This is a genomic window from Pseudomonas sp. ICMP 460 (genome assembly GCF_002723595.1).
Classification (GTDB): domain Bacteria; phylum Pseudomonadota; class Gammaproteobacteria; order Pseudomonadales; family Pseudomonadaceae; genus Aquipseudomonas; species Aquipseudomonas kitaguniensis.
On sequence record NZ_LKBR01000004.1, the window covers coordinates 57,672 to 170,414 of the forward strand.

114 protein-coding genes, 7 tRNA genes and 1 pseudogene (2 of these 122 running past the window's edge) are annotated in these 112,743 nt (G+C 58.5%); 60 read left to right on the forward strand and 62 right to left on the reverse strand.

Annotated features, from left to right (window positions below):
- The 12 genes and pseudogenes from AO240_RS28270 to AO240_RS04685 all read left to right on the forward strand — a co-directional run.
- Positions 1-109, forward strand: partial view of a hypothetical protein gene (locus AO240_RS28270; RefSeq protein ID WP_143505309.1) — the end only. Its footprint begins 137 nt before the window's first position; the window shows 109 of its 246 coding nt (coding positions 138-246); the start codon falls outside the window, past its left edge; it ends in the stop codon at positions 107-109.
- 470 nt (positions 110-579) lie between these two features.
- Positions 580-1,050 carry a hypothetical protein gene (locus AO240_RS04630; RefSeq protein WP_003232905.1) on the forward strand — a complete coding sequence of 157 codons (471 nt, stop codon included), beginning with the start codon at positions 580-582 and terminating at the stop codon, positions 1,048-1,050.
- Positions 1,047-2,159, forward strand: a complete 1,113-nt coding sequence (locus AO240_RS04635; RefSeq protein ID WP_099235349.1) for a ThiF family adenylyltransferase — start codon at positions 1,047-1,049, stop codon at positions 2,157-2,159. The genes AO240_RS04630 and AO240_RS04635 overlap by 4 nt, the downstream gene beginning before the upstream one ends.
- Positions 2,160-2,171: 12 nt before the next feature.
- Positions 2,172-3,455, forward strand: a complete 1,284-nt coding sequence (locus AO240_RS04640; protein WP_099235350.1) for a glycosyltransferase — start codon at positions 2,172-2,174, stop codon at positions 3,453-3,455.
- Positions 3,448-4,347 (forward strand): NAD(P)/FAD-dependent oxidoreductase, encoded by a 900-nt coding sequence (locus tag AO240_RS04645; protein WP_099235351.1) that lies wholly within the window; start codon positions 3,448-3,450, stop codon positions 4,345-4,347. The genes AO240_RS04640 and AO240_RS04645 overlap by 8 nt, the downstream gene beginning before the upstream one ends.
- Before the next feature lie 6 nt (positions 4,348-4,353).
- Positions 4,354-6,150: an ABC transporter ATP-binding protein gene (locus tag AO240_RS04650; protein ID WP_099235352.1), complete on the forward strand. Its 1,797-nt coding sequence runs from the start codon at positions 4,354-4,356 to the stop codon at positions 6,148-6,150.
- Entirely contained in the window at positions 6,147-6,650 is a 504-nt protein-coding gene (locus AO240_RS04655) for a GNAT family N-acetyltransferase (RefSeq protein ID WP_003232915.1), read from the forward strand. Before AO240_RS04650 ends, AO240_RS04655 begins: the two co-directional genes overlap by 4 nt.
- A gap of 2 nt (positions 6,651-6,652) precedes the next feature.
- The gene (locus AO240_RS04660) at positions 6,653-7,444 is read left to right on the forward strand and encodes a nucleotidyltransferase domain-containing protein (RefSeq protein ID WP_143505311.1); all 792 of its coding nucleotides are present in this window, start codon (positions 6,653-6,655) and stop codon (positions 7,442-7,444) included.
- A 1,555-nt stretch (positions 7,445-8,999) separates the two neighbouring features.
- Complete coding sequence (locus AO240_RS04670) at positions 9,000-10,400, forward strand: YfjI family protein (protein WP_099235354.1); 1,401 nt, start codon at positions 9,000-9,002, stop codon at positions 10,398-10,400.
- On the forward strand, positions 10,393-10,746 hold the full coding sequence (locus AO240_RS04675) for a hypothetical protein (protein ID WP_099235355.1): 354 nt from the start codon (positions 10,393-10,395) through the stop codon (positions 10,744-10,746). The genes AO240_RS04670 and AO240_RS04675 overlap by 8 nt, the downstream gene beginning before the upstream one ends.
- Positions 10,730-11,710, forward strand: a complete 981-nt coding sequence (locus tag AO240_RS04680; protein ID WP_099235356.1) for an integrase domain-containing protein — start codon at positions 10,730-10,732, stop codon at positions 11,708-11,710. Before AO240_RS04675 ends, AO240_RS04680 begins: the two co-directional genes overlap by 17 nt.
- Positions 11,707-11,955 (forward strand): annotated as a pseudogene (locus tag AO240_RS04685) (hypothetical protein); the annotation flags it as partial. The gene AO240_RS04680 and the pseudogene AO240_RS04685, both read left to right, overlap by 4 nt.
- A gap of 148 nt (positions 11,956-12,103) precedes the next feature.
- On the opposite strand, the gene AO240_RS04690 reads toward AO240_RS04685, so the two are convergent.
- The 4 genes from AO240_RS04690 to AO240_RS04705 form a co-directional block, all read right to left on the reverse strand.
- On the reverse strand, positions 12,104-13,327 hold the full coding sequence (locus AO240_RS04690) for a tyrosine-type recombinase/integrase (protein WP_099235357.1): 1,224 nt from the start codon (positions 13,325-13,327) through the stop codon (positions 12,104-12,106).
- A gap of 158 nt (positions 13,328-13,485) precedes the next feature.
- A tRNA-Met gene (locus tag AO240_RS04695) sits at positions 13,486-13,562 on the reverse strand.
- A 265-nt stretch (positions 13,563-13,827) separates the two neighbouring features.
- Positions 13,828-14,061: a hypothetical protein gene (locus tag AO240_RS04700; protein WP_099235358.1), complete on the reverse strand. Its 234-nt coding sequence runs from the start codon at positions 14,059-14,061 to the stop codon at positions 13,828-13,830.
- A 405-nt stretch (positions 14,062-14,466) separates the two neighbouring features.
- Positions 14,467-15,018, reverse strand: a complete 552-nt coding sequence (locus tag AO240_RS04705; protein WP_099235359.1) for an RNA polymerase sigma factor — start codon at positions 15,016-15,018, stop codon at positions 14,467-14,469.
- 263 nt (positions 15,019-15,281) lie between these two features.
- Here AO240_RS04705 and sctW point away from each other — a divergent pair, with 263 nt between their 5' ends.
- The 11 genes from sctW to sctU are packed head-to-tail and all read left to right on the forward strand — an operon-like array spanning position 15,282 to position 25,413.
- Positions 15,282-16,340 (forward strand): type III secretion system gatekeeper subunit SctW, encoded by a 1,059-nt coding sequence (sctW, locus tag AO240_RS04710; protein WP_099235360.1) that lies wholly within the window; start codon positions 15,282-15,284, stop codon positions 16,338-16,340.
- Positions 16,337-18,430 (forward strand): type III secretion system export apparatus subunit SctV, encoded by a 2,094-nt coding sequence (gene sctV / locus AO240_RS04715; protein ID WP_099235361.1) that lies wholly within the window; start codon positions 16,337-16,339, stop codon positions 18,428-18,430. The genes sctW and sctV overlap by 4 nt, the downstream gene beginning before the upstream one ends.
- 37 nt (positions 18,431-18,467) lie before the next feature.
- Positions 18,468-19,379: an FHA domain-containing protein gene (locus AO240_RS04720; RefSeq protein ID WP_177445775.1), complete on the forward strand. Its 912-nt coding sequence runs from the start codon at positions 18,468-18,470 to the stop codon at positions 19,377-19,379.
- Positions 19,376-20,734, forward strand: coding sequence for a FliI/YscN family ATPase (locus AO240_RS04725; RefSeq protein WP_099235363.1), 1,359 nt, complete (start codon positions 19,376-19,378; stop codon positions 20,732-20,734). Before AO240_RS04720 ends, AO240_RS04725 begins: the two co-directional genes overlap by 4 nt.
- The gene (locus AO240_RS04730; RefSeq protein ID WP_099235364.1) at positions 20,721-21,134 is read left to right on the forward strand and encodes a YscO family type III secretion system apparatus protein; all 414 of its coding nucleotides are present in this window, start codon (positions 20,721-20,723) and stop codon (positions 21,132-21,134) included. The genes AO240_RS04725 and AO240_RS04730 overlap by 14 nt, the downstream gene beginning before the upstream one ends.
- On the forward strand, positions 21,131-21,589 hold the full coding sequence (locus tag AO240_RS04735; protein WP_099235365.1) for a type III secretion system HrpP C-terminal domain-containing protein: 459 nt from the start codon (positions 21,131-21,133) through the stop codon (positions 21,587-21,589). Before AO240_RS04730 ends, AO240_RS04735 begins: the two co-directional genes overlap by 4 nt.
- The gene (locus tag AO240_RS04740) at positions 21,586-22,599 is read left to right on the forward strand and encodes a FliM/FliN family flagellar motor switch protein (RefSeq protein ID WP_099235366.1); all 1,014 of its coding nucleotides are present in this window, start codon (positions 21,586-21,588) and stop codon (positions 22,597-22,599) included. Before AO240_RS04735 ends, AO240_RS04740 begins: the two co-directional genes overlap by 4 nt.
- On the forward strand, positions 22,596-23,249 hold the full coding sequence (sctR, locus tag AO240_RS04745; protein ID WP_099235367.1) for a type III secretion system export apparatus subunit SctR: 654 nt from the start codon (positions 22,596-22,598) through the stop codon (positions 23,247-23,249). The genes AO240_RS04740 and sctR overlap by 4 nt, the downstream gene beginning before the upstream one ends.
- Before the next feature lie 7 nt (positions 23,250-23,256).
- Positions 23,257-23,520 (forward strand): type III secretion system export apparatus subunit SctS, encoded by a 264-nt coding sequence (gene sctS, locus AO240_RS04750; RefSeq protein WP_058411467.1) that lies wholly within the window; start codon positions 23,257-23,259, stop codon positions 23,518-23,520.
- A 10-nt stretch (positions 23,521-23,530) separates the two neighbouring features.
- Positions 23,531-24,319 carry a type III secretion system export apparatus subunit SctT gene (gene sctT, locus AO240_RS04755; protein ID WP_099235368.1) on the forward strand — a complete coding sequence of 263 codons (789 nt, stop codon included), beginning with the start codon at positions 23,531-23,533 and terminating at the stop codon, positions 24,317-24,319.
- Positions 24,316-25,413, forward strand: a complete 1,098-nt coding sequence (gene sctU, locus AO240_RS04760; protein WP_099235369.1) for a type III secretion system export apparatus subunit SctU — start codon at positions 24,316-24,318, stop codon at positions 25,411-25,413. Before sctT ends, sctU begins: the two co-directional genes overlap by 4 nt.
- On the opposite strand, the gene AO240_RS04765 is transcribed toward sctU, so the two are convergent.
- The 19 genes from AO240_RS04765 to AO240_RS04850 all read right to left on the reverse strand — a co-directional run bounded on the left by AO240_RS04765 (position 25,414) and on the right by AO240_RS04850 (position 39,730).
- Complete coding sequence (locus tag AO240_RS04765) at positions 25,414-25,779, reverse strand: transcriptional regulator (protein WP_099235370.1); 366 nt, start codon at positions 25,777-25,779, stop codon at positions 25,414-25,416.
- Positions 25,776-25,979 (reverse strand): HrpT family type III secretion system protein, encoded by a 204-nt coding sequence (gene hrpT / locus AO240_RS28830; protein ID WP_099235371.1) that lies wholly within the window; start codon positions 25,977-25,979, stop codon positions 25,776-25,778. The genes AO240_RS04765 and hrpT overlap by 4 nt, the downstream gene beginning before the upstream one ends.
- Positions 25,976-28,111: a type III secretion system outer membrane ring subunit SctC gene (gene sctC / locus AO240_RS04775; protein WP_099235372.1), complete on the reverse strand. Its 2,136-nt coding sequence runs from the start codon at positions 28,109-28,111 to the stop codon at positions 25,976-25,978. Before sctC ends, hrpT begins: the two co-directional genes overlap by 4 nt.
- 15 nt (positions 28,112-28,126) lie before the next feature.
- On the reverse strand, positions 28,127-28,504 hold the full coding sequence (locus AO240_RS04780) for a type III secretion system chaperone (RefSeq protein ID WP_143505313.1): 378 nt from the start codon (positions 28,502-28,504) through the stop codon (positions 28,127-28,129).
- A 16-nt stretch (positions 28,505-28,520) separates the two neighbouring features.
- Entirely contained in the window at positions 28,521-28,754 is a 234-nt protein-coding gene (locus tag AO240_RS04785) for a hypothetical protein (protein WP_099235374.1), read from the reverse strand.
- Positions 28,755-28,863: 109 nt separating this feature from the next.
- Positions 28,864-29,454: a type III secretion system stator protein SctL gene (gene sctL / locus AO240_RS04790; RefSeq protein ID WP_099235375.1), complete on the reverse strand. Its 591-nt coding sequence runs from the start codon at positions 29,452-29,454 to the stop codon at positions 28,864-28,866.
- A complete protein-coding gene (locus AO240_RS04795) occupies positions 29,432-30,013 on the reverse strand; it encodes a type III secretion protein (protein WP_099235376.1) in 582 nt (193 codons plus the stop codon). The genes sctL and AO240_RS04795 overlap by 23 nt, the downstream gene beginning before the upstream one ends.
- Complete coding sequence (sctJ, locus tag AO240_RS04800; RefSeq protein ID WP_099235377.1) at positions 30,006-30,791, reverse strand: type III secretion system inner membrane ring lipoprotein SctJ; 786 nt, start codon at positions 30,789-30,791, stop codon at positions 30,006-30,008. The genes AO240_RS04795 and sctJ overlap by 8 nt, the downstream gene beginning before the upstream one ends.
- Before the next feature lie 4 nt (positions 30,792-30,795).
- Positions 30,796-31,161 carry a hypothetical protein gene (locus AO240_RS04805; RefSeq protein ID WP_177445776.1) on the reverse strand — a complete coding sequence of 122 codons (366 nt, stop codon included), beginning with the start codon at positions 31,159-31,161 and terminating at the stop codon, positions 30,796-30,798.
- A gap of 88 nt (positions 31,162-31,249) precedes the next feature.
- Positions 31,250-31,417: a hypothetical protein gene (locus AO240_RS28525; RefSeq protein WP_158231384.1), complete on the reverse strand. Its 168-nt coding sequence runs from the start codon at positions 31,415-31,417 to the stop codon at positions 31,250-31,252.
- Between the two features lie 216 nt (positions 31,418-31,633).
- Positions 31,634-32,548, reverse strand: coding sequence for a sigma 54-interacting transcriptional regulator (locus tag AO240_RS04810; protein WP_099235378.1), 915 nt, complete (start codon positions 32,546-32,548; stop codon positions 31,634-31,636).
- Positions 32,549-32,811: 263 nt separating this feature from the next.
- On the reverse strand, positions 32,812-33,912 hold the full coding sequence (gene ychF / locus AO240_RS04815; protein WP_058411444.1) for a redox-regulated ATPase YchF: 1,101 nt from the start codon (positions 33,910-33,912) through the stop codon (positions 32,812-32,814).
- 21 nt (positions 33,913-33,933) lie between these two features.
- On the reverse strand, positions 33,934-34,518 hold the full coding sequence (gene pth / locus AO240_RS04820; protein WP_049710110.1) for an aminoacyl-tRNA hydrolase: 585 nt from the start codon (positions 34,516-34,518) through the stop codon (positions 33,934-33,936).
- Between the two features lie 168 nt (positions 34,519-34,686).
- The gene (locus AO240_RS04825) at positions 34,687-35,292 is read right to left on the reverse strand and encodes a 50S ribosomal protein L25/general stress protein Ctc (protein ID WP_099235379.1); all 606 of its coding nucleotides are present in this window, start codon (positions 35,290-35,292) and stop codon (positions 34,687-34,689) included.
- A 138-nt stretch (positions 35,293-35,430) separates the two neighbouring features.
- Positions 35,431-36,372, reverse strand: a complete 942-nt coding sequence (locus tag AO240_RS04830) for a ribose-phosphate pyrophosphokinase (RefSeq protein ID WP_003208392.1) — start codon at positions 36,370-36,372, stop codon at positions 35,431-35,433.
- A gap of 46 nt (positions 36,373-36,418) precedes the next feature.
- Positions 36,419-36,493, reverse strand: a tRNA-Gln gene (locus tag AO240_RS04835).
- Positions 36,494-36,530: 37 nt separating this feature from the next.
- Positions 36,531-37,334, reverse strand: coding sequence for a 4-(cytidine 5'-diphospho)-2-C-methyl-D-erythritol kinase (ispE, locus tag AO240_RS04840; RefSeq protein WP_256585848.1), 804 nt, complete (start codon positions 37,332-37,334; stop codon positions 36,531-36,533).
- Between the two features lie 49 nt (positions 37,335-37,383).
- Positions 37,384-38,001, reverse strand: a complete 618-nt coding sequence (gene lolB, locus AO240_RS04845) for a lipoprotein insertase outer membrane protein LolB (RefSeq protein WP_058411440.1) — start codon at positions 37,999-38,001, stop codon at positions 37,384-37,386.
- Between the two features lie 4 nt (positions 38,002-38,005).
- On the reverse strand, positions 38,006-39,730 hold the full coding sequence (locus AO240_RS04850; protein WP_099235381.1) for a tetratricopeptide repeat protein: 1,725 nt from the start codon (positions 39,728-39,730) through the stop codon (positions 38,006-38,008).
- A gap of 215 nt (positions 39,731-39,945) precedes the next feature.
- Here AO240_RS04850 and hemA point away from each other — a divergent pair, with 215 nt between their 5' ends.
- The 6 genes from hemA (at position 39,946) to AO240_RS04880 (ending at position 45,311) form a co-directional block, all read left to right on the forward strand.
- Entirely contained in the window at positions 39,946-41,235 is a 1,290-nt protein-coding gene (hemA, locus tag AO240_RS04855) for a glutamyl-tRNA reductase (RefSeq protein ID WP_058411438.1), read from the forward strand.
- Positions 41,232-42,314: a peptide chain release factor 1 gene (gene prfA, locus AO240_RS04860; protein ID WP_058411437.1), complete on the forward strand. Its 1,083-nt coding sequence runs from the start codon at positions 41,232-41,234 to the stop codon at positions 42,312-42,314. Before hemA ends, prfA begins: the two co-directional genes overlap by 4 nt.
- Entirely contained in the window at positions 42,315-43,145 is an 831-nt protein-coding gene (gene prmC, locus AO240_RS04865) for a peptide chain release factor N(5)-glutamine methyltransferase (RefSeq protein ID WP_099235382.1), read from the forward strand.
- Positions 43,139-43,894 carry a molybdopterin-synthase adenylyltransferase MoeB gene (locus AO240_RS04870; RefSeq protein WP_099235383.1) on the forward strand — a complete coding sequence of 252 codons (756 nt, stop codon included), beginning with the start codon at positions 43,139-43,141 and terminating at the stop codon, positions 43,892-43,894. Before prmC ends, AO240_RS04870 begins: the two co-directional genes overlap by 7 nt.
- Positions 43,887-44,681, forward strand: a complete 795-nt coding sequence (gene murI, locus AO240_RS04875; RefSeq protein WP_099235384.1) for a glutamate racemase — start codon at positions 43,887-43,889, stop codon at positions 44,679-44,681. The genes AO240_RS04870 and murI overlap by 8 nt, the downstream gene beginning before the upstream one ends.
- A 111-nt stretch (positions 44,682-44,792) precedes the next feature.
- On the forward strand, positions 44,793-45,311 hold the full coding sequence (locus AO240_RS04880) for an acyloxyacyl hydrolase (RefSeq protein WP_058411433.1): 519 nt from the start codon (positions 44,793-44,795) through the stop codon (positions 45,309-45,311).
- A 59-nt stretch (positions 45,312-45,370) separates the two neighbouring features.
- Here AO240_RS04880 and AO240_RS04885 read toward each other — a convergent pair whose 3' ends face one another.
- The 12 genes from AO240_RS04885 to AO240_RS04940 all read right to left on the reverse strand — a co-directional run bounded on the left by AO240_RS04885 (position 45,371) and on the right by AO240_RS04940 (position 55,382).
- Positions 45,371-45,676 carry a YkgJ family cysteine cluster protein gene (locus AO240_RS04885; RefSeq protein ID WP_058411432.1) on the reverse strand — a complete coding sequence of 102 codons (306 nt, stop codon included), beginning with the start codon at positions 45,674-45,676 and terminating at the stop codon, positions 45,371-45,373.
- Positions 45,677-45,730: 54 nt separating this feature from the next.
- A complete protein-coding gene (locus AO240_RS04890) occupies positions 45,731-46,222 on the reverse strand; it encodes a DUF2878 domain-containing protein (protein WP_099235385.1) in 492 nt (163 codons plus the stop codon).
- The gene (locus AO240_RS04895; RefSeq protein WP_099235386.1) at positions 46,215-47,486 is read right to left on the reverse strand and encodes a cyclopropane-fatty-acyl-phospholipid synthase family protein; all 1,272 of its coding nucleotides are present in this window, start codon (positions 47,484-47,486) and stop codon (positions 46,215-46,217) included. The genes AO240_RS04890 and AO240_RS04895 overlap by 8 nt, the downstream gene beginning before the upstream one ends.
- Positions 47,473-48,282, reverse strand: a complete 810-nt coding sequence (locus AO240_RS04900; protein WP_099235387.1) for a DUF1365 domain-containing protein — start codon at positions 48,280-48,282, stop codon at positions 47,473-47,475. Before AO240_RS04900 ends, AO240_RS04895 begins: the two co-directional genes overlap by 14 nt.
- Positions 48,279-49,526, reverse strand: coding sequence for an NAD(P)/FAD-dependent oxidoreductase (locus tag AO240_RS04905; protein ID WP_099235388.1), 1,248 nt, complete (start codon positions 49,524-49,526; stop codon positions 48,279-48,281). Before AO240_RS04905 ends, AO240_RS04900 begins: the two co-directional genes overlap by 4 nt.
- Entirely contained in the window at positions 49,523-50,305 is a 783-nt protein-coding gene (locus tag AO240_RS04910) for an SDR family oxidoreductase (RefSeq protein ID WP_099235389.1), read from the reverse strand. Before AO240_RS04910 ends, AO240_RS04905 begins: the two co-directional genes overlap by 4 nt.
- Complete coding sequence (locus AO240_RS04915) at positions 50,302-50,727, reverse strand: nuclear transport factor 2 family protein (protein ID WP_058411426.1); 426 nt, start codon at positions 50,725-50,727, stop codon at positions 50,302-50,304. The genes AO240_RS04910 and AO240_RS04915 overlap by 4 nt, the downstream gene beginning before the upstream one ends.
- Positions 50,720-52,165 carry a deoxyribodipyrimidine photo-lyase gene (gene phrB, locus AO240_RS04920; RefSeq protein ID WP_099235390.1) on the reverse strand — a complete coding sequence of 482 codons (1,446 nt, stop codon included), beginning with the start codon at positions 52,163-52,165 and terminating at the stop codon, positions 50,720-50,722. Before phrB ends, AO240_RS04915 begins: the two co-directional genes overlap by 8 nt.
- The gene (locus tag AO240_RS04925; RefSeq protein WP_099235449.1) at positions 52,166-53,095 is read right to left on the reverse strand and encodes a MerR family transcriptional regulator; all 930 of its coding nucleotides are present in this window, start codon (positions 53,093-53,095) and stop codon (positions 52,166-52,168) included.
- Positions 53,096-53,110: 15 nt separating this feature from the next.
- A complete protein-coding gene (locus AO240_RS04930) occupies positions 53,111-54,070 on the reverse strand; it encodes a DUF523 and DUF1722 domain-containing protein (protein WP_099235391.1) in 960 nt (319 codons plus the stop codon).
- A gap of 113 nt (positions 54,071-54,183) precedes the next feature.
- Positions 54,184-54,399 (reverse strand): TIGR02450 family Trp-rich protein, encoded by a 216-nt coding sequence (locus tag AO240_RS04935; protein WP_099235392.1) that lies wholly within the window; start codon positions 54,397-54,399, stop codon positions 54,184-54,186.
- Complete coding sequence (locus AO240_RS04940) at positions 54,399-55,382, reverse strand: NAD(P)/FAD-dependent oxidoreductase (protein WP_099235393.1); 984 nt, start codon at positions 55,380-55,382, stop codon at positions 54,399-54,401. The genes AO240_RS04935 and AO240_RS04940 overlap by 1 nt, the downstream gene beginning before the upstream one ends.
- 237 nt (positions 55,383-55,619) lie before the next feature.
- Between AO240_RS04940 and AO240_RS04945 the strand changes: the two genes are divergently transcribed.
- Complete coding sequence (locus AO240_RS04945; RefSeq protein ID WP_058411421.1) at positions 55,620-56,519, forward strand: TIGR01777 family oxidoreductase; 900 nt, start codon at positions 55,620-55,622, stop codon at positions 56,517-56,519.
- A gap of 14 nt (positions 56,520-56,533) precedes the next feature.
- The gene (hemH, locus tag AO240_RS04950) at positions 56,534-57,559 is read left to right on the forward strand and encodes a ferrochelatase (RefSeq protein ID WP_099235394.1); all 1,026 of its coding nucleotides are present in this window, start codon (positions 56,534-56,536) and stop codon (positions 57,557-57,559) included.
- A 9-nt stretch (positions 57,560-57,568) separates the two neighbouring features.
- Here hemH and AO240_RS04955 read toward each other — a convergent pair whose 3' ends face one another.
- Both AO240_RS04955 and algW read right to left on the reverse strand, forming a co-directional pair.
- Positions 57,569-59,665, reverse strand: coding sequence for a TonB-dependent siderophore receptor (locus AO240_RS04955; protein ID WP_099235395.1), 2,097 nt, complete (start codon positions 59,663-59,665; stop codon positions 57,569-57,571).
- A 113-nt stretch (positions 59,666-59,778) separates the two neighbouring features.
- Positions 59,779-60,933, reverse strand: coding sequence for a Do family serine endopeptidase AlgW (gene algW, locus AO240_RS04960; RefSeq protein WP_058411418.1), 1,155 nt, complete (start codon positions 60,931-60,933; stop codon positions 59,779-59,781).
- A gap of 102 nt (positions 60,934-61,035) precedes the next feature.
- Between algW and AO240_RS04965 the strand changes: the two genes are divergently transcribed.
- The 4 genes from AO240_RS04965 (at position 61,036) to cysN (ending at position 65,379) form a co-directional block, all read left to right on the forward strand.
- A complete protein-coding gene (locus AO240_RS04965) occupies positions 61,036-61,794 on the forward strand; it encodes a Nif3-like dinuclear metal center hexameric protein (RefSeq protein WP_099235396.1) in 759 nt (252 codons plus the stop codon).
- Positions 61,795-62,063: 269 nt separating this feature from the next.
- Positions 62,064-62,981, forward strand: a complete 918-nt coding sequence (cysD, locus tag AO240_RS04975; RefSeq protein ID WP_099235398.1) for a sulfate adenylyltransferase subunit CysD — start codon at positions 62,064-62,066, stop codon at positions 62,979-62,981.
- A gap of 104 nt (positions 62,982-63,085) precedes the next feature.
- Positions 63,086-63,427, forward strand: a complete 342-nt coding sequence (locus AO240_RS04980; RefSeq protein WP_099235399.1) for a four helix bundle protein — start codon at positions 63,086-63,088, stop codon at positions 63,425-63,427.
- A gap of 53 nt (positions 63,428-63,480) precedes the next feature.
- Positions 63,481-65,379, forward strand: coding sequence for a sulfate adenylyltransferase subunit CysN (gene cysN / locus AO240_RS04985; protein ID WP_099235400.1), 1,899 nt, complete (start codon positions 63,481-63,483; stop codon positions 65,377-65,379).
- Between the two features lie 100 nt (positions 65,380-65,479).
- On the opposite strand, the gene AO240_RS04990 is transcribed toward cysN, so the two are convergent.
- The 3 genes from AO240_RS04990 to AO240_RS05000 all read right to left on the reverse strand — a co-directional run bounded on the left by AO240_RS04990 (position 65,480) and on the right by AO240_RS05000 (position 68,849).
- On the reverse strand, positions 65,480-66,379 hold the full coding sequence (locus tag AO240_RS04990; protein WP_099235401.1) for an acyltransferase: 900 nt from the start codon (positions 66,377-66,379) through the stop codon (positions 65,480-65,482).
- Complete coding sequence (gene pta, locus AO240_RS04995) at positions 66,380-68,479, reverse strand: phosphate acetyltransferase (RefSeq protein WP_099235402.1); 2,100 nt, start codon at positions 68,477-68,479, stop codon at positions 66,380-66,382.
- 79 nt (positions 68,480-68,558) lie between these two features.
- Positions 68,559-68,849 carry a DUF3565 domain-containing protein gene (locus AO240_RS05000; protein ID WP_099235403.1) on the reverse strand — a complete coding sequence of 97 codons (291 nt, stop codon included), beginning with the start codon at positions 68,847-68,849 and terminating at the stop codon, positions 68,559-68,561.
- On the opposite strand from AO240_RS05000, the gene AO240_RS05005 reads away from it, so the two are divergent.
- Positions 68,848-69,333 (forward strand): peptidylprolyl isomerase, encoded by a 486-nt coding sequence (locus AO240_RS05005; RefSeq protein ID WP_027606858.1) that lies wholly within the window; start codon positions 68,848-68,850, stop codon positions 69,331-69,333. The two genes, AO240_RS05000 and AO240_RS05005, sit on opposite strands and share 2 nt — an antisense overlap.
- A gap of 184 nt (positions 69,334-69,517) precedes the next feature.
- Here the strand turns inward: AO240_RS05005 and rpsT are convergent, their stop codons facing one another.
- Positions 69,518-69,796: a 30S ribosomal protein S20 gene (gene rpsT / locus AO240_RS05010; RefSeq protein ID WP_003171647.1), complete on the reverse strand. Its 279-nt coding sequence runs from the start codon at positions 69,794-69,796 to the stop codon at positions 69,518-69,520.
- Positions 69,797-70,049: 253 nt separating this feature from the next.
- Between rpsT and murJ the strand changes: the two genes are divergently transcribed.
- From murJ to ispH, 6 genes are all read left to right on the forward strand, one after another.
- A complete protein-coding gene (gene murJ / locus AO240_RS05020; RefSeq protein ID WP_099235405.1) occupies positions 70,050-71,588 on the forward strand; it encodes a murein biosynthesis integral membrane protein MurJ in 1,539 nt (512 codons plus the stop codon).
- A gap of 119 nt (positions 71,589-71,707) precedes the next feature.
- Complete coding sequence (gene ribF / locus AO240_RS05025; protein ID WP_058412778.1) at positions 71,708-72,646, forward strand: bifunctional riboflavin kinase/FAD synthetase; 939 nt, start codon at positions 71,708-71,710, stop codon at positions 72,644-72,646.
- 14 nt (positions 72,647-72,660) lie between these two features.
- Positions 72,661-75,492, forward strand: coding sequence for an isoleucine--tRNA ligase (gene ileS, locus AO240_RS05030; RefSeq protein WP_099235407.1), 2,832 nt, complete (start codon positions 72,661-72,663; stop codon positions 75,490-75,492).
- Positions 75,485-75,997 carry a signal peptidase II gene (gene lspA, locus AO240_RS05035; protein WP_064450637.1) on the forward strand — a complete coding sequence of 171 codons (513 nt, stop codon included), beginning with the start codon at positions 75,485-75,487 and terminating at the stop codon, positions 75,995-75,997. The genes ileS and lspA overlap by 8 nt, the downstream gene beginning before the upstream one ends.
- Positions 75,998-76,004: 7 nt before the next feature.
- Positions 76,005-76,442 (forward strand): FKBP-type peptidyl-prolyl cis-trans isomerase, encoded by a 438-nt coding sequence (gene fkpB, locus AO240_RS05040; RefSeq protein WP_177445778.1) that lies wholly within the window; start codon positions 76,005-76,007, stop codon positions 76,440-76,442.
- A 59-nt stretch (positions 76,443-76,501) separates the two neighbouring features.
- Positions 76,502-77,449: a 4-hydroxy-3-methylbut-2-enyl diphosphate reductase gene (gene ispH / locus AO240_RS05045; protein ID WP_058412774.1), complete on the forward strand. Its 948-nt coding sequence runs from the start codon at positions 76,502-76,504 to the stop codon at positions 77,447-77,449.
- Here ispH and AO240_RS05050 read toward each other — a convergent pair.
- Positions 77,403-77,984 carry a GspH/FimT family protein gene (locus AO240_RS05050; RefSeq protein WP_099235409.1) on the reverse strand — a complete coding sequence of 194 codons (582 nt, stop codon included), beginning with the start codon at positions 77,982-77,984 and terminating at the stop codon, positions 77,403-77,405. The two genes, ispH and AO240_RS05050, sit on opposite strands and share 47 nt — an antisense overlap.
- A gap of 206 nt (positions 77,985-78,190) precedes the next feature.
- Between AO240_RS05050 and pilV the strand changes: the two genes are divergently transcribed.
- The 5 genes from pilV (at position 78,191) to thiO (ending at position 81,503) form a co-directional block, all read left to right on the forward strand.
- Positions 78,191-78,676, forward strand: a complete 486-nt coding sequence (pilV, locus tag AO240_RS05055) for a type IV pilus modification protein PilV (RefSeq protein ID WP_099235410.1) — start codon at positions 78,191-78,193, stop codon at positions 78,674-78,676.
- The gene (locus AO240_RS05060; RefSeq protein ID WP_099235411.1) at positions 78,673-79,380 is read left to right on the forward strand and encodes a PilW family protein; all 708 of its coding nucleotides are present in this window, start codon (positions 78,673-78,675) and stop codon (positions 79,378-79,380) included. Before pilV ends, AO240_RS05060 begins: the two co-directional genes overlap by 4 nt.
- 7 nt (positions 79,381-79,387) lie before the next feature.
- The gene (locus AO240_RS05065; protein ID WP_099235412.1) at positions 79,388-79,918 is read left to right on the forward strand and encodes a PilX N-terminal domain-containing pilus assembly protein; all 531 of its coding nucleotides are present in this window, start codon (positions 79,388-79,390) and stop codon (positions 79,916-79,918) included.
- A gap of 11 nt (positions 79,919-79,929) precedes the next feature.
- Positions 79,930-80,331 carry a type IV pilin protein gene (locus AO240_RS05070; RefSeq protein ID WP_099235413.1) on the forward strand — a complete coding sequence of 134 codons (402 nt, stop codon included), beginning with the start codon at positions 79,930-79,932 and terminating at the stop codon, positions 80,329-80,331.
- 62 nt (positions 80,332-80,393) lie between these two features.
- On the forward strand, positions 80,394-81,503 hold the full coding sequence (gene thiO, locus AO240_RS05075; RefSeq protein ID WP_099235450.1) for a glycine oxidase ThiO: 1,110 nt from the start codon (positions 80,394-80,396) through the stop codon (positions 81,501-81,503).
- On the opposite strand, the gene AO240_RS05080 is transcribed toward thiO, so the two are convergent.
- Both AO240_RS05080 and AO240_RS05085 read right to left on the reverse strand, forming a co-directional pair.
- Positions 81,490-81,723: a PP0621 family protein gene (locus tag AO240_RS05080; protein WP_099235414.1), complete on the reverse strand. Its 234-nt coding sequence runs from the start codon at positions 81,721-81,723 to the stop codon at positions 81,490-81,492. The genes thiO and AO240_RS05080 overlap by 14 nt on opposite strands.
- A 124-nt stretch (positions 81,724-81,847) precedes the next feature.
- On the reverse strand, positions 81,848-82,873 hold the full coding sequence (locus AO240_RS05085) for an outer membrane protein assembly factor BamD (protein WP_058412767.1): 1,026 nt from the start codon (positions 82,871-82,873) through the stop codon (positions 81,848-81,850).
- A 149-nt stretch (positions 82,874-83,022) separates the two neighbouring features.
- On the opposite strand from AO240_RS05085, the gene rluD reads away from it, so the two are divergent.
- The 9 genes from rluD to AO240_RS05130 all read left to right on the forward strand — a co-directional run bounded on the left by rluD (position 83,023) and on the right by AO240_RS05130 (position 89,942).
- Complete coding sequence (gene rluD / locus AO240_RS05090; RefSeq protein WP_058412766.1) at positions 83,023-83,985, forward strand: 23S rRNA pseudouridine(1911/1915/1917) synthase RluD; 963 nt, start codon at positions 83,023-83,025, stop codon at positions 83,983-83,985.
- A complete protein-coding gene (gene pgeF, locus AO240_RS05095) occupies positions 83,982-84,707 on the forward strand; it encodes a peptidoglycan editing factor PgeF (RefSeq protein WP_099235415.1) in 726 nt (241 codons plus the stop codon). Before rluD ends, pgeF begins: the two co-directional genes overlap by 4 nt.
- Before the next feature lie 131 nt (positions 84,708-84,838).
- Positions 84,839-87,403 (forward strand): ATP-dependent chaperone ClpB, encoded by a 2,565-nt coding sequence (gene clpB, locus AO240_RS05100; protein WP_099235416.1) that lies wholly within the window; start codon positions 84,839-84,841, stop codon positions 87,401-87,403.
- Between the two features lie 303 nt (positions 87,404-87,706).
- Positions 87,707-87,782: transfer RNA gene (locus tag AO240_RS05105), tRNA-Asn, on the forward strand.
- Between the two features lie 9 nt (positions 87,783-87,791).
- Positions 87,792-87,868: transfer RNA gene (locus AO240_RS05110), tRNA-Pro, on the forward strand.
- Between the two features lie 5 nt (positions 87,869-87,873).
- Positions 87,874-87,949 (forward strand) — tRNA-Lys (locus AO240_RS05115).
- Positions 87,950-88,043: 94 nt separating this feature from the next.
- Positions 88,044-88,120, forward strand: a tRNA-Pro gene (locus AO240_RS05120).
- 168 nt (positions 88,121-88,288) lie between these two features.
- Positions 88,289-89,023 carry a cysteine hydrolase family protein gene (locus AO240_RS05125; protein WP_099235417.1) on the forward strand — a complete coding sequence of 245 codons (735 nt, stop codon included), beginning with the start codon at positions 88,289-88,291 and terminating at the stop codon, positions 89,021-89,023.
- A gap of 31 nt (positions 89,024-89,054) precedes the next feature.
- Positions 89,055-89,942, forward strand: a complete 888-nt coding sequence (locus AO240_RS05130; protein WP_177445777.1) for a LysR family transcriptional regulator — start codon at positions 89,055-89,057, stop codon at positions 89,940-89,942.
- Between the two features lie 68 nt (positions 89,943-90,010).
- On the opposite strand, the gene AO240_RS05135 is transcribed toward AO240_RS05130, so the two are convergent.
- The 14 genes from AO240_RS05135 to AO240_RS05200 form a co-directional block, all read right to left on the reverse strand.
- Positions 90,011-91,309: an NAD(P)/FAD-dependent oxidoreductase gene (locus AO240_RS05135; RefSeq protein WP_058412761.1), complete on the reverse strand. Its 1,299-nt coding sequence runs from the start codon at positions 91,307-91,309 to the stop codon at positions 90,011-90,013.
- A 60-nt stretch (positions 91,310-91,369) separates the two neighbouring features.
- Positions 91,370-91,543 carry a DUF3094 family protein gene (locus AO240_RS05140; RefSeq protein WP_099235418.1) on the reverse strand — a complete coding sequence of 58 codons (174 nt, stop codon included), beginning with the start codon at positions 91,541-91,543 and terminating at the stop codon, positions 91,370-91,372.
- 89 nt (positions 91,544-91,632) lie between these two features.
- Positions 91,633-92,262 carry a DUF1780 domain-containing protein gene (locus AO240_RS05145; RefSeq protein ID WP_099235419.1) on the reverse strand — a complete coding sequence of 210 codons (630 nt, stop codon included), beginning with the start codon at positions 92,260-92,262 and terminating at the stop codon, positions 91,633-91,635.
- Positions 92,263-92,288: 26 nt separating this feature from the next.
- A complete protein-coding gene (locus AO240_RS05150; protein WP_099235420.1) occupies positions 92,289-93,902 on the reverse strand; it encodes an ABC transporter ATP-binding protein in 1,614 nt (537 codons plus the stop codon).
- 1 nt (position 93,903) lies between these two features.
- A complete protein-coding gene (locus AO240_RS05155) occupies positions 93,904-94,926 on the reverse strand; it encodes an ABC transporter permease (protein ID WP_099235421.1) in 1,023 nt (340 codons plus the stop codon).
- Complete coding sequence (locus tag AO240_RS05160) at positions 94,926-95,996, reverse strand: microcin C ABC transporter permease YejB (RefSeq protein WP_058412756.1); 1,071 nt, start codon at positions 95,994-95,996, stop codon at positions 94,926-94,928. Before AO240_RS05160 ends, AO240_RS05155 begins: the two co-directional genes overlap by 1 nt.
- 1 nt (position 95,997) lies before the next feature.
- A complete protein-coding gene (locus tag AO240_RS05165; RefSeq protein WP_099235422.1) occupies positions 95,998-97,872 on the reverse strand; it encodes an extracellular solute-binding protein in 1,875 nt (624 codons plus the stop codon).
- Between the two features lie 139 nt (positions 97,873-98,011).
- The gene (locus tag AO240_RS05170; protein WP_099235423.1) at positions 98,012-100,702 is read right to left on the reverse strand and encodes a TonB-dependent receptor; all 2,691 of its coding nucleotides are present in this window, start codon (positions 100,700-100,702) and stop codon (positions 98,012-98,014) included.
- Positions 100,703-100,914: 212 nt separating this feature from the next.
- Positions 100,915-101,316 carry a biopolymer transporter ExbD gene (locus tag AO240_RS05175; RefSeq protein WP_058412753.1) on the reverse strand — a complete coding sequence of 134 codons (402 nt, stop codon included), beginning with the start codon at positions 101,314-101,316 and terminating at the stop codon, positions 100,915-100,917.
- Positions 101,316-102,020 (reverse strand): MotA/TolQ/ExbB proton channel family protein, encoded by a 705-nt coding sequence (locus tag AO240_RS05180; RefSeq protein ID WP_099235424.1) that lies wholly within the window; start codon positions 102,018-102,020, stop codon positions 101,316-101,318. Before AO240_RS05180 ends, AO240_RS05175 begins: the two co-directional genes overlap by 1 nt.
- Positions 102,021-102,081: 61 nt before the next feature.
- On the reverse strand, positions 102,082-102,909 hold the full coding sequence (locus AO240_RS05185; RefSeq protein WP_099235425.1) for an energy transducer TonB: 828 nt from the start codon (positions 102,907-102,909) through the stop codon (positions 102,082-102,084).
- A 480-nt stretch (positions 102,910-103,389) separates the two neighbouring features.
- A complete protein-coding gene (locus AO240_RS05190) occupies positions 103,390-104,727 on the reverse strand; it encodes a metallopeptidase TldD-related protein (RefSeq protein ID WP_099235426.1) in 1,338 nt (445 codons plus the stop codon).
- Positions 104,727-106,160: a TldD/PmbA family protein gene (locus AO240_RS05195; protein WP_371918592.1), complete on the reverse strand. Its 1,434-nt coding sequence runs from the start codon at positions 106,158-106,160 to the stop codon at positions 104,727-104,729. Before AO240_RS05195 ends, AO240_RS05190 begins: the two co-directional genes overlap by 1 nt.
- Before the next feature lie 124 nt (positions 106,161-106,284).
- Positions 106,285-108,099, reverse strand: coding sequence for an ABC transporter ATP-binding protein (locus tag AO240_RS05200; RefSeq protein WP_099235428.1), 1,815 nt, complete (start codon positions 108,097-108,099; stop codon positions 106,285-106,287).
- A 536-nt stretch (positions 108,100-108,635) separates the two neighbouring features.
- Between AO240_RS05200 and AO240_RS05205 the strand changes: the two genes are divergently transcribed.
- A complete protein-coding gene (locus AO240_RS05205) occupies positions 108,636-108,851 on the forward strand; it encodes a hypothetical protein (protein WP_012722156.1) in 216 nt (71 codons plus the stop codon).
- On the opposite strand, the gene yacG is transcribed toward AO240_RS05205, so the two are convergent.
- Genes yacG through AO240_RS05225 form a run of 4 tightly spaced genes read right to left on the reverse strand, consistent with a single transcriptional unit; the run spans position 108,848 to position 111,736 of the window.
- The gene (gene yacG / locus AO240_RS05210) at positions 108,848-109,048 is read right to left on the reverse strand and encodes a DNA gyrase inhibitor YacG (RefSeq protein ID WP_005784677.1); all 201 of its coding nucleotides are present in this window, start codon (positions 109,046-109,048) and stop codon (positions 108,848-108,850) included. The two genes, AO240_RS05205 and yacG, sit on opposite strands and share 4 nt — an antisense overlap.
- A complete protein-coding gene (coaE, locus tag AO240_RS05215) occupies positions 109,045-109,668 on the reverse strand; it encodes a dephospho-CoA kinase (protein ID WP_099235429.1) in 624 nt (207 codons plus the stop codon). Before coaE ends, yacG begins: the two co-directional genes overlap by 4 nt.
- Positions 109,665-110,531, reverse strand: a complete 867-nt coding sequence (locus AO240_RS05220; protein ID WP_099235430.1) for an A24 family peptidase — start codon at positions 110,529-110,531, stop codon at positions 109,665-109,667. Before AO240_RS05220 ends, coaE begins: the two co-directional genes overlap by 4 nt.
- Positions 110,528-111,736 (reverse strand): type II secretion system F family protein, encoded by a 1,209-nt coding sequence (locus tag AO240_RS05225; RefSeq protein WP_099235431.1) that lies wholly within the window; start codon positions 111,734-111,736, stop codon positions 110,528-110,530. The genes AO240_RS05220 and AO240_RS05225 overlap by 4 nt, the downstream gene beginning before the upstream one ends.
- A gap of 199 nt (positions 111,737-111,935) precedes the next feature.
- Here AO240_RS05225 and AO240_RS05230 point away from each other — a divergent pair, with 199 nt between their 5' ends.
- The 3 genes from AO240_RS05230 to AO240_RS05240 all read left to right on the forward strand — a co-directional run.
- Positions 111,936-112,349, forward strand: a complete 414-nt coding sequence (locus AO240_RS05230; RefSeq protein ID WP_099235432.1) for a pilin — start codon at positions 111,936-111,938, stop codon at positions 112,347-112,349.
- A gap of 64 nt (positions 112,350-112,413) precedes the next feature.
- Positions 112,414-112,486 (forward strand) — tRNA-Thr (locus tag AO240_RS05235).
- Between the two features lie 151 nt (positions 112,487-112,637).
- A protein-coding gene (locus AO240_RS05240; RefSeq protein WP_099235433.1) for a DUF6388 family protein crosses the window boundary here: on the forward strand, positions 112,638-112,743 show its 5' end (the start). It continues 200 nt past the right edge of the window; the window shows 106 of its 306 coding nt (coding positions 1-106); it begins with the start codon at positions 112,638-112,640; its stop codon lies beyond the right edge, outside the window.

The following is a 112,743-nucleotide window of genomic DNA, read 5'->3' on the forward strand; positions in this document are numbered from 1 at the left end:
GCTGAAACCCTTGAATTTCCTGAAAAAAAGACGTCCTGGACGTCTTTTTTTTCGTTTAAGTGGTGAGCCATCGCCTATCGCGAGTGTCATTTCAGGTTCTTTGAAATGACATTAAAGTGTTACGAAATATGTATATGATCAGTTTTGATCCTGATTATTTGATCAGGATTTAACTATGAAGTCACTGCTCTAACTCTGGATTGCTAGGAGTGGCGTTTCTAGAGGGGGAGGTGTCTATACAGTTACTTATGCTTGCTCGTTAGAGGGAAACGCTATCTTAAATTAAGGTGGCGATAAACTTTATTATCTATGAGGAATGCTTATGAACACGGCTACGCAATTACACCCGTTCTTGAATCAAGAAGTGAGCCCGATGCCTAATGCAGAGGATATGCAGAAGGAACTAATTGAACGGCTGCTAAAGTCCACTGAGGAGCGTTGGCAGTCTGATCTGTCCCTTTCAGCCTGTTGCTGCAGTGAAGACCGTAACGCAAATAGTTAATAAAATCAGGCCGCTGGGTACAGTGGCCTGATTTAAAAAAGGAAAAATCCGAATGTAATGTACAGGAGTACTTGATTATGGCGAATGGTTTATATTCTCTGGATTCCACGCTTGAATATGAAAACTCAACTCTCGTGCACTATTTTTCTGTCGTTGAATCATTGTCGGTTGTGGAGTCCTTAGAGTTATTTGTTGATTTGAAAAAGTGGCTTTGGCTTTGCTCTAGGTTGGACGAACAATCTAGTACGGTATATCTCTTTGAGGAACAGCGCCTGATTGATAGTTATTGGCACTGTTTTTTACTATTCACGAAAGACTATATTTTTTTCTGTGAAAATTTTCTCGGAAGTATAGTTTATCATTCTCCGAATGTCGATATGCAACGGGCCACAACAAAGAAAACATCAGGAGAGTTGAAGTTAGAAGTTAAGGGGAATCTCAGCCTGTTAAGGCACAGCATGGAAGAGGTCAGTAGAGTGTTGGGGCAGGCGACAATGTTACGTTGGTATAGGGATATTCCGAATTGGAGCCGGGAGTCTAGGAAATGAGTGATCTTATTGGGTGGGAGCTAGACGAAAGGGCATTATTTAAAATATCAAAGAATGATAGATGGATCTTAAAATCATCAGTGCATAAAATTGTGTGCTACCACTCATCCGGCGGAAGTTATGAAGTAATAGATGACGAAGCGGGCAAGGTGGAGCATAAAATTCTTGTTTGGGCAATGGAAGGTGGGATTGCTTTACAGGATGCGGAAGCAAGTTTTGAAAATAATATACTAGCGTTGGGTACATTTCGCGAAGCGTTGAAAAGGCTCTGCTCAAAAAAAATAATTAAAATAACTCACGCTACTGATATGTCTGTTTTGTCGGATCGGGAAAAGACCAGATACAAATGGTTGTTGGAGCATTTTTGCTCTTTGGAGCAAGCCAATAGTAGTAGAGTAGATATATTTTTGAGATTGCGCCGAGCTAAAGTCTGTGTCATAGGGATGGGGGGGCTGGGATCTATGTTGACACAGTTGCTCGCTTCATCAGGCGTCTTGCACTTTACCTTGATCGATGGAGATTGCGTGGCCGCAGATAACCTTCCTCGGCAAATTCTCTACAAGAATTCGGATGAAGGGCAATCTAAGGTAGTTGTCATGAAGAGAGTATTGGAAGAATATGAGCCATTGGTCAAAGTTACGCCAGTCGAGTCTCATATTGATAGTCTGAGTTGCGCCCTGGAACGATTGAAAGGTTTCGATCTCGTCGTATTGTGTGGAGACCAGCCTCGTTTGCAGCTTCACACATGGGTGGGGGAAGCATCGCTGGTGAATAATGTGCCTTACATCGCTATGGGAGGTAATTGGGTAGGACCTATAAGCATTCCGTATAAATCACCTTGTTATATCTGTCAAGCGAGGTTTAACAGGGCTCATATACCCGATTATGAAGGCTTTGTGACTGCAACGTTGGCAACTGAGATTCCACCTAGAGCAGCCTTTGGCCCAGGCGTAGTGCTAATGGCTTCCTTGATGTCGACGATATGTGTTGAGTTTTTAGCCGAAGTAGCTCCCGAAAAATATAATTTCGAGCGGTTCAAGTGCGGTATTTGGAAGGAAAATACTGTTCAAAAACTTGTCAGGTATACAGATTGCCGGCGTTGCTCTTAAAAGGGGAGTCATATGCAGCAGAAAAGGATACTTGTAATAGGTAAGGTCTCTCCTGTGCAGGGTGGGGTCAGCATTAATACCTATGAAGTTTCGTTGGCTCTAGCAAAAGCCGGGTATCAAGTGGACTTGCTCTCCAATAGGCAAGAGGTAGCAGATGGATATAGGCAAGTTGGGGGAGGCGTCCAAGATTGTGCTGGTTTGAAATTTTTTGATATTGAACCTCTCGTAGGTTTTTTCCATATTCCATACTCTTCAATGTTTTTTGAGCGATTAGCAGGTAAATCTCTAGAATTACTGCAAGATCAGAGTTACTCGCTGATTGTAGGGTGGTATTTATTTCCTTACGGAGCCGTTGCATCTTATATTTCCACAATAAGTGGCATACCTTATGTTTTGTTGCATGCGGGATCTGATATAAATCGTCTGGCCAAACATCCGAACCTGAAAAATATCGTAGCACGTGACTTGCTAAACGCAAGCGCAATTATCACGCCACATAATAGTGTAGTTACTGACAGTCTCGTGAGCCTTGGGGCGAACCGTAAAAATATAAAACACTATGGGCGAGGTACGCGATTCTTGAAGCACCATCCTGCGTCCGTGAGGACATTAGGTCAGCTAGTTATTTTGCTGCGTAATTTGGTCGTCGAAGAAGCAACTTGGTTTGATTGGGGAATAATCAATTCTTCAGTAGAACTTGATTTTAATAACGAAAAAAAAATAGTCTGCGTCTATGGGAAGGTGTCGCAGTCAAAAAGAATCAAGGAAGTGATTGAGGAAATTAACAAGGTCCCTGCAGAAGTTTGTTTTTCTGTGGTAATGATATTGTCTGGGGCTCGTGAGGAACTTGAGAGTCTATATGCCTTTACGCGTACACTGACGTATTCAATGACGCGTATCTTTTTTCTGCCACCACTTTCAGTTGCACTTTTACATGAGGTGTTAGGGTTGTGTGATGGCGGGATTTGTGTGGAGGAGTCTTTTCAAGTGAAGAATCACTTGTCGCGGCGTCTCCGAGAAATGATGTGTTTTTCTATTGTCCCTATTGTCTCTAAAGATTTTTTAGAACTTCCGTATTATCGGGATACTTTGATAAGTGGGGAAAATTGTCTGGTCATCGAAGCTATCTCGGATTTGAGCCATGTCCTACACTTGCTGCTAACAGATCAGCAATTATTTTCTCATTTGAAGCGAGGTGTCGTTTTAACTTCTCAATATGTGGAAAGTAAAATGGCCGACTCTAATCCAATAGCTATTGCTATTGGCCAGTGCGCAGAAAGGGTGCGTTATGATTGAATTGTTCGATGTAGTTGTAGTGGGCGGTGGCTTCGCTGGGTGTTCTGCCGCGCTATCTCTGAGTAGAAGTTCGATGACCGTCAAGGTGGTTGACGCGGGTTACCAACGAAATAGATTGTCGAGCCGCGTGTACTCCTATCTGGGGATCGATGGGAAACATACTCCTGCAACTATTAGTGATTTTAAAGACGAATTGGAATTATATGGTGTGTCCATCATGAAGGATTCAATCAATAATGCCATATTTCAAGAAGATTTGTTTTGCTTAATGACCGCAAGTGGGATTTTAATAAAATGTCGATATTTGATTCTCGCTACTGGTGTTCAGGACCTTTTGCCGGCTTTACCCGGTATTCAGGCGTTATGGGGACGTAGCATATTTAACTGTTTATACTGTGGCGCTTATGAATATCGGGGGAGTAGGATTGCCGTCTATGGTGCTGGGCAGTCAGGTTACGAAGATGCCATTAAAGCCGCGTCGTGGTCTAAAGACGTCATTTTCTATAATGCTACGGAAAGCGCTATTACAATTCAGCAACTGACGCGACTAGAGCTGGCGGGTGTCGTGATCGAAGATTCAAAAATCTCTCATTTGATTGCTGCATCACAAGGAGGGTTTACAGTTTGTTCATTGTCGGGCAAAGACCACCATGTCGATGTGATGTTTCTGAGGTCTAGGATTGTACCGAGGTTAAGCTTAGCAAGCGACTTGGGGTGCGAGTTAGATTCGGCTGGCTATATTCAGCTTGATCGGTTTGGGCGAACTTTATGTCCGGGTTTATATGTATGTGGCGACGCCACAGGTCAGTTGTTTCAGGCTGTCGGGGCTGCCGCAGACGGTAATAAGGTTGCTCGCCAGCTTCACCATGATAGTTTGTTTTTGGTCAGGTGAGCTGAGGTGAAAGTGAAAATCCTCGAAAAGACGATAGTTCGTAATTTTGCTCGCAAGGCCGATGTTTTAAAGAAAATAATCAGTTCTGACGTAAGGTCTAGATTTTTTTACTTGTTGATACTGGTAGGCGTTGGAGCTCTTTTAAGCGTGGGCGGACCATTGTTGCTAAAGTTTTCGGTCGATCACTTGGGTGATACGTCAAGTGAAAATTCCCACCAGTCTGCCGCTATATTGGTAAGTGCTTACGTATGCGTAATTTGGATTGATAAAGTTCTCAAAGAATACAAGGCTGCGCTCTATATTCGAGTGGAGCAGGGCATTCAGCGAACACTTATTGATAATGTTCTCAGGGCCATCATGGCGTTCAAATTAGATCTAGACTCGTCGGTAACTACCCAATCGGTTCACGAAGAGTTATCTAATGGGTTGATTGGTTTTCGAATGCTTTTTAGTAACTATACTATGATTCTCATTCCTGTGTTTTTTCAATTTATTGTGATGCTCAACGTATTTTTTCTAGTTTATGGGGTTGCATACCTATTAATCATGGTTTTAGCGTTTTCGGTATATGCTATGTTGTTTTTTAGGTCTGCACGAAATTTACAAATTCTGCAGAGAAAAGCCTTGGCATATCGTACCTGTGCTGGATCGAAAATGACGGACGCGCTGCTCAATATAGAAGCCGTTGGTGCCTTCAGTTTAGAAAATGATGTTGTCAGTACCGTTGATGATCAAATGGCTAGAGCGGAAAAAATATGGGCGGAGTTTTCGACAAGACGTTTGTTTTATGGCGTAGCTCAGATTTCTGTGATTGTGGTAGCTCTAGCCGCGGTGCTGGGTATCGCCTTTATCCAAGTGAAGGACGGAGATGTGACTGCGGGTGGGTTGGTTCTGTTGATATTTTATTTGGCTTCGATAGTTCAACCCATGGAAAGCTTAAGTCTTGCTTATAAAGAGGTCAAGCAAGGTGAAGTACTTTTTTCAAAATTGTTTAAGTATATGGAGTTCGTTAAAAAGCCGCAGTCGTTGCCTGATATTAAACTTCAGGATTCATCCTCGCCCTCCTTGGAGTTTCGTAAGGTCTCTTTTCGTCAGTCAAATCGTCAACTGACTCTGAGTAACGCCAGCTTTAAAATTCCTGGTGGATCGCTCACTGCAATTGTGGGGGCGAGTGGTTCTGGAAAAACAACAGTCTCACGGTTATTGATGCGATTTTATAAGCCCTCCAGTGGCGAAATTTTAATAAACGGTTTTAATGTTTCAAGTTTCTCAACTGAGTCTTTGAGGAGGTTAATCACCTGGGTGCCTCAAAACGCTACCTTGTTTGATGAAAGCGTTTTTTTCAATGTTTGGGTCGGAAATGTTGATAGCTCAGCATCGGAGGTTCGTTCGGCAATGGAGGCGGCATATGCCTCTATATTCTTGATGAGATTTCCTGAAGGTAGTGAGTCTTATGCCGGAGGTCGAGTCGGCCAATTGTCTGGTGGAGAGAGGCAGCGGATAGCAATTGCCCGGGCTTACCTTAGAGGCTCCCGGGTTATAGTGTTTGACGAAGCAACATCCGCATTGGATACGGTGAACGAAAAATTATTTTTTTCTCGCTTGAAGAGCGATTTTAAGGCTCTTACGAGGATCATTATTACGCACAAGTTGGAGGCCGTCGTGGATGCAGAGCAAATAATTGTCATGGCAGGCGGGGAAGTAGTCGAAGTTGGTACCCATGTCGAGTTACTTTCTCAAGTTGGAGAATATGCACGACTCTGGAACAGCCGATCAGGGGTTAAAGAGGAGTTGATAACATGAGTATTATAATTCGCGCGATGGCCGATGGCGACTGGCCTATTTTGGCTGAAATTTTCGAGCAGCCTTTGTTTCGTTATTGGACGCTCCGCATGCCCTACCAATCAGCGAATGATGTCAAGAGGCTTGTTGAGAGCAGAGCCTCTTCGGGATTGTCCTTGGTAGCTGAGCTGGAGGGCGTGGTAGTAGGGTGTGCGATGCTCTATCGACTCCAAGGACGTAGGCAGCATGTAGCTGACTTCTGGATGGGTGTCGCCGATGGCCATCATCGCCAGGGAGTTGGTGACGCCATATTAAAAGAACTAACTACGACCGCTTCAAGGTGGATGAATATATCACGCTTGGAACTGACCGTTTTTATCGATAATGAGGCGGCTATATCACTTTATAAAAAACATGGATTTACGCAGGAAGGTACGCACAAAAACTTTGCTTATCGAGATGGTGAATATGTGGATGCGTTGAGTATGGCTGCTATTCTTAGTACGCTGATTGAGGTATGATGATGAACGGGTCAGCTATTGAAGATTTTCTTAACCGTACCATGCTCGGGATAGGACGAGAGGCAGTTCGGGGCCGACTGTCACTCGAGGCCATCAAGGAAACGCTCTCTTTTGTGACAGCTGATGAGCGCTTTGTTTCGGTGTTTTTAGGTGGTTCGTATGCCAATCACCGTGCACGAAACTATTCAGATGTCGACGTATACGCTTTCGTAGTAGATGAGAGTATTCGTTGGCGACGCCAGTTTGAAGTGGTTAAAGGGATTCCTGTTGAGCTGAATGTACTATCTATTTCATTTCTTGATCAGCTATTGACGCACGCTTGGAAAACACGGTATGCAGCTATTTTAAGAGCGCTCTCAGAAACTATGATTCTAAAGGGCGAGAAGCTATCGCTTTCTATCAGGAATCGCGTCAATGGCATTCTTGAAGATCATGCAGGCGGTACTCAAGGGGTGGAGCGGTTAAGTCGAAAGTTGAGGTTTTCGTTAACCACAAAGCTAACCGACTTTCATCAGGAGCCGGAATCACTAAAAGCGCATATTCTCTTGTGTTCAATGGTGGGGGATGTGACCTCCCTTCTCAACTTGGTTGCTCAGGGTTGGGTCAGTAACAGTAAACATATGGTTGCTGGCATCAATCAGGATCCTAGTTGCGTCAATCTGTTGAGTCAATTCATTGAATGCTACACTTCATATATTTGTGGAGGTGACAAAGATGCGGTAACTGATGCTATCCTCTTGATCATAAGCTCGTGTGGAGGCGGTATCTGGAGTGGATTTGAGGAGTCATTCTAGAATTCCTCTAGAGAGTTACTTGGATCAAAATTTTTTATGGTTCCGGCTACTCCAAAGCCTGCTCATTTATCTTTATATTCATTCTGCTTAATTTTTCGCAGGACGTTCAGCTATCCATGGAGCTGTTGGATGACGCTGCCGTGTTTTTCGATAAGGCATTCCGATATCTGTCGGGTATCCCAGCTCAGCGCGTTCATCAGCCGATCAATAAGTACTATGCAGTGCCTTCCATTGGATGCTGTTCGGATATCGGAACGCCCTCGGGCAATGAATTCGACCCGATGATTGAGGACGGTGTTCTTTGTACGCATAGTTGGCTTGACGGCTCATAACTACCACTCTAATGGCGCACTGGCGCAGAATCGAAAGTGACATCGCCCAGGTAATTGATCTATAGGATGCATTCGAAGCCGGTTTTTTGCAGCGGTTGCAGCAGACGCTGATTATGCGGCGTGTGAATCCGTCACTGCCCAGTCAAACAGCTTTGACTCTTTTGACTTTTGAGATTTTGCTTTTTCCGCCAAACCCTCCGATCAAGCGATCTTTGATCGCGCGGATCGGAGGGTTCACTCGCTTTTTTTCAAAGTCACCTCGTTCCATCACTCCGACTCATATTTGATTAGCACTATGCCTGCTTTTATCCATCGGTAATTACCCGTCATCTCTATTGAGTGTCCTGTAGTTTCAGCATCAGAGTGAGGCTTGCTTTGAGGGCATGGCTAGAGAAGTGGCGACACCGGCGACACTGGCGACAACCCACGTGGAACATGGCTTGGAGCATGGCGACAAAAGTGGCGACAGTCGCCACTTTCTGAGCTCTTTGGCCGTGACGCTTGACCGCCTTTTCGAGTGGGTATAACAATTGGCGCACGGATCGCCGTCGTTGACAGCACCTGCCCAGGTAGCCAGAACCTTTAAGGCTACGCCACTCGCGTGGTGGTTCTTCCCCAAGTGCGATTAGCGTCCGGCGGCTCGCACGGTCACTCCCCAGGAGTGATGGATGCCTACTCGACCAATCTGCCTACTGCGGCAGACGATGGACCTACCTCGCTGCATTGCAGCAACCTCACCTCTTGGCACACTTCGCTGCGCCAGACTTCGCCCGTCTCTTTTCCCTGGAAAGAGACGGGCGCTCATACCATTGCTGCAAGCCACGTCGTACATGGCATTGCCGCAACTCTACTCGTGACAATCGGACTGACAAATCCGATTTGTCGGCATCCGCAACGATACAGGCACCGGTGCCGCAGCCTACGGAAGGGCTGCACCTGACTGACAGTCAGGCATGCACTAGGTGTCCAGGTCTTTGCTTTCTCCCACCCAGGATCTCCAGGTGCCGAACTCGTCAGTCGGCATAGCCTTCACCCGCCCGCATTTTCGGATGCGCCAAGGAGGCCAGATTCATGGGGTCATGCCCTCGCTCCCGGTCATAAGGAGCCGTTCGGTCCGCGTCAGTGAACACCTCACAGGCCGCAGGGGCCTTGATCCCTGATAACACTCAACACCCGTGGCGGGGCTACGTGAGGACGACCAGCAATGAACGAGGAGAGGGCCCATGCAGCAGTTAGTTCCGAAGCTTGAACTACCACAACCACCTCGACCGCTGATTGAGTCGAATCCTGTGGCCCAGCCTTATCCGGTGCAGGCATTGGGAGGGATTCTTGGACCTGCGGTCGAGCGCATGGCCGAGGTGATCGGCGTGCCCCAGGCACTGGCCGCTCAATCGGTGTTGGCTGCCTCGGCGCTGGCCACTCAAGGACATGCGGGTTTACAGCTCGACGGGAGAAATTACCCTCTGTCGCTGTACCTGATTACGGTGGCCGCGTCCGGCGACCGCAAAACAGCGGCGGATCGATGTGCATTGCTGCCTGCCCGGCAGTGGGAGCGTGAACAGTGGCAGCGTTACCGAGAACAGCTTGCACGGCACCGTGTTGCACAGCGGGAAGCGCAGCGTATCAAGCCTGCCGATTCTGAGCCCGCGAACGGGGTGCCACGCGAAGCGGAGCCTTCAGCCCCGAGGTTGATCACCACGGACCCGACTATCGAGGCGCTGATCAAGGGGCTCTGTCATGACTTGCCCAGCATGGGTCTGTTCTGCGATGAAGGAGGACAATTCCTCGGTAGCAGCACCATGAGTCGGGATAACCGTTTGAAAGCGGTCACGACCTTGTCGTCACTCTGGGATGGCAGTCCGATTGATCGTGCGCGCTCTATGGCCGGGGAAAGCTTACGGGCCTATGACAGGCGTTTGAGTCTGCACTTGATGCTGCAACCGTACTTGGCGATGCAGTTGCTCAGCGATCCTTTGCTGCAGGGGCAAGGCATCCTTGGTCGCTGCCTGATGACCTGGCCCATCAGCCTTGCCGGACAACGTAGCTATCAGTCTGTCGACTTGTCCAAAGATCCTGCCCTGAAGCGATATCACCACCGCCTTTCGGCACTGTTTCATCAGTCATGGTCACTTTCGGCTGACGGTGCTCTGTTGCTTTCAACGCTGAGCCTCAGTGCATTGGCTCGTCGTCGCTGGATTGATCTGCATGACGCTATCGAAGCTCAACTGGGTGAGTTTGGCGAGCTGGCCAATGTGCGGCCCAGTGGATCAAAGGCAGCCGACAACCTGTTGCGCATCGCCGGCATCCTAGCAGTTGTAGAGGAGAGCAGTGTCGTGGAGGTTGATCATATCCAGCGGGCCTCGACCTTGATGGGCTACTACCTCACCGAGATTCAGCGTCTGAGCGAACACGAGCCGGTGTGCCAGATAAAGGAAGAGGCTGATCGGTTGCTGCGCTGGCTACAGGTCAAAGATTGGAAGCGCTTCAGTATTCGGGAACTAAATCGCAACGGCCCCCGTTTTGCCCGTAAGAGCAGCCGTCATGCCGCCAAGCTGCTGGTCGAGTTGATTGATCATCAGTGGTTGATCACCGATGGCCACACCTTCGAGGTGCGCCATGTTTAATCTTGATGAAGCGCTGCGCAACCATCTGGCTCAGCGTCAAAAGGAGCCCAAAGCGCGATTTGTCGCCGCTACTGTCGCCACTTTGTCGCCACGCTCAAAACCAGGCAGGACGAGGGTTGTCGCCGCTGTCGCCAGTGTCGCCACCACCCATAAAGCTATCGCCTCTACGACAGCCATTATTCAATGGTTGAAAGAGGAGGGTGCGCATCTTTACGTCACCGACAACACGCTGTGTTTTCGCCCGACTGATTGGGCTCAGTTCGCGATTGTAAGTGCGCACTGGCGAGCCCTTTTACATGATCTCGCGGCAGTCGATCAGGAACAGAAAAATGGCTCGCGTCGGTAAGCGAGCGGGGCGCAATTTCGGCTTCGGTCGCCAGCTTAGCTATGCTGGGCCGCAAGCACTGAAAGACCTGTTTGGCGACGGCCATTTTGCTACCGTCAAAGCCCATAGCGATCGCTGGCAGGCGTTCGTGCATTGGTGTCGATCCGATGAAGGGCCGAGGGTCAACGACGCGCGCCAGATAGGCCGCGAGATCCTCATGCTGTACGCCGCCCACGTGCGTGAGCAGGTTGATCAGGGCAACGTCGGTATTGCCACCGCGCAGAACCGCCTGTCCAGCGTCAGCCGAACGATGGCCGCGCTGCGCGGTGATCAGTACGTCAAAATCCCGAGTCCGAGTAAGGTGCTGGGCTTGCAGCGCTCAAGCGTGCGTAGTGAGGCTCCGCAAGGCCAAGACCGTGCGCAGGTCGAGTTGATCGCGTGGGCGCTGTCAGATCGTCAGCAATCGAGGGTGAGTGCCATTGTGCTCCTCGCCCGTGAGACTGGTATGCGACTGCGCGAAGCGATCCTGGCCGATCTGCCCCGACTGCAACGTGAGGCGCGGCAACTGGGCAAGATCAACATCCAGGATGGCACCAAAGGTGGTCGATCGGGGGCCTCGGCACCGCGCTGGATTACGTTCACGGATCAAGTCCGCGATGCCCTGGATTGGGCCAGCGCGACCTCACCCAATGGCAGCCGGAATTTGTTGGCGCCCGACGAAAGCTACAAAGACTTTATGCGGGCAGTTGTGCGACCGGCGCGGGACATTCTGCATGAGCATGGATTGAAAGGCTTTCATGAACTGCGAGCGGCTTACGCGTGTGAGCGCTATGAGCAACTGACTGACTTTCTTGCACCCGTGAATGGCGGTCGTGTTCATCGAGAAGATCGAGAGCTTGATCAGCGTGCACGACAGCAGATCAGCCATGAATTGGGACATAACCGCATCGATGTGGTGAGTGCCTACATCGGAGGTCGGCGATGACATCCGAGTTCGACATGGCGTTGTTTCTGCGCCCCGTGCTCAAAGGCTCGCATGCCACGCGGCAGCGGCACGTCAGGCAAGCAGAAAGGATGCACGAGGCGATTCGTGAGCGCTGGGGTTGTGCGACCCCCTGGTCCTGGAAGGAAAAGCACACCAGATGGTTTTTAGAGCACCATCTGCGTTGCTCAGCACCTGCGACCGTCTACTACTACGAATTAACAGCAGGGTTGATTCGTATGCGGCGTGAAAGTATTAAAGCTGACAGTCAGCTCACTTTGGATAAGTGCTCACCAAACTGTGGCATCACGCAACTCAAATGGTCGAATCCAAGCTAGCCTATCAGGACGCTCTGTGGACCTTCTTGGCTGGGCAAGAAACTCAGAGGCCATAGCTTTATACGGCTTTGGTATTTCCTGTTTCCAGTCCGTCAAGATGATCGGCGTACCACTGCATCATTGTGGTACGTTGTTCCAGATACTGAGCCTTGTTATAGATCCCTCGGACACCTGGCGGCTTGTGACTGAGCTGGGCTTCAATGTGGTCCGCTGGAAAGCCGTGCTCGTTGAGTACGGTGCTTGCAATATGACGGAAGCCATGTCCAGTCTGTCGTCCTTCGTAACCCAGGCGCCTTAGCGCCATCAGAAAAACGGTATCGCTGCGAGGCTTGGTTCGATCGCTTCGACCAGGGAATAGCAATGGGTACGCTCCCGTGATTTTCCGTAGCTCATTAAGAGCGCTTAAGGCCTGCTTGCAGAGTGGTACAAGGTGTTCGCGCCCTTTTTTGCGGCCTTTGCGTTCAACGGGGACGGTCCAAAGCCGTTTGTCGAGGTCGAACTCAGCCCAGTATGCCTCTCGAAGCTCGCTGGGGCGGACAGCCATGAGTGTAAGCAACTGGAGGCCAAGCTGAACATCTTTGGCGTGAGGGTATGATCGTATTGCTCTGAGAAGTGCGGGAAGTTCTTCCAGAGAGACATGGGCGTAGTTCTCGGCCTTTCCCGATGAAAGAAACTTATGAACACCCTCTAAGGGATTGTTCACCGCCCTGCCGGTTACGCGAGCCAGGTCATAGATGTCTTTGCAGTAAGCCCTCACACGACTCATCTGCTCCAAGATTCCCTGACGTTCGAGTCCTCTCAAAAGCTCCATCCATTCCATCGACATGATGGAGACATACGGACGTTTTCCGAAAAGGGGGAACACGTGGCGTTCCAAGGCTCCAAGTACTCTCTTCGCTGTGCCGACATCCCAGCCACCCAAGCGAGACGTATGCCATTCGCGAGCCAAGGCTTCAAAGGTTTCGTTTGCTGCTGCTGCCTCCGCAGCTTTTCTAGCTTTATTGGCGGCTAATGGATTTTTGCCTTCTGCTGCATCCGATTTCAATTCGGCTGCCTTTTGCCGGGCAAGGGCGCCGCTGACTTCTGGGTAACCGCCAAGCCCGAGCCACGACCATTTGCCGTCTGGCTTCTTATAGCGTAACTCCCACGATTTTTGCCCGTTAGGCTTTACTCTGAAATACAGCCCCGAGCCGTCTAGCTCGCGGTACGCACCCGTTTCAGGAGCGAGATTGCCTAGTGTGGTATCGGAGAGAGGACGGCGTTTAATATCGCTGCGCTTCATCCGTGTATGCCTCCAGTTCAATTTATAATACATGGAGGCATACAGGATGTGAAGGATGCGGGTGGATCAGCTTGGCCGTCCAGAAACAAGAAAGCCCGCACTAGGCGGGCTTCTTGAGGTGATTCATAGACTGCTGTAGACATCTATGGATCGGTACTTGGTGGCTACACAGGGACTTGAACCCCGGACCCCAGCATTATGAATGCTATGCTCTAACCAACTGAGCTATGTAGCCAAGTGGCGCGCATTATTCGCGTAGAACGGGAATGCGTCAAGCACTTTTATTGAAAATTTTTCTACGCTTTCAACTGTTTAACTGAAATCAGGCTGATCGGCGACGAGTGGTTAGGTGCGCACCGGTTTTGCAGCGGTCATGAGCCATTGTTGCTGCGGGCTTGCTCGCGAGGGCGGAGGGTCAGTCGGCAGAGGTGCTGGCTGACACCACGCTATCGCGAGCAAGCCCGCTCCCACATTGGGTGGATGGCGCTTTGCAGGCTGTGTTATTGGCGCGGGTGCAGGCTATCAATCGAGCCGTTAATCACGGTCTTGGCCATTTCCAGCAAGTGCCATACGGCGTGAATTTTGGCGCGGTCTTGGGGTTGCAGGTGGTCGCCGCAGTCCAGCACGGTGGCGCAGGCGCTGTGGATCAGGTGGGAGAGGTAGAGCTGAGCGTCTTCGAAGCTGAGGTTTTCGTTGACGACGAGGCAATCTGTGGGTGGAAGCGATGTGTTCATGGTGTAACTCCAGTTTAATGAACGAAGTTGGCACCTATTGATTTCTGGCTGCTAAACCCAGGCCGCTTGATCAGTGGCGGGGCGAGATTAATCAGCTAACTGAGTGAGAGCAAGCCCAAAAGGTTGTTCAGGAAACGTCCTGCAAATTAAACGGACACGCCCTACTGGCCCTTTACAAAACAGGGTGCGATGCGGGCGACTCTGTGTGTCAGGCCTTCCGAGTTGATCCTGTCGCGAGCAAGCCCGCTCCCACATAAGGCGCCCACATTCGATTTCGGCGGGGGCGTTGCGGGGTTGCCGGGGGACTTGTACAGGCGCTGATCGTTCTTGCTGTCACACACACAAAAGAGGTGATTCGGTTGGGCAGATATCCCTGCCGCCCAACGGTTTTGCCTTTACAAGGGCTTACGGTTGCAACGGGTTGTGCGTGATACGTTTAAGGTGCTCGCGTGCACGCGACAGGCGTGAGCGAACGGTGCCGATAGGAATGTCCAAGACGTCGGCAGTGTCCTGATAGCTGCCGTCGGTCTCCAGCGAGGCGTATAGCGTCTTGCGCATTTCCGGCGGCAAGTGGTCGATGGCCGTCAGGGTTTTTTCCAGGCGACGATTGATCTCGAATGCCCAATCCAGGTTGTTGTTTTCCTCTTGACCATGCCACAGCGACTCATCGAATTCGCAATGCACCGGTTTGGCATACATGCGCCGAAAATGGTTGCGGACCAGGTTCTGTGCGATGCCGCACATCCAGGTACTGAGGGTCGCCTGGCCACTGAAGCGTTCCCGGTTACGCCAGGCCTCCAGGTAGGTCAGTTGCAGGATGTCATCCGCATCTTCGGGGTTGAGTACGCGTTTATGAATAAAACGACGAAGCTTTTTCTGCTGGTCGTCGGTCAGTTGGAGCATGAATTGAGGCGAGCTGCCGACGAGGTGAGCCAGAGTTTCAATAGGAATATTCATATTTTTTCCTTAAGGAAGACGCAGTCGAACTGGTGTCGACGTCAAGCCTTTTGCACTGGCTGTGCCAAGCAGAAAAATAAGAGCAAGCTATTGATTTATATAGTTAATTTATTTTGTTAAGGGCGCTTTTTACGCAGTAATCTGCAAAATCAAGCTACGCTCTGTGCGGGTTTTTTCACTTTTTCGATCAGCGCTATTTCGATGGAACCAGCGACGTAGGTCTTGCCACATAGGGAAACATTCACCCCTGTAGTGGCATGCCCATGAAAGTCGAATCCATAAACGATGTGCACTCTATCCAGCGCTTGGATCAACCCACGGTCGCAGTTGCCCCCACGCCCACGCCGAAGATTGATGAGGTTGCTCATATCTTCAGTCAGGAAGTCGAAGCCAATAACCGAGTGCTGACGCAGCGATCGCTGGGCGTGCGTGTGCCCCCCACCGAGCAGCTCGCGCAACTCTATGAACAGTTGGGCCATCCGGCGCAGACGACGTTGTCGACGATTTCCCGGCAGATCAGGATGCAGTTGCTGCAGCTTCCCACTGTCGACAAGTTGATGGACCTCACCGGTGGCGATCCTGCGCGTGCGTTTGTGGTGCTCAAGCATGTGGCGGCACAGGCGGACAGTGAGGTGCGCCCGTCTGAAGCGGCCCTGGCGCGTGATGCCATCGCCAAGCTGGAGGTGCGTTTCCAGGGGGAGATCCAGGCGGGCCTCAATATCGCCGTGGCGTTGCAAGCGGCAGGTGTCGACCCGCAAGAGCGCCAAGCGTTACGCGTGCTCTATTACTCCAGCGTGGTCACACGGCAATCGTTGGCAACGATGATGCAGGCTTTGCTGGGCGTGTACGGCGGCGGGGAGTTTTCCAAAGGGCTCAATGTGATGAGTAAAGCCCTGGCGGACGACATTGCGGCGCATGTCTCTTCCGTGCCGTCGGCGCTGTTGCGCACCCTGTTGCTGGGCCTGCAAAGCTGCGGGCAGTTGAACTCGGTGTTGACCAATTGCAACGGTGTGATCCAGCGCCTGCATATCGAGCAAGACGCGGTGGGCCTGCTGCAACGCATGCTGGGTTATGCAGGCTCCGGGATTGCGGCGGCTGAAGTGCTGCGCTTGACGGAGGACCTTGGCGGCCGCGCGTCGCCGCGCAACTTGACGATCCTCAATGCGCTTTACCCGCTGATCCAGACGTTGCCCCAGGCGGTGTGGCCTGACAGCCGAATGCGTCAGGACGCACTGCACGCCTTTTTGGTGGTAATGGATGAGCTTGCCCGGATCGAACGCGGCCCTGCAAGCATTGCCGTTGCATTGAGGAACCTGGCGTGACCGCATTGTCGGCCATCAACAACGTCTTGCTCAAGGTCGCGCAGCGTGCCGAAGTGCTCGGCGCCGTGGTGGTCATGGGCATTGTGTTCATCTTTATTGTGCCGCTGCCCACCTGGCTGGTGGATATCCTGATTGCGATCAACATCTGCATATCGTGCCTGTTGATCGTATTGGCGCTGTACTTGCCGGGGCCATTGGCGTTCTCCTCGTTCCCGTCGATTCTGTTGTTGACCACCATGTTTCGCCTGGCGCTGTCGATCGCCACGACGCGCTTGATCCTGTTGGAACAGGACGCCGGCGACATCGTCGAGGCCTTCGGTAATTTCGTGGTGGGCGGCAACCTGGCGGTGGGCATGGTGATCTTCCTGATCCTCACGCTGGTCAACTTTCTGGTGATCACCAAGGGCTCGGAGCGCGTTGCCGAAGTGGCGGCACGCTTCAGCCTGGATGCGATGCCAGGCAAGCAAATGTCCATCGACAGCGACTTGCGTGCCGGCCTGATCGACGGCATTCAAGCGCGTGACAAGCGCGAGCAGTTGTCCCGCGAGAGCCAATTATTCGGTGCCATGGACGGGGCCATGAAGTTCGTCAAGGGTGACGCCATCGCCGGTTTGATCATCGTCGTGGTCAACCTGCTCGGTGGTTTTACCACGGGCATGTTCCAGCACGGCTTGAGCGCTGCCGATTCGATGGCGCTGTATTCGGTGCTGACCATTGGTGACGGCCTGATTGCACAAATTCCCGCACTGCTGATCTCACTGACCGCCGGCATGATCATCACCCGTGTGGCCCCGGAAGGGCGCAAAGGCGCGAGCAACATGGGCGCCGAGATTGCCCGGCAAATGACCAGCGAGCCCAAGAGCTGGATGATTGCCTCGGTCGGCATGCTCGCGTTCGCGTTGGTGCCCGGCATGCCTACCGTGGTGTTCGTGATGATCGCGATGGTGACCGGCGGCCTGGGTTATTACCTTGCGCGTGAGCGTCAGCGGGCAGAGCAACCCGTGGTTGAAGACCCCGAGGGCGTTCGCCCGGAAGATAATGGCAACGAAGACCTGCGCGGGTTCGACCCGTCGCGGCCTTACCTGTTGCAGTTCCCCCAGGCGTTGCGTGGCACGCCTGAAGTGACGGACCTGATTCGCGGGATTCGCCAGGCGCGTAACGCGATGGTCGCCAACATTGGTCTGACCTTACCGCCGTTCGAAGTCGAGCTGGATGATTCGCTGGACGATGATGAAATGCGCTTTTGCGTGCACGAAGTGCCGATGGTCAAGGCGTCTGTGGTGAGCTACCTGGCGGTGGCGCGTAAATCGTTTACGGTCGAGCCTGAGCACGCGCTGCCGGGGTTGGCCGAGCGTGATGAACAGAATTTAGTCTGGTTGGCGGCTGATGATCCGCTGCTTGATGATCCGCAGTTGGAGCGCTTCACCGCGACGGACCTGATCCTTGATCGCATGAAGCAGGCAATGATGCTCAGCGGGCCGCAGTTCCTCGGTATCCAGGAAAGCAAATCAATCCTCAGTTGGCTGGAGCATAACCAGCCCGAGCTGGTTCAAGAACTGTTACGAATCATGCCGCTTTCGCGGTTTTCCGCGGTATTGCAGCGCCTCGCCGGCGAAGGCGTGCCGTTGCGCGCCGTGCGACTGATTGTCGAGTCGCTGATCGAGTATGGCCAGCATGAACGCGAGCCGGACGCGTTGGCCGACTATGCACGCATTGCGCTCAAGGCGCAGATCTTCCACCAGTACAGCGAAGTCGATGGCTTGCATGCCTGGTTGTTGTCGCCGCAGACCGAGAACATCTTGCGCGAAGCGTTGCGTCAGACCCAGACCGGCGTGTTTTTTGCCCTCGACACTGAAAGCAGCGCGGCGCTGATCAACCTCCTCAACCAGGCCTTTACCTTACGCGCCAAGATCAAAAGCGTGATGTTGGTCGCGCAAGACCTGCGTAGCCCGCTGCGCGCGCTGTTGCTGGAAGAGTTCAACCATGTCCCGGTGCTGTCCTTCGCGGAGTTGGGCAGTACGTCGAAAGTGAAAGTGCTCGGGCGTTTTGACCTTGGCCAGGATGAACTGATGCGTGGTGCGGTGGCATGAATATTCAGCCAGTTTCAGCCTATGGGAGTGCTCGATGATGTTTGAGTTGAGAGTGCTGAGCGGTTTGCATCAAGGGGCTGCGCTGCCGCTTTTTGGTGAGCAATGGAGCATCGGTGCGCACCCTGACGCTGACTTGATGCTGAATGATCTGGGCATCGCCGAGCACCATGCGCGATTGCGCCTGGTTAACTCCAATTGGTCGGTGCAGGCCGAAGCCGGGCTGTTGCAAGGTGCCGAGGGTCAAGTGCTGGCCCAGATCGCGAGCTTGGCGCTGAACGTGCCGTTTTCGGTGGGGGCCATTCAACTCTGCGTCTCCCTGGCCGATCAGCCCTGGCCCCAGGCACCGGCGCCGGTTGATGCGCCTGCCGTTACGCCAAGGGCTCAGCCGCGTGAAGCGCCAGGCGCGCTGCGCTTATCGTCGATCACGCACTCGCAGCAAAAGCGTCTGATCAGCGTAGCGCTGGTGGTGGTGGCCATCCTCGTGTTGGTGGGCCTGACCTCCACCGGGGAGCGTGAGGCCCAAGCCTCGTTGATGCCGGCCGTGGCGACCAGACACGAACTGATCTCGCCGTCTGAAGTGCGCCAGCAGTTGTTAAAGATGCTCAGTGAGCGGGAGTTGGCCCAACGGGTCAGCTTGCAAGTGATCAATGGTCAGGTCGCGCTCAACGGCGACGTTTCCCAAGACGACGTTGAACTGGTAACGCGCATGCTCAACCGCTTCGGCGAACAGTTTGACAGCGCGGTGCCGGTGATCAGTCGTGTGCGCGTAAACGACGGCGAATTGCCGTTCAAAATTGTTCAGATCGTCGGTGGACCGAACGGCCACGTGGTTTTGGAAGAGGGTAGCCGATTGTTTGTAGGTGATGAAGTGGATGGCATACGCCTGGTGCTGATCGACAACAGCAAAGTGGTCTTCGATGGCGCGCGGCGGTTTGAGGTGCGCTGGTGAGCGAGGATCTGCAAGCACGTCTTGCTGCCTGGCAGCAACGCCAGGCCCAGTCGCTGGCAAATGTTATGCCGGTGACGATGCGCGGTCGAGTCCAGCGCGTCAACGGCATGCTGTTGCAATGTCGCCTGCCCAGCGCGCGTATCGGTGACCTGTGCCGGGTTGAAAAAACCAGCGACGATTACATGCTGGCGGAGATCATCGGTTTCGATCAGCAAGACGCCGTGCTCAGCGCCCTGGGCAACCTTGAAGGCATCCGTGTGGGCGCCAGCGTGCAGCGTCTGGGTGTGTCGCATCGGGTGCGCGTCAGTGATGAGTTGTTGGGCCAGGTGCTGGATGGTTTCGGGCGGCCGATTGCGGGCGACGGCCCGAGTGCCTTCGTGGAGGCTGACGGCCCGGACGCGAGCATGGTGTTGTGTGAAGCGCCGTTGCCGACCGAGCGCCCGAGGATTAATCGCGCACTGGCCACCGGCGTGCGCTCGATTGATGGCCTGTTGACGTTGGCCGAGGGCCAGCGCGTGGGCCTGTTTGCCGGTGCCGGCTGTGGCAAGACCACCTTGCTGGCGGAGATCGCCCGTAACGTTGATTGCGATGTGATTGTGTTCGGCCTGATCGGCGAGCGTGGCCGCGAATTACGCGAGTTCCTCGACCATGAGCTGGATGATCAGTTGCGCGCCAAGGCAGTGTTGGTGTGCGCGACGTCCGACCGTTCAAGCATGGAGCGCGCCCGCGCGGCATTCACCGCCACGGCACTGGCTGAAGGCTATCGACGCAAGGGCAAGCGGGTGTTGCTGCTGATCGATTCCTTGACCCGTTTCGCCCGCGCTCAGCGCGAAATTGGCCTGGCCGCCGGTGAACCATTGGGGCGCGGCGGTTTGCCGCCTTCGGTGTATAGCTTGCTGCCGCGTTTGGTCGAGCGCGCCGGTTTGACCCGCGACGGCGTGATCACCGCGATCTACACCGTACTGATCGAACAGGACTCCATGAATGACCCGGTGGCCGACGAGGTTCGCTCGTTGCTCGACGGCCATATTGTGCTGTCGCGCAAGCTGGCCGAGCGCGGTCACTACCCGGCAGTTGATGTACTGGGCAGCCTTTCACGAATTCTAAGCAACGTCGCCACGCCTGAGCATATCCAGGCTGGTACGGCATTGCGGCGCCTGTTGTCGGCGTACCAGCAGATCGAGCTGATGCTCAAGTTGGGCGAGTACCAGCCTGGCAGTGACGCCCTGACTGACATGGCGGTAGACAGCCGGCAGGCGGTGGATGGTTTTCTGCGCCAGGACTTGCGTGAGCCCGCGCCGATGCAGGCGACCCTGGATCAACTGATGGAGCTGACCGCGCATGTTCCTTTCTGAGTTGGAAACGCTGCGGCGTCTGCGCAAACACCGGGCAGACCGCGCTGAGCGCGCGTTGGGTGAGGCTAAAAGGCATCAGCGCGCGTTGCAGTTGCAAGTTGAGCAGGCCCAGCAAGCCCTTGAGCAAACTCGCCTGCAAGAGGCCCAGGAAGGGGCACAGTTATTGAGCCAGCACCAAGGGCAAGTGATCTCGTTCAAGCAGCTCAAATCGTGGAACACACAAGAGCGCTCGTTGTGCGCAAGTACGCAGCGCGAAGAAGCGCAATTGCATGAGTTACATGGCCAGCAGGAGCAGCAAGTGATCCACATCGACGGTGTACAGAGGCAGGTCACCCAACGTTTGCGCGAAGTTGAAAAGCTTTTGGAATTATCCCGTCTACTGGTACAGGAAGAAACATGAAGCAGGTGCCTGTGAGCAAGTCTGAACGGCCCCGTGTGCGCGAGCTATGGGAAGACGCTGAAGCGGGCAGTGGGGCGCCGGCGTCCTTGGAACAACGGCGCTTGTTTGTCCAACTGTTTGCTAAAAGTGATGATCAAGGCGGTTACGCTTCCACGTTGCCTGGCCTGATGGCGTCACCTGATCGGGTGATGCTTGAGGCATTGGCCGGGCAACTGACGGCGCGAATCCACGGCGCCACGCAATGGCCCTTGCTGGTGGCGCTTTACCTGCCGCGGCTGGGGCGAATCAACGCCAGTGTGCGTAAGGAACCCGGCAGTTGGAACGTCGAACTGGACGCTGAAGAAGAGCGCACCGCGCAGTGGCTCAGCCGTCAGCACAAACGCTGCCAGGACGCGCTGGGCGAGGCTTTGGGGCAGCCTGTCGACCTTCATATCAGGCACGCGAACCCAGCATGATCATGTCAGTTTTAACCTTGCCTTTGGTCGATGCCGGAAGGGTTGCCGCGTTACAGCAGTTGGGCCGCGGTTTACGCATGCCGTTCCAGGTGGCGGATCAGCCGGGTGAATTATTGCTTGAGCCCGGGCGTGCTCCCGCGAACGCGAAACCGTTGTGTTTCGAGAGCGCCATCGGTGTGCTGGCGTGCGCCGAGCCCGGGCCGATGTTCAGCCTGATGGGCGAATGCCCGGTCACCCTGGCAGAGGCCAGCAACTCCCCGACGTCCTGGTTCTGGGAACTGTTTCTACATCACCTAAGCCCGCAGTTGTTAGCGCTGTTTGGTTACCTGAGATTGCTGCCGGCCCCCACAAAGCTGAGCTTTGGGTGTCGCTTAACCGTGACGCTGGGCGCCTCCAGGGTCGCAGGTTACGTGTGGATGGCGCCCCAGACGTTGCTGGCGATGTGCACGGCCGGCCCTTGGCAGCGTACGGCCGGCCCGTTACCGCTGTCGTTTCCGTTGGCAATCGTCGTGACCTTGGGCCGCTTGAGCCTGCAGGTCGAGCAACTGCGCAGTTTGCGTGCCGGCGATGTAGTGATGCTTCAACAGTCTTTTTTCGACGCGCAGGGCCATGGCCATTTGCGTATCGCCAACCATCGCCTGCAAGGGCGCATTGACGATGAATCCGGGCCCTTGTGCCTGAACCTTATTTCGATCGAGGAAACCTCCGTGGACGAAGATTTTGTAATAGAAGAATACCCGGGGCCTGAGCTTGATCACCCGGTGGTGGATGCGTTCGGCCAAGAGCCCTTCGATGAGTTGAGCATGGCGCTGACCGTGCGCTGCGGTCTGATGAGCCTGACCCTTGGCGAGCTGCGCAACCTGGTGCCCGGTGCGGTGTTGGGTATCACGGGCTATGCCCCCGGCATGGCCGGCTTGTATTACGGTGAACGGCCGATTGGTCAGGGGCAGTTGGTGGAAGTGGATGGCCGACTCGGCCTGCAAATGTCTCGCGTGGTTTTCTCCCGATGATATTTCAGGGCATCGACCCGGTTATCCTGGCGCTGTTCTTCGGAGCAATGTCGTTGATGCCGATGCTGTTGATCATCTGCACGGCGTTCTTGAAGATCGTCATTGTGCTGATGATCACGCGCAACGCGATTGGCGTTCAGCAAGTGCCGCCGAGCATGGCGATCAACGGAATCGCACTGGCGGCAACGCTGTTTATCATGGCGCCGGTGGGTTACCAGACTGCCCAGCAGCTCAAGGTGTCGCCGCTGGACATGAGCAGTGTGCAAATGCTGCAAGAGACCGGGCTTGGGGCCATACAGCCGCTGCGCGCGTTCATGAAACGCAACACCGACCCGGACGTGTTGACCCACCTGCAGGAAAACAGCGCGCGTATGTGGCCGCCTGAAATGGCGCAAAGCACCCAGCGCGACGACCTGATCCTGTTGATCCCGGCCTTTGTGCTGTCGCAGTTGCAGGCGGGGTTCGAGATCGGCTTTTTGATCTACATTCCGTTCATCGTCATCGACTTGATTGTCTCCAACCTGCTCTTGGCCCTCGGTATGCAAATGGTCTCGCCAATGACCATTTCCCTGCCGCTAAAACTGCTCTTGTTCGTCATGGTCTCCGGATGGTCGCGGTTGCTCGACAGCCTTTTCCTCTCTTATCTCTGAGTGCCTTATGGAACCGATCGTACTGTTCAAACAGGGCATGCTGCTGGTCGTCGTATTGTCGGCACCGCCGCTGATCGTGGCGGTAATCGTCGGCGTGCTGACGTCCCTGGTTCAAGCCCTGATGCAGATACAGGACCAGACATTGCCCTTTGGCATCAAGCTGGTGGCGGTGGGTATCACCCTGATATTGACGGGGCGCTGGATCGGCGTGGAGTTGATTCAGTTGATCAACCTGATGTTCGACATGATTGCCCGTTCGGCGCTGAACTGAGGGCCTGCACGTGCTGCCTTATCTTGAGTTATTGCCGAGCCTGCTGATTGCCATGGCGCGTATTTATCCTTGTGCCATCCTGGTGCCGGCGTTCTGTTTCCAACATTTACGCGGCATGCCCAGGCACGTCATCGTGATCGTCATGGCCTTGATCCCGGCGCCAGGTATTCATGCAGTTCTGGTGGCGCAGAACTACTCCGCGCTGATGATAACCGGGCTGATGTTCAAGGAGGCGGCGCTGGGCTTATTGCTGGGCGTGTTGTTGGCCATGCCGTTCTGGATGTTCGAGTCAGTCGGCGCGCTACTGGATAACCAGCGTGGCGCCTTGGCGGGTGGCCAACTCAACCCGTCACTGGGGCCGGACGCGACGCCCATCGGGCACCTGTTCAAACAGTTGGTGATTTACTTGCTGATCGCTTTTCTGGGCCTGAGCGTGCTGACCCAAGTGATCTGGGACAGCTATGCAATCTGGCCTGCGACGGCCTGGATACCGCAGCCGGCAATCAATGGCTTCAGTATTTTCGTGGGCATCATTGGCGACACTTTTTCCCACATGATGCTTTACGCCGCGCCCTTTATTGCCGTGCTGTTGTTGCTGGAGTTCGGTGTCGCGCTACTCGGCGTCTACAGTCAGCAATTGCAGGTGAGTACGCTGGCGCCACCGCTCAAGTCGCTGGCGGGCATTGGTATTTTGCTGCTGTACTTTGCCTTGCTTCAAGATCTGATGGTCGGGCGTTTGAGCCTGTTGAGCGACCTTAAACACTCATTGGGGTTGATGTTCGAGGTCTCGACGCCATGAGTGACTCGGGCGAAAAAAAGCACCCGGCTTCCGCCAAAAAGCTGCGCGATCAACGCAAAAAAGGCCAGGTCTCGCAAAGCCAGGACGTGGGCAAATTGATGGTGCTGACGGCGATCAGTGAGATTGCGTTGTTTGCCGCCGAAACCAGTATGCAACGCTTCCAGCAACTGATGCTGTTGCCTATGTCAAGCATGGGCCTGCCCTTCGTACACGCACTGGAAACGGTGCTGTTTGAAGGCATGCTGGTGTTTTTCGCGTTCGCGCTGTTGATGGTTGGCGTCGCGATCATGATGAAACTGTTCAGCAGTTGGATGCAGATCGGGTTTCTGTTGGCCCCGGACACCTTGAAGCTCGACTTCAATCGCCTCAACCCGCTCAAGCAGCTCAAGCAGATGTTTTCCGTCCAATCAATAACGAATCTGTTGATGAGCGTGACCAAGGCGGTGCTCCTCGGCGTGGTGTTGTACGTGGTGATCAAGCCTGCGTTGAACGCACTGATCAACCTGGCCACCAGTGATTTGCAAACCTATGTTCTGGCGCTGATTGCCCTGTTCCGCCACTTGTTGCATGCCTGCCTCGGGCTGTTGCTGGTGCTGGCGCTGATTGACCTGGCGATGCAGAAGCACTTCTTCGCCAAGCGCATGCGCATGACCCAAGTCGAGGTCGTCAAAGAGTACAAGGACATGGAGGGCGACCCGCATGTGAAGGGCCAGCGCCGTGCCTTGGCGCAGCAATTGTCCCAGGAAGAACCGAAGGTCAAGCTGCCCAAGCTGGAGGAGTCCGACATGCTGGTGATCAACCCGACGCACTTTGCCGTCGCGCTGTATTACCGCCCTGGTGAGACGCCGCTGCCCATGCTGGTCAGCAAAGGCACGGACGCCGAGGCGCGCCAATTGATCGAACAGGCGAAGGCGGCCGACGTGCCGGTGATTCAGTGTGTATGGCTGGCCCGCACGCTGTACACACACGCGCTGGGCGCCGGTATCCCGCGTGAGACCTTGCAGGCTGTGGCGCTGATCTATCGCACCTTGCGCGAGCTGGATGACGAGGCCAAGCGCGAAACCCTGGAGTTGCCGGAGCTTGAGTTGCGCTGATCAGCGCCGTGCACGTACGTCCAGGGCTTCAAGACCTGCCAGCGAGAGCATTCGGCTGAGCGTCTTGTCGAGCGCCGCGTGCGATGCCGGCAGCGCCTGCCAGATCACCAGGCTGCCCAGGGCGTCGAGGTAGATAAAACTGCCGTCGAACAGCAAGGCCTGCTCGAAGCGTCGCTCAAGTATGCGCTGCAACTGCCCGGTGTGTAGGCGTTCACGCGCGATGTTCAAGGCCAGCCCCGAGCGCTTGCCCGCGTGCAGTGCGTGCACCTTGACCCCGTGAGCGAGGGACAGGTGAGCGGCAGTGCCGCTCACCAGGTTGTCCAGAAACACCCGACGTTGATCGTTGAACGTTTCTGGAAGACTCATTGTTCCAGGGATATCGTCTGGTAGTCCGCTCGCTCCCCGGTGGGGCCCGGCTCGACACGCGTTTGCGGCGGCCACCAGATCACCATGGTGTTTTTGCTCGATTGTGGGCGCGAGCAGGAGTCACCCTTGCACGTGGGGGTGCAGCCGGCGACGAGCATTACTGCGCTGATCAGGGTGACGCACAACACGCGGTGTTTCATGGCGTAGCCTTCTGAGCTGGAGTGATCAAGGAGGGGCGGGGCACGCCGATGTGTTCATCCTTTACCACCGGACGCATGGCGATAAATACCTCGGCTTCTTCACCCGGTTTGAGCCAGGCGCGCGGCCACACCGTCACCGCCAGGGTTTGCGAGTTGCTGCATTCCTTCTCGTCGACGCGCACATTGCGCTTGATCTGATTACGTACCACCACCACGGCCACATTGAACTGCGGGCCGGCATACCACTGGCTGCGTTCGGTGTTCATGGCGAGTATTTCGCGTGTGTTGCACAAGGTCTCAAGACCCAGTGGCATCGCTGCCATCTTGAATGCCGGAGGAATTTGCCCAGTCACCAGATGAGCCAGGGTGCTGGTGATGTCACTGCGTTTGATGACCGGCTGGTGTTCGGCATAACGCCTGGCCAGTGGCTTGAGTGCGGCCTGCAGCTCCAACTGATCTTCCTGCGGCAAATAGCGTGATGGGTCGGCTTGGTCGCCGATCACGCGCGGGGTCAGGATAAACAAGCGTTCGCGGCGATTGTTCTTGCGTTCGGTGGATGAGAACAACACCTTGCCCAGCAGCGGTATATCCCCGAGCAGTGGAATCTTGTTGCGCTTGTCGTTGCTTTCGGTGACATGGAACCCACCGACCACCAGCGAGCGGCTCTCCGCCATGACGGCCTGAGTACTGACGTTGCCACGGCGTACGTCGAGGCCCAGGCGATCCGGGTTGGACTCGTCGAAGTTACCGTCTTCAATATCCACCATCAGGTGAACTTGGTGAGTGCCACGGGTGGTAATCACCCTGGGCACCACTTGCAGGCTGGTGCCGACAGTGATGGGCAGAACGGTCGCGACCTCTGTGCCTGCGGTCAGGTATTGGGTGCGATTGAAGTCAATCACCGACGGCTGGTTTTCCAGGGTGAGTACCGAAGGGTTGGACACCATGGTTGCCAGGCCGCGTTGTTCCAGTGCGCGTATCTTGGCGAAAAAACGGTCACGGTTTCCGATCGACAATTGCGATGAACTGCCCGGTGCGATTCGCGCGTCGCTGCTGAAGCGACTGTTGCCCCAGTTGACCCCGAATTCGCGCAGTTCAGTGCGTTCTATATCGAGAATAATCGCGTCGATTTCCACCATCTTGCGTGCCACATCGAGCTGGGTAAGCAGCTCTCGGTACATCGCGTGCCGCTCCGGCAGGTCATAAATCAGTACGGCGTTATTGCGCACATCGGCTTCCACGCGAATTCGTCCCATGGACACCGGTGCTCGTGGGCTGAGGCTTGCGCCCGTTTCCAACTGCCCCTGGTTGGCTGTCTGGCCAAGCATCTGCCCCAACATCGGGTTGCTCAACCGCGGGAAATTAGGTGTGATGGGCGACGGCTGGGAGGCGGATGAGCGGTTCGGGCTCATGCTCGAGAGGGTGCTGGGTGAGCGCGGTTCCAACAACCCGCGCAGCATGCTCGCGACGCCTGGAATGGTTATTTTTTCGCCGCGGTAGTCGATCTGGCGATCGCCGGCGTTGGCGAATTTCAGTGGGTAACTGAGCACGCTCTGCTTTTCGTCGGGTGACTTGCGCTGGCTGCTGAACTGCTTGATCTGGTCGATATAGCGCTTGGGGCCAGACACCAGCACCACCCCGTCGTCAGGCAGCTCACCCCAGCCGAAACGGCTGTCGAGCAGGCCGATGTCGGTCAGGGCGCGCTTGAGGTCGGCGACGGTCTCGGAAGAGACCTCCAGGCGTGCGGACTCCTGCAGGTCCAGGGTGCTGATATACAGGGTGTTGTTGTACAAGTACCACTGGAAGCGGTGTTCCACCCCAAGCCTGTCGAGCAACGACTGCGGAGTATTCGCGCGTATTTTGCCATTGACCGTCCCGTCCAGCAGGCCGTCGACTTGCAGTTGTGTGCCAAAGGTCTGGGCGAAGTCCTCCAGTACATCTCGTAGCGGCTTATTATTGGCCTCATAAGCGTAGGCGGTGTTTTTCCATTCCGGGGGGATCGCGGCGAGGCTGCTGTGCAGCGGCGCCAACAATAACGGCAGGGCGAGCAGGCAACGCCAGTGCGCGCGTTTTACCAAAGCCGCGGGCGCGTTTATACGCAAGCGGGTGTGCTTGTTGATCTTGCTAGGCATGACAGGGTCTCTGTTTCAGTGCGGCAGCTGACGTAATGAAGTGGGCTGGAACTTGCGCCCAGCCTGTCTCAGGCGCGCCGTTACGCTGCGCCAGGTGTCACGTTGGTTAAGAAGCACTTCAAGGGATTTCAATAGGTGTTTCTGGCTGCATTGCCTTGGCAGGCATTGCACCAGCCAGAGGTGGCCTGTGGCTGGAGCCAAGGCCAGTGCGCCCTGGAAATGCGCCAGGCTGGACTGACCGAGAAGGCACCAGGACTGCAACGGAAATTCGAGGTCTGCAGGGGTCAGTTGCGCACGCAGCACGACGCGTTGTTCATCGCACTGCACGTTGACCTCATCCGCCTGTTCAAACAGCAGAACAGTCTGTTGCTGGCCACTCAAACAGTCCGTCAACTTTTGCTGCCAGTCACTAGACGACATTGATGGCGGATTTAACCGTTTCGTGTTTGTAGCTGAGGTAGGTCGAACTCACGGCAAAATTGTTGACCAGTTTGGACTTCTGTTCATTCAGAAACTCCAGGAACATCATTGTGTCTTCGCTGCGTTCGATGTTTGGAAGATCGGCACTGATTTGGTCGAGGTTTTTTTCGGAGCGGATTTGCTGCCGGTAGAGATTACTGAGTACGCGTGCGTCAGCATTCATCGCTTGTATCTCCAATGGGGTTCTACTGCCTGTGTGGCGGCTGGTGAATGACCAGTTCCATCGGCGACCTGTTTTTTTAAAAAAGATAGTTTTTTATTGAGCTAAGTTGTCACTTGATTTTCGCCGTGGGTGGCACCGCCACGAGCGTATTGATGGCGTCCGTCCAATTGATGTGAAAACCGCCATCTTCTGTTTCAAGCACCAGCGACTGCGTGGCCAGCCCGTTTTCAACCCGAAGCGTCCACGGCACTGCGCAGTGGAAGCTGAGCCATTGCTCGACAAGTTCGCGGTCCAGCGGGTTGCACAGTAAGTTCGCCTCGACCGCCGGCAGTTGGGCCGCCAGGAGTTTATTGAGCAATGCGGCGAGGCGCTGGGCGGGTATGGTCTCCTCCAGGATGCTTTGAATGGCCGTGTTAACAACGCAGGTGGCGGCATGCTCCAACTCATCGAACATCGCCAAGCGTTCCGCCTCCCAGCTATGCAGTTGGGCATTGGCGCGTTCCCAGAACTCCTCACGGGCAGTTTGCAACAGGCTCTCGCAACGCTCTTCGGCTTGGTGTATGAGCGCCTGCGCTTGGGTTTCGGCGAGTTCCAGCATTTGACGGGCCTGGGTGTAGTCAGCCAGCAGTTCCTTGGGAATCAGGGCCGTCGGCAGGTCGTGAGTGAGGGTGTGCAGCTCAATCTTGCGGGCGCAAAACATGATTGGAATTCTCGCGGGGGGCGCGCAGGGCATCATCGACAGGGGTAGAGGTTGCGCGCCAGATAGTGGCTTGCCACAGGGTGTCCAGCCGGCCATGCGTGTCTGCCAGCTTGGGTTTTTGCTCCAACTCAAGCACCCTTGGGCGAGCAAAGCTCAAGCGCAGCCGTTGCCAGATAACAGGGGGCACCCAGGCCCGTAGGTAGTGCAAGGGGTCGCCGACAGCCAGCGGTATTGGGCCTGTTGGAAGCGCCTTGGCCAAGCGCTGGCACCAAAGAAGCTGTTCTTGATTCAAGCGGCTGTCGGGGGGCGCGTTGTACACCTCATTGACGAGTTCGAGTACGAGTTCCTGTTGTTGCGCGCGACTCAGCACCAGTTTCAGCAAGGCCGCCGAGGTGGGCGGGGGAAGCTCGGGCTCGATCTCGAACATGCTGCCGACCCGGCCATGATGGCTGCGTGAAAGCGCCGTTGTCTCTACAAAGCCGGTTTGTGTGAGCCAGTCGACGTGGGCATTCTCCCAAGGGAAGGCCCACCATCTTGCCCAACTGAGGTCTTCACTCATCAGCGTCGGCTGTGGCAGGCGTTGCTGCAGAGGCGCGCATTTGCCTGCGGCGCCAGACTTGCCAGGCAATACCGCCCAGAATCAACGCAACCAGAGGCGCGAAAATGCTCATGCGCCAGAACCCGAGGTCTTGCTCCGGCACCAGAAACGGGCCGAGATGGATAAGTTGTTGCTGCTCTATATAGGCCGTGGCGGGTACGAACACCACGGTCAGTTTGGCAGTATTGTCGACCGCTGACGCCATTCCGGGGATGCTGCTGGCGACCATCCTGCGCACACGCGGATTGATCTTGTCAGGTTCCAGTCGCGGGTCATGCTTGATGAATACAGATGCCGACGCCGGCTGCACCGGCTCGCCTGGCGCTATTCGTTCGGGCAGCACCACATGCACGCGTGCGACGATCACGCCGTCGATGTTTGACAGGGTTGATTCAAGTTCCTGGGAAAGCGCGTAGATATAACGTGCGCGTTCTTCCAGCGGGGTGGAGATGACGCCTTCTTTGCGAAAGATATCGCCCAAGGTTGAGCGGGCCAGTCTGGGCAACCCCGCAGCGTCGAGAGTACGAACCGCTCGACTGATGTCACTGGCCTTGACCCGAACAGCGACGCCCTCTTTGCCGGGTATCTTCTGGGCACGGATTTGTTTGTCCGCCAGTTCCGCGATGACTTCGTTGGCTTCCGGCTCGGAAATATTGCGATGCAGCTCTACGCTGTCGCCACAGCCCGTGAGCATTAAGGTCGTTGAAATAAATAATAGGCTGATTAGACGGCGGTACATGCAACTACCCCATGCTTGAAATTTTATCGATGCCTTTTGTGAGTGCGCTGATTACCTTGACCCGTGACATGATGTCGATATGCGCCTCGGCAAGCGATTGGGCGAACTCGTTCGCATCCTTGGTATTTTTGTTCTGGCTGGAATCCCTGAACCCTTTGGATACGCGCCTGGATAACGAGTCCGACTCAGTAGAGCCCCACGACACGGGAGGCGATGCCATGGCGGGGGCGACGCCTTTACCGGGCTGTTCGGGGTTGCTTAGTTGGGCGTTGAAAAAGCTGATGTCCGCCGCCCGGTTGATCGCGCCAAAGGCATCGGTTTGGGTGCTGGTGTTTCTGAATTCTGCGAGCCCTGGGGTTGCGATGTACATATGAATCTCCATCGAACGTGTCGATTGTTGTGCGCGGGGTGACGCTGAAAACCTCCTCTGCCTGATGGGCTGAGGAGGTTGGTCTGGCTTAGGCGAATCGCAAAGATTTAATGCGGGCGGCTTTTGCGGTAGTCAGTTCTTGTTCAGCAGTCTTTTTAGCTTCTTCGACTACTTTCCTTTCTTTATCGGCGTTGATTGCATCCAGTTGCGCCTGGCTACCTGCGCTGGAACTACCTGGGCCCGAAATTGAGGACATAAGTCACCTATATAATTTAAATAAAGTCTGATAGCGAGCAGTGGCTATCGTGGGGTGTTGAGTGGCTGTGAAATCACTCGCTTTATAAGTGGCGGATGACAAACAAAGCGTTCCAAACTTTATAGGTATCTGTGTAAATTATTATTTCGTTTTGCCGTTTGGAGTAACGCTGGAGTTGCACGCCAGCGGAACATTCAGCGTGTCGCTCGCTGCCGGTTATATCTCGAGTTGCTTCATGCGGTAATAGAGTGTGCGTTTGGCGACGCCCAACTCAATTGCCGCGCTATCGACTGAATGGTCGTTGCGGCGCAGTGATTCTTCAATCAGTGCTTTTTCAATTTGTTGCAAGCGTGCCTTCAGGCTCATTTCACCGTCGTGCTGGTTGCTCAGGGGCAGCGAAAGCGCGGGTAATCCCAATACGAACCGCTTGGCCGTCGAGCGTAGTTCGCGCACATTGCCCAGCCACGAGTGGCACAGCAACTGTTGCAATAAGTCGCCGGGCGGGGTCGGAGCAAGGCATTTGAAAAGGTCCGCCTCTTGTTGCACCATCTCCAAAAACAAGGGGATGATCCTTTCTCGTTGGTCGCGCAGGGCCGGGAGTTGGAGGCTGACCACATTCAGTCGAAAATACAGGTCGCGCCGGAAGGTGCCTTGCTCGACCATTTGGTCCAGTGACTGCTGGGCGGAAGCAATAACCCGCATATCGACCGGGATAAAGCGGGTTGAACCAAGCCTTTCAACGCCACGCGACTCCAGCACCCGGAGCAGTTTGGCTTGCAGGTTCAAGGGCATGCTGTCGACCTCATCAAGGTACAAGGTGCCCAGATGAGCCGCCTCAACAAAGCCTGCCCGCGACTGCATTGCCCCGGTAAAGGCGCCGCTGTTGACGCCGAACAATTGGCTTTCTGCGAGGCTGTCCGGAATGGCGGCGCAATTGACCGCAATGAAGCTGCCGCGCCGTCCCGACAAACGATGAACCCGCTGGGCCAAGGTATCCTTGCCCGTACCGGTTTCTCCCAGTAACAGGATGTCTATATTAAGTGACGCAGTGCTGTTAAGTGTATTTTCAATGTCTGGACCCTCAATGAGTGAGGGGTCCGTTTCAATTTCCCTATTGTAGGAGTCCGACATCGCATGGGTGCTCCATTATCACGGTGTACTAGTTAGGCAGCGGTCTACAGGCACCGGTCAGCGGAATGGAAATTATAGATTTTTTGTTCTATTTTAAAAGTAGGAACTTACGCGAATGATGTAGGAGAAGTTAGATGTGTTGGGAGGTTAATGCGGCTCAATTGTTTTTCAGGTTAAAAAGGCCTGAGGTTAATCACTCGCCTACAAAAAAGCCGATGCAGTGCATCGGCTTTTTTGTAGGCGGCCAAAGCCGCAAGTAATGCTTACACGTTGAAACGGAAGTGCATCACATCGCCATCCTTGACGATGTATTCCTTGCCTTCCAGGCGCCATTTACCGGCTTCCTTGGTGCCGGCCTCACCCTTGTACTGGATGAAGTCGTCATAGGCGATCACTTCGGCGCGGATGAAGCCTTTCTCGAAGTCGGTGTGGATCACGCCAGCGGCCTGTGGGGCGGTAGCGCCGACTTTGACGGTCCAGGCGCGGACTTCTTCGACACCAGCGGTGAAGTAAGTCTGCAAGTGCAGCATTTCGTAGCCTGCGCGGATCACACGGTTCAAGCCAGGCTCTTCCAGGCCCAAGGCCTCAAGGAACATGTCTTTCTCTTCGCCATCGTCCAGCTCGGCGATTTCTGCTTCGATCTTGTTGCACACCGGCACCACGATCGCGCCTTCTTCGTCGGCGATGGCCTTGACCACGTCGAGCAGCGGGTTGTTCTCGAAGCCGTCTTCAGCGACGTTGGCGATGTACATCACCGGCTTGGTGGTTAGCAGATGGAAGCCTTTGACCACCGCTTTTTCGTCGGCGCTCATGCTCTTCATCAGGCTGCGTGCCGGTTTGCCGACGGTGAAATGAGCGATCAACTGCTCCAGCAGGCCTTTTTGGACCACGGCGTCCTTGTCACCACCCTTGGCGTTACGCGCAACTTTCTGCAGTTGCTTTTCGCAGCTGTCGAGGTCGGCGAAAATCAGCTCCAGGTCGATGATCTCGATGTCGCGTTTCGGGTCGACGCTGTTGGAGACGTGAATCACGTTCTCGTCTTCAAAGCAGCGGACCACATGGGCGATGGCATCGGTTTCACGGATGTTGGCCAAAAACTTGTTGCCCAGGCCTTCGCCTTTCGACGCGCCCGCTACCAGGCCCGCGATGTCGACGAACTCCATGGTGGTCGGCAGCACGCGCTTGGGGTTGACGATCGCCGCCAAAGCTTGCAGGCGCGGGTCCGGCATGGCCACGATGCCGCTGTTCGGTTCGATGGTGCAGAAGGGGAAGTTCTCCGCCGCAATACCGGACTTGGTCAAGGCGTTGAACAGGGTGGATTTGCCGACGTTGGGCAGGCCGACGATGCCGCAATTGAATCCCATGGTGTTTCCCCTCGGTAAAAGTCAGGCCTTCTGGCTGTGCAGGTTTTTCATCGCACGGTTCCATTCACCGGCGAAGATATCCGGCAGCACGCCGAGGGCAAAGTCGATGCTGGCATCGAGTTTTTCCTGTTCGGCGCGTGGCGCACGACCCAGGACGAAATTTGAAACCATACTGGCAACGCCTGGGTGGCCAATGCCAAGCCGCAGACGGTAAAAATTATTCTGATTGCCCAACTGCGCGATGATGTCGCGCAGGCCATTGTGCCCGCCATGCCCGCCGCCCAGCTTGAGCTTGGCAACGCCGGGTGGCAGGTCCAGTTCATCATGGGCCACCAGGATTTCTTCGGGTTTGATCCGGAAGAAGCCCGCAAGCGCTGCGACAGATTGGCCGCTGCGGTTCATGTAGGTGGTGGGAATCAGTAGACGAACATCCTGACCCTGATGCGAGAAGCGCCCGGTCAGGCCAAAATATTTGCGATCGGCCACCAGGTTCACACCTTGGGCGTGGGCGATGCGCTCAACAAAAAGGGCCCCCGCGTTATGCCGGGTCTGTTCGTATTCGGCGCCTGGATTTCCCAGGCCAACGATCAGTTTAATGGCGGTCACGACAGGGGCCCTTCCTTTGGAGTTGTGGGTAACATCGCCGCAACCGATGTGCGGCGAAAGTGGACGACAGGAGCTCACTTATCCAGAGATAAACTTCGCGTTATCGCCCGCTTTCTCGCTACGTTTCGGTCCGCGATGTTGCCTCAAGCTCCGACGTTGCAGAGAGCATTACTCTGCAGCGGTTTCGCCTTCTTCATCTTCAGCTACAACACGTGGCGCGTGGACGTTGGCAACAGCCTTGTCGTCGTTGTGAGCCAGTGCTACGAACTCAACGCCTTTAGGGGCTTTGAGGTCGGACAGGTGAATGATGGTGCCGATTTCAGCAGCCGACAGGTCGACTTCGATGAACTCAGGCAGATCTTTCGGCAGGCAGCTTACTTCGATCTCGGTAGTAGTGTGGGAAACAACGCCACCTTTTTTGATCGGAGCTTCTTCACCAACAAAGTGCACAGGCACGATAGCGGTCAGTTTCTGGCCAGCTACGACACGGATGAAGTCAGCGTGCAAAACGTGGCCCTTGGACGGGTGACGTTGCAGCGCTTTGATGATGACGTTCTGCTTTTTGCCGCCAACGTTCAGTTCGATAACGTGGCTGTAGGCAGCATCGTTTTCGAGCAGTTTGGCAACTTCTTTAGCCAGCATGCTGATGGATTCAGGGGCTTTTTCGCCACCGTAAACTACAGCTGGAACCAGGCTTGCGAGACGACGCAGGCGGCGGCTCGCACCTTTCCCCAGGTCGGAACGCACTTCAGCATTCAGAGTAAAATCGTTCATGTTGTATCTCCAAAATAACCACATTCGCCCCAGCGTTTGCGACCAGCGCTAAAGGCGATATGGGCAAAAAAGCCCCGCCCCGGCAGATTGCTGGGGCGGGGCGCTTTTCGTCAGTGAGATGTTCCGAAGGTTTGACCCTTAGCGGAACATCGCGCTGATCGATTCTTCATTGCTGATGCGGCGAACCGCCTCGGCAACTACCGGCGCAATATCCAGTTGGCGGATACGCGAACAGGCTTGAGCAGCAGCGGACAACGGGATGGTGTTAGTCACCACCAGTTCATCCAGCATGGAGTTCTCGATGTTCTCGATCGCTCGGCCCGACAGCACAGGGTGTGTGCAGTAGGCGAAGACTTTAGCGGCACCGTGCTCTTTCAAGGCTTTTGCCGCGTGGCACAGCGTGCCGGCGGTGTCGACCATGTCATCAACCAGAATACAGGTACGCCCTTCGACATCACCGATGATATGCATCACTTCAGAGTGATTGGCTTTTTCACGGCGTTTGTCGATGATCCCGAGGTCCACGCCCAGGGATTTGGCAACGGCCCGTGCACGCACGACGCCACCAATGTCCGGGGACACGATCATCAGGTTTTCAAAGCGCTGATCTTCAATGTCATCCACCAATACCGGGGAGCCGTAGATGTTATCCACTGGAATATCGAAGAAACCCTGAATTTGGTCAGCGTGCAGGTCAACCGTGAGAACACGGTCGATGCCTACCACGGTCAGCATGTCAGCGACGACTTTCGCGCTGATAGCCACACGTGCGGAGCGCGGACGGCGATCCTGACGGGCATAACCAAAATAAGGGATTACAGCTGTGATTCGAGTCGCTGAGGAGCGGCGGAAGGCATCAGCCATCACGACGAGTTCCATCAGGTTATCGTTGGTCGGAGCGCAGGTCGGCTGAATAATGAAGACATCTTTACCGCGGACGTTTTCATTGATCTCGGCTGTAATTTCGCCGTCGGAAAACTTGCCGACAGAGATGTCACCGAGAGGGATATGCAGCTGACGTACGACACGTCGAGCCAGATCGGGGTTGGCGTTCCCCGTAAAGACCATCATCTTGGACACGCGCAGTACCTAGAGGCTGAGGGTAACCTGGATGAGTATTAGAAAATGGCAGGGGCGGCTGGATTCGAACCAACGCATGGCAGGATCAAAACCTGCTGCCTTACCGCTTGGCGACGCCCCTGTATCTGTTGCAACGAGTGCCTAACACTCGGTTCCTTTTAGAGCAGATTTTGCAGCGTGCGATGCAACATCGAAATGTTGCTTCCCTTTGCTACAAACCCTGTAAGGGTCTCTGTAAGAAGGGCCGAGACTTTATCAGCTTCAGCTTTGCTTGGGAAGCCCCCAAACACACAACTTCCAGTGCCGGTTAATTTTGCTTCGGTAAATTTACCTAACAAATTCAAAGCGTTACGTACCTCTGGATAACGCCTTGCTACAACCGGCAAGCAGTCATTTCGACTGTTTCCCTTGGGAACGGGGCGCACTTTAATGGGAGGAGAGTTACGTGTCAACAGCGGATCTGAAAAAATTTCTGCTGTACTTACAGATACTTGCGGAACAAGCACGACATACCACGGCTCGTCGGGGTATTGCGGGGTGAGTTTTTCGCCTACACCCTCAGCAAAAGCGGCGTGCCCGTGCACGAAAACCGGCACGTCGGCGCCCAGTGTCAGGCCCAGCGCAGCCAAGCTATCAGGGCTCCAGCCGAGCTTCCACAAATGATTAAGACCGAGCAGGGTGGTCGCGGCATTTGAGCTGCCGCCACCAATGCCGCCGCCCATGGGCAAAATTTTATCGATCCAGATATCGATGCCGAGCGGGCAACCTGATTGCTCTTGAAGTTTTTTTGCGGCCTTCACAATCAGGTTGCTGTCGTGGGGCACACCTTCAAAGGCTGTATGCAACTGGATCACGCCATCGTCGCGTACGGCAAAGGTCAGTTCATCGCCATAGTCGAGAAATTGAAACAGTGTCTGCAGCTCGTGGTAGCCGTCTTCACGGCGACCCAGAATGTGCAGCATCAAATTGAGTTTGGCCGGGGCGGGGAGGGTCAGGCGGTCTGCGTTCACGTTATTGCCCCAGCTTGCGCGGTTGCCAGTCCTTGATCACCAGCGTCACATCCAGGTCAGTGCCGTGCAGCTTGATACGCTCGGGCAGCCAGTAACCGCTTTGCTGCACGTAGCTTAAGTATTCAACCTGCCAGCCATCCTGCTCCAGGGTGGCCAGGCGGCTGTCGCCGTTGAGGCTCAGGCGGCTTTTACTGTCGGGTGCGGGCAAACCACGTACCCACCAGACCAGGTGCGAGACTGGCAACTTCCAGCCAATCTGTTCTTCCAGCAACGCTTCCGGGGTGGGCGCTTCATAGCGGCCCTGGTTGGCCACTTCAAGGCTCACCTGCCCAGGCCGACCGGTCAGGCGCGCGGCGCCGCGGCCCAGCGGGCCAGACAAACGAATGTCGTAGTAGTCCTGGCGTTGCAGCCAGAACAACGTGCCGCTGCCGGAATCTTTCGGCGCACGCACCCCGACTTTGCCTTCGATCTGCCAGCCATCAATGCTGCTGAGCTGGTCCTTGTGTTGTTGCCATTGCGCCGGGTTGCCCTGGCCTTCAACGGATTCACGGCTGCCTGTGCCCGCGCAACCGGCGAGCAAGGCGATAAAACTGAAAACAATAACGTGGCGCAAGAACATAAGCTTAAAGGGTCTCGGATCCGGTCAGGCGCTTGATGGTGCCGCGCAGGATAGGGCTTTCGGGTTGCTCCTTGAGGAACTTCTCCCAGATTTGACGGGCTTCGCGCTGTTTGCCGTTGGCCCACAGTACTTCACCCAGGTGCGCAGCCACTTCCTGGTCGGGAAAGCGCTCCAGCGCCTGGCGCAGCAAGCGTTCGGCCTCATCCAGGTTGCCCAGGCGGTAGTTTACCCAGCCAAGGCTGTCGAGCACGGCCGGGTCTTCCGGGTTGAGCTTGTGCGCTTGTTCAATCAGCACTTTGGCTTCGGCGTAACGCGTGGTGCGGTCGGACAAGGTGTAGCCCAAGGCATTCAGCGCCATGGCGTTGTCCGGGTCGCGCTTGATGATCAGCCGCAGGTCTTTTTCCATCTGCGCCAGGTCATTGCGTTTTTCCGCCTGCATGGCGCGGGTGTACAGCAGGTTTAGATCGTCGGGGTATTGCAACAAGGCTTGTTGCAGCAGTTTCCAGGCGCGCTCGCCCTGATTGTTGGCCGACAAGGTCTCGGCCTGGATCAGGTACAACTGGATCGCGTAATCCGGTTCGGCGTCGCGCGCGGCGGTCAGGCGTTTTTCCGCCTCGTCGGTGCGGCCATTGCTGATCAGGATGTCGGCCTGGCGTAATTGGGCTGGCAGGTAGTCGTTGCCAGGGCCAACCTGCGCGTATTCGAGCAGGGCGGCTTGCGGGTCGTTGCGCTCCTCGGCGATACGGCCAAGGTTCAAGTGCGCCGAGTCGACATGGCTTTCGCGTTGGATCAACTCTTCCAGGTAGCCCTTGGCCTCGTCCCACGCCTTGGCTTCCAGGCACACCAGTGCCAGGGAATAGCGCAACTCGTCGTCGTCCGGGTATTGCTGCACCAGGTTGGCGAACTGCACTTTGGCGTCCGCCATGCGGTCCTGCTCAACCAGCATGCGCGCATACGTCAGGCGCAAACGCTTGTCTTCCGGGTACTTCTTGATGCTTTTTTCCAGCAGCGGAATCGCTTCCTTGCCGCGATTGAGGTTCTGCAGCAGGCGCGCGCGCAGCAAAATCGGCGCGATTTCGCCGTCTTCCGGCGGGTTCTGCTCCAGCAATTTGAGCGCGGCGTCGGCCTCATCATCTTGTTGCAACAGCAAGGCCTTGCCGAAAATCAGCTGGCTGTTCTTCGGATGCTTTTGCAGCAGGCGGTCAAAACTTTTCATCAGGCCATTGCGCGTGCCCTGGTCGGTATCGGCAGCCGACAGCGCAAGGAAGTCGAAATGCGTGTCACCTTTGCCCTGCAGGACTTTCTCCATGTAGACCATGGAGTCGTCATAGCGCCCGGCGCGCGCCAGTTGAACCGCCGCCGCGCGCTGTGCTTCGAGATCGTCCGGCGCGTTTTTCGCCCAGATCAGCGAGGTATCGAGTGCCGCCTGGTCCGCGCCCAAGTACTCGGCGATGCGAAACGCGCGCTCCGCGATGCCCGGGTCCTGCGTATTAATGGCCTGGGTTACGTAGTTATCCAGCGCAATGTCGAAACGATTACGCTGGCCGGCGAGTTCCGCCGACAACAGGCTGTACACCGTTTCTTCTTTGAACGAGGAATAAACCTTCGGCTTTTCAGGGACGGGTGGGCTGTCTTCCACCGGCGGCGTAGCGTCCGGCGACACGGGTGCCAAGGCTTGGCAGCCACTGAGGAAGATGAGAGCAAGGAACAACGCGGAAGATCTATTCATATCGGAGAGGACGACTAACCTGCGGTCGGATCATCATGACACAAGCCTTCGGCCAAACATAACCGGGGCACCCGTAATGCTCTAAATCCTGGCTTTGCAGGGGCGCGCTCGCACCTGCATAGGCTCAATGTATAAGGACAATAGACGACGGTGGTTGTTCTGGATCTTTCGAAGTAGGACAATTGACGGCTTCCCGACATCATCAGCGATATTGAATGGCCTTCCTCGCACTCGGTATTAACCACAAGACTGCTTCCGTAGACGTGCGCGAGCGCGTGGCGTTTACGCCGGAGCAGTTGGTTGAGGCCTTGCAGCAGCTCTGCCGGCTCACCGACAGCCGCGAAGCTGCGATCCTTTCGACCTGCAATCGCAGCGAGCTTTATATAGAGCAGGAACATCTGTCAGCGGATGGGGTGCTGCGCTGGCTGGCCGATTATCACCATTTGGGCCTCGACGACCTGCGCGCGTGTGCTTATGTGCATGAAGATAATGCGGCAGTTCGTCACATGATGCGCGTCGCCTCCGGGCTCGACTCGCTGGTGTTGGGCGAACCGCAGATCCTCGGCCAAATGAAATCCGCCTACGCCGTGGCCCGCGAGGCCGGCACCGTGGGGCCGCTGCTCGGCCGCCTGTTCCAGGCCACGTTCAATTCCGCCAAGCAGGTGCGCACCGACACCGCCATCGGTGAAAACCCGGTGTCCGTGGCGTTTGCCGCCGTCAGCCTGGCCAAACAGATTTTCAGCGACTTGCAGCGCAGCCAGGCGTTGTTGATCGGCGCCGGTGAAACCATCACCTTGGTCGCCCGTCACCTGCACGACTTGGGCGTGAAGCGTATTGTGGTCGCCAACCGCACCCTGGAACGTGCGAGCATTCTCGCCGAGCAGTTCGGTGCGCACGCGGTGCTGTTGTCGGACATTCCGGCTGAACTGGTGCGCAGCGACATCGTTATCAGCTCCACCGCCAGCCAGTTGCCGATCCTTGGCAAAGGCGCGGTCGAGAGCGCGCTGAAGCTGCGCAAGCACAAGCCGATCTTTATGGTGGACATTGCGGTTCCGCGTGACATCGAGCCGGAAGTCGGCGAGTTGGACGACGTTTACCTCTACAGCGTCGACGATTTGCATGAAGTGGTCGCTGAAAACCTCAAAAGTCGCCAGGGCGCCGCCCAGGCTGCCGAGGAAATGGTCAGCGTCGGCGCCGAAGATTTTATGGTGCGCCTGCGTGAATTGGCTGCGGTGGACGTGCTTAAGGCCTACCGTCAGCAAGGCGAACGCCTGCGCGACGAGGAATTGATCAAGGCCCAGCGTTTGCTGGCCAACGGCAGCAGCGCCGAAGAGGTGCTGCTGCAACTGGCGCGTGGCTTGACCAATAAGTTGCTCCACGCACCCAGCGTACAGTTGAAAAAGCTTACCGCCGAAGGCCGCCTTGATGCGCTGGCAATGGCCCAGGAACTCTTTGCCCTCGGTGAGGGCGCGTCAGACAGCTCTTCGGATAAAAAACCGCAATGAAAGCGTCACTGCTCAATAAACTGGACGTGCTCCAGGACCGTTTTGAAGAACTGACCGCCTTGCTCGGGGATGGCGAAATCATCTCCGATCAGACCAAGTTCCGCACCTATTCCAAGGAGTACGCGGAAGTTGAACCCATTGCGGCTACTTACACCCACTGGCTGAAAACCCAGGCCGACCTCGAAGGCGCCCAAGCGCTGCTCAAGGACAGCGACCCGGACATGCGCGAAATGGCCGTGGAAGAAGTTCGCGAAGCCAAAGACAAGCTGCTTGAGCTGGAAGGCGACCTGCAGCGCATGCTGCTGCCCAAAGACCCCAACGATGGGCGCAACGTATTCCTCGAAATCCGCGCCGGCACCGGCGGTGACGAGGCGGCGATTTTCTCCGGCGACTTGTTTCGTATGTATTCGCGCTACGCCGAGCGGCGCGGCTGGCGTGTCGAGATTCTGTCCGAGAACGAGGGCGAACACGGCGGCTATAAAGAAGTCATCGCGCGGGTTGAAGGCGACAACGTCTACGGCAAGTTGAAATTTGAATCCGGTGCACACCGTGTGCAGCGGGTTCCGGCGACTGAATCGCAGGGCCGTATTCACACCTCGGCGTGCACCGTGGCGGTGTTGCCCGAGCCGGACGAGCAGGAAGCCATCGAGATCAACCCGGCGGACTTGCGTGTCGACACCTACCGCTCGTCCGGCGCCGGTGGCCAGCACGTGAACAAGACCGACTCGGCGATTCGCATCACGCACTTGCCCTCGGGCATCGTGGTGGAATGCCAGGAAGAACGTTCGCAGCACAAAAACCGTGCGCGGGCCATGTCCTGGCTCTCGGCCAAACTCAATGACCAGCAGACCAGCGCCGCCGCCAACGCGATTGCCAGCGAGCGTAAATTGCTGGTGGGTTCGGGCGACCGCTCCGAGCGCATTCGTACCTACAACTTTGCCCAGGGCCGGGTCACCGATCACCGGGTAAACCTGACCCTTTATTCCCTCGACGAAATTCTTGCCGGTGGCGTGGACGCGGTGATCGAGCCGTTGCTCGCCGAATACCAGGCTGACCAATTGGCGGCGATAGGTGAATAAATGACCATTATTGCCAGCATGCTGCGCGCCGCCGACTTGCCCGACTCGCCGACTGCGCGTCTGGACGTAGAACTGTTGCTCGCCGCTGCCTTGGGTAAATCGCGCAGCTACCTGCACACCTGGCCGGAAAAAATTGTCAGCAGCGAAGCGGCGCTGACCTTTGCCGACTTCCTGCAACGTCGCCGTGGCGGTGAGCCGGTGGCGTACATCCTCGGGCAACAAGGCTTCTGGAAGCTGGACCTGGAAGTCGCGCCGCACACGCTGATCCCGCGCCCGGAAACCGAGTTGCTGGTGGAAGCCGCCTTGGCGTTGCTCGCGGCTACACCGGCCAAGGTCCTCGACCTGGGCACCGGCAGCGGCGCCATCGCCTTGGCCCTGGCCAGTGAACGCCCGGCCTGGCAGGTCACGGCGGTCGACCGGGTGCTGGAAGCCGTGGCCCTGGCCGAACGCAATCGTCAGCGCCTGCACCTTAAAAACGCCACGGTGCTGAACAGCCACTGGTTCAGCGCGCTGCAGGGCCATACCTTTGATCTGATCATCAGCAACCCGCCGTACATTGCCGACAATGACCCACACCTTGTGGCGGGCGATGTGCGCTTTGAACCGGCCAGTGCATTGGTGGCAGGCCATGACGGCCTCGACGACCTGCGGCTGATCATCGCCGCGGCCCCTGCGCACTTGAATGCGGGTGGCTGGCTGCTGCTTGAACACGGCTACGACCAGGCCTCGGCCGTGCGCGCGCTGTTGTCGGGCGAGGGTTTTGAAGACGTCCACAGCCGTAATGACCTCGGCGGCCACGAGCGCATCAGCCTGGGCCGCCGGCCGTGCTGACCGACCAGGAGCTGTTGCGCTATAGCCGACAGATTCTGTTGCAGCACGTCGACATCGACGGTCAATTGCGCCTGAAAAACAGCCGCGCGTTGATCGTCGGCCTCGGTGGCCTGGGCGCGCCCGTCGCGCTGTACCTGGCGGCGGCCGGTGTCGGCGAGTTGCACCTGGCGGACTTTGACAGCGTCGACCTGACCAACCTGCAACGCCAGATCATCCATGACACCGACAGCGTCGGGCAGGCCAAGGTCGATTCGGCCATGCGCCGCCTGAGCGCCATCAACCCTGAAATCACCTTGGTCGCGCATCGCACAGCGTTGGATGCCGACTCACTCGCCGCCAGGGTCGCGGCGGTGGACGTGGTGCTCGATTGCAGCGACAACTTCGGCACCCGCGAAGCCGTCAACGCCGCATGTGTGGCCGCCGGCAAGCCATTGATCAGCGGCGCAGCGATTCGCCTTGAAGGGCAATTGTCGGTGTTTGACCCGCGCCGCGCCGACAGCCCGTGTTACCACTGTTTATACGGGCACGGCAGCGACACCGAACTGACCTGCAGCGAAGCCGGTGTGGTTGGCCCGTTGGTCGGCCTGGTCGGCAGCCTGCAAGCCCTGGAAGCCCTGAAACTGTTGGCAGGTTTTGGCGAGCCACTGGTGGGCCGGCTGTTGCTGATCGATGCCTTGACCACGCGTTTTCGCGAATTACGCGTCAAGCGCGACCCCGGTTGCAGCGTGTGTGGGACTCAACATGGTTAAGAGCGCGCCAGTCGGTGTGTTCGATTCCGGTATCGGCGGCCTGTCGGTGCTGGATGAAATCCAACAGTTGTTGCCGCATGAGTCGCTGTTGTACGTGGCCGATTGCGGGCACATTCCCTACGGCGAGAAAACCCCGGCGTTCATTCTTGAGCGCTCCCGGCGCGTCGCCGAGTTTTTCCGCGAGCAGGGCGCCAAGGCCTTTGTGATTGCCTGCAACACCGCGACCGTCGCGGCCGTCGCCGACCTGCGCCAGGACTTCCCGGACTGGCCATTGGTGGGTATGGAGCCCGCCGTCAAACCTGCGGCAGCCGCCTCGCGCAACGGCGTGGTCGGCGTTCTCGCGACCACCGGCACCCTGCAAAGCGCCAAGTTCGCAGCCTTGCTCGACCGCTTCGCCACCGACGTGCGGGTGGTCACCCAGCCGTGCCCAGGCCTGGTCGAACTGATAGAAACCGGCGACCTCGGCAGCCCGCTGCTGCGTCAGATGTTGCACGGGTATGTCGAGCCATTGCTCAGCGCTGGCTGCGACACGATTATTCTCGGCTGCACGCACTACCCCTTCCTCAAGCCGCTTCTTGCGCAGATGCTTCCCTCAAGCATCATTCTGATCGACACCGGCGCCGCAGTGGCACGTCAGCTCAAGCGGTTGTTGGGCGAGCGTGACCTGTTGGCCAGCGGCAATCCTGAGCCCGCGCAGTTCTGGACCAGCGGTGACGTGTATCACCTGCGAAATGTCCTACCTACCCTATGGAAACATCTTGCAGTTGTGCGAAGCTTTAACGCGTAAAAAAAACGTGAAATATCGTCGTTAGTGGCTGAACTTCTGGTTACGCGTTGGCTTCTATAGCGGGATTGCCTGTACAAAATCATACAACTTAGTACTCAAGGACTGTTTCATATGAAGCGCTTGTTCTGTTTGGCTGCGATTGCGGCCGCGGTAGTGGGGCACTCTATTTCGGCGCAGGCGGCGGGCCTGGAATTTGGAGTGGGGAGCACAAGCAGTTCGACCATGACCTATCGTCTGGGGCTGACGTCGGATTGGGATAAGAGCTGGATGCAAAGCAATGTGGGGCGTCTGACCGGCTACTGGAGCGGTGCGTATACCTACTGGGAAGGTGATGATCGTGCGGGCGCCAGCAGCCTGTCGTTCTCGCCGGTATTTGTGTATGAGTTTGCCGGCGAGTCGGTTAAGCCTTACATCGAAGCAGGTGTCGGCGTGGCGGTGTTCTCACGTACGCGCCTGGAAGACAACAACATCGGCCAGGCCTTCCAGTTTGAAGACCGCTTTGGCTTTGGGTTGCGCTTTACCGGTGGGCATGAAGTGGGTATTCGCGCCACGCATTACTCCAACGCAGGCATCAGCAGCAATAATGACGGCGTAGAGAGTTACGCGCTGCATTACACAATGCCGCTGTAATGCTTAATGTGGGAGGGCGCACCGCGCACTCCCACATTGGCCCGGCACTTATCTAACGCTCAGCGATACACCGTCGCAATCCCTTCACGCTCGGTCAAACATTCCGGCGCACCCATCTCGAATTCCCGGCAGATCAGCGGCCGGCGCTCATAAATCGAACACATCATGGTGTTTCGATCCAGCGCCGCACACCAGCCGTCATCCAGGCGCAGCATCACTTCACCGCCCCAATCGTCGGTATCGATATAGCGCTCCGGTACGCCGGTGTCGGTTATCAGCATCACTTCCAGCTGGCAGCAACAGGCCGCGCACGTCGAGCAAGTGACGGCGGGTTCGGTGATTTGGGTATGCGGGATGTTGGTCATAGGTGCGCAGTGTAAGGCAAGCGCGTGGCGCGCGTATGAATGCTCTGACGGGCGTTAACGCCCCAGCTGCCGCGCAACCCAATGCAGCATGGGGAACAGCAGCGCCCACAGCAGCGCCAGGCCGAGCAGGGTCGGCACGGTGGCGTAACCAAAGCTCACGCCGGCCAATTGGCTGCCGGCGTAATACGACAGTGGCCCGCCCAACGCACCCAACACACTGGCGCGCCACCAGGGTTGCGCGCTCCAGGCCAGGCAGTGGCGCAGTGTGGTCGCCAGCAACGCCCACAGCAGCATCAGCCAAACAGGAATCAGCGGCCCTGGAAGGCTGAAATGAAACACGTCCAAGGCGCGCAACACGGTGTCGACCGCGGTGCCCAGCACGGTCACGGCGAGGATGGCCCGCCCGTCCTTCGACCATGAACTTATCCACAGCAGATGGATGGCCAGCACGGCGACCCCAACGAGTAACCAGCGGCTGTCGCCACCCATCACGCACGCAAACCAGCCGCACTGGAACAGCGCGGCATTCGCCAAAGGTTTAAGCACTGAAACGTCCGAGCAAGGGCGGGTTGATCGCGGCAGGCTTGGCCAGCAGCAACTGCGCGGTACCAATCGTGCGTTCCATGAACCCACCTTCGCAGTAGCACAAGTAGAATTCCCACAAGCGCAGGAAGTACTCATCGTAGCCCAGCTCTGCGAGACGGCTGTGCGCGCGGCGAAAGTTCTCGTGCCACAGGCGCAGGGTGCGCGCGTAGTGCAGGCCGAAGTCCTCCATGTGCAGCAGGTTCATGTCGGTGTCGCGGCTGACGATCTGCAACATATTCTGCACACAGGGCAGGGCGCCACCGGGGAAAATATAGCGCTGGATAAAGTCGACGCTGTTCTTGGCCTGCTCAAAACGTTGCTCACGGATGGTGATGGCTTGCAGCAACATCAGGCCGTCGCTCTTGAGCAAATGCGCGCACTGCTTGAAGTAAGTCGGCAGAAAGCGGTGCCCCACGGCTTCGATCATCTCGATCGACACCAGCTTGTCGTACTGGCCGGTGAGGTCGCGGTAATCCTGCAGCAACAGGGTCACCTGGCCCTTCAGCCCCAAGGCCTCGATGCGTTTTTCGGTGTAGGCAAACTGCTCTTTGGACAGCGTCGTGGTGGTGACCTTGCAACCGTAATGCTGCGCCGCGTACAGCGCCATGCTGCCCCAACCGGTGCCGATTTCCAGCAAATGGTCAGTGGGTTTGAGCGAAAGCTTCTGGCAGATGCGCTCCAGTTTGTTCAGTTGCGCCTGTTCCAGGGTGTCGTCGGGGCTCAGGAACTGCGCCGCCGAATACATCATGGTCGGGTCGAGGAATTCTTCGAACAGGTCGTTGCCCAGGTCGTAATGGGCAGCGATATTTTTTTGCGAGCCCTTGCGCGTATTGCGGTTGAGCCAATGCAGGCCTTGGGTGAATGGCCGCGCCAGGCGTGCCAGGCCGCCCTCCATCGCGTCGAGCACCTCAAGGTTGCTGACCATCACGCGGACCACGGCGGTCAGGTCGGGGCTGGTCCAGTAACCGTGAATAAACGCCTCGCCCGCACCGATCGAGCCGTTGGCCGCCACCAGGCCCCAGACGGCCGAATCGAGGATCTGGATTTCCCCCAGCAAGTGCGCTTCGCGTGCGCCGAACACTTGGCGTTCGCCCTCCTCGATCACCACCAACTGGCCGTGGCGCAGTTGGCCGAGTTGGCGCAGCACGGCCTTGCGCAACAATGCGCTGGTCATGCCATTGACGTTCAGACGGCTGGTCTTGACCGATAAGCTAGGGGATTTCATGGCGGCGATCCTTGTTATACCCGACAGCAGTGCGAGAGGCGCCATCGGCGGCCTGATGAGAAAAAATCGGTGTGCGTTTGAGCAAAAGGCGCACGGCCTGCCAATAAATGGCGAGGCAGGTCTTGGCAGTCATCCACGGAAAACGCCACAGGTAGCGATGCAGGCTGGCGCGGTTCAGCGCTTCTTTGTGCAGGCTCAAGGTGGCGTCGAAGACTTTCAGCTCGCCTTGCCAATCGGCCATGTGCACGCCGAGCTTGGCGGCGGGCGGGCTGAAGCTCATGCGGTATTCGAGGTCGCGCGGCAAAAACGGCGACACATGGAAGGCCTTGGCCACGGCGAAATGTTGATGTTCATCCGCGCCGAGCGCCTGCGCCGGCAGCACGTAGTGATAACGCTCGCGCCATGGCGTGTTGGTCACTTCACAGAGGATCGCGGCCAGTTGCCCGTCGGCCTCGAAGCAATAAAAGAAACTCACTGGGTTAAACGCCAGGCCCCAACTGCGCGCCTGGGTCAGCAGGCAGATAGCGCCCTGCGGTGTACGGCCCAAGGCCTGGCCGACTTGCTGGCGCACGGCATCGGTCAAACTCATGCCGTGGCGCGTGAACTCACGCAGGTAGTCTTGCTGGCGAAAGCCGAACGGCGCCAAGCGACTTGCGCCCGCCAGCGGCGACAGCCCGAGTACTTGCTCTTGTTCACTTAAATCCAGGTACAGCAGGCCGATGCGGTAGCGAAAGGCATGCGCCTTGGGCGTAAACCGGCGATGGGCGATCCAGCCGCTGTACAGGGCGCTGTTCACAGGGTTTCCCCAAAGGCTGCGGCCACGCGCAATGCGCTGACCACGCCGTCTTCATGGAAACCGTTGGCCCAATAGGCGCCGCAATAATGCGTGTTCTGTGCACCGTTCAGCTCTTGCCAACGTGCTTGCGCGGCGACTGCCGCCAGGCTGTATTGCGGGTGGGCGTAGGTATAGCGGGCAAGAATTTTCAGCGGGTCGATCATCGGCGTCTGGTTCAGGCTGACGCAGAAGGTGGTGGCGCTGTCGATGCCTTGCAGGATGTTCATGTCGTAGGTCACGGCAGCCTGCGTCTGCGCGTCGCCGGTGAGGCGATAGTTCCAGCTGGCCCACGCCAGTTTGCGGTCTGGCAGCAGGCGCGTGTCGGTGTGCAGTACCACGTCGTTGTCGGCGTAAGGCAGCGCACCGAGGATTTCCTGTTCGGCCTGGCTTGGGTCAGACAACAACGCCAGCGCTTGATCGCTATGACAGGCGAACACCACGTGATCAAAGGTCTCGCTGCCGGCAGGGCTGTGGATAACCACGCCGTCACTCGTGCGCTCAACCTTATGCACAGGGCAATTGAGGCGGATGTGTGGGTGAAAACTGCGCGTCAGCGGTTCGATGTAGCTGCTCGACCCGCCTTCGATGACGCACCATTGCGGCCGGTTGTTGACCGACAGCAAACCGTGGTTCTTGAAAAAACGCACAAAGAACTGCAAGGGGAAACCGAGCATGTCCGCCAGCGACATCGACCAGATCGCCGCGCCCATCGGCACGATGTAATGCTTTATAAACCGTGGGCCATAACCCCCGGCTTCGAGGTAATCACCCAAGGTCATCTCGGCACTGATGCGCTGCTCTTGCAGGTCCAGCGGCGCTTGGCGATTGAAGCGCAAAATGTCGCGCAACATGCCCCAGAACCCGGGTGACAGAATATTGCGCCGCTGCGCAAACAGGCTATTGAGGTTGTTGCCGTTGTACTCGAAACCGGCGCTCTGGTCACACACCGAGAAGCTCATCTCGGTGGGTTTGAACGTCACGCCAATCTGCCCCAGCAGGCGGATGAAGTTGGGGTAGGTCCAGTCGTTGAACACGATAAACCCGGTGTCCACCGCGTAGCCTTTACCCTCGACGGTCACATTGACCGTATGGGTATGCCCGCCAATGCGCTCGCCCGCTTCGAACACGCTAATGTCGTGGCGACGGCTGAGCAGGTAAGCGCTGGTCAGCCCGGCGATGCCGCTGCCGATAATCGCGATCTTCACAGGTCGTCCTTCTGCGGCGGCGGGCTGCGCAGCATGCGTTTGCCGATGATCAGTTGCACACGGTTGGGCAGCTTCGACAGCGGCCACAAGGTCGCGATAAACATCGCCGGGAAGGCGATTTCCAGTGGGCGTTTTTCGAGTTTGGCGAAGATATGCCGCGCGGCTTTATCGGCAGACCAGCTCATCGGCATCGGGAAGTCATTGCGCTCGGTCAGCGGCGTGTCGACAAAGCCCGGGCTGATGACCGTGACGTCGATGTTCTCGGGCGACAGGCTGATGCGCAGCGCTTCGAACAAATAGCGCAGCCCGGCTTTGGAGGCGCCATACGCCTCGGCGCGCGGCATCGGCAGGTAGGTCACGGCGCTGGCTACGCCCACCAGGTGCGGGGTAAGGCCTTTGCGCAACAACGGCAGCGCGGCTTCGATGCAATAGCTGCTGGCGAGTAGATTGGTGCGTACCACGTGCTCGACAATTGATGAGTCAAACTGGCGCGCATCCACGTATTCACAGGTGCCGGCGTTGAGGATCACTGTGTCCAGCGAGCCCCAGACCTCTGCAATATGCTCACCGATTTCGCGCACGGTCTGGCTGTTGGTCAGGTCGCCTTCGACCACCAGCACTTGCCCCGGATAACGCTGAGCGAGCGCCTCCAGCGGGCCTTTGCTGCGCGAGCTGAGGGCCACGTGGGCACCGCTGTTGAGTAATTCCACGGCCAGCGAGGCGCCGATGCCACTGCTGGCGCCGGTCAGCCAATATCGGCGGGGCGGTGTGAGGCTCATCCCATTCTCCTTTTCAGCCAGCTGACTACGCGGCCGAGTACTGGCAAGTGTTCATAGAGCAGGGCGCCCGCATCGAAATAATCACGATGGCGGTACACCTTGTTGTCGCGCCACAGCAGGTGCGAACAACCTTCCACCCGTATCACCTTGCCATTGGCCAGGCGTGGGTGGCAGAAGCTCATTTTCCAACGCAAATAGCCTTCGCCTTCGGCCACCGGGTCAAAGCCGTGGAAGTCGAAACGTAGCTGGCTGACGTTGCTGTACAACTCGGTGAAGTAGCGATGCATCGCGGGCAGCCCGTGAACTTCATGCAGCGGGTCGGTGAACGCGATGTCTTTGCTGTAAAGGCTGTCGAGCAGGTGCAAGTTATGCTTGTCGAGCGTCGCAAACGCTTGGGCGAACCTGGGCAGGAAGTCACTCATGCGCACCTCCCGCCGCCGCGCGCGATGGCAGGCTGCGAAACGCTGCCAATGCACGCTCCCGGGACTTTTTCAGGTCGACAATCGAGCGCGGGTAATCCGCCACGCCGAACAGGCCACCGGCCGCCTCGGGGTTGTGCACTTCCTTTTTATTCAGCGCGGCCAGCTCCGGCAGCCAATGCTTGATGAACACGCCTTCGCCGTCGAATTTTTCCGACTGGCTCAACGGGCTGAAAATCCGGAAGTACGGCGCCGAATCGGTGCCGGTCGAAGAACTCCACTGCCAGCCGCCGTTGTTAGCCGCCAGGTCGCCGTCGATCAAGTGGCGCATGAAAAAGCGCTCGCCTTCGCGCCAGTCGATCAACAAGTTCTTGGTCAGAAACATGGCCACGACCATGCGCAGGCGGTTGTGCATCCAGCCGGTTTCGAGCAACTGGCGCATCGCCGCGTCAATGATCGGCAGGCCGGTGCGCGCTTCTTGCCAGGCCGCGAGGTCTTTGGGTGCGTTGCGCCAGGCCACCGCTTCGGTCTCGGGGCGGAATGCACGGTGGCGTGACACGCGTGGGTAGCCGACCAGAATGTGCTTGTAGAACTCGCGCCATAACAGCTCGTTGATCCAGGTGATGGCGCCGATGTCTCCACTTTCGAATTCACCCTGGTTGCTTTGCAAAGCGGCGTGCAAACACTGGCGCGGCGAAACCACGCCCGCTGCGAGGTAGGCAGAGAGCTGGCTGGTACCGGGTTTGGCCGGGAAGTCGCGCTCGTCTTTGTAGTAGCTGATCTGCTGGTCGGCGAAGGCCTCCAGACGGCGCCGCGCTTCGTCTTCACCGGCGGGCCAGAGCGCGCGCAGGCTGTCGCTGGGCGGCTCGAAGCCGGCAACGGCGTGCGGGATCGGGTCGCTTTTCAGCGCGATCGGCGCTTGTGCATTCGGCGTCGCTACCAGGCGCGGCAACGCGCTGTGCAGGCGTGTGTAGCAGACCTTGCGGAACTGGCTGAACACCTGAAAGTAGGTGCCGGTTTTGGTCAATACGCTGCCGGGCTGGAAGAACAATTGGTCCAGATAGCTGTGAAACGTCACGCCGCAGGCTTCCAGGGCCTGGGCCACGGCGGCATCGCGACAGCTTTCGTGGATGCCATATTCCTCGTTGACGTGCACCGACTCCACTGACAGTTCCCGGCACAGTGTGCTTAGCACATCAGGTGCCTGGTCCCACGTCGCGGCGGTGCGCACCAGCAAGGGAATGTTCAGCTTGCCAAGCGCCTGGCTCAAGTGCTGCAGGTTGCGCAGCCAAAAGTCGACTTTGCACGGCGCATCATCGTGCGCCAGCCACTGTTCGGGGGTGATCAGGTACACGGCCGCCAGCGGGCCGCGCTGGCTCGCGGCGGCCAGGGCGGTGTTGTCGTGTAGGCGCAGGTCGGTGCGCAGCCAGATCAAGTGCATTTAAACAATTCCACGCTGGAGCAATATCTGGTGGGCCGCCAAGGGGTCTTCGGCCACATACAATTCAGGGGTGTCGCGGGTTAATACGGCTAACTCGGCCTGGTGGATGCATACCGTTGGTCCGGCTATCAACGTTGGGCAACTGACACCATTGAGAAGTTTTGGGATAGCCGAAAAATGTAACGCTTTGCTCGAATACAGCAGCACCGCACGCGGTTGCAGGTGTTCGACCGCCAGCGCCAGTTCGCCAGCCGGCAGCGGCCAATCGAAGACTTCCACCGGGCAGTCGGCGCTACTCGCCAGCCAGGCGCTCAGCCACAAGTGCGGTTCCAGCGGCACGTCGGAGTGGTTGACCAGCAGCAACGGCGGGCCTTGCAGCTGGCGGTTGTTGTGGTAAATACGTGCGCCAAACTTGCTGCGCAGCCAGGACAGGAAAAACACCCGCTCCATCTGTGCGCCGAACTGGCCTTGCCAGCGTTGTTCCAGTTCCGTGAGCAGCGGCAGCATCAATTGCTCGCACAAGGTGCGTGGCGGGTACAGCGCCATGGCTTGGTTGAAGGCATCGTCGACGCGGCGCTCGGCCAACTCGCTGATCGCACTCACCAGGGTCTGGCGCAGGGCGTGCCATTCATTTTCGACGGTATCGCTGCTGTTTTGCGCGGAGTCGAGCAAGCCTTTTACCTGGCTGACCGGCACGCCGCGATTGAGCCAGGTCAGAATGGTGTGAATGCGTTGCACGTGATCGTCGCTGAACAGGCGGTGGCCTTTGGCCGTGCGCTGCGGCACGATCAGCCCGTAGCGGCGCTCCCACGCGCGCAAGGTCACCGCGTTGACGCCGGTTTGGCGCGCCACTTCGCGAATCGGCAACCAGCCGTCTTCGAGGGCTTGGGCAATGTCTTCGCCGGGTTCGTCTTGCAGGGTAGCTTCAATGGCGCTTTTCATGGATTAGATCGCATTACGCAGGCTGAGATTTTCCGGGTGCGGTTGCAGGTACGCCTGTTGCGCGATGTAGCGGTCCGGGTGTTGGCGAAAGTGGTGCTTGAGCAGCGTCAATGGCACCACCAGCGGCACGATGCCGTGGCGGTATTGGCCGATGACGGTTTGCATTTCCTGTTTGTCATCAGCGCTGATGGCCTGCTTGAGGTAGCCGCTGATGTGTTGCAGCACATTGGAATGGGTGCCACGCGTGGCGCATTTTTTCAGTCCGGTCATCAGGTCGCTGAAGTAGCAGGCGGCGAGTTCATCCAGGTCAGTGCCCTTGTGCATGCTGCCGAGCAAGTGGCCCAGGCTTTTGTAATGCGCCGGGCTGTGGGCCATCAACAAATACTTGTAGCGCGAATGAAACCCCAGCAGGCGATGACGGCTGAGGCCTTCGCTGAGCAGCTGTTGCCAACTGGCGTAGACGAACACACGGGTAAGGAAATTTTCGCGCAGCACCGGGTCATTCAGCCGGCCGTCTTCTTCCACCGGCAGGTTGGGGTGGCGTGCGCAAAATGCCTGGGCGTAGATACCTCGCCCGCCACCGTCGACGGGCGTGCCGTTATCACGGTAGACCTTGACCCGTTCGAGGCCGCACGACGGCGACTTCTGCATAAAGATATAGCCGCACAAGTCGATGTGTTCGGCCGCCATCTGCTGGCCGTAGTCGTCCAGCGGCTGCGTCACATTCAGTTCGCGGCGCACACTGCCGACTGCTTGTGGGTTGGCCGGGTCGCCCACCAGGCGAATCGGCTCGCGCGGGATACCCAAGCCGATGGCGACTTCGGGGCACAGCGGCACAAAGTCGAAATAGTCGGCGAGGGTTTGGCTGCACAGCAGCGATTGTTTATGTCCGCCGTTGAAGCGCACGTTCTCGCCCAGCAGGCAGGCGCTGATGGCGATCTTCGGTTTTGCGGTGTCGGACATGATCGAACCTCTGCGAGATACCTGTACAAACTGCAAGTTCTGTACAACTTAACCTCATCATAGGTTTGATGCTGTACAAGTCAAATATTTTGTACAAGTAATTGCAGAGGGGGTTATTTCCAGCCGATTCGCCAGTCGTCGTCGTTTTGCAGGGTTTGCCACGCCAAGCGTTCAGCGCGCCGGGTCATGATGGCCTGCAGCTCGATTTCAAGCACGGTGCCTTCTTCGTCCCGAAACAATTCGGTTACCAAAAAATGTTTTTCTTTGTTGATAGGGCGCGCTGCCGTCCACTTCGACAGCAGCAATTTGGCTGGGTTGATCTGATTCATTACAGGTTCTCGATCAAGCGGCGAGCGGCTTCCTGGCCGCTCAGCCAAGCGCCTTCGACGCGGCCCGAGAGGCACCAATCGCCGCACACGTAAAGGCCCAGGTCGGCGTCGGCCAACACGCCGAACTCATGTGCGCCGGACGGCCGTGCGTAGAGCCAGCGATGCGCCAGGCTGAAGGACGGCGCCGGCATGGCGCTGTGCAACAGTTCGGCGAAGGCGCCGTGCAGGTGCTCGATCACCGCTTCTTTAGGCAGGTCGAGATGCGCCTTGCTCCATGCACTCGTGGCGTGCAACACCCACGTGTCCAGGGCTGCATCGCGCCCGGGTTTGCTGCGGTTGCGCGCCAGCCAGTCGAGCGGGCTGTCTTGCACAAAGCAGCCTTCCATCGGCGTGTCCAAAGGCTGGTCGAAAGCCAGGGCGATGGCCCACGTGGGGTCCATTTTTACCCCGGCGGCGGCGCTCGCAAGCTTGGGCGCGGCGGCCAGCAGCGCGGTGGCTTGCGGCGCCGGGGTGGCAATGATGACGTGGCTGAATGGGCCGTGGTTGCCGCCGTCGGCGTCCAGCAAGTTCCAGTGCTGTTTGCCCTGGAACACATCGGTGATGCGGCAACCGAACGTCACCGGCAAGTCATCGAGCAGCGCGCGGGTGATTGCGCTCATGCGCGGCGTGCCGACCCAGCGTATCTGTTCATCGGGGGAGGGCGTGAGTTGCCCGGACTTGAAGTTATACAGCTGCGGCTTCCACTGTTCGGCCCAGCCGTGGCTTTGCCAGCGTTGCACTTCGTTGACGAAGCGCCGGTCGCGGGCGGTGAAGTACTGCGCGCCCATGTCGAGCGCGCCGGCGTCACTGCGCTTGCTGGACATGCGGCCGCCGCTGCCGCGGCTTTTATCGAAGAGTTGCACCGCGTGGCCCGCGTCTTGTAACGCTCGGGCGGCGGAGAGACCGGCGATGCCGGTGCCGATGATCGCGATGGGAACAGTCATGGGAGGCCTCGTTTTACCGTTGGGTACAGACTACGCCGACACCAATAGCTGTACAATATTGTTTTTTAGTATAAGTTTTGGCGTACCTGTTCTTACGGCGTGACATATGGTTAAAGCGCAGGCTTGAACCTGCTGCAGGCACCTGTTGCTTAAACCAAGGCCACGCCCGATTACGCATCATCCCTGCCTATAAAATAGACCAGTGACGGGCGGCGAACGTTACATGAGGAGCGTCCCATGCATATTTTGCTGACCGGCGGTACAGGCCTGATCGGCCGCCAACTCTGCCAGCATTGGCTTGCCCAAGGGCATCGCTTGACCGTTTGGAGCCGTGAACCAGACACCGTCGCCCGTTGGTGCGGTGCGCAGGTGCAGGGTGTCGGCCGCTTGCAAGACGTGAGCGGTAATGTGGACGCGGTGATCAACCTGGCTGGCGCGCCGATTGCCGACCGCCCGTGGACCAAAAAGCGCAAGGCGCTGTTGTGGCGCAGCCGCATCGGCCACACCGAAACCCTGCTGGCCTGGGTGGAGGGCCTGGCGCAAAAACCGGCGGTGCTGATTTCCGGCTCTGCGGTGGGTTGGTACGGCGACGGCGGCGAGCGCGAGTTGACCGAGGACAGTGGCCCGGTACAGGACGATTTCCCCAGCCAGTTGTGTATTGCCTGGGAAGAAACCGCGCTGCGCGCCGAAGCATTGGGCGTGCGGGTGGTGCTGGTGCGCACGGGCCTGGTGCTGTCGGCCAAGGGCGGCTTTTTGTCGCGGCTGTTGCTGCCGTTCAAGCTGGGGTTGGGCGGGCCGATTGGCAACGGTCGGCAGTGGATGCCCTGGGTGCATATCGACGATCAAATCGCCCTGATTGATTTTCTTCTGCACAACGCCGATGCCCGCGGTCCTTATAATGCCTGCGCGCCACACCCGGTGCGTAACCGCGAGTTCGCCAAAACCCTCGGCCACGTGCTGCACCGTCCCGCGTTCATGCCAATGCCGGCGTTTGCGTTAAAGGTGGGGTTGGGCGAATTGTCCGGCTTGTTGTTGGGCGGGCAGAAGGCAATTCCCGAACGGCTGCAGGCCGCCGGTTTCACTTTTCAGTTCACTGAGTTGCACGCGGCCCTGGAAGACTTATCCAGCCGCCTCTGAAGATAGGATGTTGCATGACTGATCACGCGTTGTTACTGGTCAACCTGGGCTCACCGGCGTCCACTTCGGTGGCCGATGTGCGCAGCTACCTTAATCAGTTCCTGATGGACCCCTACGTGATCGACCTGCCTTGGCCGGTGCGCCGCTTGCTGGTGTCGCTGATTTGCATCAAGCGTCCCGAGCAGTCGGCGCACGCCTACGCGTCGATCTGGTGGGACGAGGGCTCGCCTCTGGTGGTGCTCAGCCGCCGCCTGCAACAGCAGATGACCGCACAATGGACACACGGCCCGGTCGAGCTGGCGATGCGCTATGGCGAGCCATCGCTTGAAACCACCCTCACGCGGCTCGCCGCTCAAGGCATTCAAAAGGTCACCCTGGCGCCGCTGTACCCGCAGTTTGCCGACAGCACCGTGACCACGGTGATTGAAGAAGCCAGGCGTGTGGTGCGTGACAAGAAACTCAATGTGCAGTTCTCGATCCTGCAACCGTTCTACGATCAGCCGGAATACCTCGACGCGTTGGTCACGAGTGCCAAGCCGTACGTAGAAGAGGATTTTGATCACCTGCTGCTGAGTTTTCACGGCCTGCCCGAGCGCCACTTGAAGAAGCTCGACCCGACCGGCCAATACTGTTTCAAGGACGCCGACTGCTGCAAGAACGCCTCGCCCGAGGTACTTGCCACGTGCTATCGCGCGCAGTGCTTCAGCGTCGCCCGGGACTTTGCCGCGCGCATGGGCCTGACGGAGGGTAAATGGTCGGTTGCCTTCCAATCGCGTTTGGGCCGCGCCAAGTGGATCGAACCCTACACCGAAGCCAGCCTTGAAGCGCTGGCCCGGCAAGGCGTGAAAAAGCTGCTGGTGATGTGCCCGGCGTTTGTTGCCGACTGCATCGAGACGCTGGAAGAAATCGGCGATCGCGGGCTGGAACAGTTCCGCGAAGCGGGGGGCGAGGAGCTGGTATTGGTGCCGTGCCTCAACGATGCGCCGCAATGGGCTGCGGCGCTTAACACCCTGTGCGAGCGCGCGCCGCAGCAACTGTAGGCGCGAGCGTTAGAGGTTGAGGGTCAAACTGACGGTGAAATTGCGCGGCTCGCCGGGGTTGACCCAGTAATTGCTGTAGGAGCGCTCGTAGTACTTTTCATCGAACAGGTTGTTGAGGTTCAGGCCCACGGTGACGTTTTCCGTGGCCTTGTAATGCGCGAGTAAATCCACGGTGTGGTAGGCCGGCAGTTCGAAGCTGCCGCCTGCTTCGCCGGAGCGATCACCCACATAGGTGAACGCTGCGCCGAGGTCCGAGCCACGTAACGCCCCCTCCTGGAACTCATACACGCCCAACAGGCTGCCGCTGCGCTTGGCCACGCCGAGAATCCGGCTGCCGGCGGGAATCGCCTTGTCGCCTTTGGTCACTTCGGCGTCGATGTAGGCAAACGCGCCGATCACGCGTACAGCATCCGTCAGTTGCCCGCTCAGTTGCAGGTCAACCCCCTGGCTGCGCGCTTTGCCCATGGCGCGGTTGGTGTCGGTGGCCGGGTCCAGCGCCAGCACATTTTCCTTTTCGATATGGAAGGCGGCGAGGGTAGCACTGAGGCGGTCGTCGAACAGCTCGGTCTTGATACCCACTTCATAACCCACGCCTTCTTCGGGCTTGAACGATTTGCCGGCGGCGTCCAGCCCGCTGTTCGGTTTGAATGAGGTGGACGCGTTGGCGAACACGCCAACCTGCGGCGTGAGCTGGTAGAGCAAACCGGCGCGTTGGGTCAACGCATCGTGGGTTTGCCGGCTCTTGGCGTTGTTACGGGTGAAGTCATCGGTGCTTTGCTCGAAATGCTCGAACCGCGCGCCGAGCATGCCGCGCAGGCGGTCGGTGAAGACGATCTGGTCTTGCAGGTTCAGCGCCTGGCTTTTCACCTGCTCGAAGAAATCGGTGCCGGAGCGCGCGCCGTTGGGTTTGGGCTGGCCGTAAACCGGGTTGTAAATGTCGATGGCGTAGGGGTTGCCGCCAATCGTGGTGACGCGCTCCTGCTTGCGGTAGTCCTCGTATTCGGTGCCGATCAGCAGTTCATGCTGCCAGCTGCCAATGTCAAACAGACCGCGCAATTCCAGTTGGGTAATGCTGTCGTGCCAGCCCGTTGCGCGTTCGCGGTAGCGGCGGTTGACGGTGTGGCCGTCGGCATTCAGCGCGCGGTTTTCCGAGGCGTCGCCCCACAGGCTGCCCTGTTTATAGTGGCTGGCGAGGCGCAGTTTCCAGGCGTCGTTAAGGTGATGTTCGAGGGCGGCTTGCAGGCGGTTGTTGTGGTTGCGGATGTCGCCATCGTTGGGTTCGCCGAGGAAGGTTGCGCGCGATACACCGCTGGCGTCGACGATGCCACGGTCGAACGTCGAGCGGTGGCGCACGAATTCGCTTTCCACCAGCAGGCTGGTATCCGGGTTCAATTGCCAACTGAAAGACGGCGCGACGAACACGCGCTTGGCGCCCACGTGGTCGCGAAAGCTGTGGTTGTCTTCCACCGCCAGGTTTACCCGCGACAGCACTTGGCCCTCGGCGTCCAGCGGCGTGTTCACATCCAGCGCCGTGCGGTAGCGGTCCCAACTGCCGGCGCTGGTTTGCACGGTGGTAAAGGCTTCCGGCTGAGGTTTCTTGGTGACGATATTCACCGTGCCGCCCGGATCGCCGCGCCCGTACAAACTGGCCGCGGGGCCTTTGAGCACTTCAATGCGCTCGATATTGGCCGCGTCCGGTGTGCTTGGGTAGCCCCGGTTGGCGCTGAAACCGTCCTGATAGAACTCTGAGGTGGTGAAGCCGCGCACGCTGTATTCGTAGAGCGTCAGGCCGCCGAAGTTGTTTTGCTTGGACACGCCGCCGGCAAACTCCAGGGCGCGCTCCACACTGGTACTGCCGAGGTCTTTGAGTACCGTGGCGGGAATCACGCTGATCGATTGCGGGATGTCGCGCAGTGCCGTGTCGGTCTTGGTCGCGCTGGCGGAGCGGGTCGCGCGGTAGCCTTTGACCGGGCTGGTGGCGGACTCATAGGCGTCGCTGGTGACGCTGATGGTGTCGAGTTCTACGGTGTTTTCTTCTGCAAAGGCAGGGTCCAGCAGTAAACCCAAGGCCAGGCCAGCCAAGGGTGCGATTCTTCGAGACGGCATGATAGAGCGTTCCAATGTCTATATTGAAACAATATAACATGACTAATGAGAATGGCTGCGCTTTGAAATATAAGCTTACAGGTGCCCGCGAACGGGCACCCCAGTGAGCGGGCTTATTCTTCTTCTTTCACCGGTGCAGGCGGTGGGCGCAGGCCGATTTCGGCCATCAGCTTGATCTCTTTGCCGTTGCGCATCACCTGGATCGCGACCTTATCGGTCGGTTTGATCCGCGCCACCTGGTTCATCGACTTGCGGCCATCGCCCGCCGGTTCGCCGTTGATGCTCAGAATCACGTCACCCAGTTGCAGGCCGGCTTTCTGCGCCGGGCCGTCGCGGAAGATCCCGGCCACTACGATGCCGGGGCGTCCGGTCAGGCCAAACGACTCGGCCAACTCTTTGGTCAGCGGCTGCACCTCAATGCCCAGCCAGCCACGAATCACCTGGCCATGCTCGATGATCGATTTCATCACTTCCATCGCCAGCTTCACCGGGATCGCAAAGCCGATGCCTTGGGAACCGCCGGATTTGGAGAAAATCGCCGTGTTGATCCCGGTCAGGTTGCCATTCGCATCCACCAGCGCGCCGCCGGAGTTGCCCGGGTTGATCGCCGCATCGGTCTGGATAAAGTCTTCGTAGCTGTTAAGCCCCAGCTGATTACGCCCGGTGGCGCTGATAATGCCCATGGTCACGGTTTGGCCGACGCCGAACGGGTTACCGATCGCCAGCGCCACATCGCCCACGCGCAGCCCCTCGGAGCGGCCGATGGTGATCGACGGCAGGCTTTTTAAATCGATTTTGAGTACCGCAAGGTCGGTTTCCGGGTCGCTGCCGACCACGCGGGCCAGGGTTTCACGGCCGTCGCGCAGGGCCACCACAATCTGGTCGGCGCCTGTGGTCACGTGGTTGTTGGTGAGGATGTAACCTTCCGGGCTCATGATCACACCAGAACCGAGGCTCGACTCCATGCGCCGCTGCTTTGGCCCGTTGTCGCCAAAATAGCGGCGAAACTGTGGGTCTTCAAACAACGGGTGCGCCGGTTTGTTGATGACCTTGGTGGTGTACAGGTTGACCACGGCAGGGGCGGCGATCACCACCGCGTCGGCATAGGTCACCGGGCCTTGCACCACCGAGCTGGTTTGCGGTGCCTGTTGCAGGTTCACATCCAGGCTTGGCAAGCCCACCCACTGGGGATAACGCTGAATAATCAGCGTCGCGATCAGCACGCCAGCCAACAATGGCCATCCAAAAAAACGCAGTGCCTTGAGCATCAAGTAAGTCCTGACAGGTTGCAGGGGGCGGGAGAGCGCCCATAATGTCGCGCATTATACGAGGCTGCGTGCGCCTCGGAACGGGATATTTAGGAGTCTTTTATGGCCGTTGCTTTGACCACCCTCGTCGAGGAAGCGGACCGCTACCTCGGCAGCGCAAAAATTGCCGATTATTGCCCCAATGGCCTGCAGGTTGAAGGGCGTCCGCAAGTGATGCGTATCGTCAGCGGGGTGACCGCAAGCCAAGCCCTGCTGGACGCCGCCGTCGAGGCCCAGGCCGACCTGGTGCTGGTGCACCATGGTTATTTCTGGAAGGGCGAAAACCCGTGCATCACCGGCATGAAACAGCGCCGCCTGAAAACCCTGCTCAAGCACGACATCAGCCTGTTGGCTTACCACTTGCCGCTGGACCTGCACGCGGACGTGGGCAATAACGTGCAGTTGGCGCGCCAGTTGGACATTACCGTAGAAGGCCCGCTGGACCCCGGCAACCCGAAAATCGTCGGTTTGGTCGGCTCCCTCGCCGAGCCTCTGTCACCCCGCGATTTTGCGCGCCGGGTGCAAGACGTAATGGGCCGCGAGCCGCTGTTGATCGAAGGCAGCGAAATGATCCGCCGCGTCGGCTGGTGCACGGGCGGCGGGCAGGGCTACATCGACCAGGCGATTGCGGCGGGTGTCGACCTGTACCTGAGCGGTGAAGCGTCGGAGCAAACCTTCCACAGTGCGCGCGAAAACGACATCAGCTTTATCGCAGCAGGGCATCACGCCACCGAGCGTTATGGCGTGCAGGCGCTGGGCGATTACCTGGCACGGCGTTTCGCCCTGGAACATCTGTTCATCGACTGCCCGAACCCGATCTGATCCGCAACGCCGGGCAAAATGTGGGAGGGGGCTTGCTCCCGATTGCAGTGTGTCATTCAGCGTATTCGTTGACTGAACCACCGCCATCGGGAGCAAGCCCCCTCCCACAATGGCCGCCGTTCATAGATCGCAAGGGCCAAACTGCGGGGCATATTCATATACCGTTTCGATCTAGCTGGCTCCCTGAATAGAAGAAGGTGCTGTGCTAGCATGCCCCGCTCGAACACGGCCCGCTGGCCGTCCATAAGATCGTTTTTCCGTGAGTAACCATGGTCGACAAACTGACGCATCTGAAACAGCTGGAGGCGGAAAGCATCCACATCATCCGCGAGGTCGCCGCCGAGTTCGATAACCCGGTGATGCTCTACTCGATCGGTAAAGACTCCGCCGTGATGCTGCACCTGGCGCGCAAGGCCTTTTTTCCGGGCAAACTGCCGTTCCCGGTGATGCACGTCGACACCCGCTGGAAATTCCAGGAAATGTACAGGTTCCGCGACAAAATGGTCGAAGACCTCGGCCTGGACCTGATCACCCACATCAACCCGGACGGCGTGGCGCAGAACATCAACCCGTTCACCCACGGCAGCGCCAAGCACACCGACATCATGAAGACCGAAGGCCTCAAGCAGGCGTTGGACAGGCATGGTTTTGACGCAGCGTTTGGTGGTGCGCGTCGCGATGAAGAGAAATCCCGCGCCAAAGAGCGCGTGTACTCGTTCCGCGACAGCAAACACCGCTGGGACCCGAAAAACCAGCGCCCGGAGCTGTGGAACGTCTACAACGGCAACGTCAACAAGGGTGAGTCGATCCGCGTGTTCCCGCTGTCCAACTGGACCGAGCTGGACATCTGGCAGTACATCTACCTGGAAGGCATCCCGATCGTGCCGCTGTACTTTGCCGCCGAACGCGACGTGATCGAGAAGAACGGCACGTTGATCATGATCGACGACGACCGCATCCTCGAACACTTGTCCGACGAAGACAAAGCCCGCATCGTCAAAAAGAAAGTACGTTTCCGTACCCTTGGCTGCTACCCGTTGACGGGCGCGGTGGAGTCCGAAGCCGAGACGCTGACGGACATCATTCAGGAAATGCTCCTGACGCGAACTTCCGAGCGCCAGGGCCGTGTCATCGACCACGATGGCGCAGGCTCGATGGAAGATAAAAAACGTCAAGGCTATTTCTAAGCTTCGAGTTACAAGCGGCAAGCTGCAAGTTAACGGCGTTACGCGTAATTTCGCAGTTTGGTGCTTGCAGCCGGTTGTTGCGAGCCGCGATTGGGTGACTCGTAATGGACTTCGAGAGACTGGTTGTTTGGCAGAGAAGCAGGCGTTTGGCGGTGGGGGTTTATCGAGAGCTTGCTGACTGCAGGGACTTTGGTTTCAAGGACCAGATTACCCGCTCTGCACTTTCGCTGCCCTCCAATATTGCTGAAGGCATGGAGCGTCGCAGTGTCAAAGAGAAGGCGCATTTTCTCTGGATCGCGAAGGGTTCTTGTGGGGAGTTACGTACACAGATTCTCATCGGCAGCGACATTGCTTACATCGCCCAACCGCTGGCTGATAACTGGATTGCAGAAACTCGCGAGCTCTCAAAAATGCTCTGCGGCCTGATCAACAAAATTTCTGACTAGCTGTACGCCGACAAGCTTGCCGCTTGAAGCTTACAGCTTGGAGCTTGAACACTATGAGCCATCAATCTGATTTGATCAGCGAGGACATCCTCGCCTACCTGGGCCAGCACGAGCGCAAGGAAATGTTGCGCTTCCTGACCTGCGGCAACGTCGACGACGGCAAGAGCACCCTGATCGGGCGCCTGCTGCACGACTCCAAGATGATCTACGAAGATCACCTGGAAGCTATCACCCGCGATTCGAAAAAATCCGGCACCACCGGCGATGACATCGACCTAGCCTTGCTGGTCGACGGCCTGCAGGCCGAGCGCGAGCAGGGCATCACCATTGATGTTGCCTACCGCTACTTCTCTACCGCCAAACGCAAATTCATCATTGCCGACACCCCTGGCCATGAGCAGTACACCCGCAACATGGCCACCGGCGCGTCTACCTGTGACCTGGCGATTATTCTGATCGACGCGCGCTACGGCGTGCAGACCCAGACCCGTCGCCATAGCTTCATCGCCTCGTTGCTGGGCATCAAGCACATCGTGGTGGCCGTCAACAAGATGGACATCAATGGCTTCGACCAAAACGTATTCGAGCAGATCAAGGCCGATTACCTGACGTTCGCCGACGGCATCGCGTTCAAGCCGAGCACCATGGCGTTCGTGCCGATGTCGGCGCTCAAGGGCGACAACGTGGTGAACAAGAGCGAGCGTTCGCCCTGGTACACCGGCCAGTCGCTGATGGAGATTCTCGAAACCGTCGAGATCGCCAACGACCGCAACTACACCGATCTGCGTTTTCCGGTGCAGTACGTCAACCGTCCGAACCTGAACTTCCGTGGTTTTGCCGGCACCCTCGCCAGCGGCATTGTGCACAAGGGCGACGAAGTCGTGGTGCTGCCGTCGGGCAAGAGCAGCCGCGTCAAATCCATCGTCACCTTCGACGGTGAGTTGGAGCAAGCAGGCCCGGGCCAGGCCGTGACCCTGACCATGGAAGACGAGATCGACATCTCGCGTGGCGACCTGCTGGTGCATGCCGATAACGTGCCGCAAGTGACCGACGCCTTCGACGCCATGCTGGTGTGGATGGCCGAAGAACCGATGCTGCCGGGCAAGAAATACGACATCAAACGTGCCACCAGCTACGTGCCGGGTTCCATCACCAGCATCGTGCACCGTGTGGACGTGAACACCCTGGCCGAAGGCCCGGCAAGCTCTTTACAGTTGAACGAGATTGGCCGGGTCAAAGTCAGCCTTGACGCGGCCATCGCGCTGGACGGTTACGACAGCAACCGCACCACCGGTGCGTTTATCGTCATCGACCGCCTGACCAATGGCACTGTGGCCGCGGGCATGATCATCGCGCCTCCGGTCAGCCATGGCGGCGCTGCGCAACACGGCAGCCTTGCCCATGTAGCCACCGAAGAACGCGCCCAGCGCTTCGGCCAGCAGCCGGCCACCGTGTTGTTCAGCGGCCTGTCGGGCGCCGGCAAAAGCACCTTGGCCTATGCGGTTGAGCGCAAGCTGTTCGACATGGGCCGTGCGGTGTTTGTACTCGACGGCCAGAACCTGCGTCGCGACCTCAACAAAGGGTTGCCGCAGGACCGTGCCGGGCGGACCGAAAACTGGCGGCGTGCCGCTCACGTTGCGCGTCAGTTCAACGAAGCTGGCTTGCTGACCCTGGCCGCCTTCGTCGCGCCGGATGCCGAAGGCCGCGAACAGGCCAAGGCGCTGATCGGTGCCGACCGCCTGCTCACGGTTTACGTGCAGGCATCGCCGCTGGTGTGCGCCGAGCGCGACCCGCAAGGTTTGTACGCCGCCGGTGGGGATAACATCCCTGGCGAATCCTTCCCGTACGACGTGCCGTTGAATGCCGACCTGGTAATCGACACCCAGGCGTTGTCGCTGGAAGACAGCGTCAAACAGGTGCTGGAACTGTTGCGTCAGCGCGGCGCGATCTAAAGAAGAGGCTAGCTAGAAGCGGTTAGCTGCAAGCTGCAAGAAAAAGCCCGCCACCGGGAGATCGGTGGCGGGCTTTTTACATTCTCTAGATCGGGCAGGGTCACCTGTTGGCTGGGTAATCTGTGTGAAGCTTATCCAGCAGGGCATCCTTGTCTTCCCACAACCGGTTAATCCAGCCCTGGAACGCCAACCGATACTCGCCATCCTGCTCATAATTCTTGCCGATAAACTCGGCCGGAATCTGCACCTCTTCAAAGTGCACCACCACATCCTGCACATTCCCGCAGAGCAAATCCCAGTACCCAGGGCGCCCGGCAGGGTAGTGGATGGTCACGTTGACCAGTGATTTCAATTGCTCGCCCATGGCATCCAGCACAAACGCGATGCCACCGGCCTTGGGCTTGAGCAAATAGCGAAACGGCGATTTTTGTTGAGCATGTTTGCCCGGCGTAAACCGCGTGCCTTCAGCAAAGTTGAAAATGCCCACCGGGTTGTCGCGAAACTTCGCACAGGTCTTGCGGGTGGTCGCCAGGTCTTTGCCTTTTTTCTCCGGGTGTTTCTCCAGGTAGGCCTTGGTGTAGCGCTTCATGAACGGGAAACCCAAGGCCCACCACGCCAGGCCAATCACCGGCACCCAGATCAGTTCCTGCTTGAGGAAGAACTTCAGCGGGCGAATGCGTCGGTTGAGCACGTATTGCAGCACCATGATGTCGACCCAGCTCTGGTGGTTACTGGTCACCAGGTAGGAGTGCTCATAGTCCAGGCCTTCAAGGCCGGTCAGGTGCCAGCGCGTGCGCCGTACCAGGTTCATCCAGCCTTTGTTATTGGTCACCCAGGCTTCGTGGGTGTGGTTCATCAGCCATTCGCTGAAACGTTTGGCGAACGGCAGCGCCTTGAACAGCGCGACGATAAACAGAAACGAACACAAAAGGATCGTGTTCAGCGCCAGTAACAGGGACGCGATCACCCCGCGCACGGCGGCAGGCAGAAAACCCGGCATTTAGATCTCCATAGGTCGGTTGGCGGCTTGGATCGCGGTCAACGCGATGGTGTACACGATGTCGTCGACCTGAGCGCCGCGCGGCAGGTCGTTCACCGGTTTGCGCAGGCCTTGCAGCATTGGCCCAAGGCTCACGCAATCGGCGCTGCGTTGCACGGCTTTGTGCGTGGTGTTGCCGGTGTTCAGGTCGGGGAACACAAACACCGTGGCCTTGCCGGCAACCTGGCTGTTGGGCGCCAATTGCCGGGCGACGGTTTCGTTGGCAGCGGCGTCGTACTGCAACGGCCCGTCGATCAGCAGCGAGCTTTGTTGCTCTTGGGCGAGCAGGGTGGCCTCGCGAACTTTTTCGACTTCCTCACCGCTGGCCGAGTCGCCGCTGGAATAGCTGATCATCGCCACACGTGGGGTGATGCCGAATGCCGCGGCCGAGTCGGCGCTTTGCAGGGCGATTTCCGCCAGTTCTGCAGCGCTTGGGTGCGGGTTCATCACGCAGTCGCCGTAGACCAGCACCTGCTCGGGGAACAGCATGAAAAATACCGACGACACCAACGTGCAGCCCGGCGCCGTTTTGATCAGTTGCAGGGCCGGGCGGATGGTGTTGGCGGTGGAGTGGATAACCCCGGACACCAGGCCGTCCACTTCATCCAGGGCGAGCATCATCGTAGCGATCACCACGGTGTCTTCCAGTTGCTGCTCGGCCATGGGTGCATTCAGGCTCTTGCTTTTACGCAGCGCGACCATCGGTTCGACATAACGTTGGCGAATCAGGTCCGGGTCGAGAATCTCCAGGCCGTCGGGCAATTCGATGCCGTGTGCGCGGGCGACCGCTTCCACATCCTCAGGCTTGGCCAGCAGCACGCAGCGCGCAATGCCGCGCGCCTGGCAGATCGCGGCGGCCTGCACGGTCAGTGGCTCACTGCCTTCGGGCAACACGATGCGCTTGTTGGCGGCTTGAGCGCGTTGGATCAACTGGTAGCGGAATACCGCCGGCGACAGGCGCATTTCGCGCGGCGTGCCGCAGCGTTGGTGCAGCCAGCGGGCGTCGAGGTGGCTGGCGACGAAGTCGGTGATGATTTCTGCGCGCTCGCGGTCATCAATCGGGATTTCTTTGTTCAGGCCGTTGAGCTGGTTCGCCGTATCGTACGAGCCGGTGCTTACCGACAGCACCGGCAGGCCGGCCTGGAACGCGCCACGGCACAAATCCATGATGCGCGGGTCGGGCAGGGTGTCGCTGGTCAGCAGCAAACCGGCCAGCGGCACTCCGTTAATCGCGGCCAGGCTGACGGCGAGGATGATGTCGTCGCGGTCGCCCGGCGTCACTACCAGCACGCCGGGCTTGAGCAGCTCCACGGTGTTACGCATGGTGCGCGCGCAGATGATGATTTTGCTCATGCGCCGGCTTTCGTAGTCACCGGCGTTGAGAATCTGCGCGCCCATCAGGTCGGCCACATCGCGCGTGCGCGGCGCGTTGAGTTCGGGCTGGTAGGGAATACAGCCGAGCAGGCGAAAATCACCGCTGCGCAACAACGGCGAATGTTCTTTTAATCGCGCCGAGAAGGCCTGCATGCTTTCGTCGGTGCGCACCTTGTTCAGGATTACACCGAGCACTTTCGGGTCTTTCGGGCCGCCGAACAGTTGCGCCTGCAACTCCACGCGGCCTGATAGCTCGGTGAGTACTTCGTTTTCCGGCGCCGACACCAGGATCACTTCCGCGTCGAGGCTCTTGGCCAAGTGCAGGTTGACCCGCGCCGCATAGCTGGCGCTGCGGGTGGGCACCATGCCTTCAACAATCAGCACGTCTTTGCCCACGGCGGCTTGCTGATACAGGGTGATGATTTCTTCGAGCAGTTCGTCGAGCTGGCCGTCGCCGAGCATCCGCTCCACATGGGCCAGGCCCAATGGCTGCGGCGGCTTCAAACCGTGAGTGCGCGCCACCAGTTCGGTGGAGCGTTCGGGGCCGGTGTCGCCCGGGTGTGGCTGGGCAATCGGTTTGAAGAAGCCGACTTTCAACCCGGCCCGTTCAAGTGTACGCACCAGCCCAAGGCTGATGGAGGTCAGACCCACACCAAAATCGGTGGGCGCGATAAAAAAAGTTTGCATGCGAATTCTCTGGAGGTGCATGGCTTCGGTGGTGCCCTATGGCTGAGCGCCTACCGGGAATCAGGTGCCAAGGTTATCGTTATTCGCGAACTTGCGCACACCAGCCGCAAGCAAAGGCTTGGCCTATTTTTTCAAGGCGCTGCGCCGCATCGAGCACCCACGCACGCGACTGCCATGGCGGCTGGTGACGCAGGTGCTGAGTGTGCCCGCAGGACAGTTCGACAACCCAGTGCAGCGCAAGGTCCTGGTGGAATCCAGTGATCAAGGATGCCGTTGATCGGCTCCGTCTGTCCGGGTTCTGTTCGCTTTCGGGCAAATCCTTGTTTAGACTTGTCCGTTCTTCATTCTTATGCAAAAGGTCTCGCCCCATGACGATCGCCGCTAACAAGGCTGTCTCCATCGACTATACCCTGACCAACGACGCTGGTGAGGTCATCGACAGCTCCGCCGGCGGCGCGCCGCTGGTCTACCTGCAAGGCGCAGGTAATATCATCCCAGGCCTGGAGAAGGCGCTGGAAGGCAAGAGCGTCGGTGATGAACTGACCGTCGCCGTAGAACCTGAAGATGCCTACGGCGAATACTCCGCCGAACTGGTCAGCACCTTGAGCCGCAGCATGTTCGAAGGCGTTGATGAGCTGGAAGTCGGCATGCAGTTCCACGCTTCTGCGCCGGACGGCCAAATGCAGATCGTCACCATCCGTGATCTGGACGGCGACGACGTCACTGTCGACGGCAACCACCCTCTGGCTGGCCAGCGCCTGAACTTCCAAGTGAAGATCGTCGCCATCCGTGACGCTTCCCAAGAAGAAGTAGCTCACGGCCACGTCCACGGTGAAGGTGGTCATCACCATTGATTGTGGTTTGATCAATAGGTAGAAAAAACGCCCCGACTGGTTCGGGGCTTTTTTTTGTGTTTGAAAATAGCCTCATCTCACATTTAGTTCTGCGCATTGCAGAAAACAAAAATGCCCCGGACCTTTCGGTACGGGGCATTTCTTAACTGTTACGTAACCTGGGTTACGTTGCAGTTTTTACCACTTAGGCTGCTGCAGCGACGTTCAGAGCCTTGATGTGGCCATTCAGGCGGCTCTTATGACGAGCGGCCTTGTTCTTGTGGATGATGCCTTTATCAGCCATACGGTCGATAACTGGCACGGCCAGAACGTAAGCAGCTTGGGCTTTTTCAGCGTCTTTGGTGTCGATGGCTTTAACTACATTCTTGATGTAGGTACGAACCATGGAACGCAGGCTGGCGTTGTGGCTGCGACGCTTCTCAGCCTGTTTTGCACGTTTTTTGGCGGAAGGTGTGTTGGCCACCGTCGAGCTCCTCGAAAGACTTTTTAGGAAATAGCAAACAAAATAGGCCGCGAATCATGCCGATGACTTGATGGGTTGTCAAGAGCGGCTGATGCGAACTGCTGAGTGGTCGATCTGAAGAGGCGGGTGATTTATTTCCGGCGCTTGACCTGTAAACTCGCGAGCTTTGGCTCTGTGCTGTTGCAGGCGCGCAGTATCGCATATGTGGGCGCTTTGTTCGCCTGCTCTTTATCTATAGGCGCAAACTCTTTCAATGAATCTGCTCAAATCGTTGGCTGCCGTCAGCTCTATCACGATGATCTCAAGGGTTTTGGGGTTCGTGCGTGACACCCTGCTGGCGCGCATTTTTGGCGCCAGCATGGCCACGGATGCCTTCTTTATTGCGTTTAAACTGCCCAATCTGCTGCGACGGATCTTCGCCGAGGGCGCATTTTCCCAAGCCTTTGTGCCGATCCTGGCCGAATACAAAACCCAGCAGGGCGAAGAGGCCACGCGCACATTTATTGCCTACGTTTCGGGCCTGCTGACCCTGGTGCTGATGCTGGTGACACTGGTCGGCATGCTCGCTGCGCCATGGGTGATCTGGGCCACGGCGCCGGGTTTTGCGAATACCCCGGAAAAATTCGCGCTGACCACCGACCTGCTGCGTGTGACCTTTCCTTATATATTGCTGATTTCCCTGTCATCGCTGGCGGGCGCGATTCTTAACACTTGGAACCGTTTTTCGGTGCCGGCCTTCGTGCCGACGCTGCTCAACGTCAGCATGATTATTTTTGCGCTGTTCCTCACGCCGTACTTCGACCCGCCGGTTATGGCCCTCGGCTGGGCGGTGCTGGCCGGCGGTTTGGCGCAATTGCTCTACCAGCTGCCACACCTGAAAAAGATCGGCATGCTCGTGCTGCCGCGCCTGAACCTGGCCGACACCGGCGTGTGGCGCGTGATGCGCAACATGCTGCCGGCGATTCTCGGCGTTTCGGTCAGCCAGATTTCGCTGATCATCAACACCGCGTTCGCCTCGCTGCTGGTCTCGGGCTCAGTGTCGTGGATGTACTACGCCGATCGCCTGATGGAATTGCCCTCCGGCGTGCTCGGCGTGGCCCTGGGTACGATTTTGCTGCCGACGCTGGCGCGTACCTACGCCAGCAAGAATCGCCAGGAGTACTCGCGCATTCTCGATTGGGGCCTGCGCCTGTGCTTTGTGCTGGTGCTGCCATGCTCGCTTGCCTTGGGGATTTTGGCCGAGCCGCTGACCGTTTCGCTGTTCCAATACGGCCAATTCGATGCGCACGATGCCTTGATGACCCAGCACGCGCTGGTGGCTTACTCCGTCGGCCTGCTCGGCATTATTGTGATCAAAGTGCTGGCGCCGGGGTTCTACGCCCAGCAAAACATCCGCACGCCGGTCAAAATTGCGGTCTTCACGCTGATCGTCACGCAACTGCTCAACCTGGTGTTTATCGGCCCACTGGCGCATGCCGGGCTGGCGCTGGCCATCAGTGCTGGCGCGTGCATCAACGCCGGCCTGCTGTTTTATCAACTGCGTAAGCAACAGATGTTCCAGCCGCAGCCAGGCTGGGGCCTGTTTGCGCTGAAGCTGTTGGTGGCGGTGGCGGCGATGTCGGCGGTTTTGCTGGTGCTGATGCATTTTATGCCCGCGTGGGATCAAGGCCACATGCTTGAGCGCTTCATGCGCCTTGGCGTATTGGTGGTTGCGGGCGTGGTGGTGTACTTCGGAATGTTGCTGCTGCAAGGTTTTCGCCTGCGCGATTTCAATCGCAAGTCGCTGAGTTAGCCACTTTGCCGCGATAAAACGGTTGTTTTATCGATTCGATCGATTTGGCCTGCGCTGTTGCCTGTCGTCTGAGGCCGGGTGTGGTTATAATCGACCACTTTATGAGCAAGAAGCGCGTTATGCAGCTGGTTCGAGGTCTCCACAACCTGCGCCCCCAGCATCGGGGCTGCGTCGCCACTATTGGCAACTTTGACGGTGTTCACCGTGGCCACCAGGCTATTCTGGCCCGGTTGCGCGAACGAGCGGTCGAGTTGGGTGTGCCCAGCTGCGTGGTGATTTTTGAGCCACAGCCGCGGGAATTTTTCACCCCGCAAACGGCGCCGGCACGGCTGGCCCGCCTGCGGGACAAGCTGCAACTGCTGGCTGAAGAGGGCGTGGACCGTGTCCTGTGCCTGGCCTTTAACCAGCGTTTGCAAAGCCTCAGCGCCGCCGAGTTCGTCGACCGTATCCTGGTCGATGGCCTGGGCGTGCAGCACCTGGAAGTCGGCGACGACTTCCGTTTTGGTTGCGACCGCGTTGGCGATTTCGATTTCCTGCAACACGCCGGCGTCAACCAGGGTTTTACAGTCGAAGCCGCGCAAACCGTCGAACTGGACGGCCTGCGCGTGAGCAGCACCCAGGTGCGTAACGCCCTGGCCGCCGCCGACTTCGCCTTGGCCGAGCGTTTGCTCGGTCGCCCGTTCCGCATTGCCGGGCGGGTACTGCACGGCCAGAAGCTGGCGCGCCAATTGGGCACGCCAACCGCCAACGTGCAACTCAAGCGCCGCCGTGTGCCACTCACCGGGGTTTACCTGGTGAGTGTCGACATCGACGGCCAGCCGTGGCCGGGAGTCGCCAACATAGGCGTCAGGCCCACGGTTGCAGGTGATGGCAAGGCCCACCTGGAAGTTCACCTTTTGGATTTTGCCGGTGATTTGTATGACCGGCGTTTGACGGTGGTTTTCCACCAGAAGCTGCGTGAAGAGCAGCGTTTCGCCTCGCTTGAGGCGTTGAAAACGGCGATCAATGCGGATGTCGCCGCCGCCCGTGCACTAGCCGCACCTAGCGCCCATCGCTAACCGAAGAGCCTTAAATGACCGACTATAAAGCCACGCTAAACCTTCCGGACACCGCCTTCCCAATGAAGGCCGGCCTGCCACAGCGCGAACCGCAGATCCTGCAGCGCTGGGACAGTATTGGCCTGTACGGAAAGTTGCGCGAAATTGGCAAGGATCGTCCGAAGTTCGTGCTGCACGACGGCCCTCCTTATGCCAACGGCACGATTCACATCGGTCATGCGCTGAACAAAATTCTCAAGGACATGATCCTGCGCTCCAAAACCCTGTCGGGTTTCGACGCGCCGTATGTGCCGGGTTGGGATTGCCACGGCCTGCCGATCGAACACAAAGTCGAAGTGACCTACGGCAAGAACCTGGGCGCGGATAAAACCCGCGAACTGTGCCGTGCCTACGCCACCGAGCAGATCGAAGGGCAGAAGTCCGAGTTCATCCGCCTGGGTGTGTTGGGCGAATGGAACAACCCGTACAAGACCATGAACTTTACCAACGAGGCCGGTGAAATCCGCGCCTTGGCCGAAATCGTCAAGGGCGGCTTCGTGTTCAAAGGCCTCAAGCCTGTGAACTGGTGTTTCGATTGCGGTTCGGCGTTGGCTGAAGCAGAAGTCGAGTACGAAGACAAAAAGTCTTCGACCATCGACGTGGCCTTCCCGGTCGCCGACGACGCCAAGCTGGCCGAGGCCTTTGGCCTGGCAAGCCTGAGCAAACCGGCGGCCATCGTGATCTGGACCACCACCCCGTGGACCATCCCCGCCAACCAGGCGCTGAACGTGCACCCGGAATTCACCTACGCGCTGGTAGACGTCGGTGATCGCCTGCTGGTGCTGGCCGAGGAAATGGTCGAAGCCTGCCTGGCGCGCTACGAACTGCAAGGTTCGGTGATCGCCACCACCACCGGCACGGCGCTGGAACTGATCAACTTCCGCCACCCGTTCTATGACCGCCTGTCGCCGGTGTACCTGGCTGACTACGTCGAGCTGGGTTCCGGCACCGGCGTGGTTCACTGCTCGCCCGCGTATGGCGTGGACGACTTTGTGATCTGCAAGAAGTACGGCCTGGTCAACGACGACATCATCAACCCGGTGCAAAGCAACGGCGTTTATGTGCCGTCGCTGGAGTTCTTCGGCGGGCAGTTCATCTTCAAGGCTGACCCCGCGATCATCGAAAAGCTGCGTGAAGTCGGTGCGCTGATGCAAACCGCCACCATCCAGCACAGCTACATGCATTGCTGGCGCCACAAGAGCCCGCTGATCTACCGCGCGACTGCGCAGTGGTTTATCGGCATGGACAAAGAACCGGCCAGCGGCGAAACCCTGCGTAACCGTGCGATCAAAGCCATCGAAGAGACCAGGTTCGTGCCAGCCTGGGGCCAGGCGCGCCTGCACTCGATGATCGCCAACCGCCCGGACTGGTGCATCTCGCGCCAGCGCAACTGGGGCGTGCCGATCCCGTTCTTCCTGAACAAGGAAAGCGGCGAGCTGCACCCGCGTACCGTCGAACTGATGGAAGTGGTGGCCCAGCGCGTTGAACAGGAAGGCATCGAAGCCTGGTTCAAGCTGGACGCCGCCGAGCTGCTGGGCGACGAAGCGCCGCTGTACGACAAGATCAGCGACACCCTCGACGTGTGGTTTGACTCGGGCACCACCCATTGGCACGTGCTGCGCGGTTCGCACCCGATGGGCCACCAGACCGGCCCGCGTGCCGACCTGTACCTGGAAGGCTCCGACCAACACCGTGGCTGGTTCCACTCCTCGTTGCTGACCGGTTGCGCCATCGACGACCACGCGCCGTACCGCGAACTGCTGACCCACGGTTTTACCGTCGACGAGACGGGCCGCAAAATGTCGAAGTCGCTGAAAAACGTGATCGAGCCGAAAAAGATCAACGACACCTTGGGCGCCGACATCATGCGTCTGTGGGTGGCTTCGACCGATTACTCGGGCGAAATCGCCGTGTCGGACCAGATCCTCGCGCGCAGTGCCGACGCCTACCGTCGAATCCGCAATACCGCACGCTTCATGCTGTCGAACCTGACCGGTTTCAACCCGGCCACCGACATCCTGCCGGCCGAGGACATGCTCGCCCTCGACCGCTGGGCCGTGGACCGTACCCTGTTGCTGCAGCGCGAGTTGCAGGAACACTACGGCGAATACCGCTTCTGGAACGTGTACTCGAAGATCCACAACTTCTGTGTGCAGGAGCTGGGTGGTTTCTACCTCGATATCATCAAGGATCGCCAGTACACCACCGCCGCGAACAGCAAGGCACGCCGCTCGGCGCAGACCGCGCTGTACCACATCAGCGAAGCGCTGGTGCGCTGGATCGCGCCGATCCTGGCCTTCACCGCTGACGAACTGTGGGAATACCTGCCGGGTGAGCGTAACGAATCGGTGATGCTCAACACCTGGTACGAAGGCCTGACCGAACTGCCGGCTGACTTCGAACTGGGCCGCGAGTACTGGGAAGGCGTGATGGCGGTGAAAGTGGCAGTGAACAAGGAGCTGGAAGTTCAGCGCGCGGCCAAGGCCGTGGGTGGCAACCTCCAGGCCGAAGTCACGCTGTTTGCCGAAGAAGGCCTGACTGCCGACCTGGCCAAGCTGAGCAACGAACTGCGCTTTGTGCTGATTACTTCCACCGCCAGCCTGGCACCGTTTGCCCAGGCGCCGGCGGATGCCGTGGCGACCGAAGTACCGGGTCTCAAGCTCCAAGTGGTCAAGTCGGCCTTCGCCAAGTGCGCCCGTTGCTGGCACTGCCGTGAAGACGTTGGCGTGAACCCCGAGCATCCGGAAATCTGCGGTCGTTGCGTCGACAACATCAGCGGTGCCGGTGAGGTTCGCCACTATGCCTAACGCTTCCAGCCGTTTCGGACGTCTGGGCTGGCTCGTACTGAGCGTGCTGGTGCTGGTCATTGACCAGCTCAGCAAGGCTCACTTCGAAGGCGCCTTACAGATGTACCAGCAGATCGTGGTCATACCTGACTACTTCAGCTGGACCCTGGCCTACAACACCGGCGCCGCCTTCAGCTTCCTCGCTGATGGCGGCGGCTGGCAGCGCTGGCTGTTCGCCTTGATCGCTGTGGTGGTCAGTGCGGTGCTGGTGGTCTGGCTCAAACGCCTGGGCCGCGATGACACCTGGCTGGCCATCGCCTTGGCGCTGGTGCTGGGCGGCGCGCTGGGCAACTTGTACGACCGCATCGCCTTGGGCCATGTGATCGACTTTATCCTGGTGCATTGGCAAAACCGCTGGTACTTCCCGGCGTTCAACTTTGCCGACAGCGCCATCACCGTCGGTGCAATCATGCTGGCGTTGGACATGTTCAAAAGCAAGAAAACCGGAGAGACCGTCAATGACTGATCAGGTATTGGCTGAGCAACGCATCGGCCAGAACACGGAAGTCACTTTGCACTTCGCATTGCGCCTCGAGAATGGCGACACGGTCGACAGTACGTTCGACAAAGCCCCGGCGACCTTCAAGGTCGGCGATGGCAACCTGCTGCCGGGTTTTGAAGCGGCGCTGTTCGGTTTCAAGGCGGGCGACAAGCGTACCCTGCAGATTGTGCCGGAAAACGCCTTTGGCCAGCCTAACCCGCAAAACGTGCAGATCATCCCGCGTTCGCAGTTCCAGGACATGGAGCTGTCGGAAGGCTTGCTGGTGATTTTCAACGATGCGGCGAATACCGAACTGCCGGGCGTGGTTAAAACCTTCGATGAAGCGCAAGTGACCATCGACTTCAACCACCCGTTGGCCGGTAAAACCTTGACGTTTGACGTTGAAATCTTCGACGTTAAAGCGCTCTGATTGACGCCACCGGCTCCTGCACGATCCAATTTCCAGCCCTGCAAGGCACGAGGCACAGCATGCAAATCAAACTCGCCAACCCCCGTGGCTTCTGCGCCGGTGTGGACCGGGCGATTGAAATCGTCAACCGCGCCCTGGAAGTTTTCGGGCCGCCGATTTACGTGCGCCACGAAGTCGTCCACAACAAATTTGTGGTCGAAGACCTGCGCGCGCGCGGCGCGATTTTTGTAGAAGAACTCGAGCAAGTGCCAGACGACGTTATCGTCATCTTCAGCGCCCACGGTGTTTCCCAGGCCGTGCGTACCGAAGCGGCTGGCCGTGGCCTCAAAGTATTCGACGCCACCTGCCCGCTGGTGACCAAGGTGCACATCGAAGTCGCGCGTTACAGCCGCGACGGGCGTGAATGTATTCTGATTGGCCATGCCGGCCACCCGGAAGTCGAGGGCACCATGGGCCAGTATGACGGCACCAATGGCGGCGCCATCTACTTGGTCGAAGACGAAAAAGACGTCGCCGCCTTGCAGGTGCACAACCCTGAGCGGTTGGCCTTTGTAACGCAGACCACCTTGTCGATGGACGACACCAGCCGCGTGATCGATGCGCTGCGCACGCGCTTTCCGGCGATCGGCGGCCCGCGTAAAGACGACATCTGCTACGCCACGCAAAACCGTCAAGACGCGGTCAAGCAACTGGCCAACGAATGCGACGTGGTGTTGGTGGTCGGCAGCCCTAACAGCTCCAACTCCAACCGCCTGCGCGAATTGGCTGAACGCATGGCCACCCCGGCGTACCTGATCGACGGTGCCGAAGACCTGCAACGCAGCTGGTTTGACGGTGTCGAGCGTATCGGCATTACCGCCGGCGCTTCGGCCCCGGAAGTGCTGGTACGCGGCGTTATCCAACAATTGCAGGCGTGGGGCGCCACCGGCGCGGATGAATTGGCCGGTCGTGAAGAGAACATCACGTTCTCGATGCCCAAAGAGCTGCGGGTTCGCTCGTTGCTGTAAGCCCTGCAGTGCCGGCAGAACCCCGGCACAATGCCTGCTCGGTTATTTCACTGCGCAGGCTGATGCGCCCGCTGGGCGCAAGCACCACCTGGAAGCGGCTTTGCGCCTGGGCGGCGTCGCACACATGCACGGTGCCGGCGCGAAAACCGCCTGCGGAAAATATCGGTTCTCCCAACCCGCTGAAGCGCACCTGGTTCTTGACCGGCCCGTTACCCACAATCGGCACTCGCCCGCTGTGCTGTCGCTCCAGCAGTACCGGGTTGTCGTCGTCCAAGTGGCCGCGCCCGCTTGCGTCGAGTATCACCCGCCATCCCTGGCTCCAGTCCTCCCCCAGCGTATGAATGACCACCGCGCGATTGCGTGCAATGGCCTCGGTGCGGGCGTAACGCAGACCATCGGCCAGCGCTTGGGCGGCAACCTGGCGCTGTTGCGAATCGAGCAGGCCTCTAAAATTCGGCACCGCCAAGTGCGCCAGGATGCTGCTCAAGACCAGGCTGAGTAGCAGTTCTATCAGGGTAAAACCGCGTTGCGTCATATGCCGTCCCTCCGTGGACGTGGTGAGTGTTGCGGGTGACAGGCATAGGTATAGCTCGCGCCTTCCAGGCCTGAATGATGGCCTTTATGTCCAAAGTATTTCCCTTTGTTCCGGGAGCAGCGCCAGTCCAAAACCGGCGCTAGTCTTGGGTCGCACAGCAGGGTTTGCCTGCTTTTTTTCGGCCTTCGACATGGATGACGACGGTAATGCCTGCTTGCCAGACCCTGAATTTCCCGCGCTTGCTGAACCGCCCGCAATCGGGCATGACGCTGATCGAGGTGCTGGTCGCCGTGCTGATTCTTGCAGTGGGCCTGCTGGGCGCCGCGCTGATCCAGCTCAACGCGCTCAAGTACACCGACAGCTCAAGGATGATCAGCCAGGCCAGTTTCATCGCTTACGACATGCTCGACCGGGTTCGCGCCAACGCAGGCGCCGATTATTCATGGGGCCGAGCCGACCAAGCGCCGCCCGGTAACGCGACCGCCAGCGTGCGTGACCTCGACCTGCATGATTTTGAAGCGAATATCCTCGGGTTTGCCGGGGAGGCCGGCAAAGGCGCCGTGGTGGTCAGTGGCAGCGAAGTCACCGTCAGTATCAGTTGGGACGACGCCCGGGGCACCCACACCGAAGGCGCACGCGAAACCTTCACCCTCACCAGCCGCATTGCCGGCGAGACGGGGGCGGTGCGATGAAGCGATTTGCGCGTGGGTTTAGTCTGCTGGAGTTGTTGCTCGCACTGGCCGTCGGCTCGGTGCTGATACTCGGCGTCAGCCAGGTGGCAATCAGCGCTCGAACCACGCAAGCCAGCCAGCAGGCCGCCATGTTGCTGCAGGATGATGCGCGGTTCGTACTGGGCAAGCTGATTCAGGATATTCGCCAGGCGGGCATGTTTGGTTGTCTGTCGACGGCCTACATCGAGAACGCCCCGGCGGCCTTTGATCGACCTGTCAGCGCCAATGCTGCAGGCGGTTCCAGGTCACTGACGCTGTTGACTGTTGATGGTGCGGGCGACGGTGGCACGCCTGACTGGACGGTACTGTCCGACTGCACGGGCAGCGCCCAAGCCTATGCGGGGCGTTCGCCACCGGCGGCGCCTGGGCAGACGCTTTTTGCAATACGCCAGCTCACTTATACCTTTGAAACGCAGCAGTTGAAGGTCAGCACGCCTGCAGCGCCGGCCAAGACGGTGCTGGTGGATAACGTGCAGGCGTTCGACATCAGTTTCGGTGTGGCGGCCCGGCAAGGCTCGACGCGCGTGGTGCGCTACGAGGCCAGCCCCGCTGACGAATCGCTGATACGCAGTGTGCGTATCCAGATGACGCTGATGGACCCGACCGGGCGCGTGAAAAACCAGGCCTACAGCGTCGTGGCGGCGCTGCGTAACCGGTTGGGGTAGGGCGACCATGGCGCGTTATGGCGGTTATTACCGGCAACAGACAGGCATGGTGCTGTTGATCAGCCTGGTGTTTCTGTTGGTGTTATCACTGATCGGCCTGGCATCGATGCAAGGGGCGGTGTCCCAGCAAAAGATCGCCGGAAGCCTGTGGCATCGAAATCAGTCATTTCAAAGCGCCGAGAGCGCTCTGAGGCTTGGCGAGTCGGCTGTTGATCGGGCAGGAGGCGCCTTGCCTGTGTGCTCGTCGATGAGCCTGTGTGCACCGCCGCTGGAGTCATCTTCGGTGGCGGGTGCCGGGGCAAACCCTGGGTCAGCAGTGACGTGGGTTGGCTCGAAGAACGGCCTGTATGGCGTGCAATCGCTGGGTTTGGCGGTGGGGCTGGCGGGTTTGCCAACTGAAACAAGTGCAACGGTTTACCGCGTGACGGCGGTGGGGCTCAGTGGTCAGTCGCGCACGGTGCTGGAAACGGTGTACGCGCGGGTGGAGGACGGTGAAGGCCTGATATTTCGTCGGGTTTTATGGCGGCAACTTCAATAAGGAACGTATCAATGGGCAAGGATTGCCAAGGTTTTACCCTGATCGAGTTGTTGATGGCTGTCGCGATTATCGCGTTTCTGGCCGGGATCGCTTACCCGGCGTATACCGGTCAGGTAAAAAAGGTGTATCGCGCAGAAATCGTCGCGTTATTGATCGAGCAAGCTCAGCACCTCGAACGTTTTTACACGCGCAACGGCACTTTTATTGATGCAACCGGCGTCAGTGCGGGCACTGATCGCTATAGAATCAGCGCTGCATCGAGCCTTCAGGCATTCAGCCTGGTGGCTACGCCCGTCGTCGGCTCAGTCATGGCGGACGACCTGTGCGATGAATTCAGCCTGACCAGCGCAGGCGTGCGCAGCAACCTCGGCGCCGCCCCCGACATGTCGCGCAAAGCGTGTTGGGGGCAATGATGAGCGTGCTGCATGAGTGGGCGCCGGGTGCGCTTTTTCCTTTTTATCGGCTGGATCAAATGATGGCTAAGCAACAGCAAGTGGTGATTGTCGGTGGTGGCGTAATCGGGCTGTTGACCGCGTTCAACCTCGCCACACAAGGGCAGGCCGTTGTGCTGCTGGAGCGTTCAGGGCTTGGGCAGGAATCTTCCTGGGCGGGCGGCGGGATTGTTTCGCCGCTGTACCCGTGGCGCTACAGCCCGGCGGTCACCGCGCTGGCTCATTGGTCGCAGGATTTTTACCCGCAACTGGCTGAGCGGTTATTCGCCGCCACCGGCGTGGACCCGCAAGTGCATACCACGGGCTTGTACTGGCTGGACCTGGCTGACGAAGCCGACGCATTGGCGTGGGCTGCCCGCGAGGGGCGGCCATTGAGCAAGGTCGATGTGCGCGCCGTGCATGATGCGGTGCCGGTGCTGGGTGGCGGGTATTCCCAGGCGATCTACATGGCCGGCGTGGCCAATGTGCGTAACCCGCGCTTGGTCAAGGCACTTAAAGCCGCGTTGTTGGCGCTGCCCGGCGTAACCGTTCATGAGCAGTGCGAAGTGAACGGGTTTGTTCTCGACGGTGACAGCGTGGTGGGCGTGCACACGGCGGCAGGACCAATACTGGGTGAGTATATCGTGTTGGCTGCTGGTGCCTGGAGTGGGGAATTGCTCGGCACGCTGGGTTTGTCGTTACCGGTTGAGCCGGTCAAGGGCCAAATGATTCTGTACAAATGTGCGGCGGATTTTTTATCGAGCATGGTCCTGGCCAAAGGGCGCTACGCGATCCCGCGGCGTGACGGGCACATTCTGATCGGCAGCACGTTGGAGCATGAAGGGTTCGACAAGACGCCAACCGAGTCGGCACTGCAAAGCCTCAAGGCTTCAGCCGAGGAGTTGATTCCGGCGCTGGCAGGCGCCGACGTGGTAGGCCATTGGGCCGGTTTGCGGCCCGGCTCACCCGAGGGCATTCCCTACATCGGCGAGGTCCAGGGCTTCAAAGGGCTGTGGCTCAATTGCGGGCATTACCGCAATGGCCTGGTACTGGCACCGGCCTCCTGCCAGTTATTTGCCGACTTGTTGCTGGGGCGTACACCGATCATCGACCCGGCGCCTTATGCGCCGCACGGCCGGGTCAACGCTCGATAGACTTTGGGCCTTGTTCCAGGTGCGCCTGCGTGCAGTACCACGCTTGGCGTGAGCTGAGTGCGCGGTTCTGCGGCAAGTGCACGCCGCAGTGGGCGCAACGCACCATCAAGGCGGCCTCGGATTCGCCGGAGCGTTGCTGTGCTGCGCCAGGGCTTTTGAATTTGCGCCACAACCATACTGCGGCGGCAATAACGGCAATCCAGAACAGTAGACGAACCATGATGGGAGTTTCTCGACAAGGAATGCGCCAGTTTAGCCAAGGTCTTGGCAGGCGCACAGCGCAATAATACCGGCCCATGAAAAAGGGAGCCTCGCGGGGCTCCCTTTTGCGTCGCGTCGAACGATCAGTCGAACACGCCGAAGGTCATGTAGCTGAACCACGAGCGGTCTTCGTTGTTGCCAAGGGCCTGTGGCGCCTCTTCTTCAATCACGTCGCCGTTTTCGTCATGCGGCTTGAGGTCCGAAGGAATCGCTTCTTTGGCGTCCTGGTACTGCTTCATCACGTCCTGGTTGGCGCGGGTTTCGCCCGGCGGCAACGGTGGGCGCGACTCGATCAGGCCCAAGGTGTACTTGCTCAGCCACGAACGGTTGTCGGCTTCGGCAACCTGAGGCACGAACTGGCCGTCTTTCAGGCTTGGGTGATCGGGGTAGTTGAGCTTCAGGGTTTCCAGACTGGTGGTCGCCAGGGCGTCCAGGTGCAGGCGCTGGTAAGCCTCGGTCATCACTGCCAGGCCGTCACCCACGGAAGGGGTTTCCTGGAAGTTTTCGACCACATAGCGGCCACGGTTGGCGGCAGCGACGTAGGCCTGACGGGTCAGGTAGTAGTGGGCCACGTGAATTTCGTAGGAAGCCAGCAGGTTGCGCAGGTAGATCATGCGCTGCTTGGCGTCCGGCGCGTAGCGGCTGTTGGGGTAGCGGCTGGTCAGCTGGGCGAACTCGTTGTAGGAGTCGCGGGCAGCGCCCGGGTCACGCTTGGTCATGTCCAGCGGCAGGAAGCGCGCCAGCAGGCCCACGTCCTGGTCGAACGAGGTCAGGCCCTTCATGTAGTAGGCGTAGTCGACGTTCGGGTGCTGCGGGTGCAGGCGAATAAAACGCTCGGCGGCGGACTTGGCAGCTTCCGGCTCGGCGTTTTTGTAGTTGGCGTAGATCAGCTCAAGCTGTGCCTGGTCGGCATAGCGCCCGAACGGATAGCGTGACTCCAGGGCCTTCAGCTTCGCTGTGGCGCTGGTGTAGCTATTATTGTCCAAGTCTTTTTGAGCTAATTGATACAGCTCGACTTCGCTCAGGTTTTCGTCGACGACTTCCTTTGTTGACGAGCAAGCAGCAGTCATGGCGAGGATGGCGATCAGCAGCAGGTGTTTCACTTGCATGGCGGCTTGCGTCCCTATGACGGCCGCTGTCTTGGGCGGGGCCGTCCTGTTATGATGAGCGCCCCGTTGAAAGCCTCGGGGCAAAAGACGCCGTATTTAACCACAAGCGCGCAGCCGAAACCAAAGGCTGTGCCACGCCTAGTCTGAGCATGTCCGATAAAATTGAACTTCGCGCAGAGGTGCCGTCCGAATTGGGCGGCCAACGCCTCGATCAAGTCGCCGCACAATTATTCGCTGAGCACTCGCGCTCGCGCCTTTCCGCCTGGATCAAAGACGGCCGCCTGACTGTGGATGGAGCGGTTATCCGCCCGCGAGACATAGTGCATGGCGGTACGATTCTTGAGCTGACCGCCGAGCAGGAAGCTCAGGGAGAATGGGTCGCTCAGGACATCGAGCTGGACATCGTCTATGAAGACGACGACATCCTGGTCATCAATAAACCCGCAGGCCTGGTGGTTCACCCGGCTGCCGGTCACGCTGATGGCACTTTGCTCAATGCCTTGTTGCATCACGTGCCGGACATCATCAATGTCCCGCGCTGCGGCATCGTGCACCGCCTGGACAAGGACACCACCGGCCTTATGGTGGTGGCCAAGACTATCCAGGCGCAGACGCAGCTGGTCACACAATTGCAGAGCCGCAGCGTCAGCCGCATCTACGAATGCATCGTGATCGGCGTAGTGGTGGCAGGTGGCAAGATTAACGCGCCTATCGGTCGCCACGGCCAGCAGCGCCAGCGTATGGCGGTGATGGAAGGCGGCAAGCAGGCCGTCAGCCACTACCGTGTGCTGGAGCGTTTCCGCTCCCACACGCATGTGCGGGTCAAGCTGGAAACCGGCCGTACGCACCAGATTCGCGTGCACATGGCGCACATTAACTTCCCGTTGGTCGGAGATCCGGCCTACGGTGGCCGCTTCCGCATTCCGCCGGCGGCCAGTGTGACCATGGTTGAATCGCTGAAATCCTTCCCGCGCCAGGCACTGCATGCACGTTTCCTGGAACTGGATCATCCGACGAGCGGTAAGCGGATGAGCTGGGAATCGCCTCTGCCAGACGATTTGGTCTGGTTGTTGTCGCTACTCAAGCAGGATCGCGAGGCGTTTATCGGATGAGTGACTGGCTGATACCTGACTGGCCCGCGCCGGCCCAGGTTAAAGCCTGCGTCACCACCCGTGCGGGCGGCGTCAGTCTGGCGCCGTTCGACAGCCTCAATCTGGGCGATCATGTCGAGGACGACCTTGAGGCCGTCCTCGAAAATCGTCGCCGTCTTGGCCACGCCTTCACTGTTCAGCCAGCCTGGTTACGCCAGGTCCACGGGGTAACCGTGGTCGAGGCTGACCCGTCGCGCATCGCCGAAGCCGATGGCAGCTGGACCAGCACGCCGGGTATTGCCTGCACGTCGATGACGGCTGATTGCCTGCCCGCACTGTTCTGCAACCGTGCCGGCACGCGCGTGGCCGCAGCGCATGCCGGTTGGCGTGGGCTGGCGGCGGGCGTGCTCGAAGCGGCCTTCGAACGGCTGGATGCCGAGCCTGCCGACGTTTTGGTCTGGCTCGGCCCGGCGATTGGCCCGCAAGCCTTTGAAGTCGGCCCGGAAGTGCGTGAGGCGTTCGTTCAGCAACTGCCGGTCACTGCCCAAGCGTTTGCGCCAAGCCACAACCCCGGCAAGTACCTTGCCGACATCTACCAACTGGCGCGCCTGCGCCTCGCCGCACGCGGCATCACTGCCGTCTACGGTGGCGGTTTGTGTACCGTGACCGACCCACGATTCTTTTCTTATCGCCGCAGCCCACGCACCGGTCGATTCGCGTCACTTATCTGGCTTGAACGCTAGACTCTGCTGACTCACATCAAGGTTTGCGCGCTTGAATCTTGCAGAATCCACCCCATCTATAGGGCTATCTGGCAGGTTTCTTTATTCAGGATGTGTTTGTAGCTCCGGCCTGCTCAAAAGGAAGGTGACTCATGCGTATTGATCGTTTAACCAGCAAATTGCAGTTGGCATTATCAGATTCTCAATCGTTGGCGGTCGGCCTCGACCACCCGGCCATCGAGCCTGCGCACTTGATGCAGGCACTCCTGGAACAGCAAGGTGGTTCTATCAAGCCCTTGCTGATGCAGGTGGGCTTTGACATCAACAGCCTGCGCAAAGAGTTGAGCAAAGAGCTCGACCAACTGCCGAAAATCCAAAACCCAACCGGCGACGTGAACATGTCGCAGGAGCTGGCGCGCCTGCTCAACCAGGCGGATCGGCTGGCTCAGCAGAAAGGTGACCAGTTCATCTCCAGCGAACTGGTGCTGCTCGCCGCGATGGACGAGAACAGCAAGCTCGGCAAGTTGTTGCTGGGCCAGGGCGTGAGCAAAAAAGCCCTGGAAAACGCCATCAACAACCTGCGTGGCGGCGATGCGGTGAATGACCCCAACCATGAGGAGTCGCGCCAAGCCCTGGACAAGTACACCGTCGACCTGACCAAGCGCGCCGAAGAAGGCAAGCTGGACCCGGTGATCGGCCGTGACGACGAGATTCGTCGCACCATCCAGGTGTTGCAACGCCGCACCAAGAACAACCCGGTGCTGATCGGTGAGCCTGGCGTGGGTAAAACCGCAATCGCCGAAGGCCTTGCCCAGCGCATCATCAATGGTGAAGTGCCGGACGGCCTGAAAGGCAAGCGCCTGTTGTCGCTGGACATGGGCTCGCTGATCGCCGGTGCCAAGTTCCGTGGCGAGTTTGAAGAGCGCCTCAAATCCCTGCTTAACGAGCTGTCGAAGCAGGACGGGCAGATCATCCTGTTTATCGACGAACTGCACACCATGGTCGGCGCCGGTAAAGGCGAGGGCTCGATGGACGCCGGCAACATGCTCAAGCCCGCCTTGGCGCGCGGTGAGTTGCATTGCGTCGGCGCGACCACGCTTAACGAATACCGCCAGTACATTGAAAAGGACGCCGCCCTGGAGCGCCGTTTCCAGAAAGTGCTGGTGGAGGAACCGAGCGAAGAAGACACCATCGCCATTCTGCGCGGCCTGAAAGAGCGTTATGAGGTTCACCATAAAGTCGCGATTACCGACGGCGCGATCATTGCGGCGGCCAAATTGAGCCATCGCTATATCACCGATCGTCAGTTGCCGGACAAGGCCATCGATTTGATCGACGAAGCCGCCAGCCGCATTCGCATGGAGATCGACTCCAAGCCGGAAGTGCTCGACCGTCTTGATCGGCGCCTGATTCAACTGAAGGTCGAATCTCAGGCGCTGAAAAAAGAAGAGGACGACGCGGCCAAGAAGCGTCTGGAAAAGCTTCAGGAAGAAATCCTGCGTCTGGAGCGCGAGTACGCCGACCTCGAAGAAATCTGGACCTCGGAAAAAGCCGAAGTGCAGGGCTCTGCGCAGATCCAGCAAAAGATCGAGCAGTCGCGTCAGGAACTCGAAGCGGCGCGCCGTAAAGGCGACCTGAACCGCATGGCCGAGTTGCAGTACGGGGTCATCCCGGACCTGGAGCGCAGCCTGCAAATGGTCGACCAGCACGGCAAGAGCGAAAACCAGTTGCTGCGCAGCAAGGTGACCGAGGAAGAAATTGCCGAAGTGGTTTCCAAGTGGACCGGTATTCCGGTGTCGAAAATGCTCGAAGGCGAGCGCGACAAGTTGCTGAAGATGGAAAGCCTGCTGCATCAACGCGTGATCGGCCAGGAAGAGGCGGTGGTGGCGGTGTCCAACGCCGTACGGCGCTCGCGTGCCGGCTTGTCCGACCCGAACCGTCCGAGCGGCTCGTTCATGTTCCTCGGCCCAACCGGCGTGGGCAAGACCGAGCTGTGCAAGGCCTTGGCCGAGTTTCTCTTCGACACTGAAGAGGCCATGGTGCGTATCGATATGTCCGAGTTCATGGAGAAACATTCGGTGGCGCGCTTGATCGGTGCCCCGCCAGGCTACGTGGGCTACGAGGAGGGCGGTTACCTGACCGAAGCCGTGCGGCGTAAGCCTTACTCGGTGATTTTGCTGGACGAGGTCGAGAAGGCTCACCCGGATGTGTTCAACATCTTGCTGCAGGTGCTCGAAGACGGCCGCTTGACCGACAGCCACGGGCGCACCGTGGACTTCCGTAATACGGTGATCGTGATGACCTCCAACCTGGGCTCGGCACAGATCCAGGAACTGGTTGGCGATCGTGAAGGCCAGCGCGCCGCTGTAATGGACGCGCTGACCACGCACTTCCGCCCGGAATTTATCAACCGGGTGGATGAAGTGGTGATCTTCGAGCCGTTGGCGCGGGATCAGATCGCCGGTATTACCGAGATCCAGTTGGGGCGTCTGCGCAGCCGCCTGGCTGAGCGTGAGTTGTCGCTGGAGCTGAGCCGCGAAGCATTGGACAAGCTGATCGCGGTCGGTTACGACCCGGTGTATGGCGCGCGGCCACTGAAACGCGCGATTCAGCGCTGGATCGAAAACCCGCTGGCGCAGTTGATTCTGTCGGGCAGTTTTATGCCGGGCACCAGCGTCACGGCCACGGTGGCAGACGACGAAATCGTCTTCCATTAAACCCAAGCCGTAAGGCTTGCCGGAGAAGGCCTCGCGTTGCGGGGCCTTTTTTTTCGATAGGGCGTTGAACTGTAAGGCAAAGGCTTGTAAAGTGCGCCCCGCAGCAACGTCAGCCCACGGGTTTCTTCTCCCCAAGAAGAAATCAGAAAGAAGCGCAAATCATTGTCTTAAAAGCAATTTAAAGGGTTGACAGGGGTTTTTAAGATTGTAGAATAGCGCGCCTCGGAGGCACGAACGTAGCGATACGGACGGACTGAAGAGAAGGTTTTACAGCAGTAAAAGTTGTACTTTGAAATATGTAGTTCCGTGATAGCTCAGTCGGTAGAGCAAATGACTGTTAATCATTGGGTCCCAGGTTCGAGTCCTGGTCACGGAGCCAATTTCAAACCGGGGTATAGCGCAGTCCGGTAGCGCGCCTGCTTTGGGAGCAGGATGTCAGGAGTTCGAATCCCCTTACCCCGACCATATTTGGGTCGTTAGCTCAGTTGGTAGAGCAGTTGGCTTTTAACCAATTGGTCGTAGGTTCGAATCCCACACGACCCACCATTTTTGAGACCAGTTAACGCTGGAATCGAATCTTAAGATCAGACGCCAAAAGCGCCGATCGAAGAAGGCGATCGCAAGGTCGCCTTTTGTTTACCGGGGTATAGCGCAGTCCGGTAGCGCGCCTGCTTTGGGAGCAGGATGTCAGGAGTTCGAATCCCCTTACCCCGACCATATTAAAAATCCTCGTATCGAAAGATACGGGGATTTTTTTTGCCAGTTTTTTTCATCTGTCTTGTGCGATTTTCGAACAGATATTGTGCGGATGGGTGCGTTGGTGCAGACGTAGCGGCCTTCTAGACTCGGCGGCTCCAGCTGTTCACTCCAACAGGAACTCGCACCATGACCCTCATCGCTACCGCTCACCCCGTCCGCTCGTTGCCAGCCTTGCTCAAGTCCACGCTTGTCGGCCTCGGCATGCTGATGGGCCTCGGGCAATGTGCCGTCGCCGCCGAAACCTCAGCGAATCAGCAGCCGACCCTGCGCGCCATATTGGGCGCCAAGCCGACCGACCGCCTGGACCCGAAAACCACTGCCCTGGTGGTGATCGACTTTCAGAATGAATACTTCACCGGCCGCTTGCCAATTCCCGATGGCATGCAAGCCTTGAAGAACACCCAGCGCCTGATTACGTTTGCCGACCAACACAACATCCGGGTCATTCATGTACAGCACATCGCCCCGGACGGCGCAGCGCTGTTCGCCAAGAATGGCAAAAGCGTTGATTTTCACCCACTGATGCAGCCGCGCGCGCAAGACATGCTCGTGCAGAAGACCACGGTGAGCGTGTTTGCCAGCACTGATCTGGATGCGCAATTGACCAGGGCCGGCGTCAAAACCCTGATTATCACCGGCCTGATGACCCACGCCTGTGTCGCCGGCGCTGCCCGGGATGCCGCGCCGTTGGGCTATAACGTTGTGGTAGCATCCGATGCCTCCGCGACGCGGGCGATTACCCGTGCCGATGGCCGTTCGGTAACCAAAGATGAGCTGCACGACTCGGCGTTGGCTGAAATTGAAGATACGTTCGGTTCGGTGCTGACCACCTCGCACATCATCGCTCTGCCGGTTAACTGATTTAACCGACACGCTTGGGATAGGCTGCTTCATGAACCAGTTATCCGCCATGCGCGCCTTTCGGTGCATCGTTGAAGCCAAGGGCTTTTCTGCAGCGGCAGAGCGCCTCGATACCACTCATTCGACGATTTCCCGACAGTTGCAGCAGTTGGAGATTGAGCTGGGCGCGCAACTGATCAACCGCAATACGCGGCGTTTCAGCCTGACGTGCGCAGGGGAGCAGTACTACGTGGCGTGCGTCGATATCCTTGAGCGTGTCGACGCCGCGTCCCAAGTCATTGCCCACGGCCATCAACGGCCTGAAGGCGTGCTGAGGGTGAGTGTGCCGCTGGTGGTCGGTACTCTGGATTTGCCGCATTGGTTGCCGGGCTTTCAGCTTGGCTACCCGAATATTGAGCTTGAGCTGTGTTGTGATGACCAGTTCGTCGACGTGGTTGCCGACAAATTTGATGTTGCGATCCGAATCGCCGGCGCCCTGGCGGACAGTTCATTGATTGCGCGCACATTAACCATTTCCAGGCAAGTACTGGTGGCTTCGCCGGGGTACATCGGCCGCTTCGGTCTGCCGCGCTCGGCGCAGGAACTCGACAAACATCGCTTGCTGAGCTTCATGGGGGCCTCTTCGGTTTGGGCGCTGAGCACGGCCCGTGGCGGGGAACTCAAGGTCACGCCATCGGGGCGGTTCAGGACCAACACGATCAGCGCGCTGCATGCGGCCACCTTGTCCGGCGCCGGCATCGCGTGTTTCACCCAGGCCACTGTGCACAACGATCTGGTGCAGGGGTTGCTGGTGCACGTCCTGCCCAATTATTCACTAGGCGAGCGCCACTATTACGCCCTCTACCCGCAGTCCCGGCACCTGGCGCCGAAGGTGCGTGCGTTTGTCGACTATATGGCCGAGTTCTACCAAAAGAGCTGATTATCGTCCGCCCATAAAAAATCCCCCTGTCGAGCGACAGGAGGATTTTTTTGTGGCGGCGCAGTCGATCAGTGCAGCTTGAGCCTAGGCTCTGTGCCGCGCCCGATCCGGCTGCCCAGCATCAGCATGGCCGTACGGAAGAACCCGTACAGCGCCATCTGGTGCATGCGGTACAGCGACACATAAAACATCCGGGCCAGCCAGCCTTCGAGCATCACACTGCCGGTCAGGTTGCCCATCAGGTTGCCCACCGCCGAGAATCGCGACAGCGAGATCAACGAGCCGTAGTCGGTGTAGGTGTACGACGGCAAGTCTTTGCCCTCAATCCGCAGTTTCAGCGACTTGGCCAGCAACGAAGCCTGCTGGTGAGCGGCCTGCGCGCGCGGCGGCACGTTGCGGTCGGTGCCGGGTTGCGGGCAGGCGGCGCAGTCACCGAAGGCGAAGATGTTTTCGTCACGGGTGGTTTGCAGCGTCGGCAGCACTTGCAGTTGATTGATGCGGTTGGTTTCCAGGCCGTCAATGTCCTTGAGGAAACCCGGTGCGCGAATACCCGCAGCCCAGACCTTGAGGCTGGCGGGAATCACTTGCCCGTTGCTGGTGATCAAGGCGTCGGCCGTGACTTCGCTGACCGCAGAATTGGTCAACACCGTCACCCCGAGTTTCTCCAGGGTTTTATGCACAGGCCCGCCGATCCGCTCCGGCAGCGCGGGCAATACCCGTGGGCCGGCTTCGATCAGGGTGATGTGCATGTTTTCCGGTTTGATGCGGTCGAGGCCATACGCGGCCAATTCATGCGCGGCGTTGTGCAGTTCGGCGGCCAGCTCGACACCGGTGGCACCGGCGCCGACGATGGCGACGCTGATTTTCTCTTCCACATCGGTCTGCCCGGCATGCGCGCGCAGGTAGTGGTTGAGCAACTGCTGGTGGAAGCGCTCGGCCTGTTTGCGGGTGTCGAGGAACAGGCAGTGCTGCGCCGCGCCTTCGGTGCCGAAATCGTTGGTGGTGCTGCCGACCGCGATCACCAGGCTGTCATAGCCCAGCACGCGCGCGGGCACCAGTTCGCGGCCTTCTTCGTCGAGGGTCGCAGCCAGTTGGATTTTCTGCTGTTCACGGTCAAGCCCGCTCATGCGCCCCAGCTGGAACTCGAAGTGGTTCCATTTGGCCTGGGCGACATAATTCAGTTCGTCTTCCGAAGAGTTCAGCGAACCGGCCGCGACTTCGTGCAGCAGTGGCTTCCAGATATGGGTCAGGTTGGTGTCGACCAGCGTGATGCTGGCGGTGCCGCGCTTACCCAGAGTCTTACCCAAGCGGGTAGCCAACTCCAGGCCGCCGGCGCCGCCGCCGACGATAATAATACGATGGGTCATGGGGGTATCTCGCAAGGCTAAAAGAAATCGGAGCAGTTACCCCCGCGAGCGCCAGGCAGCTCATAGCGTCAGGTAACTCAAAAGGCGGCTCGGCAGACCGAGCCCGATCACCACTACCAGCACCACACCAAGGAGCAGCCACGGCCTGAAAGGCTTGCGCTCGACCTGGTTTTGGGAGCGTTGCAGGTACTCTTCGACACGCTGTTGGTCATCGGGTTTCAGGCGGCTGGTCATACAAGCCTCGTCAGGTAGACGTTGCAAAACGGCGCCACGTTACAGTCAGGGCATTGGCGGCAGCGCCACACGCTTGGCCGCTGGCCGCGTCACAGGCTGATGCCGACGTCGAACACTATGCTGCGGCCCAGGTTGTTGCGCAAGAAATCCGGTGCTTGCGGGTGGGCGAACAGCACGCGGGCAAAGGTCGGCCCGACCAGTGACAGCGAGCGCCAACCCTGGCGCAGGTATTCGGTGGGTGGCGGGAAATGGCTGTTGAGGTCGAGCACTTCGCGCTTGAGGCTGGTGAACGCGATGAGGTCCAGCTCGCTCAGGTCGATGCCGCGTTCTTTGTAGTTATGCGCTTTTTTGCGCAAGGTCGGTGCCAGGCGCAGCAAAAATGCATGCGCGGGAATACGCCGCGGCTTGGCTTCACGCCGCACCAGTTGGCTCAACGAAAACGCACTGCGCCGGCGCAGCAATTCATCGCGCCATTCGTCGTTGAGGCGCCGGCCTTCATCCAGCACAAAAAACACTTCGAAACTGGCGTCGCGAAACAGCACGTCGGGCGGCTCTTGCCCGGCAGCGTGAAACTCTTCAGCCCGGTAGGGCACATTCAAGCCTTGCAGCAGGCGCTGGCAGACCCAACGCTCACGCTCCCATTTGCGGGCATTGGAGAGGAACGCGTTGGCTTGTTCGGCCGCTACGGTGAGCAGGCGTAAATAGTCTGAGTCATCCATGCGCCTAGCTTAGCGCTCAAATGTGATTATAAGAATAGAGCCTGCGGGGTTGCCGGCGCGCGTTTCAAGCTACTCGCGTGCAGCAGCTCGCGCGTATACGGATGCTGCGGGTCGTCGAATATCGACTGCGCCGAGCCTTGCTCAACCACTTTGCCGTCCTTGATCACAAGCATGTCGTGGGCCAGCGCGTGGACCACCGCCAAGTCGTGGCTGATAAACAGGTAGGTCAGCCCGTGCCTGGCCTGCAGTTCGCGCAGCAAATCCACCACTTGTTTTTGCACGGTGCGGTCGAGTGCCGAGGTGGGTTCGTCGAGCAATATCAGCGCCGGTTCCATGATCAGCGCGCGGGCGATGGAGATGCGCTGGCGCTGGCCTCCGGAAAATTCATGCGGGTAGCGGTGGCGGCTTTCCGGGTCCAGCCCGACTTCTTGCAGCACGCGAATCACCGCGTCCTCACGCTCCTGCTCGGTACCGATGCCATGCGCCAGCAAGCCTTCGGCGATGATTTGTTGCACCGACATGCGCGGGCTGAGGCTGCCAAACGGGTCCTGAAAAACCACCTGCATCTGGCGCCGCAGCGGGCGCAGCAGGTCTTGGTTGAGCAGGCTCAGGTGTTTGTTGCCGAAGCGAATCTCGCCCTCGGAATCGACCAGTCGCAAAATCGCCTGGCCAAGTGTCGACTTGCCCGAACCGGACTCGCCGACAATGCCCAAGGTCCTGCCCTTTTTCAGCTCGAAGCTGACCCCGTCCACGGCTTTGATGTAGTGCCGCTCGCGGCTGAACAGCGGTTTTGGCAAGGGGAACCAGACCTTCAGGTTGTCGACTTCCAACAGGTTGTGCCGATAGTCGCAAGGCACCGGGCTGCCGTCGGGCTCGGCTTCGATCAATGTGCGGCTGTAAGGATGTTGCGGGTTTCTGAACAGCGCGTCGCAACTGGCTTGCTCGACGATCTCGCCGCCGCGCATCACGCACACGTGCTGGGCAATTTTGCGGACCAGGTTAAGGTCGTGGCTGATCAACAGCAGCGACATGCCCAAGCGCTGTTGCAGCTCGATCAGCAGTTCGAGAATTTTTTGCTGCACCGTCACGTCCAGCGCCGTGGTCGGTTCATCGGCGATCAGCAGTTCAGGTTCGTTGGCCAGCGCCATGGCGATCATCACCCGTTGCCGCTGCCCACCGGAAAGTTGATGCGGGTAGGCGTTCAGGCGTTTGTGCGGTTCACGAATGCCCACCAGCTCCAGCAGTTCCAGGGTGCGCGCACGCGCGGCGCGGTTTTTCAGGCCTTTGTGCGTGATGAGTATTTCGCTGATCTGCTTTTGCACGGTGTGCAGCGGGTTGAGCGAGGTCATCGGCTCCTGGAAGATCATCGCGATGCGGTTGCCACGCAAACTGCGCAATTGGCTGTCGCTGGCATTGATCAAGTCGATGCCGTCGTAGCGGATGCTGCCGTGCGTCTGCACGTCTTTGCCGGGCAGCAAGCGCAGGATCGAGTGCGCCGTCACCGACTTGCCCGAGCCGGACTCGCCGACCAGCGCCAGGCACTCGCCACGGCGAATGTCGAGGTTGACCCCGTGCACCACTTCCCGGCCGCCAAACGCCACGCGCAGGTCGCGTATTTCTATCAATGTGTTGTTGGTCATCTCAACTCCGGGGGTCGAAAGCATCACGGCAGGCCTCGCCGATAAACACGAGCAGCGACAAAATCAACGCCAGTGCACAGAACGCCGTCAGGCCCAACCAGGGCGCTTGCAGGTTGCGCTTGGCCTGGCCGATCAATTCGCCCAATGAGGCGGTGCCCGGTGGCATGCCGAAGCCCAGAAAATCCAGCGCGGTCAGGGTCGAAATGGCGCCGGTCAAAATGAACGGCAGGTAAGTCAGGGTCGAGGTCATGGCATTCGGCAGAATGTGTCGGCGCATCAGCGCACCGTCGGTCAGGCCTAATGCCCGCGCCGCTTTGACGTATTCCAGGTTGCGCCCGCGCAGGAACTCCGCGCGCACCACGTCCACCAGCGCCAGCCAGCTGAATAACGCCATGATGCCCAGCAGCCACCAGAAACTCGGTGCCACGAACCCGGACAAAATGATCAGCAGGTACAGCACCGGCAGCCCGGCCCAGACCTCCTGCACGCGTTGGCCGATCAAGTCTGCCAGCCCGCCATAAAAGCCCTGCAAGGCGCCTGCGGTAATGCCTATCAAGGCGCTGACGGCGGTCAGAATCAGCGCAAACAAGATTGAGATCCGCGCCCCGAAAATCACCCGCGCCAAGACGTCGCGCGCTTGTTCGTCGGTGCCCAGCCAGTTATGCGGTGTCGGTGGGCTGGGCGAGGGTTCGGTGAGGTCGTAGTTGACCGTGTCGTAGCTGAACGGAATGGGCGCGAACAGCATCCAGCCGCCTTGACCGGCGATCAGTTTGCGCACGTAGTCGCTGCGGTAATCGGGCTCGAAGGGCAGCTCGCCGCCAAAGTCGGTCTCGATGTATTCAGCCACAATCGGGAAATACCAATGGTCCTTGTAGTGAATCGCCAGCGGCTTGTCGTTGGCGATCAGCTCACCGCCCAGGCACAGCACAAACAGGCCGACAAACAGCCACAAAGACCACCAGCCACGGCGGTTGGCCCTGAAGTGGGCGAGGCGTCGACGGCCCAAGGGAGACAGGGTGAACATCAGGCAGTCCTCGCCGAAAAGTCGATACGGGGGTCGAGCAGGGTGTAGCAGAGGTCGCCAATCAATTTGATCAACAGCCCGAACAGGGTGAACAGAAACAGCGTGCCGAACACCACCGGGTAGTCGCGGGACACGGCGGCTTCGTAGCTCATGCGGCCAATGCCATCGAGGTTGAAGATGGTTTCGATCAGCAGCGAGCCGGCAAAAAACACCTCGATCAGCGCCTGGGGAATCCCGGCCACCACCAGCAACATGGCGTTGCGCAGCACGTGGCCGTAGAGCACGCGTTGTTCGGTCAAGCCCTTGGCCCGCGCCGTCACCACGTACTGGCGGCTTATTTCGTTGAGGAAGCTGTTTTTGGTGAGGATGGTCAGGGTGGCGAAACCGCCGATCACCAAGGCGCTGACCGGCAGCACCATGTGCCACAGGTAATCGCCGATTTTGCCGAAAAAGCTCAGGCTGTCGAAGTTGTCCGAGACCAACCCCTGAATCGGGAACCAACTGACATAACTGCCGCCGGCGAATACCACGATCAGCAAGATCGCAAACAGAAACGCCGGCATGGCGTAGCCAATGATGATGGCGGTGCTGGTCCACATATCAAAGGTGCTGCCGTTGTGGATCGCTTTGCGAATGCCCAGCGGGATCGACACCAGGTAGGTGATTAAAGTGGCCCAGAGCCCGAGCGAGATAGTCACCGGCAGCTTTTGCAGGATCAGGTCGGTGACTTTGGCGCCGCGAAAGAAACTGCTGCCGAAATCCAGTTGCGCGTAGTTTTTGAGCATCAGCCACAAGCGCTCATGCAGCGGTTTGTCGAAACCGTAGTGCTTGGTGATTTCTTCGATCAGCGCCGGGTCAAGGCCTCGGCTACTGCGGCTGGCACCGGCATTCGCGGCGGCCATTTCGCCGCCGCCACCGCCCACGGCCGCGCCGCTGAAACCTTGCAAACGGGCGATGGCCTGATCCACCGGGCCGCCGGGAGCCGCTTGCACAATCAAAAAATTGACCACCAGAATGCACAGCAGGGTGGGGATGATCAGCAGTAAACGTCGACTGATGTAATGCAGCATCTCAATGCCCCTCCGACGGTGCGTTGGCCTTGCTGAAGTCGGCAGTGGTCAGCGCGGTTTTGCTGACTTCCCACCAGCTGTCCAGGCCCTCGTCAAACGTGGGCTCCCGCGCAGGCCGACCGAAACGGTTGAGGTACACGGTGGGCGTGCCGACCGAGTAGTAGTTGGGAATCATGTAGTAGCCCCATTGCAGCACTCGGTCGAGTGCGCGGGCGTAATGCACCATGTCGTCGCGGTTATTGGCCTGCACCAAGCCGTCAATCAGCCTGTCGACGGCGGGGTCGCGCAGTACAAAGGCGTTGGAGGCACCCACTTGGGTGGCGCTGCCTGAGCCGTACATGTCATACATTTCGCGGCCCGGCGAAACGATGGGTTGGCCGCCGCGCGGGAACTGCACCACGATCATGTCGTAGTCGCGGGCGTTGACCCGGTTGATGTACTGCGCCGAGTCAATCTTGCGGATGTCCATGTTGATGCCGATCTGTGCCAGCGTGCGTTTGAACGGCAGGATCATGCGGTCAAAACCGCCTTGACCGTCCAGAAAGGTAAAGCTCAACTGTTGGCCCTGGTCATCCACCAGCTTATTGCCTTTGGGCTGCCAGCCAGCGGCCTTGAGCAGCGCCAGTGCCTGCAGTTGTTTGTCGCGGATATAACCGCTGCCATCGGTTTTGGGTGCCTGGTAAACCTGGTTGAACACTTCGTCCGGCACTTTGCCGCGCAACGGTTCGAGAATCTCCAGCTCGCGGGCGTCGGGCAGCTCGGTGGCGGCCATTTCGCTTTTGGGGAAGTAGCTTTGCTGGCGCACATAAAAATTGCGCATCATCTGTTTATTGGTCCACTCAAAGTCCCACAACAGGCTGATGGCCTGGCGCACCCTGCGGTCCTGGAAAAACGGGTTGAGCAAATTGAACGCAAAACCCTGGGCTGTGCCGGGTTTTTCCTTGGCAAATACACCGCGTTGCAAGCGCCCGTCGGCCAGCGCCGGGCCGTCATAGCCGATGCTGAAACCGGTGGCCGAAAACTCGCGGTTGTAGTCAAACGCACCGGCCTTGAGCAGTTGCCGGGCAATGTCGGTGTCGGCATAGAAGTTCACGGTCAGGCGGTCGAAGTTGTACAAGCCCTTGCTGACCGGCAAATCTTTGGCCCACCAGTTTTTGTTGCGCTCAAAACTGATGCTGCGCCCGGGATCTACCTGGCTGACCGAATACGGCCCGCTGCCCAGCGGCGCTTCAAAGCCGCCGCCGGTGGCGAAGTCGCGCGTCTTCCAGCCGTGTTCCGGCAGGATGCGCATGCTCGCCAAGTCCAGGGCCAGTGTGCGGTTCTGGTTGTTCTTGAAGTCAAAGCGAATTTGCAGCGGGTTCTCCACCACCATGTCTTTGACCTCGCCATACAGCATGCGAAAACTCAGGCTGCCTTTGGTCATCAGGGTGGTGTAGGTGAACGCTACGTCGTTCGCGGTGATCGGCGTGTCGTCGGCGAAACGCGCTTTGGGGTTCACGTAAAAACGTACCCACAGGCCGTCAGGGTCGCGCTCCATCTTCTGCGCGATCAAGCCATAGACGGTGTAGGGCTCGTCGAGTGAGCGAAACGCCAAGGGCGAATACACCCATTGATCAACCTGGATGACGCCGGTGCCCTGGTCGATGTACGGCACGATGTAATTGAATTGGCCGATTTCCATGGACGCTCGACTCAACGAACCGCCTTTGGGCGCGTTGGGATTGACGTAATCGAAGTGCTGGAAATTGTCCGGGTATTTGGGTGCTTCGCCATACACCGTCATGGCTTGGCTGGGTGCAGCATTCACGCTCATGCACACGCAAAACAACGCAGGCACCAGCAAAAAACGCAGCAGGGGCAGGATTAACGAACACATGATGGAGTTTCCTTGTACCGCGTGTTGAACCGTCGAGTGCGTGGAAAAATCCCCGGCGCTGCGTGTCGAAAAGCGCCGGGGTTTGCGAGCTCGCAATTTGCACCGGTACAGGCAGGAGTGGACCTGCACCGGTGTTCACTCAGAAGTGGTAAGTCGCACGGGCAAAGAACGTACGGCCCATCGGGTCGCTGTAACGTGGGTCGTAGCCGCTCTGGAAGTTATAAGCCTGGTTGGAGAACGGCGGGTTGCGGTCAAACATGTTTTTAACCCCTACATCCAGGTCCACGGTTTTGTTGAAGGTGTAGCCACCGGACAGGTCCCACAGGGTGTAAGAGGCAACACGCGAGTGGGTCTCGGGGTCGGCGTCGTCGTAGCCGCTGGTAAAGCGGTTGACCAGCGAGGCACGGTAAGCGCCCAGGTTCCAGGTGCCGCTCAGTACGTGTTTCCAGCGCGCGATCATGCCCTTGCCTTCGAACGCGCCGACGTTGTCGGTGTAACTGCCGCCAATCGTGGTCTGGTAGTCATAACGCGACACGTAAGTGCCTTGCAGGCCCAGGCCGAACTGGCCGAACGGGGTGTTTGGGAACTTGTAGTCCAGCGACACATCGACGCCGCTGGTTTTGACTGCACCCAAGTTAGCCAGCCCGGTTTGCACGTAGTTGAGGGTGCCATCGGCGTTGCGGATGAAACGATCGGCGTAAGCGTTCGGGTCGTCAAACACGGTGGATTCAGGGAACTCGGCGATCTGGTTGGCGATGTGAATCCACCAGAAGTCCAGGCCCATCGACAAGTTGCGTACCGGTTGATAGACGAACCCCACCGTCACGTTACGGGCTTTTTCAGGTGACAGATTGGTGTTGCCGCCCGTGCGGTTATGGAACTGCTGACCGCAATCGCGACCGGCGTTACCGCCCGCTTGCACCACACCGCCGGTGCACAGGTTCGGGTCGTTGTAATAACCCTGAGTGAAGGTGGTGTATTGCGGGTTGTACAGCTCATACAGCGACGGGGCGCGGAAGCCTTCGCTGTACGCGCCACGCACCACCACTTCTTTGAACGGCTGGTAGCGGAACGAGTATTTCGGGTTGGTGGTGCTACCGAAGTCGCTGTATTTGTCGTGACGCACGGCGGCCGACAACTCCAGGCTGTCGAATACCGGCACGTTCAGCTCGGTGTACACCGCCTTGACGGTGCGGTCGCCCTCGACGCTGCCGTTGGGGTCGACGCCCAGGCTGGAAATGTCCGCAGCGAAGGCCTCGTAACTTTGATGGAATTTTTCCTGGCGGAACTCGCCACCAATCGCCAGGCCAGCAGGCCCGGCACCAAACCAGTCACCCACTTCACGGCTCATCCGGCCATCCAGCCCGGTCACGCGGCCCACAGAGGATGAGTACTGGCCGTGGTATTGGTTGGCGTCAATCAGCGCCTGCCCGGCAGCGCTTTGCGGACCAAACGGGTTGATGACGCCGTCCGCGATGCCATTGATCATCGCCGCGTCACTGACATACCCGCCGGTGACGCTGGAAAGCACCTGGTTCTGATTGTACGAGGCGCCAACGTTGTAATCCCAGCCCTTGGCCACACCATCAAAGCTCAGGACCAGACGCTGGCTGGTGTTCTGGTCTTTGGCTTGTCGCCCGCCGGCTGCGGTTTCGCGCCAGTTGAGGTCGACCGGTTGGGTTGCGTCGAACGCAGCGTTGGTCGACGCAGGGGTGATGCCGTTGCCGGGAAAGTACGGCGAGGTCGGGTCCATGCTCAAGCCGGTCAAAGGTGCCGGGGCGATGGCTGTCGCGTTGTTGTTGCGCGCCCAGAAGTATTCGAGGCTGACGCTGTCTTCATCGGTGATCTTGCCGGTGGCCTTGCCGAAGAAGGAGGTTTTTTCGGTCTCGGGCAACAAATCCAGATAGTCGGTGGTGTTGAAGCGGCACACGCCCTGGCGCGACACCAGGTTAGGCCCGTTGCAGTTACCGCTGGACAGCGGGTTGGAGGTGACACCGCCCTGGCTGTAGTTGGCCGGAAAAGAAGTGCCCGACGTTTGGTCCAGGCCTCGGCCGGGTGCGTACGAGGTGGCAAAGGTGCGGTCCTTGGCCCTGAGGCTGTCTTGCTTGTTGTAGTTCATCACCGCCATCAGGTTGAAACGGTCTTGCTCCAGGTCACCAAAGCCCCAGCTTGCGCTCAAGTCGTGACTGTTGCCGCCACCGCTGGCATCGGCGCCTTCGCCGCCCAGTGAAAGCGTGCCGTCGGTCATGGATTTTTTGGTGATGAAGTTGATCACGCCGCCAATCGCGTCAGTGCCGTACAAAGCCGATGCGCCGTCGCGCAACACTTCAACACGGTCAATGGCGGCGAAAGGGATGGTGTTCAGGTCAACCGAAGCGCCGTCGATGGCGTTGTTGCCCAAACGCCGGCCATTGAGCAGTACCAGGGTTTTGTTGGAACCAATGCCGCGCATGTCGGCGAAGCTGGAACCACCGGTGGACAAGCCCACGGAGCTGGCGGAGTTGCGCAGCGACTGGTTGCCCGTGACCCGCTGCATGATTTCAGCGGTGGTGGTCACGCCCTCACTGCGTAACTGTTCGGTGCGCAGAATGGTGATGGGCACCGCGGTTTCAGCATCGACCCGGCGAATCGCCGAACCGGTCACTTCCACGCGATCAAGTTGCGTGGTGGTGGGGGCGGGCGCCGCTGTGTCGGTGCTCACGGTGGCTTCGGCGGCCTGCAACTGGCCTGCGGTGATGCCCATGGCAACCAGGTACAAGGGCACAAAACGATGCCGCCGAACACTTGCAACGAGCGGTTTGAGGGTGAAACCTGAACTCTTCATCTGCATGGTTGATTCCGACTTTATTGGATGTTTGTTGGAATGGTCTCGTGGACCTTCATGATTCCGTTTGGGCTTTGTCGACCCGGCGCAAAACACTTTCTTCAAGCAAGCCGTTCCCCTGCGGGGGCAAAAGTGCCCGTGCATGGCTTGTTACAGCGGGTTACGCAGTTCCTGCAGAAGCGCATGTGCGCGCTACCGCAGGGGCGTGAAGTTGAGCGCTACCTCGCGGTCATCACCGAAATCTTGGTGATGCCGGAGCGCTCAATCGAGGCCATCGCCTTGGCGACCTGGCCGTAATTGACCGAAGCGTCGGCCTGCAACTGAACCCGCACTTCCGGGTCCTGGGCCTTCACGTCCTGCAGGCTTTTTTCCAGCAGTTCGGGAGCCACTTCGTTCTTGGCCAGGAAAAACTTGCCGTCCTGGTCGACGCTGACCACCACTGGGTCTTTCTTTTTCTCGGTGGCGACCGCATCGGTCTTGGGCAAGTTGATCTTGATGGCGTTGGTCATCATCGGCGTGGTCACGATGAACACCACCAGCAATACCAGCATCACGTCGACCAACGGCGTGACGTTCATTTCGCTGAGCACTTCATCGCTGTCTTGGGTTGAGAACGACATCAGCTTGCCTCCCGCACGGGCGAGCGCTTGGCGGAGATGGCCTGGCGGTCGATGGCAAAGTCGCTGCGTTGGGCGAGGGCGTCAAAGTCATGCGCGAAATCGTCCATGTTGGCCGATGCGAGTTTCAGGCGACGCAGGAAGAAGTTGTAAATCAGCACCGCAGGCACGGCGACGGCAATGCCCACGCCGGTCGCGATCAGCGCGTGACCGATCGGCCCGGCAACGGTTTCAAGGCTGGCGGAGCCGCTGGCGCCGATGCTTTGCAGGGCTTCCATGATGCCCCAGACCGTGCCGAACAGGCCGATAAACGGCGCGGTGCTGCCGATACTGGCGAGAATCGCCTGGCCACTTTCCAGCGCGCGGCGTTCTTTTTGAATCTGCTGGCGCAAGTTGCGCTCCAGGCGGTCGGCACGGTTGATGGTGTGGGCCAACTGCTGTGTATTGCGCGGCGTGTCATCGATAATCATCGCTTCAAAACCACTGTTGGCGATGCGCGCCAGCGAGCCTGGGTATTGGCTGGCGTGTTCAGCGGCAGTCAACAGATCCGGCGCGGCCCAGAAGACCTTGGTGAACTGGTTGTTCTGGGATTTCTGACGCAAGTATTGCGATGACTTGATGAGCAACAGCGCCCAACTGATCACCGAAAACAGCACCAATGCCCAAAGTACCCCCGGGACAATCATGGAAGACAGAGACTCGTTCATGGCTATACCTCGCACTGCGGTTTAATAACGCGGCTTAAATGAATGTCGGCACTCGACTGGGTTATTCCGGTAACTTGAAAGCGATTGTCTGCGTCGCAAACCCTTCTATCGGGGTATCCCCGCGTTTGGCCGGCACAAACTTCCAATTGCGTACAGCCTCGACGGCGGCGTCATCCAGGGCTTGTTTGCCGCTGGACTTGATCACCTCCACAGAACCTGCGCGGCCGTTGGGCAGCACTTTGATGCGTAGCCCCACCGACCCTTCCCAGTTGCGCCGTAATGCCAAGGACGGGTATTCCGGTGGCGGGTTTCCGAGGCTGGCCAACCCGGACACCGCGGCGGTTTCCTTGACCGGCCCGGGTGCTGCCGCCGGTGCTGCAGGCGCCGGTGTCGGCGCAGCTGCGGGCGCTGCCGGCGCGGCCGGTGCCGGTGGCGCGGGCTTGACCGGCTGCGGTTTTGGCAGCGGCTTCGGCTTGACCACAGGCTTGGGTTTCTCGATGGGCTTGGGTTTCTCCACCGGTTTTGGCGGCGGTTCCTTTACCGCATCTTCATCTTCCTGCGGCGTCTCCGGTTCAGGCGGCGGTGGCGGCGGTGGAGGGGGTGGCGGCTCTTCTACAGGCGGTGCCGGGGGCGCCGGGCTGGTGAGTTCGACCGTCATCTCCGGGATCTCGGGCGGCGTCACCAATGGGGCTGCCTTGGCCTGCTGAAAAAACCACCAGGCACCGCCGTGCAACAGCGCAACCACGGCGATCAACAGCAACACGTACGGCTTGCTCAGCCCGCCCGGTTGCGACGCGTTAGGCACATGCCTGATACGCATCCACTGCTGCATCCGCTCGGCGCCGATGAGTGGCTCAGGCCGCTCTTTGTGTTTTACCTCGTCACTCATTAAGAGTCCCTCGACTAAAAGAAGGGCAATAAGGCTCCGTTCGCCCTTGCACGCAGGGACGAGAACTAATCATTTCATTCAACCGTTATAAAAATGGGCGCCTGTACAAGTGATAACTCACCGGTGCAATGCATTGGCCACTATGGCGAGAGAGTAGTCATTACAGCTCCTGTCTTGTTGGGAATTGGATCCAGTAATAGTCGGTGTATTACGCTTGTTACATTGTTTATAGCAACAGCTATGCCAAAAATGCCGATTCAGGTTTTTTGTAAGTGTTTCTATATAAACGGCCAGTGGTTTTTTCAGGCAAGCGCTGATTACAAGTTTCAGGGTTAACGAAGTTGTATGTTTTGACAGTCTTGGCAGGGCCATTAAACACGTGACTGTCCTACAATCCGCTCATGTTCTCGGAAACGCTCAAGGCAGTGCACCATACTTACAACGCACTGCCATTTAGTAGTGCGGTGCGCGGCGCGTTACTTATAAAGTCAGTGTCAAGTGTTCTAAAAGAGCCCCCGGAACAACGCGGCTGCCGAGTTGCCTGCGCGCGTAAGTTGCGGCGTCGATGCACAAGGCCTGTTCGCGGGTCAGCGCCAATAAATTAGCCCCCAGCAGGTTGTACACCGTGTCATCAAACTGCATGGTTTCAACCGGGCCGGCGATGTGCCCGTTCTCCACCCAAAAGGTGGCGAAGCGCGTCATCCCGGTGAGCCTCGCGGCCCCGCTGTCCGAGTAGTTCAAATACCACAGGTTGCTGATGTACAAGCCGGTGCCCAGCTCGCGCAACACCTGCGCAGTCGCCAGCTCGCCGGGCGCCATCACCAATGAGTGCGGCATTTCTTCTTCGCCCGCACCGTTGCCGTGCAGGTCATATTCGGCAGCCGAACGCGAGTTGGCCAATTGACCCACCAGTTTCCCTGCCTCAATCAAATTGACGTCTTCCGCCAGTACGCCGTCGTGGCTGAAACCCGGTTCAAAGCCGGTGGAAGACTGTTGGCGCAGGCTGACCCGTGGCGAGAGCTGTTGCGTGCCCAACTGTAACTGTTGCAATGGGCTTTGTCGGGTGGCGAGCGCCTTGGCCGAAAACGCGCCGTAACTGAGCATGCCGAGTACTTCATCGACTGCCGCCGGGGCGAGATAGGCACGGTATTGACCGGGTTGGAGCTTGATTCGCGGCTTGTTCAGGTGTTCCAACTGCTCGCGAGCGTGCCCAAATAAATCGGTTAATGCCTGGGTATCCCACTGCGCCGAACCGTAGGTGGTTTTGACCGCTTCACCGCTGGCATTGAACAGGCTCCAGTCAAACAACGCGTTGGCGCATTGATGCCAGCCGTACGCGCCCCAACTGCTGGCGAACCCGCGGTACAACGTGCCCGCAGCGTAAATGCCGACCATGTCGAGGCCTTGGCTGAGCCGGTAAATCGTGTCGATCACCTGTTGCATCGGCGGCACACAACCCGGCACATGGCGCTCGGATTGCCAGTCCTGAGTGTTGAGCAATAAATAAGGGTCGGCGGGCAGCACGTCGAGTACATCGCGCAACTGCTGCAGGTTTTCGCCCAACTGCGCCACATCGTGTTCGAACGCGCCGCTGAGGTTTATTTGTGTGCTGCTGTGTCGTTCGTTGCGGATCACGCGAAGCGTCAATTCGATTTGCAGCACAGGGTAGGCCTGGCGCACTTTGCCGTGGTTGAAGCGCACAAACTGGCTGTCTTCAGCCTCGTACCGCAGGGTGAAATGTTCATCGGCGCGCAACTGGCGCGTGAGCCATTGTTGCAGTGCCTTGAACTCAACGGCGAATGGGCAATTGTTATTCATCACGCCTGGCCTCCGAACACATCAATTGCGCTGAATACGCAGGCTGGCGACGCATGGCCTACGGTCACTGCCTGGTTGGGTTCGCCCTTGCCGCAGTTGGCCGTACCCATTACCCGAAGGGTCGATGCATCGCCCACGGCGCGTAAATTGCGCCAGAACTGTGATGACACGCCGCGATAATTGGGGTTTTTTACGACCGCTCCCAACTCACCGTTTTCGATCAACTGGCCCCATTCGCAGCCGAACTGAAACTTGTTGCGCGCGTCGTCAATCGACCACGACCGGTTGGTGGCCATCAGAATGCCGTGTTCGATACCGCCAATCAGTTGCTGCATGCTTTGATCGCCAGGCTCTATGTTGAGGTTGGCCATGCGGTCAATCGGTGCGCGGTTCCAATTGCACGCGCGGCTGTTGGCAACGCCCGGCAAGTCACTGCGGGCCTGCGACAGCGCGCCGCCCATTGGCCGTTGCAAAATCCCTTGCTCGATCAACAGGTGCTTTTCGGCCTTCAGCCCCTCGTCGTCATGGCTGTAACTGACCAGTTCGCCGGCCACATTCGGGTCGAAGCTGACATTCAGCAGATCGGAGCCATAGCGGTAATGGCCGAACATTTGCGGCGTGACAAAGCTGGTGCCGGCGTAGTTGCGCTCATCCCCCAGAATACGGTCCAGCTCCAGCGGGTGACCGATGGATTCGTGGATTTGCAGGATCATTTGGTCCGGCATCAACAGCGTGTCCCGCACGCCGTTCGGGGTGTTGGGGGCCATCAGCAGTTGCAAGGCCTGGTCCGCCACGCGCGGCGCTTGCTCGGTAAAACCTGACTCGGTCACCAGGCGCGCGCTGCCTTGCTGCGCCAACTGGTACGAGCGGTGTTGGCTCTGGTGGCCATCAAATGCAGTGACGGCCAGTGCCGGAAACAGTTGCTGTTGTGTGCGCTGAATGTCGTTGCCCTGGTTATCCAGGTACAGCTGTTGTTCGCGCGCCACGCGCACGCTGCAGGACCACTGCACCAGTCGCGCATCCTTCGGCACTTGCTGCGAGGTTTGCATTAACAGCGCCAGCCACTCGGCAGTGTCGGGGAGCGGCGTGTCCAGTTCGGGCGAGCGGTAATGGGCGTGCACGCCTTGCACGTACGCCGTGGTGTATTTCAACAAGCCGCGACCGCGCAGTGCCTGGGCCGTTTGGGTGGCGCGATCGAGTGCGTAGCGCAACCCGGATTGGCTGATGTCACTGGTGGCGGCAAAAGCCTGTTGACCGTCAACGTGCACACACACCATTACCCCGCATTCATTGCGCTGGGCGGGTGGCTCAATAATATTTCGGGTCACAGCCAAAGACTGCGATTGTTGTTCAACCAGGCGCAGGGAAATAAAGCCAGGCACATGCTCACACTGTTGCATAAATCGCCTGAGTGCAGACTGGGCGGTACTCATCAATTGACGGTCCTTCTTCAGCGCAAGACCTTGAACTTAGTCCAGGGTCTTATCAGTTAGTTAACATCTATGCACAGAAAGTTATAAAGGGTGCCGCGCGAACTGCCGGACTGCAGCGTGTTTATCAGGTGACTAACACGTCATGTTTTGGCGCATCGGTTTGGCTCAACAAGCCGTCCGATTGATGCTGCCATAGCCGGTAATACAAGCCGCGAAGTTCAAGTAGTTGATGATGGCTGCCGTCTTCAACAATCAAACCGTTGTCCAGCACAATAATGCGGTCCAAGTGAGCGATAGTTGACAGTCGGTGCGCTACGACCACCACAGTTTTGCCGGCCATGATGTCGTCCAGGCTGCTTTGAATCAGGCTTTCGGTTTCCGAGTCGAGGCTGGCGGTGGCTTCATCGAGTACCAGAATCGGCGCGTTTTTGAGCAATGCACGTGCGATCGCAATGCGTTGGCGTTGGCCGCCCGAGAGTTTCACCCCGCGCTCGCCGATCAAGGCGTCGTAGCCGTCCTGCATATTCAGGATGAACTCATGTGCATGCGCACGCCGGGCTGCTTGCACGATTTGCGCTTCGCTGGCGAGTACGTCGCCGTAGCCAATGTTTTCACGCAGGGTGCGGTGGAACAGGCCGGGTTCCTGTGGGATCAAGCCAATTTGGCTGTGCAGCGATTGCTGGGTCATCTGCTGAATATTGGTGCCGTCGATTTCGACGGTGCCGACTTGCGGGTCGTATGAACGCAGCAGCAGGTTGAGCAGTGTCGACTTGCCTGAACCGGAAAGGCCGACCAGGCCTACCCGCTGGCCGGGGCGAATATGCAGGTTGAAGTGTTTGAATATCGGTTTGCCAGGGCCATAGGCGAAGTTCACGTCGCGAAACTGAATCGAGCCTTTTTGCACAGTGGTCGGCAGGGCGCTCGCCTGATCCGGCATTTCGTGCGGTTGCAACAAGGTATCGAGGCTGTTTTCGATATTGCCGGTGCACTCGAAGAAGTGCATGAACTGCATGCTCAGGAAGCTGCATTGAGCCACGATCATCAGGCCCAGCGTCGCCACCATCACGAACTGCCCTACATCGATTTTGCCCACATGCCACAAGTACAGCGCCAAGGCGACCAGGCCGACGCGCAGCACAACCGACAGGCTGTCCTGCAACAAGCGGATTTTTTCCTGGTAGAAAAACGAGCGTTGCGCCGCCTGTTTTTCACGGGCCTGGTAACGGCTCAGGTAGCCGAGCTCAAAGTCCTGGCGGGCGAACAGGCGGATGCTGCTCAAGTTGCTCACCGCGTCGACGATCTTGCCGGTGGTGATACTGCGTGCCTGAGCATGCGTGGCCGCCAACACCTGAGCCTTGCGTGAAAGCACGAACGCCAACAGCGTGTAAGCCACTATCCATACCAGCAAGCCCAGGCCCAGCCAGGGTGACGCCTGTGTCAGCAGCGCCAGGCTGGTGAGCAACACGACTAAAATCGGCAGCATCTCGATTGCCAGCGACCAGGTAATTTCCAGCAGGCCAATACTGCCTTCACCGATGCGATGCGCCAGGCTGCCGGCAAAGTGTTCGCCGAAATAGCGCGCCGAATGGCGCTGCAAGTAGGCAAACAAGTCACGCACGATGCGGATTTTCTGATCCGGCCGCATCATGATCATGCACAGCGTGGCGCCCCGTGCGCAGAGCATTTGGGCCACGGCGAGCCCGCACAATAACCCCAGTGAGGGCAGGCTGGCGGCTAACAGATCGGCCTGCTCCCAAGCACCCTCGCTGACCGCGCTGGTGATGCGGCCAATCGAATAGGGCATCAGCGTTGCGAACAGGGCCGCGCCCACCTGCAACACCACGATTGCCCAGTGCCAGCGCGGATACAGCCGTATATAATGCCACACAAAGGCCCACGGCCGTTTGGGAGGTACGGTGATAGCGTCAAATTCCGACATGACAGACCTTTTTTCAAAGCAAAGCTATCCGCGTCGGCTGCGCGAGAAGTCGCAGCCGAGTGAGGGCACTCAAAAAGGACGGGTGCGTCTATCCAGCACCCATGCAAATGCAGGGCGCGGCGACGCAGCTGAGGCTATGTGTCGGTGCCTGAGGGGGCAGGCATATCGCAGGAGGGCAAATACAGGCCAAACGCGAGGGGCAAAAGGCGGAGTTCTATCAAGCGCGTGCGTACATCGGACATCGTTCTAATTCCTTTAAAACAGCCAATCATTGACATGACTTTTGGTCAGTCTTTGCACTGAAGGTGGACGGCGTTTACGTCTTTGCTTGCAATTGGTGCGGGTTGCGCACTCTGGAAGGCGTGATTCCAGCAAAAGAACTGCTCGCGTGGTTTTATAAGAAAAATATATGCCAAGTTGTGTCAAGGCTGACAAAGAAACGTAGAAAGGCCGACGATTCGCGGCGTTGACCCAGATCAAATCCCGCGCAGCCGCGCAGGCTCATGCTCTGCAAAATTTTTCCGGGAGCACGGATCATGAGTGTTTACGAATGGGCGCGGCAGGAGTTGCGCAGAAGCCAGGACGCCGCACTGGAAATCGGCTTTGACCCAGGCTTGACCCTGCGCGCGATGCTCAGTGCAGTGGTGCAGCAGAGCAAAGGCGTGCGCAGTTTCGAGGACCTGGCCGACGAGCTGCAATACCTTGCAGAGAACCTCGACGACCAGCAAGAATACGCCTTTATGCGGCCTTAATGGCGCGGCGGCAGGTCTTCGGAGAACAGTTCGTCTTCGGCATCCGGGGCCACCGGAATCTTGTGTTCCTCGGCCGCCCAGGCGCCGAGGTCGATGAGTTTGCAACGGTCCGAGCAGAACGGCCGGTTGAGGTTGGCCGCTTTCCATTCCACGGGTGCACCGCAGGTTGGGCAGTCGACGGTCAAGGGTTGGCTCATGATCGGCCTCCACGCAAAGTAAGGTAAAAGTGGTGCAGTCGCTCGACCTCGCTGTGCAGCCAGGCAAGGTCCTGGTCATTGACCAGTACGTCATCGGCATGGTTCAGGCGTTCTTCGCGGCTGGACTGCGCCTGCAAAATCGCCTGCACCTGGTGTTCGCTGATGCCGTCGCGCAGCAGGGTACGCTGAATCTGCAGTGATTGGGGCGCGTCGATCACCAGAATGCGCTGGGTCATGCTGTGCTGGCCCGATTCGACCAGCAGCGGCGACACCAGAATCGCGTAAGGCGAGCGCGCGCGCGCCAGGTGGCTGCGAATCTCCTCGCCGATCAGCGGGTGCAGCAAGGCTTCCAGCCAGCGCCGCTCTTGGGGTACTTCAAAGATCAGTGTGCGCAGCGCGGCGCGGTCCAGCGTGCCGTCAGGCCGCAGCACGCCTGCACCAAAGTGCTCGGCGATGCGCGCCAGCGCCGGGCGGCCAGGCTCGACCACCCAGCGCGCCGCATGGTCGGCGTCGACCAGGTCAATGCCCAGGTCGATAAAGTGCTGGGCGGCAGCGCTTTTACCGCTGCCGATGCCGCCTGTAAGGCCAAGGATCCAGGGTGTTGCAACAGAAGTGGTCATCTGAAACCGACAGACTGCAAATAGAAGTCGGTTATTTGACCACCCCAGAGCAATGCAATCCAGCCGCCAATTGCCAGGCATGGACCAAACGGCATCGGCGTCGACGCCTTCGACTGGCGCAAACGCATCAGGATCAAGCCGGCAGCGACCCCGAGCAGCGACGACATCAGCAGCGTCATGGGTAGAATCTGCCAGCCGCCCCAGGCGCCGAGCAACGCCAATAACTTGAAGTCGCCATAGCCCATGCCGTCCTTGCCGGTGATCAGCTTGAACAGCCAGAACAGCGTCCACAGGCTTAAATACCCGAGCACCGCGCCCCACAGCGCTTCGTGCAACGGCACCAGCGCATCCAGGCCATTGACGATCAGCCCCAGCCACAACAGCGGTAACACCAGTACATCCGGCAATAATTGATGGTCGATGTCGATCAGGCTCATCGCCAGCAAGCCCCAGCTCAACAGCAGCACCGCGCCGGCTTGCCAGCCGAAGCCGAAATGCCAGGCCACCGTCGCCGAGATCAATGCGCAGGCCAGCTCGGTGAACGGGTAACGCGCACTGATCGGTTCATGGCACTGCGCGCAACGCCCGCGCAGAATCACGTAGCTGAGCAGTGGGATATTTTCCCACGGGCGAATCGGTTGGCTGCAATGCGGGCAGCAGGAGTGGGGGTACATCAGGTTATAAGTCGGTTGTGCAGGCTCAGCCGGCAAACCGAGCACTTCCAGGGCTTGGGCGCGCCAGTCGCGTTCGAGCATTTTCGGCAGGCGCCACACCAGCACATTGAGAAAGCTGCCGACAATCAAGCCGAGCACCAGCGCCATTGCGACAAACAACCAGGGTTGTTCACTCAGTAGCAGGCTCAAAATGCCGACCCCAATTGGAAGACCGGCAGGTACATGGCGATGACCAATGCGCCGACAATGCCGCCCAATATCACCATTATCAGTGGCTCCATCAAGCGGGTGAGGTTATCCACCAGGTTCTCCACGTCGGCTTCGTAATGATTGGCGACTTTCTCCAGCATGCTATCCAGCGTGCCCGATTCTTCACCAATCGCCGTCATCTGGATGGCCATGCCCGGGAACAGCCCGCTGGTGGCCATGCAGTGGTGTAACTGCATGCCTGTGGATACATCGTGACGCATATGTTCGATCGCCTGTTTGAACAACCCATTACCGACTGCCCCCGCCACGGAATCCAGCGCCTGCACCAACGGCACGCCCGCTGCAAACGTGGTCGAGAGGGTGCGGGCAAAGCGCGCGACAGCAGTTTTTTTCAGCAGTGTGCCTGCCAAGGGCGTATTCAACAAACCGGCGTCTACCGCGTGACGCAAAACGGGCGATTGCCGATAGGCCTGGCGCAGCGCCGCCAATGCCGTGCCCAGGCCAAGCGCGAGCATCCACCAGGCATATTGCAGGAATTCGGACAGGGCAATCACACCCAAGGTAAAACCGGGCAGTTCGCCGTCGACCCCGGCAAACAGGCTCTGAAATTGCGGCACCACGTAGACCAGCAAAATCGTGCTGACCACGCAGGCGACCACGATCACGGCGATGGGGTAGGTCATGGCCTTTTTGATGCGCGCCTTGAGCAACTGGCTTTTTTCCAGATGAATCGCCACGCGCTCCAACACGGTTTCCAGCGCGCCTGCCTGCTCGCCTGCGGCTATCAGGTTGCAATACAGCTCATCGAAATAGCGCGGTTGCTTGCGCAGTGCTGCCGCCAGGTTATTGCCCGCAGCAATCTCCTGTTTCAAGCCGCTCACCAGCGCGCGCATTAACTGTTTGTCGAAGCCTTCGCGAATAATATCGAAGGCTTGCAACAGCGCAATTCCAGCCCGCAACAAGGTCGCCAACTGGCGAGTAAACAGGGCAATATCAGCGGGATTAATGGGCGGCGCGAAGCGTGGCAGGCGCGCGCGCTGCTTGCGCACACGGCCAGGGCAAATCCCTTGCTGGCGCAGTTGCGCCTTGATCAACGCCAGGTCATGCCCCACGGTGTGCCCGCACACCCTGCGCCCTTTGCGGTTAATGCCTTCCCAGGCGTAGATCGTTGCAGCGTCAGTCATGTCACGTTCCGCACACAGGTAGTCGAAGCTTCAGCGTAGTCAGGTAGCGGCTGCGAGCAGGCAACGGATGCAGGTTAAAATGTCAGATTGTGCGTCTTGCACGCGATAGGCCGTTCGCGGATGAGTACACTGGCGCCGTTGTAAAACGCGGGGCGCAGGACGCGCCTTGTTACGGGTTTTATTCTGGAGAGTGAATGTGATGCGTCATAAAGGCTTTACCTTGATCGAGTTGTTGATCGTCGTGGCGATCATCGGCATTTTGGCCACCATCGGTTTGCCCATGTATACCAAGCACCAGGCCAAAGCCAAGTTCACGGCGGGGTTGGCCGAAATCAGCGCGCTGAAAGCAGGCTACGAAGACACCCTCAACCAGGGCAGCGTACCCACCCTGGCCTTGATCGGTGGCACCAGCCCCACCGCCAACTGCAAGATTGAGGTGACCGGCGATGTCGCCACCGGCGCGGGTGCCATCAGCTGTGAAATCCTTGATGCCCCCGCGCCCGTGCTGGGCAAGACCATCACCTTGACGCGCAGCGCCACTACGGGCTGGAAGTGTGCCACCACGGCCGATGCGCAATACGTTGCCAAAGGCTGCGGCGCCGACGCACCGTAGCGCCTGTCGGGCGGTGGGCGAGTTAGTTGCCGCATGCCGAATGCGGTGCTAGCTTTAGCCCACAGCCCGTGTAGCTCAGCCGGTAGAGCAGCGCACTCGTAACGCGAAGGTCGCAGGTTCGATTCCTGTCTCGGGCACACAGGCAAGACTGTTTCAAAGGCAACGTTTTCAGATGATCCCAGAATGGTTCTGAAGGCCAGACGAGCCGGTATTCGCACCCGCTCTTTAGTATCTGCGCAACCTTGATGACCCAGATGCATCCCCATTCCTTGATCTAAAGAGAACAACATGACCACGACTGAATTGACCCAAGAAGCACGGCACCAACAAGCTCTCGACAAATACCTCGATGAGTCGCCGCATCTTAAAGAAGAGATCAAGGACCTGAGTGCTG

Bases quoted from the DNA above. Each gene is read 5' to 3' on its own strand.
- AO240_RS05080 (WP_099235414.1), bottom strand. From the start codon at position 81,723: ATGGTTCGTCTACTGTTCTGGATTGCCGTTATTGCCGCCGCAGTATGG.
- AO240_RS04795 (WP_099235376.1), bottom strand. From the start codon at position 30,013: ATGAGTGAAGACCTCAGTTGGGCAAGATGGTGGGCCTTCCCTTGGGAG.
- AO240_RS04885 (WP_058411432.1), bottom strand. From the start codon at position 45,676: ATGACCAACATCCCGCATACCCAAATCACCGAACCCGCCGTCACTTGC.
- AO240_RS05155 (WP_099235421.1), bottom strand. From the start codon at position 94,926: ATGTTCACCCTGTCTCCCTTGGGCCGTCGACGCCTCGCCCACTTCAGG.
- AO240_RS04965 (WP_099235396.1), top strand. From the start codon at position 61,036: ATGGCCGTTGCTTTGACCACCCTCGTCGAGGAAGCGGACCGCTACCTC.
- cysN (WP_099235400.1), top strand. From the start codon at position 63,481: ATGAGCCATCAATCTGATTTGATCAGCGAGGACATCCTCGCCTACCTG.
- algW (WP_058411418.1), bottom strand. From the start codon at position 60,933: ATGCTCAAGGCACTGCGTTTTTTTGGATGGCCATTGTTGGCTGGCGTG.
- AO240_RS05150 (WP_099235420.1), bottom strand. From the start codon at position 93,902: ATGACCAACAACACATTGATAGAAATACGCGACCTGCGCGTGGCGTTT.
- yacG (WP_005784677.1), bottom strand. From the start codon at position 109,048: ATGAGCCAACCCTTGACCGTCGACTGCCCAACCTGCGGTGCACCCGTG.
- AO240_RS04720 (WP_177445775.1), top strand. From the start codon at position 18,468: ATGTTTGAGTTGAGAGTGCTGAGCGGTTTGCATCAAGGGGCTGCGCTG.
- sctL (WP_099235375.1), bottom strand. From the start codon at position 29,454: ATGTTTTGCGCCCGCAAGATTGAGCTGCACACCCTCACTCACGACCTG.
- AO240_RS04730 (WP_099235364.1), top strand. From the start codon at position 20,721: ATGTTCCTTTCTGAGTTGGAAACGCTGCGGCGTCTGCGCAAACACCGG.
- AO240_RS04935 (WP_099235392.1), bottom strand. From the start codon at position 54,399: ATGAATCAGATCAACCCAGCCAAATTGCTGCTGTCGAAGTGGACGGCA.
- pgeF (WP_099235415.1), top strand. From the start codon at position 83,982: ATGAGTGACTGGCTGATACCTGACTGGCCCGCGCCGGCCCAGGTTAAA.
- AO240_RS04945 (WP_058411421.1), top strand. From the start codon at position 55,620: ATGCATATTTTGCTGACCGGCGGTACAGGCCTGATCGGCCGCCAACTC.
- AO240_RS05140 (WP_099235418.1), bottom strand. From the start codon at position 91,543: ATGACCAGCCGCCTGAAACCCGATGACCAACAGCGTGTCGAAGAGTAC.
- murI (WP_099235384.1), top strand. From the start codon at position 43,887: ATGGTTAAGAGCGCGCCAGTCGGTGTGTTCGATTCCGGTATCGGCGGC.
- AO240_RS05125 (WP_099235417.1), top strand. From the start codon at position 88,289: ATGACCCTCATCGCTACCGCTCACCCCGTCCGCTCGTTGCCAGCCTTG.
- rluD (WP_058412766.1), top strand. From the start codon at position 83,023: ATGTCCGATAAAATTGAACTTCGCGCAGAGGTGCCGTCCGAATTGGGC.
- AO240_RS04640 (WP_099235350.1), top strand. From the start codon at position 2,172: ATGCAGCAGAAAAGGATACTTGTAATAGGTAAGGTCTCTCCTGTGCAG.
- AO240_RS04630 (WP_003232905.1), top strand. From the start codon at position 580: ATGGCGAATGGTTTATATTCTCTGGATTCCACGCTTGAATATGAAAAC.
- AO240_RS05130 (WP_177445777.1), top strand. From the start codon at position 89,055: ATGAACCAGTTATCCGCCATGCGCGCCTTTCGGTGCATCGTTGAAGCC.
- pta (WP_099235402.1), bottom strand. From the start codon at position 68,479: ATGCAAACTTTTTTTATCGCGCCCACCGATTTTGGTGTGGGTCTGACC.
- sctW (WP_099235360.1), top strand. From the start codon at position 15,282: ATGAAAGTCGAATCCATAAACGATGTGCACTCTATCCAGCGCTTGGAT.
- ribF (WP_058412778.1), top strand. From the start codon at position 71,708: ATGCAGCTGGTTCGAGGTCTCCACAACCTGCGCCCCCAGCATCGGGGC.
- AO240_RS05005 (WP_027606858.1), top strand. From the start codon at position 68,848: ATGACGATCGCCGCTAACAAGGCTGTCTCCATCGACTATACCCTGACC.
- thiO (WP_099235450.1), top strand. From the start codon at position 80,394: ATGGCTAAGCAACAGCAAGTGGTGATTGTCGGTGGTGGCGTAATCGGG.
- prfA (WP_058411437.1), top strand. From the start codon at position 41,232: ATGAAAGCGTCACTGCTCAATAAACTGGACGTGCTCCAGGACCGTTTT.
- sctJ (WP_099235377.1), bottom strand. From the start codon at position 30,791: ATGTACCGCCGTCTAATCAGCCTATTATTTATTTCAACGACCTTAATG.
- AO240_RS04655 (WP_003232915.1), top strand. From the start codon at position 6,147: ATGAGTATTATAATTCGCGCGATGGCCGATGGCGACTGGCCTATTTTG.
- AO240_RS28525 (WP_158231384.1), bottom strand. From the start codon at position 31,417: ATGTCCTCAATTTCGGGCCCAGGTAGTTCCAGCGCAGGTAGCCAGGCG.
- AO240_RS05070 (WP_099235413.1), top strand. From the start codon at position 79,930: ATGGGCAAGGATTGCCAAGGTTTTACCCTGATCGAGTTGTTGATGGCT.
- AO240_RS05180 (WP_099235424.1), bottom strand. From the start codon at position 102,020: ATGAACGAGTCTCTGTCTTCCATGATTGTCCCGGGGGTACTTTGGGCA.
- AO240_RS04930 (WP_099235391.1), bottom strand. From the start codon at position 54,070: ATGTCCGACACCGCAAAACCGAAGATCGCCATCAGCGCCTGCCTGCTG.
- phrB (WP_099235390.1), bottom strand. From the start codon at position 52,165: ATGCACTTGATCTGGCTGCGCACCGACCTGCGCCTACACGACAACACC.
- AO240_RS05225 (WP_099235431.1), bottom strand. From the start codon at position 111,736: ATGACTGACGCTGCAACGATCTACGCCTGGGAAGGCATTAACCGCAAA.
- ychF (WP_058411444.1), bottom strand. From the start codon at position 33,912: ATGGGATTCAATTGCGGCATCGTCGGCCTGCCCAACGTCGGCAAATCC.
- ileS (WP_099235407.1), top strand. From the start codon at position 72,661: ATGACCGACTATAAAGCCACGCTAAACCTTCCGGACACCGCCTTCCCA.
- AO240_RS05135 (WP_058412761.1), bottom strand. From the start codon at position 91,309: ATGACCCATCGTATTATTATCGTCGGCGGCGGCGCCGGCGGCCTGGAG.
- AO240_RS04740 (WP_099235366.1), top strand. From the start codon at position 21,586: ATGATCATGTCAGTTTTAACCTTGCCTTTGGTCGATGCCGGAAGGGTT.
- AO240_RS04825 (WP_099235379.1), bottom strand. From the start codon at position 35,292: ATGAACGATTTTACTCTGAATGCTGAAGTGCGTTCCGACCTGGGGAAA.
- AO240_RS04645 (WP_099235351.1), top strand. From the start codon at position 3,448: ATGATTGAATTGTTCGATGTAGTTGTAGTGGGCGGTGGCTTCGCTGGG.
- AO240_RS04880 (WP_058411433.1), top strand. From the start codon at position 44,793: ATGAAGCGCTTGTTCTGTTTGGCTGCGATTGCGGCCGCGGTAGTGGGG.
- AO240_RS05170 (WP_099235423.1), bottom strand. From the start codon at position 100,702: ATGCAGATGAAGAGTTCAGGTTTCACCCTCAAACCGCTCGTTGCAAGT.
- AO240_RS04660 (WP_143505311.1), top strand. From the start codon at position 6,653: ATGAACGGGTCAGCTATTGAAGATTTTCTTAACCGTACCATGCTCGGG.
- AO240_RS05205 (WP_012722156.1), top strand. From the start codon at position 108,636: ATGAGTGTTTACGAATGGGCGCGGCAGGAGTTGCGCAGAAGCCAGGAC.
- AO240_RS04850 (WP_099235381.1), bottom strand. From the start codon at position 39,730: ATGAATAGATCTTCCGCGTTGTTCCTTGCTCTCATCTTCCTCAGTGGC.
- clpB (WP_099235416.1), top strand. From the start codon at position 84,839: ATGCGTATTGATCGTTTAACCAGCAAATTGCAGTTGGCATTATCAGAT.
- AO240_RS04765 (WP_099235370.1), bottom strand. From the start codon at position 25,779: ATGAGTCTTCCAGAAACGTTCAACGATCAACGTCGGGTGTTTCTGGAC.
- AO240_RS05195 (WP_371918592.1), bottom strand. From the start codon at position 106,160: ATGAGTACCGCCCAGTCTGCACTCAGGCGATTTATGCAACAGTGTGAG.
- hemA (WP_058411438.1), top strand. From the start codon at position 39,946: ATGGCCTTCCTCGCACTCGGTATTAACCACAAGACTGCTTCCGTAGAC.
- AO240_RS05165 (WP_099235422.1), bottom strand. From the start codon at position 97,872: ATGTGTTCGTTAATCCTGCCCCTGCTGCGTTTTTTGCTGGTGCCTGCG.
- AO240_RS04700 (WP_099235358.1), bottom strand. From the start codon at position 14,061: ATGAACACATCGCTTCCACCCACAGATTGCCTCGTCGTCAACGAAAAC.
- AO240_RS05190 (WP_099235426.1), bottom strand. From the start codon at position 104,727: ATGAATAACAATTGCCCATTCGCCGTTGAGTTCAAGGCACTGCAACAA.
- AO240_RS04910 (WP_099235389.1), bottom strand. From the start codon at position 50,305: ATGAGCCTCACACCGCCCCGCCGATATTGGCTGACCGGCGCCAGCAGT.
- murJ (WP_099235405.1), top strand. From the start codon at position 70,050: ATGAATCTGCTCAAATCGTTGGCTGCCGTCAGCTCTATCACGATGATC.
- AO240_RS04675 (WP_099235355.1), top strand. From the start codon at position 10,393: ATGTTTAATCTTGATGAAGCGCTGCGCAACCATCTGGCTCAGCGTCAA.
- AO240_RS05060 (WP_099235411.1), top strand. From the start codon at position 78,673: ATGAAGCGATTTGCGCGTGGGTTTAGTCTGCTGGAGTTGTTGCTCGCA.
- AO240_RS04940 (WP_099235393.1), bottom strand. From the start codon at position 55,382: ATGACTGTTCCCATCGCGATCATCGGCACCGGCATCGCCGGTCTCTCC.
- lspA (WP_064450637.1), top strand. From the start codon at position 75,485: ATGCCTAACGCTTCCAGCCGTTTCGGACGTCTGGGCTGGCTCGTACTG.
- AO240_RS04805 (WP_177445776.1), bottom strand. From the start codon at position 31,161: ATGTACATCGCAACCCCAGGGCTCGCAGAATTCAGAAACACCAGCACC.
- AO240_RS04810 (WP_099235378.1), bottom strand. From the start codon at position 32,548: ATGTCGGACTCCTACAATAGGGAAATTGAAACGGACCCCTCACTCATT.
- AO240_RS04680 (WP_099235356.1), top strand. From the start codon at position 10,730: ATGGCTCGCGTCGGTAAGCGAGCGGGGCGCAATTTCGGCTTCGGTCGC.
- AO240_RS05230 (WP_099235432.1), top strand. From the start codon at position 111,936: ATGCGTCATAAAGGCTTTACCTTGATCGAGTTGTTGATCGTCGTGGCG.
- prmC (WP_099235382.1), top strand. From the start codon at position 42,315: ATGACCATTATTGCCAGCATGCTGCGCGCCGCCGACTTGCCCGACTCG.
- AO240_RS05185 (WP_099235425.1), bottom strand. From the start codon at position 102,909: ATGAGTGACGAGGTAAAACACAAAGAGCGGCCTGAGCCACTCATCGGC.
- sctC (WP_099235372.1), bottom strand. From the start codon at position 28,111: ATGCCTAGCAAGATCAACAAGCACACCCGCTTGCGTATAAACGCGCCC.
- hrpT (WP_099235371.1), bottom strand. From the start codon at position 25,979: ATGAAACACCGCGTGTTGTGCGTCACCCTGATCAGCGCAGTAATGCTC.
- sctS (WP_058411467.1), top strand. From the start codon at position 23,257: ATGGAACCGATCGTACTGTTCAAACAGGGCATGCTGCTGGTCGTCGTA.
- AO240_RS04895 (WP_099235386.1), bottom strand. From the start codon at position 47,486: ATGAAATCCCCTAGCTTATCGGTCAAGACCAGCCGTCTGAACGTCAAT.
- AO240_RS05200 (WP_099235428.1), bottom strand. From the start codon at position 108,099: ATGTCGGAATTTGACGCTATCACCGTACCTCCCAAACGGCCGTGGGCC.
- AO240_RS04670 (WP_099235354.1), top strand. From the start codon at position 9,000: ATGCAGCAGTTAGTTCCGAAGCTTGAACTACCACAACCACCTCGACCG.
- AO240_RS05050 (WP_099235409.1), bottom strand. From the start codon at position 77,984: ATGACGCAACGCGGTTTTACCCTGATAGAACTGCTACTCAGCCTGGTC.
- pilV (WP_099235410.1), top strand. From the start codon at position 78,191: ATGCCTGCTTGCCAGACCCTGAATTTCCCGCGCTTGCTGAACCGCCCG.
- AO240_RS05000 (WP_099235403.1), bottom strand. From the start codon at position 68,849: ATGGGGCGAGACCTTTTGCATAAGAATGAAGAACGGACAAGTCTAAAC.
- AO240_RS04690 (WP_099235357.1), bottom strand. From the start codon at position 13,327: ATGAAGCGCAGCGATATTAAACGCCGTCCTCTCTCCGATACCACACTA.
- AO240_RS04980 (WP_099235399.1), top strand. From the start codon at position 63,086: ATGGACTTCGAGAGACTGGTTGTTTGGCAGAGAAGCAGGCGTTTGGCG.
- AO240_RS04635 (WP_099235349.1), top strand. From the start codon at position 1,047: ATGAGTGATCTTATTGGGTGGGAGCTAGACGAAAGGGCATTATTTAAA.
- ispE (WP_256585848.1), bottom strand. From the start codon at position 37,334: ATGCTGCACATTCTGGGTCGCCGTGAAGACGGCTACCACGAGCTGCAG.
- AO240_RS04915 (WP_058411426.1), bottom strand. From the start codon at position 50,727: ATGAGTGACTTCCTGCCCAGGTTCGCCCAAGCGTTTGCGACGCTCGAC.
- AO240_RS05065 (WP_099235412.1), top strand. From the start codon at position 79,388: ATGGCGCGTTATGGCGGTTATTACCGGCAACAGACAGGCATGGTGCTG.
- AO240_RS04785 (WP_099235374.1), bottom strand. From the start codon at position 28,754: ATGAATGCTGACGCACGCGTACTCAGTAATCTCTACCGGCAGCAAATC.
- hemH (WP_099235394.1), top strand. From the start codon at position 56,534: ATGACTGATCACGCGTTGTTACTGGTCAACCTGGGCTCACCGGCGTCC.
- sctU (WP_099235369.1), top strand. From the start codon at position 24,316: ATGAGTGACTCGGGCGAAAAAAAGCACCCGGCTTCCGCCAAAAAGCTG.
- AO240_RS05145 (WP_099235419.1), bottom strand. From the start codon at position 92,262: ATGGATGACTCAGACTATTTACGCCTGCTCACCGTAGCGGCCGAACAA.
- AO240_RS04735 (WP_099235365.1), top strand. From the start codon at position 21,131: ATGAAGCAGGTGCCTGTGAGCAAGTCTGAACGGCCCCGTGTGCGCGAG.
- AO240_RS05085 (WP_058412767.1), bottom strand. From the start codon at position 82,873: ATGCAAGTGAAACACCTGCTGCTGATCGCCATCCTCGCCATGACTGCT.
- AO240_RS04990 (WP_099235401.1), bottom strand. From the start codon at position 66,379: ATGCCGGGTTTTCTGCCTGCCGCCGTGCGCGGGGTGATCGCGTCCCTG.
- coaE (WP_099235429.1), bottom strand. From the start codon at position 109,668: ATGACCACTTCTGTTGCAACACCCTGGATCCTTGGCCTTACAGGCGGC.
- sctR (WP_099235367.1), top strand. From the start codon at position 22,596: ATGATATTTCAGGGCATCGACCCGGTTATCCTGGCGCTGTTCTTCGGA.
- cysD (WP_099235398.1), top strand. From the start codon at position 62,064: ATGGTCGACAAACTGACGCATCTGAAACAGCTGGAGGCGGAAAGCATC.
- AO240_RS05175 (WP_058412753.1), bottom strand. From the start codon at position 101,316: ATGTCGTTCTCAACCCAAGACAGCGATGAAGTGCTCAGCGAAATGAAC.
- AO240_RS05160 (WP_058412756.1), bottom strand. From the start codon at position 95,996: ATGCTGCATTACATCAGTCGACGTTTACTGCTGATCATCCCCACCCTG.
- lolB (WP_058411440.1), bottom strand. From the start codon at position 38,001: ATGTTCTTGCGCCACGTTATTGTTTTCAGTTTTATCGCCTTGCTCGCC.
- AO240_RS04955 (WP_099235395.1), bottom strand. From the start codon at position 59,665: ATGCCGTCTCGAAGAATCGCACCCTTGGCTGGCCTGGCCTTGGGTTTA.
- ispH (WP_058412774.1), top strand. From the start codon at position 76,502: ATGCAAATCAAACTCGCCAACCCCCGTGGCTTCTGCGCCGGTGTGGAC.
- AO240_RS04705 (WP_099235359.1), bottom strand. From the start codon at position 15,018: ATGAATATTCCTATTGAAACTCTGGCTCACCTCGTCGGCAGCTCGCCT.